Origin of the sequence: Henriciella sp., assembly GCF_029936995.1 — a bacterium.
Taxonomy (GTDB): Bacteria; Pseudomonadota; Alphaproteobacteria; order Caulobacterales; family Hyphomonadaceae; genus Henriciella.
Window position 1 is genome coordinate 333,491 of the sequence record NZ_JAPYRE010000002.1, and the last position, 109,744, is coordinate 443,234.

At 60.0% G+C, this 109,744-nt stretch carries 116 protein-coding genes (2 of these 116 cut by a window edge); 66 read left to right on the forward strand and 50 right to left on the reverse strand.

From position 1 onward, the window contains the following. Both Q1K31_RS05910 and Q1K31_RS05915 read left to right on the forward strand, forming a co-directional pair. On the forward strand, nt 1-1,018 hold the 3' end of the coding sequence (locus Q1K31_RS05910) for a prolyl oligopeptidase family serine peptidase (protein ID WP_300377699.1). 1,175 nt of this gene lie to the left of the window's left edge; only the last 1,018 of its 2,193 coding nucleotides appear in the window; its start codon lies off the left edge, out of view; the stop codon is at nt 1,016-1,018. Between the two features lie 124 nt (nt 1,019-1,142). Beyond that, nucleotides 1,143-2,030, forward strand: coding sequence for an SDR family NAD(P)-dependent oxidoreductase (locus tag Q1K31_RS05915; RefSeq protein WP_300377701.1), 888 nt, complete (start codon nt 1,143-1,145; stop codon nt 2,028-2,030). On the opposite strand, the gene Q1K31_RS05920 is transcribed toward Q1K31_RS05915, so the two are convergent. Then, nucleotides 2,027-2,338 (reverse strand): hypothetical protein, encoded by a 312-nt coding sequence (locus tag Q1K31_RS05920; RefSeq protein WP_300377703.1) that lies wholly within the window; start codon nt 2,336-2,338, stop codon nt 2,027-2,029. The genes Q1K31_RS05915 and Q1K31_RS05920 overlap by 4 nt on opposite strands. Between Q1K31_RS05920 and Q1K31_RS05925 the strand changes: the two genes are divergently transcribed. The 3 genes from Q1K31_RS05925 to Q1K31_RS05935 all read left to right on the forward strand — a co-directional run bounded on the left by Q1K31_RS05925 (nt 2,337) and on the right by Q1K31_RS05935 (nt 5,277). Continuing rightward, nucleotides 2,337-3,311: a DMT family transporter gene (locus tag Q1K31_RS05925; RefSeq protein WP_300377705.1), complete on the forward strand. Its 975-nt coding sequence runs from the start codon at nt 2,337-2,339 to the stop codon at nt 3,309-3,311. The two genes, Q1K31_RS05920 and Q1K31_RS05925, sit on opposite strands and share 2 nt — an antisense overlap. An 85-nt stretch (nt 3,312-3,396) precedes the next feature. Continuing rightward, nucleotides 3,397-4,152 (forward strand): hypothetical protein, encoded by a 756-nt coding sequence (locus Q1K31_RS05930; protein WP_300377706.1) that lies wholly within the window; start codon nt 3,397-3,399, stop codon nt 4,150-4,152. A 108-nt stretch (nt 4,153-4,260) separates the two neighbouring features. Then, nucleotides 4,261-5,277, forward strand: a complete 1,017-nt coding sequence (locus tag Q1K31_RS05935; protein ID WP_300377708.1) for an aldehyde reductase — start codon at nt 4,261-4,263, stop codon at nt 5,275-5,277. Nucleotides 5,278-5,288: 11 nt separating this feature from the next. Here the strand turns inward: Q1K31_RS05935 and Q1K31_RS05940 are convergent, their stop codons facing one another. Then, nucleotides 5,289-5,831: a hypothetical protein gene (locus tag Q1K31_RS05940; RefSeq protein WP_300377710.1), complete on the reverse strand. Its 543-nt coding sequence runs from the start codon at nt 5,829-5,831 to the stop codon at nt 5,289-5,291. A gap of 165 nt (nt 5,832-5,996) precedes the next feature. Further along, nucleotides 5,997-6,182 carry a DUF1674 domain-containing protein gene (locus Q1K31_RS05945; RefSeq protein WP_300377712.1) on the reverse strand — a complete coding sequence of 62 codons (186 nt, stop codon included), beginning with the start codon at nt 6,180-6,182 and terminating at the stop codon, nt 5,997-5,999. Nucleotides 6,183-6,296: 114 nt separating this feature from the next. On the opposite strand from Q1K31_RS05945, the gene htpX reads away from it, so the two are divergent. The 15 genes from htpX to tilS all read left to right on the forward strand — a co-directional run bounded on the left by htpX (nt 6,297) and on the right by tilS (nt 22,261). Then, the gene (gene htpX, locus Q1K31_RS05950; protein WP_300377714.1) at nt 6,297-7,211 is read left to right on the forward strand and encodes a zinc metalloprotease HtpX; all 915 of its coding nucleotides are present in this window, start codon (nt 6,297-6,299) and stop codon (nt 7,209-7,211) included. Beyond that, complete coding sequence (locus Q1K31_RS05955; protein ID WP_300377716.1) at nt 7,208-8,494, forward strand: RsmB/NOP family class I SAM-dependent RNA methyltransferase; 1,287 nt, start codon at nt 7,208-7,210, stop codon at nt 8,492-8,494. The genes htpX and Q1K31_RS05955 overlap by 4 nt, the downstream gene beginning before the upstream one ends. A gap of 109 nt (nt 8,495-8,603) precedes the next feature. Next, entirely contained in the window at nt 8,604-9,101 is a 498-nt protein-coding gene (locus tag Q1K31_RS05960) for a glycine zipper 2TM domain-containing protein (protein ID WP_300377718.1), read from the forward strand. Nucleotides 9,102-9,192: 91 nt separating this feature from the next. After that, nucleotides 9,193-9,858, forward strand: coding sequence for a ribulose-phosphate 3-epimerase (rpe, locus tag Q1K31_RS05965; RefSeq protein WP_300377721.1), 666 nt, complete (start codon nt 9,193-9,195; stop codon nt 9,856-9,858). A 29-nt stretch (nt 9,859-9,887) separates the two neighbouring features. Next, nucleotides 9,888-11,615, forward strand: a complete 1,728-nt coding sequence (locus tag Q1K31_RS05970) for a heparinase II/III family protein (RefSeq protein ID WP_300377723.1) — start codon at nt 9,888-9,890, stop codon at nt 11,613-11,615. Further along, entirely contained in the window at nt 11,612-13,489 is a 1,878-nt protein-coding gene (locus Q1K31_RS05975; RefSeq protein WP_300377725.1) for a nucleoside-diphosphate sugar epimerase/dehydratase, read from the forward strand. Before Q1K31_RS05970 ends, Q1K31_RS05975 begins: the two co-directional genes overlap by 4 nt. Before the next feature lie 84 nt (nt 13,490-13,573). Continuing rightward, a complete protein-coding gene (gene purH / locus Q1K31_RS05980; protein WP_300377727.1) occupies nt 13,574-15,160 on the forward strand; it encodes a bifunctional phosphoribosylaminoimidazolecarboxamide formyltransferase/IMP cyclohydrolase in 1,587 nt (528 codons plus the stop codon). A gap of 2 nt (nt 15,161-15,162) precedes the next feature. Then, nucleotides 15,163-15,606, forward strand: coding sequence for a YbgC/FadM family acyl-CoA thioesterase (locus tag Q1K31_RS05985; RefSeq protein ID WP_300377729.1), 444 nt, complete (start codon nt 15,163-15,165; stop codon nt 15,604-15,606). A 185-nt stretch (nt 15,607-15,791) separates the two neighbouring features. Beyond that, nucleotides 15,792-16,529 (forward strand): protein TolQ, encoded by a 738-nt coding sequence (gene tolQ, locus Q1K31_RS05990; RefSeq protein ID WP_300377731.1) that lies wholly within the window; start codon nt 15,792-15,794, stop codon nt 16,527-16,529. 2 nt (nt 16,530-16,531) lie between these two features. Further along, nucleotides 16,532-16,972, forward strand: a complete 441-nt coding sequence (gene tolR, locus Q1K31_RS05995; RefSeq protein WP_300377734.1) for a protein TolR — start codon at nt 16,532-16,534, stop codon at nt 16,970-16,972. A 3-nt stretch (nt 16,973-16,975) separates the two neighbouring features. Then, nucleotides 16,976-17,896 (forward strand): hypothetical protein, encoded by a 921-nt coding sequence (locus tag Q1K31_RS06000; protein WP_300377737.1) that lies wholly within the window; start codon nt 16,976-16,978, stop codon nt 17,894-17,896. A 24-nt stretch (nt 17,897-17,920) separates the two neighbouring features. Further along, nucleotides 17,921-19,282, forward strand: a complete 1,362-nt coding sequence (gene tolB, locus Q1K31_RS06005) for a Tol-Pal system beta propeller repeat protein TolB (protein WP_300377740.1) — start codon at nt 17,921-17,923, stop codon at nt 19,280-19,282. A gap of 130 nt (nt 19,283-19,412) precedes the next feature. Next, entirely contained in the window at nt 19,413-19,976 is a 564-nt protein-coding gene (gene pal / locus Q1K31_RS06010; RefSeq protein WP_300377743.1) for a peptidoglycan-associated lipoprotein Pal, read from the forward strand. Nucleotides 19,977-20,195: 219 nt separating this feature from the next. Next, on the forward strand, nt 20,196-21,071 hold the full coding sequence (ybgF, locus tag Q1K31_RS06015) for a tol-pal system protein YbgF (RefSeq protein WP_300377746.1): 876 nt from the start codon (nt 20,196-20,198) through the stop codon (nt 21,069-21,071). Further along, nucleotides 21,059-22,261 (forward strand): tRNA lysidine(34) synthetase TilS, encoded by a 1,203-nt coding sequence (gene tilS / locus Q1K31_RS06020; RefSeq protein WP_300377749.1) that lies wholly within the window; start codon nt 21,059-21,061, stop codon nt 22,259-22,261. The genes ybgF and tilS overlap by 13 nt, the downstream gene beginning before the upstream one ends. Here tilS and Q1K31_RS06025 read toward each other — a convergent pair. Beyond that, nucleotides 22,242-23,012: a formyl transferase gene (locus tag Q1K31_RS06025; RefSeq protein WP_300377751.1), complete on the reverse strand. Its 771-nt coding sequence runs from the start codon at nt 23,010-23,012 to the stop codon at nt 22,242-22,244. The two genes, tilS and Q1K31_RS06025, sit on opposite strands and share 20 nt — an antisense overlap. A 63-nt stretch (nt 23,013-23,075) precedes the next feature. After that, on the reverse strand, nt 23,076-24,422 hold the full coding sequence (gene glmM, locus Q1K31_RS06030; protein ID WP_300377754.1) for a phosphoglucosamine mutase: 1,347 nt from the start codon (nt 24,420-24,422) through the stop codon (nt 23,076-23,078). A 299-nt stretch (nt 24,423-24,721) separates the two neighbouring features. Between glmM and glmS the strand changes: the two genes are divergently transcribed. Next, nucleotides 24,722-26,563: a glutamine--fructose-6-phosphate transaminase (isomerizing) gene (gene glmS, locus Q1K31_RS06035; RefSeq protein ID WP_300377757.1), complete on the forward strand. Its 1,842-nt coding sequence runs from the start codon at nt 24,722-24,724 to the stop codon at nt 26,561-26,563. Between the two features lie 320 nt (nt 26,564-26,883). On the opposite strand, the gene Q1K31_RS06040 is transcribed toward glmS, so the two are convergent. Then, nucleotides 26,884-27,486: a TetR/AcrR family transcriptional regulator gene (locus Q1K31_RS06040; RefSeq protein WP_300377760.1), complete on the reverse strand. Its 603-nt coding sequence runs from the start codon at nt 27,484-27,486 to the stop codon at nt 26,884-26,886. Between the two features lie 77 nt (nt 27,487-27,563). Between Q1K31_RS06040 and Q1K31_RS06045 the strand changes: the two genes are divergently transcribed. The 3 genes from Q1K31_RS06045 to Q1K31_RS06055 are packed head-to-tail and all read left to right on the forward strand — an operon-like array spanning nt 27,564 to nt 29,521. Then, nucleotides 27,564-28,553 (forward strand): NAD(P)H-dependent glycerol-3-phosphate dehydrogenase, encoded by a 990-nt coding sequence (locus tag Q1K31_RS06045; RefSeq protein ID WP_300377763.1) that lies wholly within the window; start codon nt 27,564-27,566, stop codon nt 28,551-28,553. Nucleotides 28,554-28,556: 3 nt separating this feature from the next. After that, nucleotides 28,557-28,856 (forward strand): YciI family protein, encoded by a 300-nt coding sequence (locus tag Q1K31_RS06050; protein ID WP_300377766.1) that lies wholly within the window; start codon nt 28,557-28,559, stop codon nt 28,854-28,856. After that, complete coding sequence (locus Q1K31_RS06055; protein ID WP_300377769.1) at nt 28,853-29,521, forward strand: glutathione S-transferase; 669 nt, start codon at nt 28,853-28,855, stop codon at nt 29,519-29,521. Before Q1K31_RS06050 ends, Q1K31_RS06055 begins: the two co-directional genes overlap by 4 nt. Before the next feature lie 3 nt (nt 29,522-29,524). On the opposite strand, the gene Q1K31_RS06060 is transcribed toward Q1K31_RS06055, so the two are convergent. The 6 genes from Q1K31_RS06060 to Q1K31_RS06085 all read right to left on the reverse strand — a co-directional run bounded on the left by Q1K31_RS06060 (nt 29,525) and on the right by Q1K31_RS06085 (nt 35,543). Beyond that, nucleotides 29,525-30,340, reverse strand: coding sequence for a sulfotransferase family protein (locus tag Q1K31_RS06060; RefSeq protein WP_300377772.1), 816 nt, complete (start codon nt 30,338-30,340; stop codon nt 29,525-29,527). Nucleotides 30,341-30,382: 42 nt separating this feature from the next. After that, a complete protein-coding gene (locus tag Q1K31_RS06065) occupies nt 30,383-30,916 on the reverse strand; it encodes a TerB family tellurite resistance protein (protein WP_300377775.1) in 534 nt (177 codons plus the stop codon). 84 nt (nt 30,917-31,000) lie between these two features. Continuing rightward, nucleotides 31,001-33,280 carry a PQQ-dependent dehydrogenase, methanol/ethanol family gene (locus tag Q1K31_RS06070; RefSeq protein WP_300377778.1) on the reverse strand — a complete coding sequence of 760 codons (2,280 nt, stop codon included), beginning with the start codon at nt 33,278-33,280 and terminating at the stop codon, nt 31,001-31,003. Nucleotides 33,281-33,386: 106 nt separating this feature from the next. After that, entirely contained in the window at nt 33,387-34,268 is an 882-nt protein-coding gene (gene pyrF / locus Q1K31_RS06075; protein WP_300377781.1) for an orotidine-5'-phosphate decarboxylase, read from the reverse strand. Further along, nucleotides 34,265-35,098 carry a serine protease gene (locus Q1K31_RS06080; protein WP_300377784.1) on the reverse strand — a complete coding sequence of 278 codons (834 nt, stop codon included), beginning with the start codon at nt 35,096-35,098 and terminating at the stop codon, nt 34,265-34,267. The genes pyrF and Q1K31_RS06080 overlap by 4 nt, the downstream gene beginning before the upstream one ends. 13 nt (nt 35,099-35,111) lie before the next feature. Next, nucleotides 35,112-35,543: a DUF350 domain-containing protein gene (locus Q1K31_RS06085; RefSeq protein WP_300377787.1), complete on the reverse strand. Its 432-nt coding sequence runs from the start codon at nt 35,541-35,543 to the stop codon at nt 35,112-35,114. Between the two features lie 77 nt (nt 35,544-35,620). Here Q1K31_RS06085 and Q1K31_RS06090 point away from each other — a divergent pair, with 77 nt between their 5' ends. Further along, nucleotides 35,621-36,406: a 3-hydroxybutyrate dehydrogenase gene (locus Q1K31_RS06090; RefSeq protein WP_300377790.1), complete on the forward strand. Its 786-nt coding sequence runs from the start codon at nt 35,621-35,623 to the stop codon at nt 36,404-36,406. Between the two features lie 26 nt (nt 36,407-36,432). Here the strand turns inward: Q1K31_RS06090 and Q1K31_RS06095 are convergent, their stop codons facing one another. From Q1K31_RS06095 to Q1K31_RS06105, 3 genes are read right to left on the reverse strand one after another with little or no spacing between them, the layout of a single operon-like run. Then, entirely contained in the window at nt 36,433-37,710 is a 1,278-nt protein-coding gene (locus Q1K31_RS06095) for an HlyC/CorC family transporter (protein ID WP_300377794.1), read from the reverse strand. Between the two features lie 3 nt (nt 37,711-37,713). Continuing rightward, entirely contained in the window at nt 37,714-38,832 is a 1,119-nt protein-coding gene (gene aroB / locus Q1K31_RS06100) for a 3-dehydroquinate synthase (RefSeq protein ID WP_300377796.1), read from the reverse strand. A gap of 4 nt (nt 38,833-38,836) precedes the next feature. Continuing rightward, a complete protein-coding gene (locus Q1K31_RS06105; RefSeq protein ID WP_300377799.1) occupies nt 38,837-39,418 on the reverse strand; it encodes a shikimate kinase in 582 nt (193 codons plus the stop codon). Between the two features lie 92 nt (nt 39,419-39,510). Between Q1K31_RS06105 and Q1K31_RS06110 the strand changes: the two genes are divergently transcribed. Next, on the forward strand, nt 39,511-39,645 hold the full coding sequence (locus Q1K31_RS06110; protein ID WP_300377802.1) for a hypothetical protein: 135 nt from the start codon (nt 39,511-39,513) through the stop codon (nt 39,643-39,645). Continuing rightward, nucleotides 39,635-41,395, forward strand: a complete 1,761-nt coding sequence (locus tag Q1K31_RS06115) for a hypothetical protein (RefSeq protein ID WP_300377805.1) — start codon at nt 39,635-39,637, stop codon at nt 41,393-41,395. Before Q1K31_RS06110 ends, Q1K31_RS06115 begins: the two co-directional genes overlap by 11 nt. Before the next feature lie 46 nt (nt 41,396-41,441). Here the strand turns inward: Q1K31_RS06115 and Q1K31_RS06120 are convergent, their stop codons facing one another. Further along, nucleotides 41,442-41,882, reverse strand: coding sequence for a MarR family winged helix-turn-helix transcriptional regulator (locus Q1K31_RS06120; RefSeq protein WP_367187535.1), 441 nt, complete (start codon nt 41,880-41,882; stop codon nt 41,442-41,444). 61 nt (nt 41,883-41,943) lie between these two features. Here Q1K31_RS06120 and Q1K31_RS06125 point away from each other — a divergent pair, with 61 nt between their 5' ends. Beyond that, the gene (locus Q1K31_RS06125; RefSeq protein WP_300377810.1) at nt 41,944-42,624 is read left to right on the forward strand and encodes a glutathione S-transferase family protein; all 681 of its coding nucleotides are present in this window, start codon (nt 41,944-41,946) and stop codon (nt 42,622-42,624) included. 26 nt (nt 42,625-42,650) lie between these two features. Beyond that, entirely contained in the window at nt 42,651-43,367 is a 717-nt protein-coding gene (locus tag Q1K31_RS06130) for a DUF1428 domain-containing protein (protein ID WP_300377813.1), read from the forward strand. A gap of 3 nt (nt 43,368-43,370) precedes the next feature. Here the strand turns inward: Q1K31_RS06130 and Q1K31_RS06135 are convergent, their stop codons facing one another. Then, nucleotides 43,371-44,483, reverse strand: coding sequence for an aromatic ring-hydroxylating dioxygenase subunit alpha (locus Q1K31_RS06135; RefSeq protein ID WP_300377816.1), 1,113 nt, complete (start codon nt 44,481-44,483; stop codon nt 43,371-43,373). A gap of 108 nt (nt 44,484-44,591) precedes the next feature. Here Q1K31_RS06135 and lepA point away from each other — a divergent pair, with 108 nt between their 5' ends. Then, nucleotides 44,592-46,397 (forward strand): translation elongation factor 4, encoded by a 1,806-nt coding sequence (gene lepA / locus Q1K31_RS06140; RefSeq protein WP_300377818.1) that lies wholly within the window; start codon nt 44,592-44,594, stop codon nt 46,395-46,397. 1 nt (nt 46,398) lies between these two features. On the opposite strand, the gene Q1K31_RS06145 is transcribed toward lepA, so the two are convergent. Continuing rightward, complete coding sequence (locus Q1K31_RS06145; protein WP_300377820.1) at nt 46,399-47,268, reverse strand: hypothetical protein; 870 nt, start codon at nt 47,266-47,268, stop codon at nt 46,399-46,401. A gap of 165 nt (nt 47,269-47,433) precedes the next feature. Between Q1K31_RS06145 and Q1K31_RS06150 the strand changes: the two genes are divergently transcribed. After that, entirely contained in the window at nt 47,434-48,240 is an 807-nt protein-coding gene (locus tag Q1K31_RS06150; RefSeq protein ID WP_300377823.1) for an enoyl-CoA hydratase-related protein, read from the forward strand. 10 nt (nt 48,241-48,250) lie between these two features. Here Q1K31_RS06150 and Q1K31_RS06155 read toward each other — a convergent pair whose 3' ends face one another. Both Q1K31_RS06155 and Q1K31_RS06160 read right to left on the reverse strand, forming a co-directional pair. After that, nucleotides 48,251-49,129 carry a 3-hydroxybutyryl-CoA dehydrogenase gene (locus tag Q1K31_RS06155; RefSeq protein WP_300377826.1) on the reverse strand — a complete coding sequence of 293 codons (879 nt, stop codon included), beginning with the start codon at nt 49,127-49,129 and terminating at the stop codon, nt 48,251-48,253. Between the two features lie 171 nt (nt 49,130-49,300). After that, on the reverse strand, nt 49,301-49,711 hold the full coding sequence (locus tag Q1K31_RS06160) for a MerR family transcriptional regulator (RefSeq protein WP_300377828.1): 411 nt from the start codon (nt 49,709-49,711) through the stop codon (nt 49,301-49,303). Nucleotides 49,712-49,786: 75 nt separating this feature from the next. Here Q1K31_RS06160 and Q1K31_RS06165 point away from each other — a divergent pair, with 75 nt between their 5' ends. Both Q1K31_RS06165 and Q1K31_RS06170 read left to right on the forward strand, forming a co-directional pair. After that, complete coding sequence (locus tag Q1K31_RS06165; RefSeq protein ID WP_300377829.1) at nt 49,787-50,557, forward strand: glutaredoxin; 771 nt, start codon at nt 49,787-49,789, stop codon at nt 50,555-50,557. Nucleotides 50,558-50,578: 21 nt separating this feature from the next. Further along, nucleotides 50,579-51,331, forward strand: a complete 753-nt coding sequence (locus tag Q1K31_RS06170) for a Sir2 family NAD-dependent protein deacetylase (protein WP_300377831.1) — start codon at nt 50,579-50,581, stop codon at nt 51,329-51,331. A 61-nt stretch (nt 51,332-51,392) separates the two neighbouring features. Here the strand turns inward: Q1K31_RS06170 and Q1K31_RS06175 are convergent, their stop codons facing one another. The 6 genes from Q1K31_RS06175 to Q1K31_RS06200 form a co-directional block, all read right to left on the reverse strand. Then, nucleotides 51,393-52,322 (reverse strand): electron transfer flavoprotein subunit alpha/FixB family protein, encoded by a 930-nt coding sequence (locus Q1K31_RS06175; protein ID WP_300377833.1) that lies wholly within the window; start codon nt 52,320-52,322, stop codon nt 51,393-51,395. Continuing rightward, on the reverse strand, nt 52,322-53,068 hold the full coding sequence (locus Q1K31_RS06180; protein ID WP_300377836.1) for an electron transfer flavoprotein subunit beta/FixA family protein: 747 nt from the start codon (nt 53,066-53,068) through the stop codon (nt 52,322-52,324). The genes Q1K31_RS06175 and Q1K31_RS06180 overlap by 1 nt, the downstream gene beginning before the upstream one ends. A gap of 135 nt (nt 53,069-53,203) precedes the next feature. Continuing rightward, nucleotides 53,204-53,464: a DUF3297 family protein gene (locus Q1K31_RS06185; protein WP_300377839.1), complete on the reverse strand. Its 261-nt coding sequence runs from the start codon at nt 53,462-53,464 to the stop codon at nt 53,204-53,206. A gap of 54 nt (nt 53,465-53,518) precedes the next feature. Continuing rightward, a complete protein-coding gene (locus Q1K31_RS06190; RefSeq protein WP_300377841.1) occupies nt 53,519-53,953 on the reverse strand; it encodes a hypothetical protein in 435 nt (144 codons plus the stop codon). 10 nt (nt 53,954-53,963) lie between these two features. Beyond that, entirely contained in the window at nt 53,964-54,536 is a 573-nt protein-coding gene (locus tag Q1K31_RS06195; protein WP_300377843.1) for a cob(I)yrinic acid a,c-diamide adenosyltransferase, read from the reverse strand. 24 nt (nt 54,537-54,560) lie between these two features. Then, complete coding sequence (locus Q1K31_RS06200) at nt 54,561-54,767, reverse strand: twin transmembrane helix small protein (protein WP_300377845.1); 207 nt, start codon at nt 54,765-54,767, stop codon at nt 54,561-54,563. A 295-nt stretch (nt 54,768-55,062) separates the two neighbouring features. Here Q1K31_RS06200 and rpoH point away from each other — a divergent pair, with 295 nt between their 5' ends. After that, nucleotides 55,063-55,950 (forward strand): RNA polymerase sigma factor RpoH, encoded by an 888-nt coding sequence (rpoH, locus tag Q1K31_RS06205; RefSeq protein WP_367187530.1) that lies wholly within the window; start codon nt 55,063-55,065, stop codon nt 55,948-55,950. Nucleotides 55,951-55,973: 23 nt separating this feature from the next. After that, entirely contained in the window at nt 55,974-56,777 is an 804-nt protein-coding gene (locus Q1K31_RS06210; RefSeq protein ID WP_300377849.1) for an RNA methyltransferase, read from the forward strand. Here the strand turns inward: Q1K31_RS06210 and Q1K31_RS06215 are convergent. The 5 genes from Q1K31_RS06215 to Q1K31_RS06235 form a co-directional block, all read right to left on the reverse strand. Beyond that, nucleotides 56,774-58,069: an adenylosuccinate synthase gene (locus Q1K31_RS06215; RefSeq protein WP_300377852.1), complete on the reverse strand. Its 1,296-nt coding sequence runs from the start codon at nt 58,067-58,069 to the stop codon at nt 56,774-56,776. The genes Q1K31_RS06210 and Q1K31_RS06215 overlap by 4 nt on opposite strands. 86 nt (nt 58,070-58,155) lie before the next feature. Further along, a complete protein-coding gene (locus Q1K31_RS06220) occupies nt 58,156-59,622 on the reverse strand; it encodes an NAD(P)/FAD-dependent oxidoreductase (protein ID WP_300377855.1) in 1,467 nt (488 codons plus the stop codon). Between the two features lie 75 nt (nt 59,623-59,697). After that, nucleotides 59,698-60,285, reverse strand: coding sequence for an acyloxyacyl hydrolase (locus Q1K31_RS06225; RefSeq protein ID WP_300377857.1), 588 nt, complete (start codon nt 60,283-60,285; stop codon nt 59,698-59,700). A 215-nt stretch (nt 60,286-60,500) separates the two neighbouring features. Continuing rightward, nucleotides 60,501-62,096 carry a phosphoglycerate dehydrogenase gene (serA, locus tag Q1K31_RS06230; protein ID WP_300377859.1) on the reverse strand — a complete coding sequence of 532 codons (1,596 nt, stop codon included), beginning with the start codon at nt 62,094-62,096 and terminating at the stop codon, nt 60,501-60,503. Nucleotides 62,097-62,163: 67 nt separating this feature from the next. Beyond that, nucleotides 62,164-63,327, reverse strand: coding sequence for a phosphoserine transaminase (locus Q1K31_RS06235; RefSeq protein ID WP_300377861.1), 1,164 nt, complete (start codon nt 63,325-63,327; stop codon nt 62,164-62,166). A 190-nt stretch (nt 63,328-63,517) separates the two neighbouring features. Between Q1K31_RS06235 and Q1K31_RS06240 the strand changes: the two genes are divergently transcribed. Both Q1K31_RS06240 and Q1K31_RS06245 read left to right on the forward strand, forming a co-directional pair. Further along, complete coding sequence (locus tag Q1K31_RS06240; RefSeq protein WP_300377864.1) at nt 63,518-64,420, forward strand: DMT family transporter; 903 nt, start codon at nt 63,518-63,520, stop codon at nt 64,418-64,420. A 74-nt stretch (nt 64,421-64,494) separates the two neighbouring features. Then, nucleotides 64,495-65,334 (forward strand): TauD/TfdA family dioxygenase, encoded by an 840-nt coding sequence (locus Q1K31_RS06245; protein ID WP_300377867.1) that lies wholly within the window; start codon nt 64,495-64,497, stop codon nt 65,332-65,334. A 37-nt stretch (nt 65,335-65,371) separates the two neighbouring features. Here the strand turns inward: Q1K31_RS06245 and Q1K31_RS06250 are convergent, their stop codons facing one another. Continuing rightward, entirely contained in the window at nt 65,372-66,175 is an 804-nt protein-coding gene (locus tag Q1K31_RS06250) for a PhzF family phenazine biosynthesis protein (protein ID WP_367187536.1), read from the reverse strand. A gap of 108 nt (nt 66,176-66,283) precedes the next feature. Here Q1K31_RS06250 and Q1K31_RS06255 point away from each other — a divergent pair, with 108 nt between their 5' ends. Then, nucleotides 66,284-66,733, forward strand: coding sequence for a DMT family transporter (locus Q1K31_RS06255; protein WP_300377872.1), 450 nt, complete (start codon nt 66,284-66,286; stop codon nt 66,731-66,733). On the opposite strand, the gene Q1K31_RS06260 is transcribed toward Q1K31_RS06255, so the two are convergent. From Q1K31_RS06260 to ftsH, 3 genes are all read right to left on the reverse strand, one after another. Further along, the gene (locus Q1K31_RS06260) at nt 66,730-67,458 is read right to left on the reverse strand and encodes a peptidoglycan DD-metalloendopeptidase family protein (protein ID WP_300377874.1); all 729 of its coding nucleotides are present in this window, start codon (nt 67,456-67,458) and stop codon (nt 66,730-66,732) included. The genes Q1K31_RS06255 and Q1K31_RS06260 overlap by 4 nt on opposite strands. Then, nucleotides 67,412-68,236 (reverse strand): bifunctional hydroxymethylpyrimidine kinase/phosphomethylpyrimidine kinase, encoded by an 825-nt coding sequence (thiD, locus tag Q1K31_RS06265; RefSeq protein WP_300377875.1) that lies wholly within the window; start codon nt 68,234-68,236, stop codon nt 67,412-67,414. The genes Q1K31_RS06260 and thiD overlap by 47 nt, the downstream gene beginning before the upstream one ends. A gap of 73 nt (nt 68,237-68,309) precedes the next feature. Next, on the reverse strand, nt 68,310-70,226 hold the full coding sequence (gene ftsH / locus Q1K31_RS06270) for an ATP-dependent zinc metalloprotease FtsH (protein ID WP_300377876.1): 1,917 nt from the start codon (nt 70,224-70,226) through the stop codon (nt 68,310-68,312). A 208-nt stretch (nt 70,227-70,434) separates the two neighbouring features. On the opposite strand from ftsH, the gene Q1K31_RS06275 reads away from it, so the two are divergent. Further along, entirely contained in the window at nt 70,435-71,736 is a 1,302-nt protein-coding gene (locus Q1K31_RS06275; protein ID WP_300377877.1) for a TAXI family TRAP transporter solute-binding subunit, read from the forward strand. Here Q1K31_RS06275 and rlmN read toward each other — a convergent pair. Continuing rightward, nucleotides 71,733-72,896, reverse strand: a complete 1,164-nt coding sequence (rlmN, locus tag Q1K31_RS06280; RefSeq protein ID WP_300377879.1) for a 23S rRNA (adenine(2503)-C(2))-methyltransferase RlmN — start codon at nt 72,894-72,896, stop codon at nt 71,733-71,735. The genes Q1K31_RS06275 and rlmN overlap by 4 nt on opposite strands. 106 nt (nt 72,897-73,002) lie before the next feature. Here rlmN and Q1K31_RS06285 point away from each other — a divergent pair, with 106 nt between their 5' ends. After that, nucleotides 73,003-74,817: an NAD(P)/FAD-dependent oxidoreductase gene (locus Q1K31_RS06285; protein ID WP_300377881.1), complete on the forward strand. Its 1,815-nt coding sequence runs from the start codon at nt 73,003-73,005 to the stop codon at nt 74,815-74,817. Nucleotides 74,818-74,828: 11 nt separating this feature from the next. On the opposite strand, the gene Q1K31_RS06290 is transcribed toward Q1K31_RS06285, so the two are convergent. Continuing rightward, nucleotides 74,829-75,329, reverse strand: a complete 501-nt coding sequence (locus tag Q1K31_RS06290) for an invasion associated locus B family protein (RefSeq protein WP_300377883.1) — start codon at nt 75,327-75,329, stop codon at nt 74,829-74,831. Nucleotides 75,330-75,563: 234 nt separating this feature from the next. On the opposite strand from Q1K31_RS06290, the gene Q1K31_RS06295 reads away from it, so the two are divergent. Beyond that, nucleotides 75,564-76,082 (forward strand): sigma-70 family RNA polymerase sigma factor, encoded by a 519-nt coding sequence (locus Q1K31_RS06295; protein ID WP_300377885.1) that lies wholly within the window; start codon nt 75,564-75,566, stop codon nt 76,080-76,082. A 103-nt stretch (nt 76,083-76,185) separates the two neighbouring features. Then, on the forward strand, nt 76,186-76,857 hold the full coding sequence (locus tag Q1K31_RS06300) for a ChrR family anti-sigma-E factor (protein ID WP_300377888.1): 672 nt from the start codon (nt 76,186-76,188) through the stop codon (nt 76,855-76,857). A gap of 20 nt (nt 76,858-76,877) precedes the next feature. Here Q1K31_RS06300 and Q1K31_RS06305 read toward each other — a convergent pair whose 3' ends face one another. Beyond that, a complete protein-coding gene (locus Q1K31_RS06305; protein ID WP_300377892.1) occupies nt 76,878-77,219 on the reverse strand; it encodes a DUF2794 domain-containing protein in 342 nt (113 codons plus the stop codon). 345 nt (nt 77,220-77,564) lie between these two features. Between Q1K31_RS06305 and Q1K31_RS06310 the strand changes: the two genes are divergently transcribed. From Q1K31_RS06310 to Q1K31_RS06325, 4 genes are read left to right on the forward strand one after another with little or no spacing between them, the layout of a single operon-like run. After that, nucleotides 77,565-78,293, forward strand: coding sequence for an ABC transporter ATP-binding protein (locus tag Q1K31_RS06310; protein ID WP_300377894.1), 729 nt, complete (start codon nt 77,565-77,567; stop codon nt 78,291-78,293). Further along, nucleotides 78,290-79,054, forward strand: coding sequence for an ABC transporter permease subunit (locus Q1K31_RS06315; RefSeq protein WP_300377896.1), 765 nt, complete (start codon nt 78,290-78,292; stop codon nt 79,052-79,054). The genes Q1K31_RS06310 and Q1K31_RS06315 overlap by 4 nt, the downstream gene beginning before the upstream one ends. After that, nucleotides 79,051-80,937: a GldG family protein gene (locus Q1K31_RS06320; protein ID WP_300377898.1), complete on the forward strand. Its 1,887-nt coding sequence runs from the start codon at nt 79,051-79,053 to the stop codon at nt 80,935-80,937. The genes Q1K31_RS06315 and Q1K31_RS06320 overlap by 4 nt, the downstream gene beginning before the upstream one ends. Next, nucleotides 80,934-81,992, forward strand: a complete 1,059-nt coding sequence (locus tag Q1K31_RS06325; protein ID WP_300377900.1) for a DUF4340 domain-containing protein — start codon at nt 80,934-80,936, stop codon at nt 81,990-81,992. Before Q1K31_RS06320 ends, Q1K31_RS06325 begins: the two co-directional genes overlap by 4 nt. Here Q1K31_RS06325 and Q1K31_RS06330 read toward each other — a convergent pair whose 3' ends face one another. The 8 genes from Q1K31_RS06330 to cysS all read right to left on the reverse strand — a co-directional run bounded on the left by Q1K31_RS06330 (nt 81,993) and on the right by cysS (nt 89,561). Next, complete coding sequence (locus Q1K31_RS06330; protein WP_300377903.1) at nt 81,993-82,823, reverse strand: glycosyltransferase family 2 protein; 831 nt, start codon at nt 82,821-82,823, stop codon at nt 81,993-81,995. Next, complete coding sequence (locus Q1K31_RS06335) at nt 82,820-84,091, reverse strand: O-antigen ligase (protein WP_300377906.1); 1,272 nt, start codon at nt 84,089-84,091, stop codon at nt 82,820-82,822. Before Q1K31_RS06335 ends, Q1K31_RS06330 begins: the two co-directional genes overlap by 4 nt. 15 nt (nt 84,092-84,106) lie before the next feature. After that, complete coding sequence (thrS, locus tag Q1K31_RS06340) at nt 84,107-86,044, reverse strand: threonine--tRNA ligase (RefSeq protein WP_300377908.1); 1,938 nt, start codon at nt 86,042-86,044, stop codon at nt 84,107-84,109. Between the two features lie 14 nt (nt 86,045-86,058). Then, entirely contained in the window at nt 86,059-86,385 is a 327-nt protein-coding gene (gene yidD / locus Q1K31_RS06345) for a membrane protein insertion efficiency factor YidD (RefSeq protein ID WP_300377911.1), read from the reverse strand. Between the two features lie 122 nt (nt 86,386-86,507). Continuing rightward, on the reverse strand, nt 86,508-86,957 hold the full coding sequence (locus tag Q1K31_RS06350) for an iron-sulfur cluster assembly scaffold protein (protein WP_300377912.1): 450 nt from the start codon (nt 86,955-86,957) through the stop codon (nt 86,508-86,510). A gap of 54 nt (nt 86,958-87,011) precedes the next feature. Continuing rightward, nucleotides 87,012-87,632 carry an exopolysaccharide biosynthesis protein gene (locus Q1K31_RS06355; protein ID WP_300377914.1) on the reverse strand — a complete coding sequence of 207 codons (621 nt, stop codon included), beginning with the start codon at nt 87,630-87,632 and terminating at the stop codon, nt 87,012-87,014. Continuing rightward, complete coding sequence (locus Q1K31_RS06360; protein WP_300377916.1) at nt 87,610-88,161, reverse strand: histidine phosphatase family protein; 552 nt, start codon at nt 88,159-88,161, stop codon at nt 87,610-87,612. Before Q1K31_RS06360 ends, Q1K31_RS06355 begins: the two co-directional genes overlap by 23 nt. A 14-nt stretch (nt 88,162-88,175) precedes the next feature. After that, the gene (cysS, locus tag Q1K31_RS06365; RefSeq protein WP_300377918.1) at nt 88,176-89,561 is read right to left on the reverse strand and encodes a cysteine--tRNA ligase; all 1,386 of its coding nucleotides are present in this window, start codon (nt 89,559-89,561) and stop codon (nt 88,176-88,178) included. A gap of 359 nt (nt 89,562-89,920) precedes the next feature. On the opposite strand from cysS, the gene folE reads away from it, so the two are divergent. The 3 genes from folE to Q1K31_RS06380 all read left to right on the forward strand — a co-directional run bounded on the left by folE (nt 89,921) and on the right by Q1K31_RS06380 (nt 91,930). Continuing rightward, nucleotides 89,921-90,535 (forward strand): GTP cyclohydrolase I FolE, encoded by a 615-nt coding sequence (gene folE, locus Q1K31_RS06370; protein WP_367187537.1) that lies wholly within the window; start codon nt 89,921-89,923, stop codon nt 90,533-90,535. A gap of 121 nt (nt 90,536-90,656) precedes the next feature. Next, nucleotides 90,657-91,430: a ThuA domain-containing protein gene (locus Q1K31_RS06375; protein ID WP_300377922.1), complete on the forward strand. Its 774-nt coding sequence runs from the start codon at nt 90,657-90,659 to the stop codon at nt 91,428-91,430. A gap of 74 nt (nt 91,431-91,504) precedes the next feature. After that, nucleotides 91,505-91,930: a hypothetical protein gene (locus tag Q1K31_RS06380; protein WP_300377924.1), complete on the forward strand. Its 426-nt coding sequence runs from the start codon at nt 91,505-91,507 to the stop codon at nt 91,928-91,930. Here the strand turns inward: Q1K31_RS06380 and hrpB are convergent. Beyond that, the gene (gene hrpB / locus Q1K31_RS06385) at nt 91,914-94,364 is read right to left on the reverse strand and encodes an ATP-dependent helicase HrpB (protein ID WP_300377926.1); all 2,451 of its coding nucleotides are present in this window, start codon (nt 94,362-94,364) and stop codon (nt 91,914-91,916) included. The genes Q1K31_RS06380 and hrpB overlap by 17 nt on opposite strands. Nucleotides 94,365-94,497: 133 nt before the next feature. Between hrpB and Q1K31_RS06390 the strand changes: the two genes are divergently transcribed. From Q1K31_RS06390 to sugE, 13 genes are all read left to right on the forward strand, one after another. Continuing rightward, entirely contained in the window at nt 94,498-95,229 is a 732-nt protein-coding gene (locus Q1K31_RS06390; protein WP_300377927.1) for a glycosyltransferase family 2 protein, read from the forward strand. A 191-nt stretch (nt 95,230-95,420) separates the two neighbouring features. Beyond that, nucleotides 95,421-95,882 carry a hypothetical protein gene (locus Q1K31_RS06395; protein WP_300377929.1) on the forward strand — a complete coding sequence of 154 codons (462 nt, stop codon included), beginning with the start codon at nt 95,421-95,423 and terminating at the stop codon, nt 95,880-95,882. Between the two features lie 130 nt (nt 95,883-96,012). After that, nucleotides 96,013-97,698, forward strand: coding sequence for a sodium:alanine symporter family protein (locus Q1K31_RS06400; protein WP_300377931.1), 1,686 nt, complete (start codon nt 96,013-96,015; stop codon nt 97,696-97,698). A 185-nt stretch (nt 97,699-97,883) separates the two neighbouring features. Continuing rightward, nucleotides 97,884-98,798, forward strand: a complete 915-nt coding sequence (locus Q1K31_RS06405) for a tyrosine recombinase (RefSeq protein ID WP_300377933.1) — start codon at nt 97,884-97,886, stop codon at nt 98,796-98,798. A 93-nt stretch (nt 98,799-98,891) separates the two neighbouring features. Beyond that, nucleotides 98,892-99,134 carry a hypothetical protein gene (locus tag Q1K31_RS06410; protein WP_300377935.1) on the forward strand — a complete coding sequence of 81 codons (243 nt, stop codon included), beginning with the start codon at nt 98,892-98,894 and terminating at the stop codon, nt 99,132-99,134. Nucleotides 99,135-99,182: 48 nt separating this feature from the next. Further along, a complete protein-coding gene (locus Q1K31_RS06415; protein WP_300377937.1) occupies nt 99,183-99,701 on the forward strand; it encodes a hypothetical protein in 519 nt (172 codons plus the stop codon). A gap of 74 nt (nt 99,702-99,775) precedes the next feature. After that, nucleotides 99,776-100,834: a CoA ester lyase gene (locus tag Q1K31_RS06420; protein ID WP_300377939.1), complete on the forward strand. Its 1,059-nt coding sequence runs from the start codon at nt 99,776-99,778 to the stop codon at nt 100,832-100,834. Nucleotides 100,835-100,875: 41 nt separating this feature from the next. Further along, entirely contained in the window at nt 100,876-101,433 is a 558-nt protein-coding gene (locus Q1K31_RS06425; protein ID WP_300377941.1) for a hypothetical protein, read from the forward strand. Nucleotides 101,434-101,526: 93 nt separating this feature from the next. After that, nucleotides 101,527-102,126, forward strand: coding sequence for an energy transducer TonB (locus tag Q1K31_RS06430; RefSeq protein ID WP_300377944.1), 600 nt, complete (start codon nt 101,527-101,529; stop codon nt 102,124-102,126). Between the two features lie 77 nt (nt 102,127-102,203). Then, nucleotides 102,204-102,623, forward strand: a complete 420-nt coding sequence (locus tag Q1K31_RS06435) for a nuclear transport factor 2 family protein (protein ID WP_300377946.1) — start codon at nt 102,204-102,206, stop codon at nt 102,621-102,623. Next, the gene (locus Q1K31_RS06440) at nt 102,620-103,171 is read left to right on the forward strand and encodes a GNAT family N-acetyltransferase (RefSeq protein ID WP_300377947.1); all 552 of its coding nucleotides are present in this window, start codon (nt 102,620-102,622) and stop codon (nt 103,169-103,171) included. The genes Q1K31_RS06435 and Q1K31_RS06440 overlap by 4 nt, the downstream gene beginning before the upstream one ends. Before the next feature lie 33 nt (nt 103,172-103,204). Beyond that, nucleotides 103,205-104,167: an acetyl-CoA carboxylase carboxyltransferase subunit alpha gene (locus Q1K31_RS06445; protein ID WP_300377949.1), complete on the forward strand. Its 963-nt coding sequence runs from the start codon at nt 103,205-103,207 to the stop codon at nt 104,165-104,167. A 103-nt stretch (nt 104,168-104,270) separates the two neighbouring features. Further along, nucleotides 104,271-104,591, forward strand: coding sequence for a quaternary ammonium compound efflux SMR transporter SugE (sugE, locus tag Q1K31_RS06450; RefSeq protein ID WP_300377951.1), 321 nt, complete (start codon nt 104,271-104,273; stop codon nt 104,589-104,591). On the opposite strand, the gene Q1K31_RS06455 is transcribed toward sugE, so the two are convergent. Beyond that, complete coding sequence (locus Q1K31_RS06455) at nt 104,588-104,857, reverse strand: hypothetical protein (RefSeq protein ID WP_300377953.1); 270 nt, start codon at nt 104,855-104,857, stop codon at nt 104,588-104,590. The two genes, sugE and Q1K31_RS06455, sit on opposite strands and share 4 nt — an antisense overlap. Before the next feature lie 101 nt (nt 104,858-104,958). Here Q1K31_RS06455 and Q1K31_RS06460 point away from each other — a divergent pair, with 101 nt between their 5' ends. After that, nucleotides 104,959-105,924 carry an ABC transporter ATP-binding protein gene (locus tag Q1K31_RS06460; RefSeq protein WP_300377955.1) on the forward strand — a complete coding sequence of 322 codons (966 nt, stop codon included), beginning with the start codon at nt 104,959-104,961 and terminating at the stop codon, nt 105,922-105,924. Then, nucleotides 105,921-107,372: an ABC transporter permease gene (locus tag Q1K31_RS06465; protein WP_300377957.1), complete on the forward strand. Its 1,452-nt coding sequence runs from the start codon at nt 105,921-105,923 to the stop codon at nt 107,370-107,372. Before Q1K31_RS06460 ends, Q1K31_RS06465 begins: the two co-directional genes overlap by 4 nt. 76 nt (nt 107,373-107,448) lie before the next feature. Here Q1K31_RS06465 and rpsU read toward each other — a convergent pair whose 3' ends face one another. Next, on the reverse strand, nt 107,449-107,658 hold the full coding sequence (gene rpsU, locus Q1K31_RS06470; RefSeq protein ID WP_026180774.1) for a 30S ribosomal protein S21: 210 nt from the start codon (nt 107,656-107,658) through the stop codon (nt 107,449-107,451). Between the two features lie 119 nt (nt 107,659-107,777). On the opposite strand from rpsU, the gene Q1K31_RS06475 reads away from it, so the two are divergent. Beyond that, entirely contained in the window at nt 107,778-108,401 is a 624-nt protein-coding gene (locus Q1K31_RS06475; protein WP_300377959.1) for a COQ9 family protein, read from the forward strand. A gap of 201 nt (nt 108,402-108,602) precedes the next feature. After that, the gene (locus Q1K31_RS06480) at nt 108,603-109,541 is read left to right on the forward strand and encodes a DUF481 domain-containing protein (protein ID WP_300377961.1); all 939 of its coding nucleotides are present in this window, start codon (nt 108,603-108,605) and stop codon (nt 109,539-109,541) included. 23 nt (nt 109,542-109,564) lie between these two features. Here Q1K31_RS06480 and Q1K31_RS06485 read toward each other — a convergent pair whose 3' ends face one another. Beyond that, nucleotides 109,565-109,744 carry the 3' end of a 5-(carboxyamino)imidazole ribonucleotide synthase gene (locus tag Q1K31_RS06485; RefSeq protein WP_300377963.1) on the reverse strand. The gene runs 894 nt beyond the window's last position, so the window shows 180 of its 1,074 coding nt (coding positions 895-1,074); its start codon lies beyond the right edge, outside the window — the gene reads right to left on this strand; the stop codon is at nt 109,565-109,567.

Genomic DNA, 109,744 nt, shown 5'->3' on the forward strand with positions numbered 1-109,744 from the left:
GGTGCTGAAGCTGGAGCCCGGTGCCGATGGCTGGACAACAAGCGAGATCGCACTGCCGGGCAAGGGCCAGTCGGGAATCGCGTTCGCCGACAAGGATGTCGATACGGTCTTCCTGAATTATGAAGGTTTCCTGACCCCGGACTCGCTGTTGCGCTATGACGTCGCCACTGGCGAAGTGACGCCGCTGAAGAGCCTGCCGGCGAAGTTCGACACCGAAGGTCTCGCCGTCGAGCAGCATTTCGCGACCTCGACGGACGGCACGAAGATCCCGTACTTCATCATCCACCGCGAAGACATGGAAATGACTGGCGACACGCCAACACTGCTCTATGGCTATGGTGGCTTCCAGGTCTCGATGAACCCGTCCTATTCGGCCGTGCGCGGCCGGCTTTGGCTGGAGCAGGGCGGGGCCTATGTGCTCGCCAATATCCGCGGTGGCGGCGAGTTCGGCCCGGAATGGCACCAGGCGGGCCTGAAGACCAAGCGCCAGATCGTCTATGATGATTTCATCGCGGTCGGCGAGGATCTTATCGAACGCGGCATCACTTCGACCGAGCATCTCGGTATCATGGGCGGCTCCAATGGCGGGTTGCTCATGGGTGTGATGCTGACCCAGCGCCCGGATCTCTGGGATGCCGTTGTCATTCAGGTGCCGCTGCTCGACATGCTGCGCTATCACAAGCTGCTGGCGGGCGCGTCATGGGTGGATGAGTATGGCTCTCCGGACGTGCCGGAGGAGCGGGCCTTCCTTGAGACAATCTCGCCTTACCAGAACTTTGATTCACAAGCCGATTATCCAACGCCGTTTTTCGTGACATCGACGAAGGATGACCGGGTTCACCCCGGCCATGCCCGCAAGATGGCGAAACTTTTCGAGGAGAGCGGCAAGCCATTCCTCTATTACGAGAACATTGATGGCGGCCACTCGGCAGCAGCCAACCAGAAGGAAACCGCCCGGCGCACGGCGCTGGAGTATACCTACCTTCACCGCCGGCTGTTTCCCGAAAGCGGCGAGTAGTCATGAGGTAAAGCCCCACTGCCAAGTGGTGGGGCTTTATCCCGCTTCCTTCCCCGACGCCAATCTTGACTTCGGCGGGCCTGACGCGCCCTTTTCTTCCGCATAAAATCAAGTGGAGGAAAAGATGGGCGAGCTATCGGGCAAGACGGCGATCATTACAGGTGCGGCCAGCGGGATCGGCTATTCGGGCGTGGAGGTTTTCGTCGAGGCGGGTGCGAAGGTCGTCGCCGGGGACCTGCAGGACGAGAAGGGCAAGGCGCTGGAGGAGCGCTTCGGAGCCGATACGGTGCGCTATGTCCATTGCGACGTGACGAAGCGGGATGAATTCCAGAAGCTTTTCGAAACGGCTGAAGAGGCGTTTGGCGGAGTTGATATCCTCTGGAACAATGCCGGGCATGGCGGCACGCCGACCGGGGTCGAGGATCTCGATGAAGATGGTTTCACCGCGACGGTCGACCTGCTCCTGAAGTCGGTCTTTGTCGGCACCAAGCTCGCCGTGCCGTACATGAAAAAGCGTGGCGGCGGATCAGTGATCAACACATCATCGATCTCAGCCATTACAGCCGGGTATGCCCCAATTACCTATTCGGTCTGCAAGAAGGGCGTGGCGCATTTTTCCAAGCTCGCCGCGGCCGAACTCTCGAAATACAGGATCCGTGTGAACGCGATTCTGCCCGGCTTCATCGCAACGTCCATCTTCGGGTCCTCGCTGGGCCTGTCGCGTGAGCAGGCCGACCAGATGGCGGCAATGGTCCAGCAGCAGGGCGGCAGGATGCAGCCCGCCGGACGGACGGGCCTGCCGAAGGATATTGCCGACATGGCGGCGTTCCTCGGCTCCGACCGCGCCGAGTTCATGACCGGCGGGGAATTCCTTGTCGATGGCGGCATGACGGTCGGCCCGCGGCATAGCTGGGACGAGACCGACGCCGGGCCGCTTCTGGATGCGTTGGGGATCAGTGCCGAGCAGGCAGAGGAGATGCGCCAGGCGATGCTGGCGGGGCAGGGAAGTTAGGGGTTCCCGTTCGAGCCCGGCCCATTATTCTCCGAGGCTTCTGTAAGTCCCGGTATGCTTTCAACGGCGTGCAGCAGGTCCTGAAGCGTAACTGCTTCAGCGACCTTCTGGTCCCGTTCATCAAAAAGCGCATAGCCGGTTTCGTTCTTGCGCAGTGGAAATTTGCGCCAGTGGGCGCGAGTGCGATACAGCCACACTTCGTCCGGTTCGGCCCCGCTGGCAGACCAGCCTGTCCATACATGATCGGCGGGCACGCTGCGCCAGAGCTTGTCTATATCGTCGAGGTCCTGTTGGGAAAACCGATTCATGACTGACCAATCCCCTGAAAATGCTGCGCCTGAGAGTAAAGGCCCGCGCCTGTCTGGCAATGCCCTGGGTGCTGTCTTCATGGTGCTCTCAGGGGTAGGTTTCACAGTCTATACCGTTCTGGCCAAGGAGCTGTCCCAGGATGTGCATCCGGTTTTCCTGGCGTTCTGGCGGTCTTTCTTCGCGCTGATCGTCTCTGTTCCGATCATCCTGCGTGTCGGGCTATCGAGCATGAAGACAAAACGCCCCGGCCTGCTTGTCGCACGGTCGCTCTTCGGCACGCTCGGTTTCACGCTCGCCATGCTGGCAGTGTCGGATTTCTTCACCCTGTCGCTGTCGCAGTTCAACGCGATCAGCTTTTCGCGGTCACTCTTCGTGACGGTCCTGGCGGCGATCGTGTTGCGCGAGATGGTTGGCCCGCATCGCTGGGGCGCTGTGGCGATCGGCTTTATCGGCGTACTGATCATGGTCGTGCCGGGCGTCTTCATGTTCTGGGAGCCCGGCGCCAGCGCCGGTTTCCAGCTTGACGGGGGCACGCTGTGTGCGCTTGGCAGCGCCTTTTTCCTGGCGTTTGCAATCGTGCTTGTGAAGACGCTGAGCGCTGAGCTCTCGGCGGTAGCGCTGCTGACCTATGCCAACATTCTCTCGACCGTACTGCTCCTGCCCTTCGTCTTCATATTCTGGTCAATGCCGTCGCTGGAGACATGGGGCTGGATCGTATTCATGGCGCTGACGGGATATGTCTCGCAGTATTGCTACATATCAGGCGTCAGCGTCGGGGATGCCTCCTTCATCTCGCCGCTCGACTATCTGCGCCTGCCGATGGCGACGGTGGCAGATCTTCTGGTTGTCGGTCTCCTGCCGGGTACGAATGTCTGGATCGGGGCCGGCATCATCATCGTCTCGGCGGTCTACATCACGCTGCGCGACCGCAAGAAACAGGCCCAGCCGGTGACGATCCTGCAGGACCGCTGACCTTACGGAAATTCTGCCAGATTCATGCTTGCCCATGTCCGGTCCATATGGTCATTTCCGTATACTCAGGGTGGAGGATAGAATCATGACTGACCGTAATCTCGATATTGGCTATGTCTTCACGAAGACATTCAGCATAACAGGCCAACGCCTCAAGGATCTCGTGATCCTTGCCGTGATAATTGTGGGCGTGCCGAGCCTGGTTCTCGGACTGATCTCATCGCAGATCATGGCTGAGGCCGTTTCAGAAGGGACGATTCCGCAGTTCTCGCTGGGGTTCTGGCTGGTCAGCATCATCGCGGGCCTGCTTCCCCTGATCCTGCAGGCGGCTGTCGTCCATACGACTGTCGAGACGATGTCGGGGCGTGAGCCTGATTTCAACAGCTCACTCTCGGTGGCCTTGCGGCTTTTCCTGCCACTGATCGGCCTGTCGATCCTGATGAGTCTCGGTATCTTTATCGGTTTCATGCTGCTGATTGTGCCGGGGCTGATCCTGATCACGCTCTGGGCTGTGGCCGTGCCAGCCTTTGTCACGGAAAGAACGGGGATCATTCGTGCATTCGGCCGCAGCATGGAGCTGACAGAGGGGCAGCGCTGGCGCATTTTCGCGCTGATCGTGATTGCCTGGATCGCAATGTTCATTGTCGGCCTTTTCATCGCGGCCCTTGGGGGCGCGGGCTATCAGGGCATGCCCTCGAGTTTCTGGGACGTGTTCCTGAACTCGATCGTATCCACGGCGGCAGGCGTGCTGTCCTCGGTGGGCGTTTCCGTGCTCTATGTCCATCTGCGCGACCTCAAGGAAGGCACGACACTGGAAACCATCGGCGACGTGTTTCGTTGATAGGACGGGCTGGAGAATAGCTTTCCGGCCCGCCAGGCCGATAATAGCAGGCTCCTTGGGCGCATCCGGCGTCCTCCGGGGCGGGCGGGCCAGCACGGAGGGCTTCTTATGGGAACTGTTCTTGTCACCGGGGCGACGGGATTTATCGCATCGCACCTGATCCTGCGCCTCTTGGCGGATGGACATGAGGTCCGTGGGACGGCCAGGTCAGCCGCCAAGGCGGGGCAGCTGAATCGCGTGCTATCTGATTATGCTGGCCATGACGTCAATATACCGATCATCGAGGCGGACCTTTCCAGCGATGCGGGCTGGCAGGAAGCCGTTAACGGTGTGGACTATGTCCAGCATGTCGCCTCGCCCTTTCCTGCGACCGTGCCGAAAAGCGCTGACGAACTGATCGTACCCGCACGGGATGGGGCATTGCGCGTACTGAAAGCGTCAAAGCAGGCTGGCGTAAAACGGGTCGTGATGACCTCCTCCATGGCGGCAATCGCCTATGGATGGGGGGACTCGCGCCCGGAAGTCCTGACCGAGGAGCATTGGTCCAACCCTGACAACCTGAAAGACAATACCGCCTATGCCCGCTCGAAGACGATCGCGGAGCAGGCGGCGTGGGCCTATGTCGAGGAAGAGGGCGAGGGGCTGGAGCTTTCCGTTATCAACCCGGTCGCCGTGCTTGGCCCGGCTATGAGTGCGGATGTTTCGTCTTCGCTGGAGCTTATAACCCAGCCCATGGCGCGGAAGTTGCCGGCCTATCCGAAGCTCAGTTTCGGCGTCATCGATGTGCGCGACGTGGCCGAGGCACATGTCTGCGCCATGACCCTGCCTGAGGCGGCAGGTGAGCGCTTCCTGCTCGGTGAGCGCATGTTGCAGTTTGAAGAAATCGGCGAAATCCTGCAGCGGGCCTATCCGGACCGCAAGCTGCCCAAGGGAACCCTGCCGAACTGGGTCGTTAAGCTGGCAGCTTTCTTCAATCCGCCGCTCAAGCAGGTTATTCCGGAGCTTGGCCGGGAGAGGGCTTTCTCAAATGACAAGCTGAAGCGCGTTCTCGGGATCACGCCGATCCCGGCTGAAAATGCGATCCGCGAAAGTGCGGCAAGCCTTGTCCGGCTGGGTGTCGTATAGCAGCAGGCAGGCTAGTGCTTGCCCTTGCCTCCACCCTTGCCGCAGCCGCCCCGGCATCCACCGCCCTTGTGACCACCCCTGAAGCTGGCGCTGAAAGCGATGCGGGCCGCTGCTGAGGCGTAGGCACTTGATGATGCACTGGCGCTGGCATAGGCGAAACCGCCTCCGCCGCCATAGAATCCACCATCGACGCCGGCCCCGACGCCGCCGCTGAAGCCGGCGATGTCGATCGACAGGCCGCGTTCAACGGGTCTCTGATAGACGACGCGCTGAGGTGGCGGGGCAGATGGCGTGCAGCATATGCCCCCGGTGGTGTAACGTTTTACATAGTGCCGGGTCTTCGACTCATCGACATAACGCCGCGTCGTGGTGTGCTGTGGCGGGCAGTACCAGTCTTCCCCGCCAATCAGTTCACAGTCCGGAGCAGGCGCATGGGCTTCAAGCGGCGGCGGACCTTTCTGGACGGGCCGGTCAGGATAACCATCGGCAAAGGCCGGTGTTGCAATCATGGCCATGCCTGCTGCAAGCGCGGCGAAACTGTAGCGTTTTGACATGCAATTCGCCTCCTGAGCGAGATTCACGTGTGTCCGGCATGAAAACGAGCAAGCCGGAGGCCAGTCAGCAGTAAACTCCCATGATACTGTTTATGCAAACAGGTTAACCTGTGAGGCGAGCCGGCTTCCCGTGTCAGGCGCATGAAGGTGGCAAGCAAAGCCTGTTCAGAAGTCGTAGGCGATGCCCTTGCGTTCCCAGTCGCCATAACGGGTCGGCTCGATCTTACGCGGGCCGCCATTTTCCTTTTCGCGCTGGGCTTCCAGCTCTGCCTCGCGGGTCTGTTGGGCTTCACGCCGGGCGGCGGCTTCGGCCAGGGCACGTTCAGCTTCGGGAGAAAGGGATTTGCTCATGACATTTCTTTCATTCGCAGCAGGCATGCTTCCCACATGCGTTAACGCTTTCCATATATTCCACTGACAGACATTTAAAAGAAGCCTCTGTTGATCAAGGAGTGGATCTTTTTCGTGGGTACACTGAAAACATTTATTCTGCTTGCCGTCCTGACAGCACTGTTCATGGGTGTCGGTTATCTCATCGGTGGAGCGGTCGGCATGGCCATCGCCTTTGCTGTCGCGCTTGTAATGAACGTGTATTCCTGGTGGAACGCTGACAAGATTGTCCTGCGGATGCAGGGGGCGCGTGAAGTCACCCCGGACGAGCGGTCGCCGATGATCCAGACCTTTGCGAACGATACGCGGGCCCTGGCGGAACATGCAGGCATGCCGCAGCCTAAAATCTATGTGATAGATACCCCGCAGCCGAACGCCTTCGCGACGGGCCGTGACCCGAATAATGCGGCCGTCTGCGCGACGATGGGGCTTCTCAATACACTGACCCGGGAAGAAGTTGCCGGCGTCATGGCGCATGAGCTGGCGCACGTGCAACATCGTGACACGCTCACCATGACGGTGACGGCGACGATTGCCGGTGCGATCGGCATGCTGTCCAGCTTTGCGCTTTTCTTCGGCAATCGCGAGCGCGGCGGGATTGTCAGCTCGATTGCGATCATGATCTTCGCGCCGATGGCTGCTGGTCTGGTCCAGATGGCGATAAGCCGTTCGCGGGAGTATGAGGCCGATCGGCTGGGCGCTGAAATCTGCGGAAACCCGCACTGGCTCGCTTCGGCACTGGAAAAGATCGACCGCGGGGCCAAGGCGACGCTGAACCAGAAAGCCGAAGACAACCCGGCTATGGCGCATATGTACATCATGAACCCGCTGGCTGGACGCAAGGGCGACAGCCTGTTCTCGACTCACCCCGCAACCGCCAACCGTGTCGAGGCGCTGCGCAAGCTGGCGGCGGAGATGAATATTGCGCCCTCCGGTGAAGCCGCCGAGACAGCTTCCGTGGAAGCCGAGGCGAGTGGGCCCTGGGGATGAGTGGAGCCAGGGCAAGGCAGGCAGCAGCAGACCTCCTGATCGAAACGCTGGATAATCGCCGCACGCTTGATGAGGCGATGACGGCCTCGGAAGTTTTCGGCAAACTACAGGGGCCTGACCGGGCATTCGCCAGGGCCATGGCAAGTGCAGCGCTTCGCCAGCTCGGCCGGATCGACAAGGGGCTTGCGCCTTTCCTTTCGCGGTCTCTGGATACAGCCACCCCGCCTGCCCGGGCTTTGCTGCGAATCGGTGCGGCGCAGGCCTGGCTCATGGAAACTCCGGCACATGCGGTTGTCAGCGAAACTGTCGATGCCGCCAAGAACTGGGCACGCGCGCGTAGTGCATCAGGATTTCTCAATGCGGTCCTGCGCAAGGCTGTGCGCGACCGCAGCCATTTCGATGCGGCGCCGGTAACAGCCATATGGCCGGACTGGCTGACAGTGGAAATGATGACCAGTCTTGGCATTGAGGGGGCGAACGCACTGGCGACGGCCCAGCTTGAAGAACCGGACCTGCATCTCACGCCGAAGGACCCGGCTCAGTTGCAGGCGCTGGCTAGAGCCCTGTCGGGTGAGGTCATCGCAGACACAAGTGTGCGTGTGCCGACGGGTGATGTCTCCCGGTTGGAAGGCTATGACAATGGTGACTGGTGGGTGCAGGATGCGGCGGCAGCCCTGCCTGTACGCCTGCTTGGTGCCAGAGCGGGCGAAACGGCTTTCGATCTCTGTGCCGCGCCGGGTGGAAAGACCATGCAACTGGCCGCAGCCGGTGCAGATGTCGTCGCCATCGACCGCTCGCCCGTGCGGCTGGAGCGTGTGCGCGACAACCTCGGCCGGACCGGGCTTGCCGCTCGCGTGGAAGTCATCAAGGCCAAGCTGGAGGACTGGACGCCACCAGAACTGGCCGACCGGGTCCTGCTGGATGCGCCCTGTTCAGCACTGGGTACATTGCGTCGCCATCCGGAAGGGGCATGGATCAAGAGCCCGGCGGACATTGCCCGCTTTCCTGATGTTCAGGTGCGTCTGTTGAGAGCTGCTGCCGGAATGCTGAAACCGGGAGGGCGGCTTGTCTACTGCGTCTGCACGCCGCTGAAGCGGGAAGGGGCCGATGTGGTGGACCGCGTAGTGTCCGAGGGCTTGCTTGAGCGTGTTGCAATAACCCCCGATGAGGCTGGAACGTTTGCCAACGGCCTCACGGATGAGGGGGACCTTGTCACCTTGCCGGACAGTCATCATGGCCATGATATCTTCCATGTTTCTCGCCTTGCACGTAAAACGGGCTGACGTTCAGGGTCGATCGGAATAGTCGCCTTAAATTCGCCGCCACAGGTTCATATCCGGTTCAGTCGAGGATGCGGATAATCCAGGCGTCCAATGTGCAAAGGAGCACCCAATGACGACCGAAACAGCAACCGTGAAGACGCCGAGCAGGATGATGGCCGGCGCATTTGCCGCCCTTACGCTGGTGCTTGCGGGCTGTGCCAGTGGCTATGGGGCCAATACCGTAAGTTCCACGGGCGTCGGTTATGCCTCGACTGTCCGTGAAGGAACGGTCACGGCTGTCCGTGAAGTTACAATCCGTCCTGACCAGTCCATTCTTGGTGTTGCAACCGGGGCCGTACTGGGCGGACTTGCCGGGTCTGAGCTTGGTGGTGGCGACAAGGCCCAGACGGCAGGTGCCGTAGGGGGTGCCGTACTGGGCGGGCTTGCCGGTAACGAGCTTGGAAAGGGCGCGAACACCCGCCGGGGCTTTGCCTACACGATCCGCTTCGACAGTGGCGATGTGAAGGAAATCGTTCAGGGCGCGGATATCTATATCCAGCCGGGCAGCCGCGTGAACGTAACCTTCGGCCAGAACCGTGTAACGGTCTCTCCAGCCGGATATTACTAGGCTTTAACCAGACAAAGTGTTGCAGTTGAAAGACACTGCGTCTACCGCCGTCAGCCTTGTGCTGGCGGCGGTTTGGTTCTAGGCGATAGACATGCGTGATGTCCTGATTTCCCCTTCGATTCTATCAGCTGATTTTGCCAGGCTTGGCGACGAAATCCGTGCGATTGATGCAGCTGGCGCGGATATGATCCATGTCGATGTCATGGATGGCCACTTCGTACCCAACCTGACTTTCGGTGCGCCTGTCGTTGAAAAGTTGCGTCCGCACTCGGACAAACCGTTTGATGTGCACCTGATGATTGCCCCGGTGGACCCTTTCATCGACGCTTTCGCAAAGGCCGGGGCCGACATCCTGACGGTTCACCCGGAAGCCGGTCCGCATATTCACCGGACCTTGCAGGCAATCAGGGCTGCGGGCATGAAGCCAGGCGTGGCGATCAATCCCGGTACACCGGCGGAAATCGTCGATCCGATTATCGACGATATCGACATGATCCTCGTCATGTCGGTCAATCCAGGGTTTGGGGGACAAAGTTTTATTGACAGTCAGCTGAGAAAGATCGAATCCTTTCGCCGCAAGATTGATAAAACGGGACGCGATATTATTCTTGAGGTTGATGGTGGTCTCAACCCTGAAACAGCGCCAAAGGCAATCGATGCCGGTGTGAGCGCAATTGTTGCAGGGTCTGCTGTCTTCAAAGGGGGCGCGGAGCACTATGCCGGGAATATCAAGGCCCTGCGCGGTGCGGTGAAGTAACAAGCTGAACAGGACGACCGGACGAGTTGATGTCAGCAGAGTTTGCAAATTCTGGATTTTTACCGAAGCGTACATCGGATGAGGATGCCGAACTCTGGGCACGTCTGACCGGGCGTGCCGGACAGGAGGTCACGGCAAGCCCGATCCACCGTCTGAAGATTGCGGGCTCTGCGCCTGAAGGCTTCGTCATGTATCCCGAAGCCGTGGCGCCGGCTGACGAGTTGCGCGGGGAAAGCCTGATGCGCGATATCTGGCGCATCGGCATGTCCAAGATGGAGCTGGCAGCCGGGCATTCGCCCTGGTCAAAGCCGCTGCCCTCACGGCACTATGCAGACCGTTTGCACCGGTTTGACTGGCTGGGAGACCTGTTCACGCAAGGACCGGCCGGTGCAGACAGAGCACGGTTCCTGGTTGATGACTGGATCGACAATTATGGCCGCTTCAACGGATTTGCGTGGCGTGCAGGGTGTGCAGCCGATCGCATCTGGAACTGGATGCTTTGCGGGCCCGGCCTGTTCGAACATGGCGACAATGGTGCTGTCACCCAGCGCCTGGAGGTGCTTGCTCGCCAGATCCGGCATGTCGAAACGCTTCAGGATGACTGCCGGGATCCGGCGGCGCGCTGGCGAATTGCCGTCGTCCTGACAGCCTGTGCGCTGTGTCTCAAGCGGGGCAAGGGGCTGGACAATGCGCTGGACAAGCTGGAGCAGGAGTGCATTGCGCAGATACTGCCCGATGGCGGGCATGCCAGCCGCTCGCCTGCGCGCGGGCTGCGAAGCCTTCTGGATCTCTGCGTCATCAAGCGGCTGATCGAGAAATATGAGCGTGCCGTCCCACCCTTCCTGGTGACATGGATCGAGCGACTTGGCGGCATGGTTGCGTTTTTCCGGGCTGGTGACGGTGCTCTGCCGCCTTTCAATGATGGAGAAGAGAGCCTGTCACAGGCCGTTGAGGCGGCACTGGGGCGCCTGCGCATGCGGCCAAGGCGGTTTACCGTGGCGCCCAAGTCAGGCTTCCACAAGCTGCACAAGGAAGACACCTGTCTCTTCCTCGATGCGGGCAGCGCACCTGAAGAACCTTTCGGGGACAGCGCTCATGCCGGCGCGCTCGGCTTCGAGCTCTATGATGCAGATGCCCGGATCGTTACATCCTGTGGCTACAGTCCCGAGGTTGATATAGACTGGCAGGCTGCTGTGCGCCGCACGGTCGCGCATTCCACGCTCATGATTTCGGATGAGGATTCGGCGCGGTTCCTGCACAATGAGGAAACGGGCCTGATGTTTCCTGAAGGACCGGAAGGGATCGCCGCCAAGCGGCTGGAAGAAGCCGATGAAATCTGGCTCGATGCCCAGCATGCCGGCTACAAGGAGCGTTTTGGCCTGCTGCACCGCAGGCGGCTGTTCATGGCCGGGGACGGACGGCGTCTCACGGGAGAGGATTCGCTTGCCCGGCCGGTATCGCAAGGTGAAGCCAGGGACCAGCGGACAATTCCGTTTTCAATCCGTTTCCACCTGCACCCGACTGTAAAGGCCCATACTTCCGAAGCCACGATCAGGCTGAAAACCGAGAACGGGTCCGTCTGGCGGTTCAAGACGAGCCATGAGGGCGCACGGCTGGAACCCACCATCTATCTCGGGCGTGGCATCGTCGAGCAGAGTTTGCAGATTGTCCTTGCCGGGCGTGCCCAGGCCGATAGCGACGGCTCTCGACCGCCGAACGCCGTCCGGTGGGCCTTTCTGAAGGATGAGGCAGCGTGACGCCGCGTGGTGAAGCCCGCCGCGCGATGGCGCTGACGCTCGGGTTCGACACGGTCGCCGCGGCGATTGCCATGGCCGTGGCGATCACCAGCCGGTGGGCTGCAACTGAAGGGGCACCGCCGAACGCCTTGCAGGCGGGGGCTGTTGCGACAGGCACATTTGCCCTCGTTGCGTTGACATCGTTCTACATAATGAGGGTTCACCGGCAGGTCTGGCGCCATGCGGGATGGACCGATGCCCTGAGGATTGTTCAGGGCGTCTGTGTGGCCACGCTGATTTTCGTGCCGATCATGTTCCTTTGGAACAGGCTCATCGGGTTCCCGCGCTCGGCGATCCTGATTGCGGATATCCTCTGGCTCGCGCTTCTTTTCCTTGGGCGCATGATTGCGCTTTCCCGCTCGACCCATCGTCCCTTCCAGATATTCTTTTCAAGTGCCAGCAAGGATGCGCCCGCGGCCATTCTTATTGCCAAGGCGACCGAGGCGCCTGCGATTCTCAGGCGCCTCAATGAAAAGGGGGATGGGGCAAATGTCAGGATTCTCGGCCTGCTGGAGCCGGATGGCGCTGAGTTTGGCCGGGCCATACGCGGTGTCCCTGTCATGGGCGGGCTGGACGATCTGAGCAAGGTGCTCGATGTCCTGTCGCTACGCTATGCAAAAACACCGCTCGTGGCGGTCGCCGGCGTCGCACGGGAGCGGGTTTACATGAACCGCATCCTGGAGGAGGCGACCAGCCAGAAAGCCGAGGTGATGACGCTTGAGGCGGCCGGCGAGGGAGGGGCCATGATGCCGGTACGTCCGGCAGACCTGCTGCGCCGTCGTGAGCGGGTGCTGGATAACCGTCCTGTCGGGGAACTCATCGAGGGCACTACAATCATGGTCACCGGCGGTGGCGGAACGATCGGTTCGGAACTGGCGCGCCAGTGTGCGCGCATGAACCCGGCGGAGCTGACGATTTTCGATGCGTCCGAGTATAATCTGTATGAATCAGACTTGGCGCTTCGCAGCGAGTTTCCAAACATCCGTATAAATACCGAGCTTGGTGATGTTCGCGACGATGTCAGGATTTCACGGCTTGTCGGTATGTATAAGCCCGAAATTGTCATTCATGCAGCCGCTCTGAAGCATGTCCCGCTGATGGAGCGAAATGTCTGCGAAGCTATCCTGACCAATGTCGGCGGCGCGATCAAAACCGCGAAGGCTGCTATAGAGCACGATGCCAAGAAACTTGTTTTCGTATCCACAGACAAGGCTGTGAACCCGGATAATGTAATGGGGGCCACCAAGCGTCTTGCGGAGATTGCGGTCAGCCGCGAGGCTGAAGCGAGTAACCTCGCCGTCTCGATGGTGCGCTTTGGCAATGTGCTCGGATCTTCAGGGTCTGTGGTCCCGCTGTTCGAGCGCCAGATTGCGGCTGGCGGCCCTGTCACGCTGACGCATCCGGACGTGACGCGCTATTTCATGACGGTGGAAGAAGCCTCTGCGCTCGTCTTGCAGTCGGCCACGCACAATGGGGCACCCGGCACGGCATCACTTTATGTTCTGGACATGGGTGAGCCGATCCAGATCAAGACGCTGGCCGAGGCGATGATCCGTCTCAAGGGTTTCGTGCCGGGCCGAGATATCGAGGTGCGCACGACGGGTCTTCGTCCGGGCGAGAAAATGCACGAGATGCTGACCTATAATCATGAAGAAGTGCATTCGATCGGTATTGAGGGCATCTACAAGGTCGCCTCAAAGCATATTTATGCCAACGATTTTGACGAAAAGCTCGACCAGTTGCTTGACCTGGCCCGCCAGCGCCGGCGCAATGAGGCCATCGAGATGCTTTCCAGCCTCGTGCCGGAATACAAGCCCAAACGGATGCGCGCCTGAACGGTGCCTTCGAGTTGACCTTGTGTGAACTCATGCTACGGCAAACGCAAATTCACAGGCCCTTTCAGAGAAGTGACGTTCATCATGTCCGATCGGTTCAAGATCCGCCGTGCCCTTCTGTCGGTTTCCGACAAGGAGGGTCTTGTCGAGTATGCCCAGCGGCTCGCCTCTCATGGCGTTGACCTTGTCTCCACGGGGGGAACGGCCCGTGCCATCAAGGAAGCCGGCCTCGACGTACGCGATGTGGCAGATCTGACCGGATTCCCGGAAATGATGGATGGACGGGTCAAGACGCTGCACCCGGCCGTGCATGGCGGCCTGCTCTACCGGCGCGATCTGGAGAGCCATGTAAAGGATGCCGAGACCCACGGGATCGAGGCGATCGACCTCGTCTACATCAACCTGTACCCGTTCGAGGCCGCTGTCGCCTCGGGGGCTGATTTCGACAGCTGTATCGAGAATATAGATATTGGCGGCCCGGCCATGCTGCGGGCAGCTGCAAAGAACGGGGAGTCCGTTGCGGTCTGTACCGATGCCGCGGATCTGGCGGGTGTGCTCTCGGAGATGGACGATAACGAAGGCCATGTCGCGAGCACACACAGCCGCAAGCTGGCGGCAAAGACCTATGCGCGTACAGCCGCCTATGATGCAGCCATTTCAGGCTGGTACGCCGCCCAGCTTGGTGAAACGGCACCTGACTGGGCCGGGTTTGGCGGGCACCTTGCGCAAAGCCTGCGCTATGGTGAGAACCCGCATCAGGCGGCGGCTTTCTACCGGACCAGCGAGAAGCGCGCCGGGGTTGCCACGGCCCGGCAGGTGCAGGGCAAGGAGCTTTCCTACAACAATATCAACGATACCGATGCGGCCTATGAGTTGATCGGCGAGCTGGGCGAAGACAAGCCGGCTGTGGCCATCATCAAGCATGCCAATCCGTGCGGTGTCGCCATGGGGGAGACGCTGATCGAGGCCTATCGCGAGGCACTTGCCTGCGATTCGACTTCCGCCTTTGGCGGGATCGTCGCGCTCAACGGCATGCTGGACGAGAAGACGGCCGAAGAAATCACCAGCATCTTCACCGAAGTGGTTATCGCGCCGGGGGCTAACGAGGCGGCACTTTCAGTGTTCGCAAAGAAGAAGAACCTTCGCCTTCTTCTGGCCAATGGGACGCCTGACCCTGCAAGTCGCGGCCGCACGGTCAAATCAGTTGCGGGCGGCCTGCTCGTTCAGGACCGCGACCATGGCCGTGTGACGCTGGATGACCTGCGGGTCGTGACGGACAAGGAACCCGACGAAGCACAGCTTGCAGACCTGCTGTTTGCCTGGCGGGTGGCCAAGCATGTGAAATCCAACACGATCGTCTATGCCAAGGATCTTGCTACGGTCGGGATCGGGGCCGGGCAGATGAGCCGGATCGATTCTGCGCGTATCGCTGCGCGCAAGGCCGAGGATGCGGCTGAGGCGGCTGGCTGGGACGCGCCGCGGACTCGCGGTTGCGTTGCGGCCTCGGATGCTTTCTTCCCGTTCCCCGATGGCTTGCTTCAGGCCGCCTCTGCGGGGGCGACAGCGGTCATCCAGCCGGGCGGGTCAATCCGTGATGACGAGGTGATTGCTGCGGCCAACGAGGCCGGGATTGCCATGGTGTTCACAGGTATGCGCCACTTCAGGCACTGAGAATGAACGCGCCATCATCCCCGTTTGACTCGCAGATGCAGCACTGGCTCAAGGTGCGTATCTATTATGAAGACACAGATTTTACCGGTATGGTCTATCATGCCAACTATCTGCGGTTTTTCGAGCGCGGACGGTCTGAATTCCTGCGGGACGCGGGTGTTTCACACCAGTCGCTTCTCTCGCGTCCGGACCCTGCGGCGTTTACCCTGACCAATGTAAATGTTGATTACAAACAGGCCGCACGTATCGACGACGAACTGATGATTCGTTCGCGTTACGTTGGTGCGAAGGGCGTGCGCATAATTTTCAGGCAGACAGCGCTGCGCGAAGAGACAGTCGTTGCAGAAGCAGACATCACGGCTGTGATGATCCATGCGGACGGGCGCGCGCGCCGGCCGGTGCCGGAAGTCGTCGAGCAACTGAAGACATTCGTCTACCAGCCCTGAAAGGGCTGGAGCTTACTGACAAATCATTAACCCTATCGCGACATGGCTGGTCCGGCTGCCATCCCTGTGCCGAGCGTCAAGTTTCCGCCTGATTCTCGTTGGATATGGGGAAGGCTGCCAGAACATGGCCACACCCGCTACGCCTGATGCGTGGCGATTGCTGCAGAGACACAAAGAGGATTTTCATGAACCCCATTGCGTTTGCGCAGGCCGTCGCTAGCGGCGAAGCGCTCAACCCGGCAGCTGCTGAAGGCGGTTTCTCCTTCATAGGGCTGCTGCTGGAAGCCGACATCGTCGTGAAGTTCGTCCTGATTGTCCTGTTCATCGCCAGTCTCTGGTCCTGGGCCGTCATCATCGAGAAATATTTCACGGTTGGCAGCGCCCGGAAAAAGGCCCGTCAGTTTGAAGAGGCGTTCTGGACTGGCCGCGCCGACGATATTGATGCGCGTCCCGGCGGCAGCAACAGTGATCCCGCATCCCGGCTGTTCGCGTCTATTTCACGGGAATGGAATGAGGCGCGCCGCCTGCCACCCGGTCAGAGCCCTGCGATGCTCATCAACCGGGCCGAACGTTCTCTTCGTGCCGGTGTGGACCGTGAGGTCGGGCGTGTAAGCAAGGGGCTCGGCGTTCTGGCCACGATCGGGTCATCCTCGCCCTTTATCGGCCTGTTCGGCACGGTCTGGGGCATCATGAACGCATTTATCAACATTGCCGAGAAACAGGATACCAGCCTGACCAATGTCGCCGGCCCGATTGCCGAGGCGCTGTTTGCGACGGGGCTTGGCCTGATTGCCGCTATTCCCGCGGTGATTTTCTACAACAAGTTCACAGGCGACCTGAACCAGTTTGCCGATGGGCTCGACAGCTTCTCGCAAGACCTGCTTGTGCGCCTGTCCCGCCGGTCGACGGAACGGGAGGGCTGAACATGGCTGGAAGCTGGGCTTCAGGCGCAAGAAGCGGAAGCCGCGGACGCCGCGGGCTTGCCGCCGAGATAAACGTAACGCCGCTCGTTGATGTCATGCTGGTGCTGCTGATCGTCTTCATGATCACCGCGCCACTGCTGACGACAGGTGTCGAGGTGTCCCTGCCAAAAGCGTCTGCGGACAATCTGCAGGCGCCCAAGAAACAACCCCTGTCTGTCTCGCTGGCCGCGAGTGGCCAGATCTATATCCAGGACACCGAAGTCGGACCCGAGGAGCTTGTCTCGACACTCTCCGCAATTGCCGGGGAAGGCTATGAACAGCGTATCTATCTGCGGGCCGATGAGGGCGTAAACTACGGCAATGTCATGGAAGTCATGACGCGCATGCAGCGGGCCGGCTACAGCAATATCGCGCTTGTGACTGATCCGAAGGTGAACCGGTAGATCATGATCCGCGGACTTCCCGCCTCTTTCCTGCTTCACGTGGCCGTTATCGGCGCGGGCTACCTGGCGTGGCCATACGTCGGCACGACAGCGGTGGACGAGGAGTTCGTGATTGTGCCGGTTGACCTGGTGGAGGTTGGCGAGATGACGAATGTCGCGCCAGTCACCGAGCCGCCAGAGGAGGAGCCAGAACCTGAAGAGGAGCCGGAGCCGACGCCACCTGAACCTGAAGAGGAAGAAAGCGACGATCCGGTCGAGGAAGAACCCGACACGCGGGACCTTCCCGAGGATGATGTTGCCACTGCGAGCAAGCCGCCTCCGCCAGAGCCTGAAGAGGAGGATGTCGTTCCGGATCTCGACGAGGCACCGGAGGAAGAACCCGAGCCCGAGCCTGAAGAAGAGCCTGAGCTTCCCAAGCCAGAGCCGGAAGCAAAGCCCAATCCACGCGAAGAGGACAATGCGCTCGACAGTCTGTTGAGCGATGCGGAATCAACATTCGAGAGTGAGCGCCAGACAAAGCGCGCTAGCCAGCCGCCAAAGAAACCGGAGCGTGAGCTGCTGGAGGAGACGCCACCTGCCCAGGAGCCGCGACGCGGTGCAGGTGAGCGGTCGGGCAATACGGTCAGGATCGAGCAGCTGCTCTATAACCAGATCGTGCCTTGCTGGGACGGCGTTTCGGACCAGCCAAAACCAGAACGGCTGAATGTGAGCATGCGCGCCGAGTTGGATGCGGAAGGCAATGTGCTGGATGTTGAACTGGTCAAGCCGCGCCGCTCGCCGATTGGCGACAGGTCGATGTCGCTGGCGATCGAGAGGGCGCTGCGCGCTGTACGTAAATGTCAGCCCTACAGGCTGCCAAAGGATGATTATGAACTCTGGAAGTCCCCGAACATTAATCTCGGGCCGGCGTTCGATAAAGATTAACCCCTATCAGGCGAGGAGCCACCAATGATCAGGAAACTAGCTGCAACGCTCTTGACCGCACTGGCCATGCTTGTGCCGGTCTCGATGGCTCAGGTCACGGTCAATATTTCCGAGGGCGTGCTCAAGCCGAGTCCGATCGCGATCCCGACGTTCGAAGCGTCTGCTGGCGCAGACCCTGAGCTCGCTGCTGAAATCACCGAAGTGGTGCGTAATGACCTGCTCTCGACAGGGTTGTTCAAGGTCGTGCCGGAAGAGGCCCATATCCAGAAGGACCTCTCGATTGATACCCAGCCGCGATTTGCCGACTGGAAGATCATCGAAAGTGATGCGCTAGTCGTGGGCGAAGTGGATACGGTCACGGTGGAAGGTGTCGAATTCATTCGTGCTTCCGTGCGTCTCTGGGATGTATATGGCGAACAGGTCATGCGCCTTGAGGGCCAGGCCGGCCGGCGCTTCACGGCCAAGCCGGAAGACTGGCGCCGTATTGCACACAAGATCGCTGACACGATCTATTCCCGTCTGACAGGGGAAGACCCGTACTTTGACTCGCGGATTGTCTATGTGGCGGAAACCGGCCCGAAGGATGACAGGGTCAAGCGTCTGGCCATCATGGATTCCGACGGGGCGAACGTGAAATATCTGACCTCCGGCACTTTCCAGGTGCTGACGCCGCGGTTTTCGCCTTCGAACCAGCAGATCACCTATATGTCTTTCGAGAATAACCGTCCGCGTGTCTATCTCTTCGATATCCAGAACGGCCGCCAGGAGGTGCTGGGTGATTTCCGCAACATGACATTCGCTCCGCGGTTCTCGCGCGGTGGAGAGTCGGTCCTGCTGACCCAGGCGAGCGGGGGTAACTCGGATATCTACATCCGCGACCTGGTGACAGAGGAAACGCGCCGGCTGACAGACCATCCTGCGATTGACACGTCGCCCTCAATGTCCCCGGACGGTGAGCAGATCGTGTTCAATTCCGACCGTGGTGGCAGCCCGCAGCTTTACATCATGAATACGGATGGCTCGCAGCTGACCTGCCCGTCGGGTGGGCGCGACACGGCCTGCCGTATCACCTTCGGATCGGGCCGGTATTCGACACCCGTCTGGAGCCCGCGCGGCGACCTGATCGCCTTCACCAAGCAGACCCGTGGCCGGTTTCATATCGGTGTCATCGGCACGGACGGGAAGGGCGAACGCCTGCTGACCGAATCCTATCTGGATGAAGGCCCGGAATGGTCGCCGAACGGGCGTGTCATCACCTTCTTCCGTGAAGAGGCGCCGGGTGCCGGGCCGAGCCTGTGGTCTGTCGATCTGACAGGCCGGAATCTGCGCCGGATTCCGACACCGACCGATGCTTCTGATCCGGCCTGGTCGCCTCTTTTGAATTAGGCCTTGCGGCGTAAGCAGAAAAATATAAGGAATACAGGGTCGACACTGGGTGGCAGTTGGTCTGACAGCCATGAAGTTGACAAAATCAGCGGTTAAATGCGCCCTGAACGACTATAGCAAGGAGTAACCAATGCGTCGTATTGCTCTTACCACCTCCGCGATTGCGCTCTTCCTGGGTGCGGCCGCATGCCAAAGCAAGCCCGATCCCCAGCAGTCAGCCAATGCGGCGCCTGTTCAGGACCGGTCCGGATCGGCGCAAACTGCGCCAGTTGATGAATCAGACATTCAGGAACCGAACCGCGTTGTCGATTCCGGTCCGTCTGCCGGCTCCATCCAGGACTTCAAGGTCAATGTCGGGGATCGCGTCTATTTCGATCTCGACCAGTCCGGTCTTGATCCTGATGACCAGGAAATTCTCCAGCGCCAAGCTGCATGGCTCGAGTCTTATCCGGATGTCCGCATCCTGGTCGCAGGTAACTGTGACGAGCGTGGCACGCGGGAATACAACCTTGCCCTCGGCGAGCGCCGTGCCAATGCCGTCAAGCAGTATCTCGTGAGCCTCGGCGTCGACCCGGCCCGCATCGATACTGTCTCCTACGGCAAGGAGCGCCCGATCGCGACAGAGTCCAACCAGCAGGCATGGGCACTGAACCGGAACGGCTTCACCCAGATCATGTCCGGAGCGACAAGCTAGGTCTTTGACCAGATATGTTCCGTTACAGGCAGTCGGGACAGCCTGCCTGCTGTAATGATCAAGCCGGGTGCCATATTTTGGCCCCGGCTTTTTCGTAGTTACTGTTGAGCAAATCCGCAGAGTCTGGAGTATTCCCACATGGCGCGACTGGCGACCCTAGCTGCCCTTTTCATCTTTTTTGCGATCACAGTCCCGGCAGGGCATGCCCAGAGGGCACCCGTGCAGCGAGGCACAACGAGTGGCGGGTTGTCGTCTGAGGTGGCGAGTATCCGACAGCAAAATGCCGACCTGCGCCTTGAGGTTTCGCGGCTTCAGAATGAAGTGAATGGTCTCAACGGGAAAATCGAGACGCTGGAATTCCTGCTTTCGCAGTCACGTGATGAGGCAGCCCGGCTGCAGGAAGACGATGCGCGCATCGGGTCAGCCATTGAATCCCTGGATACGGAAAACGAGCGCCTTGATGAGCGTGTGAAAGAGCTTGAAGCCGATCTGGAGTCGCTTGCCGACATGGTCCAGAGCCGTGACGTGGCGGTGCGTACAGGTGAGGCATCGGATGCAGGTCAAGCCGAAGATGAGGCAGCAGACGAGGAGGCAGAACAGGATGCGGAGCGTTCTTCCCAGCGCACTGCCTCGTCGAGTGCTGGCGAAGGGCGCGATCCCGATTACCAGGGCTCGCTCGGCACCCTGCAGGCCAGCAACCTGCCCGGTGAGGCTGGCCCGCTTTTCGCAGACGCCAAGACAAAGCTGCTGAACTTCGATTTCGAGGGTGCCGAAAACGCTTTCCGCGCCTTCCTCGAGCAGTTCGGCGATGATCCGCAGGCCGGTGAGGCGCAATACTGGCTGGCTGAAGCGCTTTTCCAGCAGGAAGCGTATGCTGAGTCCGGTCAGGCCTATACCAAGATGATCCGGACCTATCCCGACCATTCCCGCGCACCTGATGCGCTGGTAAAACTCGCGCGTTCCATGCGACTGGTTGGTGACATGGAAAAGGCCTGCAACGCTCTCTCGATCCTTCCGGAGCAGTATCCGGATGCCTCGGGCGTAACTAAGAACCTTGCCAACCTGGAGCGCACGCGCGCAGATTGCGACGCCTAGAGACCCATATTCCCGATCTTATCGGGCGAATGGCGGCAGGCTCTGACGGGCCTGTCGCCATTGCCGTTTCAGGTGGCAGCGATTCACTCGCCCTGATGCTTCTGGCTGACGTCTGGGCGCGTCGGACCGGACGGCAGCTGCGTGTACTGACAGTCGATCATGGCCTTCGCCGTGAGGCTGCCGACGAGGCGCGACATGTGGCTGACAGGGCAAAGACGCTCGGACATCATGCTGAGATCCTGAGATGGACTCCAGACCGGCGCAGCCAGCAGGCGGCACGCACAGCCCGTCATAAACTGATCGCCAGGGCTGCACAGAAGGCAGGGGCAAGGCTCGTTCTTTTCGGCCATACGCGGACGGATATTGAAGAAACGCTATTGATGCGGCTTTCCCGCCCATCGTCGCTGACGGGTGCTGTCGGGCCGCAACCTGTTTCAGTGTCGCCCGTCTGGCCTGACGGACGGGGCGTGATGCTTGGCCGGCCGCTTTGCGGGGAGCGACGCGACGCGCTTATGGCATGGTTGCGCACGCAACGGGAAAACTGGACCGAAGACCCGACCAACGAGTCGGATACCTATGAACGTCCACGTATTCGCAAGCTCACCGCCTGTCTCGATACATCCCGGCTGGCCCGGATAACCGCGGATGCCATGCGGTTGAGGGCTGTCGAGGATGCCGGACTGGCCCAGGCGCTTCGACGCCATGTGTCGGTTCATTCCTCCGGCCTTATACAGATTGATCATGAGCCGGCGTCCGGGCGTATCAGCAGGCGCAAGCTGTCTATCGTTCTCCAGCTCGCGTCCGGGACAGACAGGCCCGTTGCGCCGCAGTCGCTACAGACCCTGAACAGGGAAATTTTGGATGGAGGCCCGGCAGGACGTGTCACCCTTGGCGGGGCCTGGGTGCAGAGGCGCGGGGGTCATGTTCTGATCGGTCGCGATCCGGGTGAGGTCTCCCGGCAATGGTGCGATGGGGTCTGGGATGGCCGCTATATAGCTGAGGCGGGTGTAACACAGCCGGCAGAAATCCCCTTCCTCGTCCGTCACGCCGTACCTGAAGCAAAGGCCTGGCGGGAGATCATGTCGGATCGGCTGAGCCTCTGGATAGAGACGTTGGACTTGGGGGCCCGTCTGGCGGCGGAACTTGCGGGCGCAGAGACAATGGCCGCTTCTACCAGACGCCGCGGCTAAGGCCGGTCCAGATGTAGCTACCGAATGTCGGGGCAAACCATTGCTGGGAAGGCAGGTCGACATCGACAGGGTTGAGACGGCCTTCAACGGCGTCCTCGATCGCCTGGATGACAATCTCCCGGCTTCCGGCCGCCAGGCGCCAGAGATAAGTATGAAAGTTGTCGCGAGGCTCAGGAGACAGGTGCGACTGGTAAAGGATGCCGCCCGTGTCGACGCCTTCATCAACGAGGTGGACCGTGGCCCCGAAGTGCTCAGGCTCGCCATTGGCAAGTGCGAAATAGCCGCCGAACATACCACGATAGGCCGGGTTGATGCCGGAATGGTAGTTTACGAAAGGTGCCTGAACCGAGGATAGCGTCTTCCGCCCGATCATGCGTGTGGAGATTACGAACACCGCCTGCGGAGCATATTCCTGCAGGGCAGACCGGCAGGCATCGGAGTTGACCGAAGCGACGTTGATGACCTCCACATCCTGTGGCGGATCGGGCTGCAAGCCGTACCGCTCAATCATTTCCTGAATGATGCTGCCCGTTCCCCGCTTGGTCAGCTTCAGGGGAAGGCGCGCTGCCTGCATGCTGGCCACCTTGAGGGGCCCGAGCATGCGCCGCCGCCGCCGCCAGAGGCTGGCAGCGGGCTCACCCTCCTCCCTGATGACGGGGAAATCGCCAAAGCGTGCGCGCAGCGCATTGATCATTATCCAGCTATGCGGACCGCCTGCTGTCAGTGCGACGATGCGTGGAGGATTGCTCATACCTGTTCTCCCAAACTGGGCCAGTCCGGGAAATATCATGCAATTCCCTGTCCACGTGCATGCCTAGCCAGCCGCGCGAACGGCATCAGCGATTTCGGTCGCAGCCTTTTCCATCTCGCCGGGATTTTCAGCTTCGGCCATGACGCGGATAAGGGGTTCGGTGCCAGACTTGCGGATGACCAGCCGGCCCGAACTGCCGAGGCGTTTCTCGACAGCTTCGATTGTTTCCCTGACCTTCGTGTTCTCCAGCGGCGCGCCTGAAGTGTAACGCACATTGATGAGTTTCTGCGGAACCGGCTTGAATACCCGGGAGACCTTGGACAGAGGCTTGCCACTGATGACCATCACGGCAAGCGCCTGAAGGGCCGCGATCAGTCCGTCGCCGGTTGTCGTGTAATCTGACAGGACAATGTGGCCAGACTGTTCACCGCCAAGATTGAAGCCACCTTCGCGCATCTTCTCCACGACATACCTGTCCCCGACTTTGGTACGGTCGAGCGAGAGGCCGATCTTCTCAAGGTATTGTTCAAGCCCGAGGTTGGACATGACCGTGGTGACGACACCGTCCTTGGAGAGCAGTCCGCGCTCTTTCCAGTGCGTTGCGATAAGCGCGATGAGCTGGTCACCATCAATGGTTTCACCCTGCTCGTCGATAAGAATGCAACGGTCCGCATCGCCATCCAGGGCAATCCCGATATCCGCGCGATACTTCAGGACAGCCTGGCGCAAGTTCAGTGTGTCGGTACTGCCAACCTCGCGGTTGATGTTGAAGCCATCCGGGTTGACGCCGATCGGGATGACTTCTGCCCCAAGCTCATAAAGGGCTTTGGGCGCGACTCTGTAGGCCGCTCCATTGGCGCAATCCACACACACCCGCAACCCGCTCAGGCGCATGCCTCGCGGGAACGTCGCCTTGACGATCTCGACGTAGCGCGCCTGGGCATCGTCCACACGCTGTGTGCGGCCGAGCGCGTCCGGCGGGGCCAGCTTGTCGTCAAGCGCCCGGTCCATGCGGCTTTCTATCTCGAGTTCGATCGCATCGGACAGCTTATAGCCATCCGGGCCGAACAGCTTCAGGCCATTGTCCTCAAAGGCATTGTGGCTGGCAGAGATCATGACGCCAAGGTCGGCGCGCAGGGAGGGGGTCATCATTGCGACGCCGGGTGTCGGCAGGGGTCCGAAGAGGGTGACGTCCATGCCAACGGACGTAAAACCGGCGACGAGCGCAGGCTCGATCATGTAGCCTGAGAGACGCGTGTCCTTGCCAATCACGACAGAATGGCGCCGGGATTCGTCACGACGGAAATATTTGCCGGCAGCCATGCCAAGCCGCATGGCAATCTCTGGTGTCATGGGCGGGGTGTTGGCTGTTCCCCGGATCCCGTCAGTACCAAAATACTTTCGCGACATGCCGCGCTCCGTTGTTCGTCATCATTTACTCGAGGCTGATGACACAATTCCCGGAAATCCGCCAGACTGCGCAGCTTTCCATGTAAAGCTTGTAATTGCATCAATAAACAGTGCCGGGGCTGGGCCACGACCCGGTGATTGCTGTAAGGGAGCTGCGGAAAGTCAGGGTCCGCCAGGGCGTAATCTGGACGAGAATGAGGTGCGTCCCCGTCATACTTTGTCACTTTATTTGTAGTAGCAAAGTGACTTCGTGTTTCCTAAGCAGTGGGCCCAGAGCGAAATAAGCGAGTTGATCGAGCATGTGTGGAATTATTGGAATTCTTGGAAATGAACCGGCCGCTCCGCGTCTGGTCGAGGCGCTAAGGCGGCTCGAGTACCGTGGATATGACAGTGCCGGTATCGCAACCCTGGATGAAGCGGGGCGGCTTGATCGGCGGCGTGCGCCCGGCAAGCTCAAGAATCTGGAAAGCGAGCTCGACAAGACGCCACTTGCTGGTGTTCAGGGGATCGGGCACACGCGCTGGGCAACCCACGGCTCTCCCACCATGGGGAATGCCCATCCGCATGTCTCGGGCGGCGTGGCAGTTGTCCATAATGGTATCATTGAGAATTTCCGCGAACTGAGGCTGTCGCTCGAAGCGCAGGGTCATGTCTTCGAGACAGAAACAGACTCCGAGACGATTGCGCACCTGGTCTCTGCAAATCTCAAATCGGGCCTGTCTGAGACTGAGGCTGTGAAGGCGACGCTGGCCCGGCTCGAGGGGGCATTTGCCCTGGCCATCCTGTTCGAGAACAGGCCAGACCTGCTGATCGGTGCCAGACGCGGGTCGCCCCTGGCGATCGGCGTGGGTGAGGAAGAGATGTATTTGGGGTCGGATGCGCTGGCGCTTGCCCCGTTCACCAGCCGGGTCGTCTACCTGGAGGAAAGTGAATGGTGTGTGCTCACCCTGTCTGGTTACACCATCTATAATGAGCAGGGCGACAAGATCGAGCGTGATCCGGTTCTGGTGCAGGGGGCCGGCGCGACAATGGAGAAGGGCAATTATCGCCACTTCATGCAGAAGGAGATCTTCGAGCAGCCGGATTCCATCTCCCGAACAGTTGGTGCCTACGTCAATCCGCTCCGGCGCAATATCGACCTTCCCGAGGATAAGCAGGGTGAGCCGATCGACTGGGCGAAAATCACAAGCCTGTATATGGTCGCTTGTGGTACGGCTCACTACGCCACGCGTGTGGCGGAATACTGGTTCGAGCAGGTCGCCGGCATTCCAGTGAAGACCGATATCGCATCGGAGTTCCGTTACCGCGAGCCAGCGCTTCCCAAGGAAGGCGGGCTTGCCTTGTTTGTCAGCCAGTCGGGTGAAACGGCCGATACACTGGCCGCCATGCGCTTCTGCAAGGCGCAGGGCCTGAAAACGGCCGCCGTCGTGAATGTGCCGACCTCGACCATCGCGCGCGAGGCCGACCTCGTACTGCCTACCCTTGCAGGCCCTGAAATCGGGGTGGCGTCGACCAAGGCGTTCACGGCCCAGCTGGTGGCACTGGCCTGTGTGGCTGTGGCGGCAGGCAGTGCGCGGGGCGTACTGAGCCGGGACGAAGAAAAGCGCCTCAGCGAAGCATTGAATGAAGTGCCCGGGCTGGTTGTCGAGGCACTGAAGCTGGACGAGGCGATCGAGACGCTTGCCCACGACATCTCCAAGGCCCGTGATGTGATCTATCTTGGCCGTGGGGTCCACTATCCCATCGCGCTGGAAGGGGCACTGAAGCTGAAGGAAATCAGCTATATTCATGCCGAAGGATACGCTTCCGGTGAGCTGAAGCACGGGCCGATTGCCCTGATCGATGAAGAAACGCCAGTGGTTTTCGTGGCGCCCAAGGACGCCCTTTACGAGAAATCCCTTTCGAACCTACAGGAAGTTGCCGCCAGGCATGGACAGGTCATACTGATTTCGGATGAGGTCGGCCTGGTAGAAGCTGGCGAGGCCCCGGCCCATAAAATCGCCCTGCCCGAATGTGACCCCTTCATCGCGCCGATACTTTACTCTGTGCCGATACAGTTGCTGGCCTACCATGTGGCCGTCGATAAGGGCACGGATGTTGATCAGCCACGCAATCTCGCCAAGTCGGTGACAGTGGAGTAGGCTGCGGCCCAAGCGGAATCAGAAAACCCCGCCTGGCCAGTGCCAGGCGGGGTTTTCATTGGGAGGTGCCAGTTCATTGACTGGGCTACTGCATTGCAAACCCGGTCATCAGCAAGGCGAGGCCGGAAAGGCCAGCGGCTAGCGGCAGGCTGAGTAAGGCGGCGAAGACACCCTGACGGGCTTCAAGTGGGGAGGAAACGCTCATTGTTTTTTATCCTTCAAGCTGGCGGACCGCATTTATCCATGGGTTCCGCACAGCTTCATATGGAAGCGCACGAGCGATAATCAATGAACAAAATGAAAATTATTCACAAAACGGATTACGGATGTTTCTCTACACCGTGTTTCAGGCCGGCAATGATGATGTCGAGCACGCCGTTCAATTCGCGTTCCAGTTTCTCCAGTGTCAGCATGGAGTAGAGTTGTGGAAACCGGAACTTCATGAGAGCTGACTGGATCATCTCTGAGACAAAGCTCGGATCTTCCATCGGCGCAAAGGTGCCTTTGGCTACCCCGTCTTCCAGAATTTGATTGAGGTATATCCGTTCCTGCGCAAGCCCTTCATTGAAGAAAAGCGGCCTCTCCTGTCCAAGAACCTCGGCGACTTCCAGGATTTTTGCATCTTTCTCGATCTTGTCGAACGTCTGGTTCAGGCCGTAGTGAAATATGTTCCTCAGACGCTTTTCCGGCGATTCAGATCCGCGCGCGATCTCGGCATATTTCTGATAGAGTTCACTGTTGAACTTGCGAGCCATGCCTTCGGCGATATCCAGCTTCGAGGCAAAAAAGCGGTAGATGTTGCCAGCAGACATGCCGCAATCACTGGCAATTTCAGACATGGTCGTCTTGCCGTAGCCGTAATGTACGATACGGTTCATCGCAGCATCGAGGATCTGTTTGCGCGTGTCGGTCTTGTCGTTCATGGCGGCCAAACTAAGGGAAAAGTCTGAATGATCAACGAATTCTTCAGCGCAACGGTTTCAAATTCATGCGAGGACGAATGCAGACTATAGGTGTTCTGGGCGCGGGTGCGTGGGGAAGCGCGCTTGCCTATACCGCGCATGCTGCGGGGCGCGATACACGGATATGGGCACTGGAGCCGGAGGTGGCGGCGGCCCTGTCGGCCGGGAAGGGAAATCCCGCCTATCTGCCGACGGTCGACCTTCCCGCCATGCCAGCCTCAAGCCAGCTGGAAAGCCTTGCCGGATGCGAGGCGTTGCTGGCTGTTGTTCCCGCGCAGCATGCGCGTCGCGTCTTTGCCGCGCTTGCCCCTCATGTCGCGGATGGCGTGCCTGTCCTCCTGTGTTCGAAGGGGATCGAGCGCGACACGCACAGCCTGATGACAGATGTTCTGCGTGAAACCATTCCGCATGCGACACCTGCGGTCCTGTCAGGGCCAAGCTTTGCTGCCGATGTCGCGCGTGGCCTGCCAACAGCTGTGACCCTGGCGTGCGAGGACAAGGCGTTGGGCGAGGCACTGATGACAGCGATCGGGCGGCCGGCCTTCCGGCCTTACTGGTCGAGTGACCTGATCGGCGCTGAAGTCGGCGGTGCGGTGAAGAACGTTCTGGCCATTGCCTGCGGTGTCGTTGAGGGCCTGGAGCTTGGCCGCTCTGCCCATGCGGCGCTGATTGCGCGGGGGTTTGCGGAGATGAGTCGCCTTGCCGTGGCGATGGGAGCCCAGCCGGGCACGCTGTCCGGGCTTTGCGGGCTGGGTGATCTGGTCCTCACCTGTTCATCAGTCCAGTCGCGGAATATGAGTTTTGGGAAGGCGCTGGGCGAGGGCCGTTCGGCGCGCGATGTTCTCGCGGAACGCAACTCCGTCACGGAGGGCGTCGCGACAGCTCCAGCCATCGCAACGCTGGCAGAGACGCACGGCATAGAAATGCCCATCTGCGAGGCCGTGGATGACATATTGAGCGAACGGGCAAGCCTCGATACAGCCATGAACAATCTCCTCTCACGCCCCTTTACGCAGGAAGGTCTCTGATCCATGCCGCTTTTTCTCATAAATGCCCGCGACAAGGCCGGTTCACGCGATGTGCGCATGGACAACAGGCCCGCGCACCTGGAGTGGGCCGGGCAATATGCTGACAGGATCCACATGGCCGGCCCGGTTTTTGCCGAGGATGGCGAGACATTTGCGGGGTCGACCTTCGTCATTGAGTTCGACTCCCTTGAGGAGGTGCGCGACTGGGCCGCTGAAGACCCGTATGCGAAAGCGGGTCTGTTTGACCGTGTCGAGATCGTTCCTTTCAAATGGTTGCTGGGCAAGGGGAAGCCGGACGTATGAGACTCTTCCTGAGTGGAAATCTGAACTATTCCAGCTGGTCGATACGGGCGCTGTTGATGGCCCGCCATGTCGGCCTGGATATCGAGGAAGAAATCGTTCCTCTGGATTTTCCCGAAACGTCGGAGCGGCTTGCGTCTGTAAGCCCTAACCGAAAGGTCCCATTGCTTGTCTGGGACGACGAGACGGTCTGGGATTCGCTGGCCATAATCGAATGGCTGGCGGAACGTTTTCCGGACAAGAATGTGTGGCCACAATCGTCCAAGGCCCGCGCCCGTGCCCGCGCGATATCAGCGGAAATGCATTCCGGTTTTCCCGCACTTCGCAAGGCGTGTCCCATGGATATACGTTCCCGCCATGAAACGCCTGAGCTCACAGAAACGCTCACGGGCGATATAGCGCGCGTTGACCGTATCTGGACGGAGACGCGCGAGCATTTCGGTGAAGGTGGGCCGTTTCTGTTTGGGGAATGGAGCGCCGCCGACGCTGTTTATGCCCCAGTGGTCACGCGCTTTCAGACCTATGACCTGCCGCGGACGGACCGTGCGCAGGCGTACATGGATGCTGTGTTGGCTCATCCCCTGATGGTCGAACTCGCCGCTCAGGCCGAGGACGAGCCATGGATGATCGAATATGGGCCTGAAGGTCGGCGAGCCTGGGTTCGCTAGGGCTCAGGCCTTCGGGAAGTTCAGGAGGTCATAGCCGAGATCATAACGGAACAGCTCTTTGACCTTCTCGCGATAGATTTCGAGCGCGTCCCCCGAAAACTGTTCCTTGATCGGGGTCTTGCGGAACTGAAGCACGTTGGCTTCGGCTTCCGGGTCGACCTTTTTCGCCATGGCGTCCTTGGTGCCTGCCTTGAGCGCGGCATCCATCGCCTTCGAAGTAAGAGAGACCTTCCAGTGGGCCGCCATGCCACCGAGAATGGCACGGGGGTTGGCGCGCGTGTCTTCATAATGAACACGATAGATGCGGTCGCCTGCCGACTCCATGACCTCGCCCCAGCGGTTCCAGAACCGGGCGATCCAGTAGAGATCGCACTTGAAGATATCGCCGGACGGGTCTCCACGCAGGAAGTCGAGCCAGCTGATGTTCAGCTCATGGTTCCACTTGGTGTGGTGGCTGGCAAGAATGCTCATCGGGTGGCGCACGAAGAGGACATAAGGCGGCAGTCCGGCGAGCGAACGTGCCCACCGCCAGTCTGCCAGCCGGTGCGGGATGGTGTGGCTGAAGGCGAGCCGGGGCAGCGCGGGAAAAGTCGGCTTGTCTTTCGGCCAGCCGATATAGGGCCGAACGGCATCTTCCGAGAAGTATTTTGGTCGTTCGACGCCAAATGTGTCTGCAAGCGCCACGGCGAACATGTATTTCACCCAATGGGTGCCGGAATTCTTCGATGTGACGAGCATGCCGTCGAAGGCACGATGGCGCAGGATGGAGAAATTTCCCCAGTTATCCTTGCGCAGGCGTTTGGCGTAGGCTGTGTCCATGCCGGTTCTCTTACTGTGCCCCGTTAATTTCTGCCAAGCCTATCAGTTCAGCCCGGCTTTCTGCCGCCATATCTGTATGAGGTCGCGTTCCTCCGTGCTGACATGACCGTCGGAGACGGCGACGTTTTCCAGCATGGCGCACAGATCGTCGAACTCCTTTGGGCCCATGCCCGGCGTGCCTGTGATGACATCGCTCATACGTGTGATGACGGCATGTGGAGCAACGTCTTCGCGCAATCTGAAACCGGCCTCGGTGATCCATGCTTGAGCCTGGCTGTCGCTGAAACCGAAATGTTCGATCATCTCTGCCCTTATGGCAGCTTCCTGCGCTTCGTTTACCGTGCCGCGCGTGCGAGCGACTTCGAGCATCATGATGGCTGCGGCCTCGCGCGGGTCCGTGACCGTCTTGAGTCCTGTCCTGCCGGCTTTCTTGCGGAAAGCATGGCGGCGCGGGAAATTCACGACGGTTTTGGCGGCGTCATAACTGCCGCGAGCAGCGCCTGAAATCATCTTGATGCGCCAGTACCATACGGCAAGAAAGCTCAGTACTCCGATGATGGCGAGCAGGATGTGCATGAAAAAACTCCCCGACAGGGTCTGCCGGGGAGTGTAGGGCCTGCGGCCAAGGAATTGAAGCGAAGAAGTCGCCCGGAGCTGTTTCTATTCGGGGCTTTCGCTATCGGCTTCGGCTTCCGTTCCGTCCTGGCTTGCGGATGCACCATCACCCTTGGCGAGGTGCGCCTGCGAGACGACATAAGCCCGGATGGCCTCGGCATCTTCCGGTGTGATGACATCCGAGAACGAGACCATGCCATTGGCCGAAAGGTTGCCGTCGATGACGACAGCGTCCCAGGCATCGGCATTGGCCGTGTAGGATGACCAGCGCAGGTCTGGCAGGACGCCGGAGCTGATACCCAGCATGCCGTGGCAGACCGCGCAGTTGCGCGAGTAGTGGACGAGACCGGCCTGTAGCATTTCCTCGTCGCCGAATTCTTCTGTCTGTGGTTCGGGCTCAACGAGCATGCTGTCATCAAGTGGCGGAATCTCGGCTTCTCCGCCCAGCTTGAAGGTAATGACCTTGCCGACAGCCGGGGGGACCTGGTCCTCGAACAGGAAGCCTGCGGCCAGGCCGAACGCGTGTCCCCAGCCCGTCGTAATGGTGACGTACTGCTCGCCATCGATTTCATAGGTGCCGGGACCGGAGAGCGCACCTGAATGCAGCTGCTCGCTCCAGAGCTGTTCGCCTGTTGCCGCATCATAGGCGGCGAAAGTGCCATCGAGGCGGCCCTGGAACACGACACCGCTTTCGGTCGAGAGGATGCCGCCATTCCACGCGGCTGAATGATCGATGCTCCAGCGGGCCTCCTGTTCGACCGGGTCCCATGCGACGAGCGCGCCCTTTGTGGCCGCACGCATGGCCGAAACCGTACCTTCGGGATAGCGAAGCGGCATGCCGGCGGAGAAATCCATGCCCGTATTCCACTTGGCGGGTTTCGATTTGAAACGCGGGTCGGTGATATAGGCCTGACCAAGCTCCTGGACAGGGATGTAGACCAGGCCGAGTTCCGGGTTCATGGCCATCGGATGCCAGTTGTGTGCGCCATAGGGGGCTGGCACCTGTACAAAGCCGTTATAGGTTGCCGGGTCGTTGTTGCGCGCTTCCGGGTTCTCTATCGGGCGGCCGTCTTCATCGAGGCCTTCCGCCCAGTTGATATTGGCGAATGGCTCGCCGGAGATGAATTCGCCGGTTTCCGCGTCGAGAACGTAGAAGAAGCCGTTCTTGGGCGCCTGCATGACAACACGGCGCGTCTCGCCATCCTCGCCCACGGGAAGCTCGGCCAGCATGATATGCTGGGTGGCTGTGTAGTCCCAGTTGTCACGCGGCGTGGTCTGGAAGTGCCACTTGTAGGCGCCCGTATCGGCATCTACCGCGACAATGGAGGAGACGAAGAGATTGTCGCCACCATTGGGGTCGCGAAGGTCGGCGTTCCATGGCGAGCCGTTGCCGACGCCGAAAATGACCTGGTCATTCTCGGTGTCATAGACAATCGAATCCCAGACAGTGCCGCCACCACCATCTGTGACCCATGCGCCATCGTCGCCCCATGTCTCGTTGGCGAGTTCGGCGAAGATTTCGTCGGAGGCGGCGCCATCAGGCTCCTTGTCCGGATTGGGCACTGTGTAGAAGCGCCAGTCGAGCTCACCTGTCTCGGCGTCATAGGCGGAAAGATAGCCGCGTACGCCGAGTTCCGCCCCGCCATTGCCGATCAGGACATTGCCTTTCACGATGCGCGGCGCGCCAGTAATGGTGTAGGGTTTGGACTGGTCGACCGTGACCTTGCTCCAGACGACATCGCCTGTCTCCGCATCCAGCGCCTGAAGCCGGCCATCGATCACGCCGAGATAGAGTTTGCCATCATAGACGGCGACACCCCGGTTCACGACATCACAGCAGGCCTTCACAGCCATGGAACGGTCGACACCGGGGTCATGGACCCACAGTTCCTCGCCTGTGACCGGGTCGAGCGCATAAACAACCGACCATGAGGAGGTCACATACATCACGCCATCGACAACGATCGGCGTCGATTCGATGCCGCGGCCTGTCTGCAGGTCATAGACCCAGGCAGGCGAAAGCTCGGAAACATTTTCCTTGGTGATGCCCGTCAGGCCGGAATGGCGCTGTTCGTCATAGGTCGCGTTATAGCTTAGCCATTCTTCAGGCGTGGAGGCAGCCTGCAGGAGCCGTTCTTCATCGACGCCAGACGCCGGTGCATCAGCAGCGGCTTCATCCGCGCTGTCTGCCTCCGGCCCTGCCGTATTTTCGCTGGTTTCATCGGAATTAGCGTCGGCGCTTTCCGGGTCGCCGGATGGATTGCCGCATGCTGTCAGCCACACCGCTGACAGGGCCGCTGCTGCAAACAGGCCTGGTGTTTTCATGGTCGCTCCCTGTGTTCCCTCTTGCCCGCCTGTTCTTCTGCAGGCTGGGCACTCGAACACATGCTACGGGATTGGCTGCGCTTGTCGAGATATACGCAGGGTAAGCTTAGCCGCCCGCTGCCGAGAACAGGTCGGCCTGTGCGGCATTGATTGCTGCCGTCACAGCCGTGCGCCAGTCGTCAAGGCTATCTGCATTCAGCGCCTCCGGCGGGAAACTCACAGACCTCGAAGCACTGACGACGCCGCCGGTAAGCCGGTTGCCGCGTTGCTGAAACCCGGCGAGGGCCTCGCTGGCCCCGGCACCTTGTGCGCCATAACCGGGCACGAGGAAAAGCGCATCAGGTGCGAGCATCCGCAGGCGGCGGGCTTCGTCCGGCCCTGTGGCGCCCGTCACGAGCATCAGACCGGACCAGCCACTCTCGCCTTTGAGGCGGCCCATCGCCGGGCCGAGCGCCTCGACGACACGTTCGAACAGTGGTGCGCCCTCAAGGTTCCTGGACTGGAAGTCCGCCGAACCGGGGTTCGATGTACGGGCAAGGACGATGACGCCCTTTCCATTAGCTTCTGCAGCGGCGACATGCGGTTCGATCGTGTCGAGCCCCATATAAGGATTGATGGTGAGGGCATCGCATGGAAACGGTGCATCCTGGGCGAGAAAAGCCGACACATAGCCTTCTGCCGTTGAGCCAATATCTCCACGCTTGGCGTCCATGAGGACAATCAGTCCGGCCTCACGGGCGGCTTCGAGAATTCGGGTCAGGGCGCGCATGCCCTGCCAGCCATGTCGTTCGAAAAAGGCGGACTGGGGCTTGATGACGCCGGCGCGTCCGGCGGCAGCCTCGACCATGGCGAGACCCCAGTTTTCCAGTCCGTCCGGCGTGTCGCCGCCGAACAGGTCGGGGATGCGTCCGGCATGCGGATCGATCCCGACACAGAGCGGGCCATGGGCATCGGTGGCCGCCAGAAGCCTGTCTGCGAATGCCGTCATGAGCTTGTCCCCACACGGCAGGCCACCTTGACGACCTGCAGGTTACGGCGTGCCCGGTCTGCTGCACCGCCATAGGATTGGGGATTGAACGGCACAGGCCGCTCCCCGATCGGTTCAACGCCTTGGGCAGCAAGAAACTTTGCAATCGCTTCCGGCGAAGCGCTGTAGATGCGCCCGCGACGCGGGCTTTCTGCGATGATCACTCCACGCACCCGGCCCTCGGAGTCATAGACAGGTCCCCCGCTCAAGCCACCCAGGGGACCCTCAAGATCGCTGGTACGGCCGGTCTCGGCCCATGTGAGAACCGACTCCTCACCACTGCGCAAACCGCTGGTGACAAGGCGCGAGCGCGAGATGAGCCGGCTGGCAGCTTCCCCCGGGCGCCCCTGCGGATAGCCGACATGAAAGCCATAGCTGCCGATCCGCATATCGGCGGAGGTATCAAGTGCCACAGGCGATGCGCTCGGCTTGGCTGTCATCAGTGCCAGATCGCTCGTACCCGATACGGAAATGTCCTTTACGGGAAGGTACTGACCCGGCGCGACAAGCAGGGAAACGTCGTCACAGCCTTCCACCACATGACGTGCTGTCAGATACTGTCCGTCGGCATTGATCAGGAAAGCCGATCCGATGCCGTCCTTTGGTGTCTCGACACGGACAAGGACGGTTTCGTCATAGGCGGATGGCGGGGGAAGGGTGGCACCGTCTCGTTCGATCGAATCCGGCGTGGCAGGCGGCGCATTCTGATCCGGAGTCGTGGAGAAGACTCCGCCAACAATCGCGAACAGGGCGAGTGTGTAAACCATCCAGTCCGGGATGTGACGAAACACCTCGGCCCTCCTCCTAAATGCGTTGCAGGGCTGGATCCCACAGCCCTGCGGCCAGAAGCATTGCACTCGCAAGTTTTGTCGAAATCAAGACAATCGCGGCGCCGGCTTCATCATCCTGTATGCGTCTGGGCAGATCGCGCAGGAGCAGGTCGGTCAGCCGGTAGGCCAGCAGTTGCAGGATGAGGGCAACAAGCCCCCACAACATGAGATCAAGCAGCGAAACACTGGAGGCCAGGCAGGAGGCGAGCGGAATTGCCAGGCCGACAATCGCCCCGGCCAGCGCCAGACCAGCCGTGCCGTTACCGCCGCGCACCAGCGCCAGCTCTTTCCAGGGGGTCAGCAGGATATAGACCGTTGATGCGAGGATCAGCATGACACCGGCGGTCCCGGTCCAGAGCAGGAATGTTGGAAAACCTTCCTGGAAGGACTGCAATACTGACTCCATTCACGCCTCGCTCTTCTGTCTTTTGAAGGATTGTCCTAAACAAGCCTGACAGCTCACTCAAGGAGAATGGAGCGCACATGCTGCATCGTGGAAAAACGGCCCTCGTCACCGGATCAACCAGTGGTATCGGAAAGGCGATAGCCGAAGCTCTTGCAGCAGAAGGGGCCGATATTGTTCTCAACGGCCTGGTCGAGCCAGGCGAGGATGAAAAACTGGTTGCCGATTTTGAAAGCCGGTTCGGCGTGAAGGTGGGTTTTTCCGGTGCGAACCTGACGGATCCCGAAGCAATTGAGGGCCTGATCGGCTATGCCACGCGGGATTTTGGCGGCGTCGATATCCTGGTCAATAATGCCGGCGTACAGCATGTCGCCCCGGTTGAGGACTTCCCGGTCGCCAAGTGGGATCTCATCATCTCCCTCAATCTCAGCGCGGCGTTTCATACAACGCGCATGACGATGGCGGGCATGAAAGAAAAGGGCTGGGGGCGGATCGTGAATACGGCGAGCGCCCATGCGCTTGTCGCCTCGCCCTACAAGGCCGCTTATGTCGCGGCCAAGCATGGTATTGCCGGGCTGACCAAGGTGGTCGCGCTTGAGGGGGCCGAACATGGCGTGCGCTGCAATGCCATCTGTCCTGGCTATGTCCATACACCGCTCGTCGACGCGCAGATTACCGATACGGCGCGGGCACGCGGGATCAGCGAAGAGGAAGTAAAGCGGGATGTCCTGCTGGCTGCCCAGCCGACCAAGCAGTTTGTCACGGCTGAGCAGGTCGCGGCGATGGCAGTATTCCTGACAAGCCCGTCTGGCGATCAGGTCAACGGGGCATTGATGCAGATGGATGGTGGCTGGGCCGCCCACTAGCTGCGACCTGGCAGGCTTTTGGCTGCCTAGTTGTCTTCGCGCGGCTCTTCTTCCGGCACCGGCGAGACCCTGAGGCCTGTAATCTGGTTACGAGTCTTGCGGATGACATCGAACCGGTGATCGTGAAAGGCAAAACGCTGTCCCGGCTCAGGGATGGTCTGCGCTTCGTGGATGAGAAGGCCAGCCACGGTAACAGCTTCATCATCCGGCAGGCTCCATCCTGTGGCCCGGTTGAGGTCTCTGATTGTCACCCAGCCCTCGACCATGACTGACCCGTCAGCCTGCGGGCGCACACCCTCGACGGCGACGTCGTGTTCGTCATGGATGTCACCGACAATCTCTTCGAGAATATCCTCAAGTGTCAGCAGGCCCTGTAGCTCGCCATATTCGTCGACAACGAGGGCGAAATGATTACGCTCCTTGAGGAAGAGGTCGAGCTGGTCCTGGAGGGGTGTGGTCTCCGGGACGAACCAGGGTTCCCTCAGCAGGCCCTCGAAGTTGACGTCATCGACCGAGCCTTTCTCGTGAACCACCGCGCGCAGCAGGTCCTTCATGTGGAGAATGCCGGTGATCTCGTCTTCCTCTGCATTGTAGAGCGGGATCCTCGTGTGCGGGCTATTGAGTGCCTGCTTGATTATTTCGCCGGGCGGTTGCGATGCATCGAGCATGGTGATGTTCTTGCGGTGGATCATCACCTCTTCGACGGTCATGTCCTTGAGATCCAGCGCGCCGACAAGCCGGTGCCTGTCGGCCTCGTCCACGCCACCTTCGGAGTGATGGTAGTCGATTGCGCCGCGGATTTCCTCCTCCGCTGTGAATGTCGCATCTGGCGCACCAGCGCCCACGAGGCGGAGCGTTGCATTGACCACGACCTGGATCATGACCGTGATCCAAGCGACCGTGGCGACAAGCCATGAAATCGGCTTGCCGACTGACATGGCCATCGAGTCGGCGCGTGTAATGGCATAGGTCTTCGGCAGAACTTCGGCGAAGACGAGAACAAGGACCGTCATGACGGCCGTTGCCACGGCTACGCCCATGCCGCCGGGCAGCAGGCTCGCGAACAGGTTTGTCGCAAGTGCAGAAGCAAGGATGTTGACGAGGTTGTTTCCGAGCAGGATTGCGCCAATCAGACGTTCCCGGTCAGAGATGAGGCTGCTGACAAGCGCGGCCCGCTTGTCTCCGTCACGCTCAAGCTGGTGGATGCGATTGCGGGAGGCTGCCGTCAGGGCTGTCTCGGAGCCCGAAAAGAAAGCCGACATCCCGAGAAGGAACAGGATGGCGACAGATGTTCCGATAATCATGGATCAGCCCTGCTGAAGCTCCGCATTGAGAAATTCCCGAACATCGGAAAGGTCCGCGTCCGGTTGGATGAATGCCTTGCCGAGACCGCGTGCCAGGATCAGAGGAACCTGGCCTGCGCGTGCTTTTTTGTCCTGCTTCATGGCTTCCGTCAGCGTATCTGCAGGATAAGGCCCGCCCGGCAATGCCTTTAACTGTGTTACAAGGCCTGCAGATTCAAGCAGCCGCGTGGCGCGTACCGCATCCTGGCTATCCATCAGGCCCTGCCGGACAGAGTAGCGAAGGGCCAGCGCCATCCCCGCCGCAACCGCTTCCCCGTGCAGGAGCGATGACCTGAACCCGTTGGCCGCTTCCAGGGCATGGCCGAATGTGTGGCCGAGATTGAGCAGGGCGCGTACGCCGGATTCTGTCTCGTCCTGCGCGACAATGCGGGCCTTTGCTGCGCACGAGACGGCCACAGCATGAGCCAGCGCTTCGGGCTCGAGTGAAACGACGCCCATGCCGTTCTGCTCCAGCCATTCAAAGAAAGCCGGATCATCGATCAGGGCATACTTCACGATTTCGGCATAGCCGGCGAGACGCTCGCGCTGTGGCAGTGTTTGCAATACCGATGTATCGGCCAGCACAAGTTGTGGCTGGTAGAATGCACCGACCAGATTCTTGCCTTGCGGCGCGTTCACTGCCGTCTTGCCGCCGACAGAACTGTCCACCTGTGCGAGCAGGGTTGTTGGCACCTGTACGAACTTCATGCCGCGTTTCATCAGCGAAGCTGCAACGCCGGCCAGGTCGCCGACGATGCCCCCGCCGAGCGCGATGAGAACATCGTCGCGTCCTGCGCCTTCAGAGAGCAGCCAGTCGAGCACATGGCCCAGTGTTTCCCAGCTCTTTGAGCTTTCGCCCGGTGCGACCGTGTGCATCCGCATGGACAGGCCGGACGTCTTCAGGCCTGCTTCCAGGCGCTCGGCATAGAGTTTGCCGACATGTTCATCGGTCAGGACAAAAGTACGTGGCTGGCGGATCAGAGGCGACATGAACTGCCCGGCCCTGTCGAGAAGGTTCTCACCGATCAGGATGTCGTAACTGCGCTCGCCAAGCTCGACGCGCACCTGTCTGTCTTCAGTCATCGTTTCAGCCATGTTGGGCCTTTGACCACAGATCAAGCGCTTTGAGAATGGAATTCACCGTGGCCTTGTGGGGGCCTTCCTCGCTGCGCACGACAAGGTCGGCCTGTTCATAGATCGGCGTCCTCTCATTCAGCAGCTTTCCCAGAACGCCTTTCGGGTTATCAGCTTTCAGGAGGGGACGATGGCTGCGCTTGGAAACGCGCCGCCAGAGAGTTTCGAGATCGGCGTTGAGCCAGATTGTCACTGCCTTTTCCTGCAGCAGGGCACGGGTCTCGGAATTGAGATAGGCGCCGCCGCCTGTCGCAAGGACATGAGGAGGCTGATTGAGGAGCCGTTCAAGGACGCGGCGCTCACCCCGGCGAAACTCTGCTTCCCCATGCAGGGTGAAGATGTCGGAAATGGAAAGACCCGCGGCTTTCTCGATTTCGTCGTCACTGTCATAGAAGTCACGGCCAAGCGTATTGGCCAGGCGTTTGCCAACGGTCGATTTGCCAGCGCCCATCAGTCCGACCAGTGCAATTGTCCGGTCTGCAATGGCCGCCTCAATTCTGCCAGCGTCGCTTGAGTATGTACTCTTTGTCGTCATGGGTTTTCGCTTCCCTGCTGACTGTCCTATACAGTCTCGCACGTGGCGGGCAATGATTCCGGCGATTCGAGGCCGGAGAAAGAGGTTTGGTTTTGCGTAAGTGGTTCATCCTGTTCGGTGTCCTGATTGTGGGCGTACTGGCAGCAATCTGGTGGCTTGGCCGGGAGGTGGATTCCGCCATGCCGGAGGAGGGCGAGATGCGCATGGAGATCGAGAATGTCTTTTAGTGCACGGACATGGACGGCCGGCATCATCGCGACCGCCCTGTGCCTGCCTGGTGCCGCCCAGATCGAGTCCAGCGGACTTGGGGATGTCAGCGCCTGGGGTGTGAGTTACCTCGACCGTAGCGAAGAGGACTTTGGACGAGGGCTTTGGACCGGATCTGACATTGGGTATCTCCTGGATCTGATGGAGGGCATTGATGTCACATCGCTGTCCCTGCCGGAGAAACAGCTTCTCAGCCGGGCTTTGCGAGCACCGAGTTCTGCGCCGGATACGGCTGGAAGTGAGGATAAAGCTTTTCAGGCAGCGCGTGTTGAGGCCTTGCTTGCACTGGGCGAGCGCCGCGCCGCCGCAAGCCTGGCCGATCAGGCGAATGTGTCGCTGGACGGCGTCAACCCGGATATAATTCTTTCCGACGAACGCCTGGTCGAAGGCGAGCGGGAAGTGGTCTGCGCGCAGATGAATACGTCTGGCGAAGGGCGCTTCTGGTCCGAGTTACGGGCCATATGTGCGCTCGAGGCCAGCCGGGATGGTGTGGCAGAACTCGCCATCGAGATTGCGGGCCAGCAGGAAGGCGCCAGTCCCTGGTTCGGGAACGTCGGCTTCGCTGTCCTTGGGGAGCAGGAGGAGAAGCCTGCAGCGCGTTATGGTTCGGGCATCGAGCTTGCGTTGTCGGACCTGGCGGAACTTGAGCCTGATGAAGACAGTATCAGCGAAGCACGTCCCGACATTGCCGCACGCATTGCCCGTAACGATGAGCGTCCGCTCAATCTGCGTCTGGCGGCGGCAGGCATAGCGGCACGCGCCGACATGCTGTCGCCGGATACACACCGTGAACTCTACCGCGCGCAAGTGAGCGAAGCGGGTTTCGAGCCCTCAAATGACATTGAGGCCGCTTTTGCCGTGCTGGCAAAGGAGCCTGAGCCGGAAATGCTGGAATATGATCTCCCGTCGCGTGCAAACGGGCCGGTCGACCTGCGTTCAAGCCGCGAGGACTGGATAGGGCCTGTACGTCCCGGCGACCTTGATGAGAATGTTTCCGAAGCCGGCAGAGATGATGAGATATCACTGGCGGAAGAACAGTCGCTTGCCGTCAGCCAGGCCCTTCGAACGGTGGAGAGCCATGATGAGTTTGCGGCACGGGCGCGTCTTTTTGAGGCTGCACTGGAAGAGATCCCGGCTGATGATGACACCGCAGGCAGCGCATTCATTTTCGCGGCGGCAGCCATGGAGACAGGAAATATAAGCCTCACCGACAAGTGGCTGGATGTGACAGACCCAGAGGCGCTTGAAGAAGCCGATCGGTTCCGGTTCGCGCTATTGGAGGGCTATGCTTCTGTTTTCGGTGGCGAGCGCCGCGATGTCGAGCCAGACGAATTTGCTGGCACGCTGATCGAGATGGGTGTGGAGCCAGCCCAGGAAGCGGCTGCGCTGACACTATTCTCCGTCTGGGCCGGGCTGGACATGCCGGTTCCCGCATCCGCCCGTGCAGCGCTTGCGCGGTCCGATAGAGGTGCGCGGCGTATAGATGCAGGCATGCTTGCCGCGATTGAGGCGGCAGAACGCAACGGCGCTACAGGAGAGGCGCTCCTTGGCATCTTGTCCCAGACCAATGGTGCGCCGGGTGAGCTTTCGGGCGCGGACCTTTCCACCCTGCTCTGGAGTTTGCAGCGCATGGATGCCCTGCGTGATGCGAAGGCGCTGGCGCTGGAAGCTGCAGGGCTATGGCGCCTTGCGGCACAGCCTGCGGGATAAACGGGATATCATTCGCAATAGCCTTCATGCGCGCCACCTGTAAGCGCTAGGCGAGCGCAGCCAGTCCTTCTCGGAGCGCATCCGCCGTCTCGTCGCCTAACAGGCGGTCGACGGCGGCATGCTCGCGTGTCCATATCTCTGCTGCTTCGGCGAGCAGTTCCTGACCGTCCTGCGTGAGCTTAAGCAGCCGGATACGCCTGTCCTTTGGCGCGGGGATGACCTTGACCAGTCCGCGCCGCTCGAGCGGTTTCAGGTTTGCTGTCAGCGTGGTGCGGTCCATTGCCAGCAGGTCTGCCACGGGCCCTATCGGCGGGGGCTCGGGACGGTTCAGCGACATGAGCAGGGAGAACTGGCCATTGGTCAGCCCGAGCGGCCTGAAGGCCTCGTCGAATCTCCGCGCCAGCGCACGCGCAGCTTTTTGCGCCGCGAGGCAAAGGCAATGATCGCGCACATGAAGTGTTGTTTTGAAAGATACCTGATTCGTCATTGACATGACATAATATGTTGATATCAACGTAAATAGTCAAGATGTGTTCTGGAGCTGTTACATGCCACTCGACCAGCATGCCGATATTGAAATTTCCGCTTTCAACTGGGTGCCAGATTTCGCGCAGGGGTTCGTGCGGGATCTCCGGCCACGCTGGGCGATGGAAGAGGCTGGAATAGCCTATCGCACCACGCTTTTGCACGCCGCTGAACCAAGGTCCGAGACCTACATCGCTGCGCAACCATTCGGTCAGGTCCCTGTCATGACGGACGGTGATCTAAGTATCTTCGAGTCCGGCGCGATCCTTCTGCATCTCGCGGAGAAGAGCGACATACTGATGCCGAAGGACCCGGCTGGCCGGGCGGCGACACATGCTTGGCTGTTTGCGGCCCTGAACAGTATCGAGCCGTTCATGTTCGAGCTTTTCTTCGTCCATATCGTACATGCCGACCAGGAATGGGCGAAGCTGCGCAAGCCAAGCCTGGAGGCTTTCGTGCATGAGCGCCTGAAGCCGGTTTCGGCGGCGCTGGGAGACAAGGAGTATTTTACCGGACGTTTCACGATTGCCGACATCGCCATGACGACAGTTCTCAGGGAGATTGACCGGTATCTCGGCCTCTCCGGATATCCCAATCTCGAAGCTTACCTGAAGCGTTGTATGGGCCGCCCGGCCTTCCAGCGCGCGCTTGAAGCGCAAATGGCAGATTTCACTGGAAAAGCGCCTGAAGGATTTCCGGCCTGATCCGACTTTATGCAGGAGAAAAGAGCATGAGCTATATTATGGGTTTTGTGGCCGCTGTTCCGGAGGGCAACAAGGAGGCCTATCGCAAGCATGCAGCCGACGCATTTCCGATATTCAAGGACCATGGCGTGACCCGTCTGGTCGAGGCGTGGGAAGAAGACGTGCCGGAGGGCGAGCTTACCGACCTTCGCAAGGCGGTGAAGGCAGAGCCTGGCGAGAAGATCGTCTTTTCTTGGATGGAGTTCCCCTCCCAGGAAGTTGCCAGGGCGATGGACGAGAAAATGCAGTCCGATCCGCGTATGCAGGAAATGGGCGAGACCATGCCCTTCGACGGCAAGCGCATGATATTCGGCGGCTTCGAGACTGTGTCAGATGTCGGTGCTGCTGCAGGTACCGGCTATGTAAACGGAATGGTCGCGGCTGCACCCGACAAAGGCAGGGAGAAGTACGCCGCCTTTGCGAAGCGGATGGCCGAGGTTTTCCAGGATCATGGTGCCACGCGCCTGCTTGATGCCTGGGGTGTGGATGTGCCGGTCGGAAAGGTGACGGATTTCCAGAGCGCCGTGCAGGCGAAGGAAGATGAGGCGATAGCTTTCGGATTGGTCGAGTGGCCCTCAAAGGCGGTCAGCGATGCCGGGTGGGAAAAAATGATGGCAGATGAGCGGATGCAGGGCGGCGAAATGCCGTTCGATGGCAAACGCATGATCTTTGGCGGGTTTTCGCCGCTCCTGGATCTAAGCTAGTTTTTAGCTGCGCCATTTGAGCGTGACCGGTCTGACCGGGTTTTCGAAGGGGCGGTTCTCGGTCCGTGAGGCCGCCCATTCCTTCTTGAGCGTGCGATACCACTTGGCCTGCACGTCGATATCGTCAATCCAGATCATCGATTTCTGATATTTCATGCCTTCGTTCTGGAGGTCGACGATGTCGCCGTCCTGGCGCAGGAACTTGCGCGCGGCACTTTTGAGCACAGGAATTGCGAGATTGAGCAATGGCGCCCCGGTAAACCATGTGACCTGCGTTATCCGCGTCTTCTTGGCATAGACGGGTGTAAGGCAGGTCAGCGTGACAAGCCGCATCTTCTGGTTCTCGATGACTTCCCAGCGGTAACCCGGCAACTGGAAAATGATCTCGGTCGTTACGGCACCCCCGAAGACCGCCTTGTAAGCCAGCGAATTGGAGGAGGGCTGATGGCGATCAATGGCCCAGCCACGTTCCCGCGGGACAAAAGGTTTTTCCTTCAGTCTGAGCCCCGCGCTTGGGGGCCGCCACCACCATTGCGAGTGGACGAACGCAACATGTGCCGGGTCCATCAGCCCGACAATGGCATCATCCATATGGGCGTTGAATTCTTCCTGGATGACGAATTTCGGTGTGTCCGGCAGTTTGCCAAAGTCCGGTGGCGGGACATCCGGCTCATCTGAGAACCTCGGATCATGCGAGATGAAGACAAAAACCATGCCGTTTGTTTCATGTACCGGATAGCGCCGCACCTTGAAGCGGCTCGCCTCATAGGGTTGCTCTTCCAGCACGGAGGGCATGTGCCGGCAGACCCCGTCCGTACCAAACCGCCAGCCATGATAGGGGCACTGCACGGTCGGCTCGCCATTCGTGTCGACCTGTTTGCCGGCTGAAAGGGGGACGAGCCGATGCGGGCATATATCACGAAGCGCAAAAGCTTCCCCCGCAGCGGTGCGTCCAACCATTATGGGCTGGTCCAGCATGATCCGGTTGATCAGGCCGCCGGGCTTCAGTTCCTTCGACGTGCAGGCCAGGTACCAGCTGTCGGTCAGCCAGCCTTCCGGCGTGATGCCGGGCTGGTCTTCGCTGTTCCGGTCGATGAGGGTCTGTGAGTCGGCCATACCTTGCCTTTTATCCCGGCTGCCATGCTGCAGAAAGAGCGTATTCAGACGCTTTGACAGCATGCGCCTGCTAGCCGGGAAGCTCAAGCACCGCTATATGGCGCAATCATGATACCCCGCGACAAAATCCGCAATTTCTCCATCGTGGCACATATTGACCACGGCAAGTCCACCCTGGCTGACCGGCTGATCCAGGTCACGGGTGGCCTCACCGATCGCGAGATGCGCGAACAGGTGCTCGATTCCATGGACATCGAGCAGGAACGCGGCATCACGATCAAGGCCCAGACGGTTCGCCTGGAATACGAGGCAAAGGATGGCGAGACCTATATCCTGAACCTGATGGATACGCCGGGCCACGTTGACTTTTCCTATGAAGTCTCGCGCTGTCTCGCCGCCTGCGAAGGATCCCTGTTGGTGGTCGACGCCTCGCAGGGCGTAGAGGCGCAGACGCTTGCCAATGTCTACCAGGCCATCGAGCAGGATCACGAGATCATCCCTGTCCTCAACAAGATCGACCTGCCAGCCGCCGAACCTGAGCGCGTGAAGGAGCAGATCGAGGATATTATCGGTCTCGATGCGTCCGATGCGATCGAGATTTCGGCCAAGAACAATATCGGCACCGAAGACGTTTTGGAGGCCATCGTCCAGCGCCTGCCGTCGCCGCCTGAGGGTGATGCGGACAAGCCGCTCAAGGCCTCGTTGATCGACGCCTATTACGACCCCTATCTCGGCGTTGTCGTCATCGTCCGCATTGTCGACGGGGTACTGCGCAAGAAGCAGAAGATCCGTATGATGCGCGCGAAATCGACCTATGAGGTCGACAAGGTCGGCATCTTCGGGCCAAAGCCGACTGACGTTGACGAGCTTGGACCCGGCGAGGTCGGGTTCCTGACGGCCTCGATCAAGGAAGTTGCCGAAACCGCGGTCGGTGACACGATCACGGACGAGAAGAACCAGACCGACACCCCGTTGCCGGGCTACAAGGAAGTCGTGCCAATGGTCTTCTGCGGGCTCTTCCCGGTTGATGCTGGCGACTTTGATGACTTGCGCAACGCCATGGGCAAGCTGCGCCTCAACGATGCGTCCTTCACCTGGGAGATGGAAACCTCGGCCGCGCTTGGCATGGGCTTCCGGTGTGGCTTCCTCGGCCTGCTTCACCTCGAAATTATTCAGGAGCGCCTGTCGCGCGAGTTCGACCTCGACCTGATCGCGACGGCGCCTTCGGTCGTTTACGAAATGACGATGACGGATGGCTCCGAGCTTGAGCTTCATAACCCGGCTGACATGCCGGACGTGGTCAAGATCGATGAAATCCGCGAGCCCTGGATCACGGCTACGATCTATACCCCGGACGAGCATCTCGGCTCGATCCTTCAGCTCTGCCAGGACCGCCGCGGCATCCAGAAGGAGCTCTCCTATGTCGGCGGGCGGGCCATGTGCAAATACGAGCTGCCGCTCAACGAGATCGTCTTCGATTTCTATGACCGGCTGAAGTCCATCTCCAAGGGCTATGCCAGTTTCGAATACGAGCTGATCGGCTACCGGGCGGGCAATCTCGCCAAGATGTCGATCCTCGTGAATGAGGAACCGGTCGATGCGCTTTCAATGCTGGTGCACCGGGACCGGGCAGAGGGCCGCGGGCGCCAGATGTGCGAGCGCCTGAAAGAGCTCATCCCCCGGCAAATGTTCAAGATTCCGATCCAGGCGGCGATTGGCGGGCGTGTCATCGCGCGTGAGACCATTTCAGCCCTGCGCAAGGATGTGACGTCGAAATGCTATGGCGGCGACGCAACGCGCAAGCGCAAGCTTCTGGAAAAACAGAAAGCCGGCAAGCAGCGCATGCGCCAGTTCGGGAAGGTCGAAATCCCGCAGGAGGCGTTTGTCGCCGCGCTGCGCATGGATGACGATTAGGTCAGTAGGCTTTTCGAGCCAGCCTGTAGTTGATCCAGTAGCGGCGACCTGTACGTGGCTTTTTCAGCTCCCATTCCAGGAGGCTTCCATCGTCGGAAATCGCCGGCTCGGGCAGGTCATCCGGTAAGTTTTCGATAGGCATGCCGGTATCTATGGCAATGACCTCGACTTTCGGTGTGGCAAAGCTGAACCTGTATCCGAACGGGGCTTTCGCAATGAGCTGGGCCCGGAACGTGTCAATGCTTACGGGAAAGCCAAGAGTCGATCCAGCGTCTGTGAAGGCATCGCTTTCTGTGCCCGGTGTCGCAATCAGGACCTCGTAGGCAATAGTTTCACCGCGCATGACGCCGGGCTCGACTTCTGGCGACCAGGTCACACTATAGGGTTTGCGGCCCCGGATCCGGTCTACGGCAATGTCGATTGGGCTGACGGCATGCCCCTTGTTGCGAAAGGCATGCGGTCGGTCGCCATCCCGGTAAACAATCTTGAAAAGCACCTTGCCGCCATTCAGTTCACGGTTCCAGACAAGTGTTTCATTCGGGATGCGGTGCAAGGTTCGCTTCGAGCGGTTTTCAATGCGGTTGATGATACTCGCTTCGAAGTCTCCATTCTCGGCAAACGAATAAAAGTACCGGACATCGTGACAGATCACGCGACTTGGCAATATCACTCGCGATACAAGCAGTCGCACCGCGTTAAAGGCCAGTATCGCGAGGATAACAACGAGCGGTATGGCTGCATTTACATCTATGTCTTCAGGAACATAGTCCTGGAGGTCCAGACCAAATACATACTTGCACAAAAGGGGCAGCAGGATTGCTGCCACAGCCGTGCAAAGCTGGAATATCGGATCTGTTAGTAGCCGCCGCACCCTGCCTTCCCCACCTTGGTTGGTGAATGTTATTGCAAATCCTGTCCCTGGAAAGACTGCAATTGTGCTTTTTTGGGTTTTCCAGAAATTCCTCCCCGACGTCACCGATAGGCAGGCCCGCGCCATGCGCATAGGCTGTCGATAACAAGACAAGGGAGGTACCAAATGCCGGATACAGCAACGCAGTTTGATGAGCTGATCTATGAGGTCAGCGATCATGTCGCCACGATTACGCTCAACGCGCCCGACCGGATGAACACCATATCCGGCCCGATGCTGGACGGGCTTTCACAGGCACTTTTGAAGGCTGATGCCGACCCGGAGGTGCGCTGCGTCATCCTGACTGGCGCGGGCCGGGCTTTCTGTGCGGGACTAAACCTCGAAAGCGCGACGCAGGATGAAGGCATGGGCTCCGGCGCGGTCTCCAGCGCGAATCTGGATTTGCGCAACACGCCGCCGACCATCCTGTTCAACATGGACACGCCCACGATATGCGCCATCAATGGCGGCGCGGCCGGTTATGGCATGGACACCGCACTCGGGTGCGATATCCGTATCATGTCAGACAAGGCGAAGATCGCCGCCGCGTTCACAAAGCGCGGTATTCTTCCCGAGTCTGGCGGGACATGGTTCCTGCCGCGCATGCTGGGTTGGGAAAAGGCTGCCCAGCTTATCTTCACGGGCAAGACTCTCAGCGCCGAAGAGTGCCTGGACTATGGTCTGTGTTTCAGGGTTGTTGCCCATGACACACTGATGGATGAGGCCCGTGCAATGGCGGACGAGATTGCCTCGAACGCTCCCATGGCTGTGCAGGCCTCGAAACGCCTGATGCGCATGGGGCTTTCAGAGCCGTTCACAGAGCATGTCCATCATGTCTTCCTGCAGCTCCTGCCCCTGATGAAATCAGAGGATGCGCGCGAAGGCATGATGGCGTTTCTCGAGAAGCGGCAGGCCGAGTTCAAGGGCCGCTAGCGCAGGCTTCCTAGCGTGTCGGGACCGGCTTGTCGCCGCTATAGTCGTAGAAGCCGCGCTTGACCTTACGCCCGAGCCAGCCAGCCTCGACATATTTCACGAGAAGGGGGCAGGGCCGGTACTTCGTGTCGGCCAGCCCGTCATGCAGGACCTGCATGATCGACAGGCAGGTATCGAGGCCGATAAAGTCGGCCAGTTCAAGCGGGCCCATCGGATGGTTGGCCCCGAGCTTCATGCCCGTGTCGATAGCTTCCACCGTGCCGACGCCTTCATAAAGGGCATAGACGGCTTCGTTGATCATCGGGACGAGAATGCGATTCACGATGAAGGCCGGATAGTCCTCGGCATTGGTGGTGGTCTTGCCCAGCGCTTCGGCAAAGCCTAGCGCCATGTCGTAGGTATCCTGGTCGGTTGCCAGTCCGCGGATGATTTCCATGAGCTTCATCAGCGGCACGGGGTTCATGAAGTGCAGGCCGATGAACTTCTCGGGCCGGTCCGTTGTGGCGGCAAGACGGGTGATCGAGATCGAGGAGGTGTTCGTGGCGAGATAGGCGTGGTCTGGCACCACTTCGCAGAGGGACTTGAAAATGGCTTCCTTGACTTCCCGTTCCTCGGTCGCCGCCTCGATGGCGAGATCGACCTGCTCGAAAGCTGTAAGGGACGTGCTCGGCTTGATACGCTTTATGGCGGCGGACAGCTCATCCGGTGAGATGAGTGACCGGGATACCTGCCGGGTCATGTTGGCTTCGATAGCTTCCATACCCTTGGCGAGCGCTTCATCCGAGATGTCGTTCAGGTGAACATTGTAACCGGCCAGCGCCGCGACATGCGCGATACCGTTTCCCATCTGGCCTGCACCAATAACACCGACAGTACTGATCTTGCCCATAAAGCCCTCCGAAGGCGGATCATTTTCAAAGTATACCTAGCAAGACTGGTTGTGCAGTGCACCAAAAATCAAGGCCTGTGAGCATGTGGCGGGCCAGTCAGCCAGCGAATGTGGCCCGGTGAGCACAGCAGTTTTCCACCCAGGGCAGTGTCGCAACTATCTATGATGTGATTATCTTCCGGCTTCGAAAGTCGACAGGATTGGACAAGGGCCCGGTTCGCCATTGGCACATTCACGGGCCAGCTTTTCCAGCGCATCGCGTGAGAATTTCAGCTGCTCGATCATGGTGTCGAGCGCACCGATACGCTCCTCGGCAAGCTGGCGGGCACGTTCTCTGTCCTGGCTGGCGTCGAGTTGCAGCAGTTCGGAGATCTGCGTGAGCGTGAAACCGGCCAGTTTCGCGGCGCGCACGAAGTGTAGCCTCCTGAGGTCTTCCTTGCCATACCGGGCAATCTTGCGTCGGCTTCCCGATCCGGTCTGGGGAACTGGCGTTTTGAGTATACCGCGCCTTTGATAGTAACGAACTGTTTCCACACCGACGCCTGCCGCGGCTGCGAGCTGCCCGATTGTCAGATTTTCCATGTCTTGACTCCGTACCATGGTACGGAACCTATTTAAGCGGCAGCTGTAGTCTATTTAAGAGATGGAGTTGCTCTGATGACAGAAACGACAAGAGAAATAAGTGCGCAGGATGGACCGAAAAAGGCTGTCCTTTACCGCATGGTCATGGACCAGCACATCTGTCCGTTCGGGCTGAAATCGCGCGATCTTCTGAAGCGCGAAGGGTATGACGTCGAGGACCATCATCTCACGACGCGTGAAGAGACCGATGCCTTCAAGGAAAAGCATGGTGTAAAGACAACCCCGCAGACCTGGATCAATGGGCAGCGCGTTGGCGGGCACGACGAGCTGCGCCGGTTCTTCGGCAAGGAAGTCGAGGCCGACAAGCAGGACCAGACAACCTACCAGCCTGTGATCGCGATTTTTGCGACGGCCGCACTGATGGCCCTGGCGTTCAGCTGGGCAGCTTTCGATACGATTTTTACCGTGCGCGCGGCCGAATGGTTCATTTCCATTTCAATGTGTATTCTGGCGATACAGAAGCTCCAGGATCTGAAGGCATTCCAGAACCAGTTTCTTGGCTATGACCTGCTGGCTCAACGCTATGTGCGCTATGCCTTCTTCTACCCTTTCGCTGAGGTCACAGCCGGCATACTCATGGTTGCCGGGGCCCTGACATGGATCGCATCGCCGCTCGCCCTGTTCATTGGCACGTTCGGCGCAGTTTCCGTTTTCAAGGCGGTCTATATCGACAAGCGGGAGCTGAAATGCGCCTGCGTCGGCGGCGACTCCAATGTGCCGCTGGGCTTCATATCGCTCACGGAGAACCTGATGATGATCGCAATGGGCCTCTGGATGCTGCTCTAGGCATCGTATAGGTACTGATCCATGAGTGATGCAAAAGAAGTCGCCCGCCTGATCCGGCACGCCGAGCGCGTGCTCATCTTCACTGGCGCGGGCATATCCACTGAAAGCGGTATTCCCGATTTCAGATCGCCGGGCGGCGTCTGGTCCAAGATGCAGCCGATCTATTTTCAGGATTTCGTATCTTCACGCGATGCGCGCCGGGAATCATGGACGCGGGTTTTCAACCGTACGGCCGGATGGGTCGGCGCGCAGCCGAATTCCGGGCATTATGCCATTGCTGAGCTGGTCAGGCAGGGCAAGGTTGGCGCTGTGGTGACGCAGAACGTCGACAATCTCCACCAGGATGCCGGTGTGCCCGATCACCAGGTGATCGAGATCCACGGCAATGCCTCTTACGCCAAATGTCTCGATTGTGGAATGCGCCATGAGATCGAGGAGTTGCGTGCCCCCTGGGAGGCGGATGAGGAGATTGTCTGCGTAAACTGTGCCGGCTTGCTGAAAACCGCGACGATATCGTTCGGGCAGGCCATGCCTGAAGACAAGATGGAGCGGGCGACGGCCGAAGCCGAAGCTTCCGACCTGTGTATCGTGCTCGGTTCATCGCTTGTGGTCTATCCGGCTGCAGGTATTCCGGTGTTGGCGCGCCGTGCCGGTGCCAAGCTGGTCATCGTCAACCGTGAGCCGACCGACATGGATGCGTACGCTCACCTCGTCATGAATGCCGAGATCGGTGCGCTGATGGATGAGGTTATGTCAGAACTCGAGAGCGCATAGAAAAAGCCCCGGCCCTTGTTTGGGGACCGGGGCTTTTCCTGTATGCGGTACTATTTGCGAGCTAGACCGCTTCGGTCAGCTCCGGCACGGCGTTGAAGAGGTCCGCGACCAGGCCATAATCGGCAACCTGGAAGATCGGGGCCTCTTCGTCCTTGTTGATCGCAACGATGATCTTGGAATCCTTCATGCCGGCAAGGTGCTGGATGGCACCGGAAATGCCGATGGCAATGTAAAGTTCCGGGGCAACGATCTTGCCGGTCTGACCGACCTGATAGTCGTTCGGCGCATAGCCGGCATCGACAGCTGCGCGCGAGGCGCCAACCGCTGCGCCGAGCTTGTCAGCCAGCGGCACGATAACGCGGTCGAACTCTTCCTTGGAGCCAAGAGCCCGGCCACCTGAAACAACGCGTTTTGCAGACGTCAGCTCCGGACGGTCACTCTGGACGATCTTCTCCTCGACGAATGCCGATTTGAATGGCCCGGAAGGAGCGTCCACGGTCTCGACGGAAGCCGAACCGCCTTCTTCAGCCGCATCGAAGGATGCGCCACGGACCGTGACGATCTTCTTGGCGTCGGATGACTTGACCGTCATCATGGCGTTGCCCGCATAGATCGGACGCTCAAACGTATCAGCACTCTCGACAGCCGATATATCGGAAATCTGCATGACATCGAGCTTGGCGGCGATGCGCGGTGAAACGTTCTTGCCCATTGTGGTCGCTGGCGCGAAGAGCGCGTCATAGCCGTCCATCATCGGGACGATCAGCGCTTCCATGGCTTCGGCCAGCTGCTTCTCATATGGGTCGCCCTCGGCATGGAGGACTTTGCGAACGCCGTCGATCTTCGCGGCTGCCTCGGCCACGGCACCAGCATCCTTGCCAGCGACAAGGATGTCGATGTCGCCGCCAAAAGCCTTGGCTGCGGTGACGGTTTTGTGGGTCGCGTCGAAGAGCGCCTCATTATCGTGATCGGCAAGTACCAGAACAGCCATTAGAGGGCTCCTTTCGTCTTGAGTTTCGAAACCAGTTCGGAAACGTCCTCAACTTTTTCACCAGCTTCACGCTCCGGCGGCTCGGTGACTTTAACAACGCTCAGGCGGTTGGCCATGTCGACACCGAAATCATCAGGGGACTTCTCGTCGATTGGCTTCTTCTTCGCCTTCATGATGTTTGGCAGCGACGCATAGCGCGGCTCGTTCAGGCGAAGGTCGGTGGTGATGATTGCCGGGCTTTCCAGTGCCAGTGTCTGGAGGCCGCCATCGATTTCGCGCGTCACGGTCACCTTGCCGTCCTCGATGGAGAGTTCGGAGGCGAATGTGCCTTGCGGCCAGTCAAGCAGGGCAGCCAGCATCTGGCCGGTCTGGTTGGAATCGTCGTCAATCGCCTGCTTGCCGAGCACGACAAGATCGGGGCTTTCTTCCTCGACGACGCCCTTGAGAATTTTGGCGACGGCCAGCGGTTCGGCAGTGTCATCGGTCTTGACCAGGATGCCGCGGTCAGCGCCCATGGCGAGCGCGGTGCGCAGGGTTTCCTGCGCCTGCTGCGGGCCGATCGAGACGACGATGACTTCCTCTGCGGCGCCCGACTCCTTGAGACGGACAGCCTCTTCGACAGCGATCTCGTCGAAGGGGTTCATCGACATCTTGACGTTGGCAAGATCCACACCGGTCTGGTCCGACTTGACGCGGACTTTCACATTATAATCGATGACCCGTTTAACGGGCACGAGCACCTTCATAGGCTAGCTCCCATATTTGATGATCCTGAAGTCTCGCGATCACCTAAAGACCAAGCGGGCAACAATCAAGCTTGTCGCTAACGTAAAGGTCAATTCGTCGCGATAGTCTGCTATCGTGCAGAGCAGGGAAAATGCCTACTCGCCCTGGTTGTCGACATCCTCGAACCAGACCTCGACCGGGCCCTTGAGTTTGAGGGTCAGCGGATTGCCCTTTCGGTCGAGCGACTTGCCTGCGGCTACCTTGATCCAGCTTTCCGAAAGGCAGTATTCAACGACATTGGTGCGTTCCTCGCCCTTGAAGCGCACGCCGACCCCGCGGGAGATGAGGGCTTCATCATAATGCGGGCTGCGCGGATCGAGGCTCAGGCGGTCAGGGGGTGTGTTTGTATCTGTCATGGCTTCATGACTTGCCCGGATGAGCGGGAAATCTCAAGGGGCTTGTGTGAGAGCCTAGGATGGGATTTCGCCTGGACCCCTGCGGTAATAGACTGACCGGTTGGATGGTGACGTGCCATCTGGCAGGTAGACCGTCTGAACCACCCGCATTGTCTGCTCGTCGATCAGGATATGGCTGGTACGCATCAGCATCTCATCGCCGAGATAGGCGGCTATGGCGATTTCGGAGTTGCTCTCGGCCTTGATGGCGATGCGGTCAATCAGGTCTGTATTCGGGAACGGCGCGGCCACGCCATCGGGCTTGCCGCTGAACCGGGCTGTCTGATCCTGACCGCTCGCGTCCTGCCACGCCATGTCGAAGACGAGCGTTTCTCCCTCTGCGGAGATCGCATAGGTGCCGGAGAGGGGGGCGTCTCCCTGCTGGTATTTGCTGGAGGCCGGATCGAGTTTCCAGCTGCCAAGAAAGCGCAGTGCGGACTGTTCTGCCATGATGCACGACTTACCGGTTCTTGCCCGGAACCCATTTCACGTCACGTGTGCCATTCCCGTTGGCGGCGCGCGACGCCACGAACAGCCAGTCGGACAGGCGGTTGATATAAGCGAGTGCTTCCGGGCTTACCTCCTCGTCCTCTGCGGCGGCAAGTCTGGCCACATCACGTTCGGCGCGGCGGCAGATCGTGCGGGCAACGTGTAGATGAGCCGCAAGGCGCGAGCCGCCCGGCAGGATGAAGCTGTCCAGGGGGGCGATATCCGCATTCATGGCATCGATCTCGGTTTCCAGCCGCGTGACCTGTGTCTTGACGATCCGCAGCGGTTCCCAGCCCAGCTCCTTGCCGCGATCTGGCGTTGCGAGGTCTGCGCCAAGGTCGAACAGGTCGTTCTGGATGCGGTGAATGGCGTCAGCCTGCTCGCCTTCCGCTTCAAGCGCAGCGATGCCGAGAGCCGCATTCACCTCATCCACAGTGCCATAGGCAGTGACACGGGGATGCCACTTGTCGGCAGGTTCGCCGGTCGACAGGCGCGTTTTCCCGCGGTCACCGGTGCGAGTATAGATCTTGTCCAGCTTTACCATCGGGTGCCCCTACAGGACTTCTGTCTATCCGCCAAATGCGCCGAGAACGAAACCAAGGGCACAAAGTATCAGGATTGCGATCGCCTGAACGAGAACCCTCATACGCATCAGCTTGTTCGAGCGGCTCGCCTGATCCGGGTCCGTCCGGGTGAGGTTGAACAGCCCCAGGCCAAGGATGACAATCAGGCCGGCAAGCGCGATGTAGAAACCGATGGTCAGTATGTTGGCCATGAGAAATCCTTGTTAGTAAAACCCCTGTCTAGAGGGTTCGCGGGCAGAAGTCATGCGTGTTCAGGTGCGCCGCCTCGCCGCAAGCGCTGATAAGCTGACAGTTTTTGACGCACCCCCTTCTCAGGGCCTTTATTCGGCCGCGATTACACCCATTTATGCATCTGCGTGATAATTCAGATGCGCAAAACGGGGAAAGACGCCGCCGCCGAGCGGGGCTATAAGCTTTTTCCATATCCGATACGGAACTGATGCCGTCTCTTACGGGTCAGTCTCTGTAGACAGGGAGATAATGTCGATGGTCAAGACCACATCAATTACCCTCAGCCCCGAGCAGGGCCTCAGCCGGTATCTCACGGAGATCCGCAAGTTTCCCATGCTTGAGAAGCAGGAAGAGTTTATGCTCGCCAAAAGCTGGCAGGAGCATGAAGACACGGAAGCGGCCGAGCAAATGGTGACATCCCACCTTCGTCTCGTAGCAAAAATCGCGATGGGCTATCGCGGCTATGGCCTGCCAATGGCGGAGGTCATTTCCGAAGGGAATGTCGGCCTCATGCAGGCCGTCAAGAAATTCGATCCAGACAAGGGGTTTCGCCTGGCAACCTATGCCATGTGGTGGATCCGTGCTGCGATCCAGGAATATATCCTGCGTTCATGGAGCCTTGTTAAACTCGGCACGACAGCCGCGCAGAAGAAGCTGTTCTTCAACCTGCGCCGCATCAAGGGTGAAATCCGCGCGCTGGAAACGGGTGATCTCAATCCTGAACAGGTCAGCGAGATTGCTGAGCGTCTGAACGTGTCTGAAAAAGACGTCCTCAGCATGAATGGCCGGATGAGCGGTTCAGATGCTTCGCTTAACGCGCCGATGGGTGTCGAGGGCGACATGGAGTGGCAGGACTGGCTCACCGATGACGAGCCTGGCCAGGCCGAGACCTATGCCAATCGTCAGGAGTTCGATTCACGCATGGAGCTCCTGCAGGATGCCATGGGTGATCTTTCAGAACGTGAACAGCATATCCTGCAGGAACGCCGACTGACGGATGAACCGAAAACGCTGGAAGAGCTTTCCGAGGTTTACAACGTCTCGCGTGAGCGCATCCGCCAGATCGAAGTACGTGCTTTCGAGAAAATCCAGAAGGCCATGAAGCGGATGGCGAAAGAGCAGGGGCTGCCGGTCGGGGCTTAAGCCTGTCCGGTCTGCCATCCTGCATGAGACCTGTTGCTGTTACGCAGGCAAGTGACCCGCGTCTTGCGCCCTACATTTCCATTCGAGAGCGCGACCTGACAGGGCGTGAGGATGGCCGGTTCATAGTCGAGGGCAAGGTGACGCTTGGCATACTCGCCGAGCGCTCTCGTTTTGCCATCGAGAGCGTTTTCATAGGCGAGTCGCGGCTTGAACCCCTCAGGAGTACGCTGGAGAAGCTGCCGGAAAATGTTCCGGTCTATGTCGCGCCGCAGACGGTGATGGACAAGGTTGCTGGCTTTCCCATCCATCGCGGCGTGCTGGCCTGTGCCCGAAAGGGCAGTCCGCTCGGACTGGAAGAGGTTACGGGGGCCGAGACGCTGCTGGTCCTGAACGGCATCTCCAACCATGACAATGTCGGTGCCGCTTTCAGGAATGCGGCGGCTTTCGGTGTCGGTGGCGTCCTGCTCGATCAGCAGAGCTGTGACCCGCTCTATCGTAAATCCATCCGTGTTTCAGCAGGAAGTGCACTCTGGCTGCCATTTCATCATGGCGGGACAGGTGCAGACCATAACGCAGCGCTGAAAGACGCAGGCTACCAGGTCTGGGCAATGACGCCGCGCGCCGATGCGACACCGATTTCGCAAATGCCCGTCAGTGGCCGGGTCGCTGTTCTTCTGGGCGCGGAAGGGCCGGGCCTGCCGGACACGCTGATTGGCGGGGCGAAGCCCGTGCGCATTCCGATGGCGCCGGACTTCGATAGCGTGAATGTTGCCACGGCCGGCGCGCTTGCACTCAGCCGCATTTTCGAAGCCCGTCAACAGGTCTAGCCGCGCTCGAACGGGTCCCGCATCAGGATGACGTCTTCGCGTTCCGGCGAGGTCGAGACCAGCGCGCAGGGCTTGCCCACCAGCTCTTCCAGGCGGCGGACATACTTCACCGCTTCGGCGGGCAGGTCAGCCCAGCTCCGTGCGCCTTTTGTCGAGTCCTTCCAGCCGGGCATGGTTTCATAGACCGGCTCGACCGCATCCTGATCCGTCAGTCCGGCCGGGAAATAGTCGATCTCCTTGCCGTTCAGGCGATAACCGACGCAAACCTTGATCTCTTCGAATCCGTCGAGCACGTCGAGCTTTGTGAGCGCGAGTCCGCTGACGCCTGATGTTGCACAAGCCTGGCGGACCATAACGCTGTCGAACCAGCCGCAGCGGCGTGCGCGTCCCGTGACCGTGCCGAACTCGTGGCCGGCGGTGCCAAGCCGCTCGCCGATCTCATTGTCCTGCTCGGTAGGAAAGGGGCCGGAGCCCACGCGCGTCGTATAGGCCTTGGCGAGCCCGAGGACATAGGAGATGGCGCTTGGGCCCACGCCAGCACCAGCCGAGGCGTTGCCAGCGACAACGTTGGACGAGGTGACGAAGGGATAGGTGCCGTGATCGACATCGAGCATGACGCCTTGCGCACCTTCGAACAGGATCCGGCGGTCGAGTTTGACCTGCTCGTTGAGGAGCTTCCAGACAGGTTTGGCGAAGGGCAGGATTTTCGGGGCAAGGGCGAGGAGATCGGCCTTGAGCTTCTCGCCATCCGGCTCCGGAATGTCGAGGCCGGCGCGAAGGGGCCGGTGATGGGCCAGCAGGCGTTCCAGCTTCAGGTCGATCGCGGCAGGGTCGGCCAGGTCGGCCACACGAATGGCCCGGCGCCCGGCGCGGTCTTCATAGGCCGGGCCAATGCCACGCTTGGTCGTGCCGATCTTGGAGTCGCCGAGTGCGGCTTCGCGGGCAGCATCAATGTCCTTGTGCCAGGGCAGGATAAGGCAGGCATTGTCAGCCAGGACCAGGTCATCAGGGCCAAGCTCGACGCCTTCCTTTGCCATGCCTTCGATTTCTGACAGTAGCTGCCAGGGGTCGACGACGACGCCATTGCCGATGACTGAGAGCTTGCCGCCGCGAACCACGCCGGACGGAAGCAGGTTCAGTTTGAAGGTCTTGTCACCGATCACCAGCGTGTGCCCGGCATTGTGGCCACCCTGGAAACGCACGACCGTATCGGCCCGGCTGGACAGCCAGTCCACAATCTTGCCTTTGCCCTCATCGCCCCACTGGGCGCCGACAACGACCACACCTGCCATCAGACAATACTCCTTGAAAACCCGTGCGTCACTGACAGGGTTTACCGGCGAATTGCAAGAGGCGAGATGCCCCGGATGCCTTAAGGTCAGGCGAGTTCGTAGTCGTCGGCCTTCACCTCCGCGACAGCCTTTGCATAATCGCGTGTATGTGAGGACCAGTTCTGCGTGATCAGGCCGTCCTCAGTCTTGTACCAGGAATTACACGCCGGGTCGGCCCAGACTGTCTTCTGGAGCTGGGCCTGGATCTCGTTGTTCCAGCGATCCTGCGCAGATTTCTTGGGCATCATGGCATCAGCTGACTTCTCGTCCAGCGTCAGCAAGGCTTTCACCATATACTCGACCTGACGCTCCAGCATGAAGGTGATGGAGTTATGGCCAAGATTGGTGTTCGGCCCGTAGAGGATGAACAGGTTGGGGAAGTCGGCGACCGTGATCCCGGCATAGGCCTCGGGGTGATCGGCCCATTCCTCGTTGAGGTGCTTGCCCTTCAAACCCTTTACATCCACCGACCAGTTCCAGCCGGTTGTCTCGAACCCGGTCGCGAAAATGAGGACATCGAAGTCGCGGTGCATACCGTCGCTGGTGGTGGCGCCGGTTTCATTGACACTGACGACGCCCTCCGTGACAAGTTCCACATTATCGCGCTCAAGGGCCGGGAAGTAATCGTCAGATATCAGGATGCGCCGGCAACCGACTGGATAATCCGGGGTCAGTTTCTTACGAAGTTCGGGGTCCTTGACCTGCTCGTTGAGATGGTTGGTTGCGATGGTCGTGTAGGCTTCGCGGCCCGCTTCTGTCCATTCAAAGACCTTCCAGAAGAAATGGTCGGCATTGTCGTAAATGAGCTGTCGGTTGCGTTGTCCAAGGTCCATGGCCGTCTCGGGCTCAGTGAACATCAGGGCCTGTTCCTGCGGAGTTATTGGCACATCCCGGCGGGGTGTCACCCAGTTGGGTGTGCGCTGGAAAACCGTCAGATGAGAGGCGATTTTCGCGACTTCGGGGATGACCTGCACGGCACTTGCCGCAGAGCCGACCACACCGACCCTTTTGCCTTCGAGTGACACCGAGTGATCCCAGCGGGCCGAATGCATCTTGTCGCCCCGGAAGCTTTCCAGTCCTTCAATGTCTGGCCAGCTGGGACGGTTGAGCTGGCCAAGCGCGCCCACAAGGACATCTCCCTTGAAGGTCTTGCCGCCTTCGGTTTTCACCGTCCATGTCTTGCTTTTCTCGTCCCACTCCGCTGACACGGCTGCGTCATTCATATGCATGTGCGGACGAAGCTGGTAGCGGTCTGCGATCTCCTCGGCATAAGCTTGGATCTCCGGGCCCTGCGGATAGGCGCGCGTCCAGTTGATGCTCTGGGCGAAGGATAGCTGGTACAGTGCCACTGGCACGTCACAGGCAACACCGGGATAGGTGTTCTCGTACCAGGTGCCGCCGACTTTCGGGTTGCGGTCGAGCAGCTCGAAGGTATGGCCTGCTTCCTGGAGCTTGATGGCTGCGGTCAGGCCGCCGAGCCCGGCACCGATGATGATGGCATGCTTCTGCGCCATGCGAACCTCCCTGTTTGTATTTCAGGCAGGATTCGTCTGATAGCCGCTTAATGCAAGCGTGACCGCGGGTAAGGATCAGCCGCCGAATTCCCAATAGGCGCGAAGCCCGATGCTATCGACCCCCTGATTGCGTCCATCGCCGAGAATCTGGCCATGAGAGAGGTGCTCATACTGGAGCTGAAGCCCCCAGTTTTCACCGATATCCCGGTTGACGGCGAGGCCTGTGCGAAACAGGTCCTCAGAGCCGTAAAGCACATTTTCCTGGGAGAAGGCATTGCTCTCGGGGCTGCCTTGGGGGAACGGGCTGGCAACCGCTCCGTCATGGATCGCATAACCAAGACTCGGCTCGAGAGACCAGTTCCGGGCGAAGTCCCAGTTCCAAACGAGGCCAATGGCGCCATAACTCGTATCGCCTGCCGTGTTGATAGAGGCGAGCGCATAGGGGCGCGGGCTCAGGATATAGCGGAAGAAGTCTGGCGAAGCGAAAACAAGCTCGCCTTCCACTGTCGGCCCGTCTTCCTTGTCGGCGTTCTTGCAGTCGATGACGCAGATATTGTGCTGCATGATGCCAAGCCGGGCCTCTTCGACAAGTTGCGCATGAGCGCCCGGCGCGACAGCAAGGAAAGCAAACGTCAGAGATGCGGTGGCAAGAAAACGATTCATGACAGGACCTTTAGAAACAACAACCTGCCCAGAAAGGCCCGGAGAGGCTGAAGGTCAAGGACTTCGGCCGGGGCAGGCAAGAAAAATCAGGGCATTATGTCTTTCCCGCAACCTTTAGCGGGCCAAAACGGACTTGCCCGGCATGAAAAAAGCCCGCTCCGGTTTTCCCGGAGCGGGCCTGTCATGTGTCTGGCGATTATCGCAGAATATCGAGCCTAGAAGTGCAATACCTTGGCGTAGCGCACATGCGGCAGGGCATCGATCTTCTGCGTCACCTCCGGGTCCGGCTCGGCATCGATCCCGATGAGGGCGATCGCCTCGCCGCCGACGGACTGGCGGCCCAGATGGAAAGTGGCGATATTCACATTGGCCTCACCCAGCATGGCGCCGAGAGACCCGATGAAGCCAGGTTTGTCGATATTGTTGACGTAAAGGACCACCGGGGAGAAGTCGCCTTCAAGCGGCATGTCCTTGACCTCGACAACGCGCGGGCGACCGGCCGAGACGGTCCCGGCGATCGAGCGCCAGCCCGTTTCGTCCGAATTGGCCGTCTTGGGAACACGTACCTTGATACGGATCAGGCTGTCATAAACTGGGCTGTCTTCGGTCACGGTCTCAGAGAATTTCACACCTGAATCGTGCAGGACAGCAGGCGCGGAGACCATGTTGACATCACCGCGTGAGGCGCGCAGGACACCAGCAAGCGCGGCAGCCGTAACGGGTTTGCGATTGATCTCGGAAACCTCACCCTCATACTCGATGATGACTTCCTCGAAACCGTGGTCTGAAATCTGTCCGGCGAATTGCCCGAGCTTTTCGGCCAGGTCGATATAGGGCTTGAGGCGCGGGGCCTCGTCGGCGGTCACAGACGGCATGTTGAGCGCGTTCGTGACGGCACCTGTCAGCAGGAAGTCGCTCATTTGTTCGGCGACCTGCAGGGCGACGTTTTCCTGTGCCTCCACGGTGGCGGCACCAAGGTGTGGCGTGGCCACGAAGTTCGGGGCCCCGAACAGGACATTGTCCTTGGCAGGCTCATCCACGAAAACGTCGAATGCCGCCGCACCGATATGACCGGAGTCGAGCAGTTCGCGCACAGCAGCCTCATCGACCAGGCCGCCGCGTGCACAGTTGACCAGGATAAGGCCCTTCTTGGTTTTCGAGAGAGCCTCCTTGGACAGGATGTTACGTGTCTGGTCGGTCAGCGGTGTGTGCAGCGTGATCATGTCGGCACGCGCCAGCAGCGTGTCGAGATCGACTTTTTCGACGCCCAGTTCCACGGCACGCTCTTCTGTCAGGAACGGGTCATAGGCGACGACTTTCATCGTCAGTCCCTTGGCGCGCTCGGCGACACGGGCCCCGATATTGCCGCACCCGATGAGGCCGAGCGTCTTGTAGGACAATTCTGTGCCGACGAAGCTCTTCTTCGGCCAGTTGCCAGCCTGTGTACCGGCATCGGCGGCCGGGATCTGCCGGGCGGCGGCGAACATCATGGCGATGGCGTGCTCGGCAGTGGTGACGGCGTTGCCGAACGGGGTGTTCATCACCACGATGCCTTTCGCGGTGGCGGCTTTTATGTCGATATTGTCGACGCCGATCCCGGCGCGACCTATGACTTTCAGGTTCGTTGCTGCTTCGATGACGTCGGCGTCGGGCTTGCAGGCCGAACGCACCGCGAGGCCATCAAACTCCGGAATGATTTCGATCAGCTCTTCCTTGGAAAGGCCGACACGAGTTTCGGTTTCGATGCCGCGATTCTTGAAGATCTCGACGGCGGCGGGGCTGAGATTGTCAGCAATAAGGACTTTGGTCATGTTGAATTCCTCCAGCGGGAATTGGACTGCCAGTAAGATAAATTACGAATGTCGAAGGGTGTATCGCCTAAAGGTCTGCGGCGACGGTCTCGAAGGCCCAGTCGAGCCACGGAAGCAGCTTCTCGACATCGGAAGGTTCGACCGTTGCGCCAACCCAGATGCGAAGGCCCGGAGGCGCATCACGGTATGAGTTGAAGTCGTAGGCGACGTCTTCTGATTCCAGCAGGGAGACGATCTTCTTCACGAAGGCTTCCTGTGCATCGGTGTCGAGGGACTTCACACGTTCATCGGCAATCGTGAAGCACACGCCCGTGTTCGAGCGAACCTTCGGATCCGCGCAGAGGAACTCGATCCAGTCTGTTTTGGCTTCCCAGTCTTCCAGGATTTTCAGGCTCTTGTCGGAACGCGCCTTGAGGCCTTTCGGTCCGCCGAGGCTTTCAACCCAGTCAAGCGCCTGGAGATAGTCTTCGACGCATAGCATGGAAGGGGTGTTGATGGTCGAGCCTTCAAAGATGCCTTCATTCAGCTTGCCGCCCTTGGTCATGCGGAACACCTTCGGCACGGGCCATGCAGGCGTGTGGCTTTCCAGACGCTTCACGGCGTTCGGCGACAGGATCAGCATACCGTGGGCAGCTTCTCCGCCGAGCACTTTCTGCCAGCTATAGGTGATGACATCGAGCTTCTCGAACGGGATGTCCTGGGCGAAGATTGCCGAGGTCGCGTCGCAGATCACGACCCGGTCCGGGTTCGGCTTTATCCAGCTATGGTCATCGACGCGCACGCCGGAGGTGGTGCCGTTCCAGGTGAAGACGATATCGGCATCATCGCGTGCCTTGTTGAAGTCCGGCAGGACGCCATAGTCACCGACATAAAGTTCGCAATCGTCGAGTTTCAGCTGTTTCTGGGCGTCTGTAACCCAGCCCATGCCGAAGCTTTCCCAGGCGAATACATCGACCGGCCGGCAGCCGAGCATCGACCACATGCACATTTCGACAGCGCCTGTATCGGATGCAGGCACAATGGCAACGCGGTAGCCCTCAGGCAGGTCGAGAACCTGCTTGGTGCGCTCGATTGCGTCCTTGAGCTTTGCCTTCGCGTCTTTCGACCGGTGGGACCGGCCAAGCGCGGCAGATTCGAGTTTTGCGAGTGAAAAGCCCGGACGTTTTGCTGTGGGTCCGGACGAGAAGTGCGGACAATCCGGACGTACGTCCGGCTTTGCGTGGGTAGTCATCTGTTTTCCTCCTATCCTTACAGATAGGCTGGGCACCGTTGGGGGCGCCTGGCCCACGGCCCCTATGCCAGATTTTTGCGCTGCATCAAAGTGTTTGTTTATGACGTTCTGTTTACGCAGGGCCTTGCCGTGGACTGTCCGGGCTGCAATCTCGAAACAGAGACTGCGCCTGTAAGGACCTGCCCCGAAGATGACGACACGCCGTTCTGCCGCCGATTGGGGCCTGTTCCTCCTGCTGTCCTTTTGCTGGGCGAGTGCCTTTGCAATGACCAAGATCGCCGTTGGCGGGCTCCCGGCGAGCGTCATTATACCCGGCCGGCTCATCTCTGCGGCTATCATCCTCTGGGGCGTCATGCTGGTGCGTGGTGAGCGTCTGCCGCCTTTCTCCGATCGTTCGTCATGGCTTGCCATATTGGGGATCGGGACGATCGGAACGGCCATGCCTTTCTATGTGATTACGGTGGGGCAGAAGACCATCGACTCATCGCTGGCTGCCCTTCTTATCTCTGGTGCGCCGCTGTTCACCGCCGGGCTCGCCCATTTCCGGTTCGCAGATGAGCGCATTACAGGCTACAAGGTCGCAGGTCTGGTGACCGGTTTTGCCGGGGTGGCCCTGTTGCTTGGGCCAGATGCCCTGCAAGGTCTTGGCAATGCCGATCTCGTCGCCCAGCTCCTCGTGCTGACAGGAGCATTCTGCTATGCAGTCAACAGCATTATCGCGCGGCAGGCCCCGCGCATGGCCCCGACCGTTCTGCCGGTGGGTTTCCTGGCAGTGGCGGCGATTGTGTCCCTGCCAATGCTTGCGATGACAGACTGGACGCAGGTGCAGCCGGACGCAGCGAACATGGCCTCAGTTGTCGGGCTGGGTGCTGTCTCGACCGGTGCAGCCGGTATCATCCTGATGTACTTGGTCGCGCGGACGAGTGCGACTTTCGTGGCGCTGACAGGCTATGTCATCCCGGTCATGTCGGCGGTGATCGGCTATTATGCTTTCGGGGAGACCCATCGCTGGAATGCACTGGCCGCCTTTCTTCTCATCCTGGCGGGCGTGTGGCTGTCCCAAAGGCAGGCCCGGCGACGTGCCCCTGTGTGATCTTTCACGCGCCGGGCGTGTGGGGTAGACTACTCTCAAGGCTGCATGAATGACAGCCAGACCGGGAGGACGATATGGCGACAGTGAACATAAAGCCGGTGGCAGGTGCGCTGGGCGCGGAGATTGAGGGCGTGAACCTCGCCGAGGAGCTGTCGAACGAAGCCTTCGATGCGGTCCACCAGGCCTTTCTCGATCACCATGTCATCTTTTTCCGCGACCAGCATGACCTTACCCCGGACCGTCACAAGGCTTTTGGCCGCCGCTTCGGCACACTTAACATCCACCCCTATGTCAGCGGCATGGAAGGCCATCCTGAGATCATGGAGATCATCAAGGAGCCGGAAGAAAAGACCAATTTCGGCGGTGGCTGGCACACCGATATGTCGTTCCTGGAGAAGCCTGCGATCGGCTCGATCCTGCATGCGCTGGAAGTTCCGCCCTATGGCGGCGATACGCTGTTTGCGAACCAGATCGCGGCGTATGAAGCCCTCTCCGATGGCCTGAAAGAGACACTACAGGGGCTTACGGCTATCCATTCTGCAGGGCGGGAGTATGGGCCGAAAGGCCAATCGGCGATGAACCGGCAGTCCATGCAGACCCGCGAAGCGGGCGATGCGCCGGAATTTGAACACCCCGTTGTCCGCACGCATCCCGAGACTGGCAAGAAGGGGCTTTACGTGAACCCGGCCTTCACCCTGCGCTTCAAGGGCTGGACGAAGCGTGAAAGCCGCCCGCTGCTCAATCTCCTGTTCGAGCACTCACGCCAGGAACAGTTTACCTGCCGCTTCCGCTGGGAAGCCGGGTCGGTGGCATTCTGGGATAATCGTTGCACCTGGCACTATGCGCTTAATGATTATCAGGGCCATCGCCGTCATATGCGGCGGGTAACGGTAAACGGCGACAGACCCTTTTGAGCTTGCCACTGTCATGCTCGCGGCGGCTGGGCCTTCGCTAGAGCGAGAACTGGCCTTCGATGACCGTCACCGCCTGTCCGCGTAGCTTCACCCGGTTGCCAGCGAGCTCCACGCCGATATGCGCGCCACGCCCGGGATAGGCCTGATAGCAGTCCAGCGGCTGTTTAAGGCGCGGCCCCATGATTGCCGCGACCATGCAATGCCAGCTACCTGTCGCCGGGTCTTCGGGAATGCCGCTGCCCGGCGCAAAGAAGCGGCTGGTGACATCGACGCCATTTCCGCCGCGCGCGAGGCAGCCGAAATTGCCTCTGTCCCAGCCATTGCCGCCACCGAGGCGTTTTAGGAGGTCGAGATCGGGTTGCAGGGCATGGATTTCGTCCGGATGCCCGAAGACGGCTCCATAGAACGGACCACCCCAGGCTTCCAGCGGCCATGCGCCCAGCGCGGTTGCCACGTCTTCGGTGATGTCGACACGGCTCACTTCCGGAGCCGGGAAATCCATCTCATAGCGCCCGTCGGGGAGCTTGTTCACGCGAAGCTGACCGGATTTCACGGTCTCGAAAACGATCTCGTCTCCCGCAAATCCTGTCTCGTTGAAAAGGACATGCGCCGAGGCGAGAGTGGCATGGCCGCAGAGCGGCACTTCGATGGCCGGAGTAAACCAGCGTAGCGCCCAGATGCCATCGCCAGCCGGCACGATAAAGGCAGTCTCGGAGACATTGTTTTCTGCCGCGATCGCCTGAAGGGTTGCATCGGGCGGGAAGGCGTCCAGCATCATGACGCAGGCCGGGTTGCCCTCGAAAGGCTGGCTTGCAAAAGCGTCGATCTGGAAGAATGGCACACGTGTCATTTCGAACTTCTCCTGAGGAAGGGCTTGCAAATAGCCGCTGAAACGGGTGAGCACAAACCAGACTTTCTAAGTCGATGTTTAGCGCATGGAGGCATATGCATGCCGGTTGGCAATCTTCTCGTCGGGCTTGGCTTCATTTGTGGAACGCTGATTGCTGCCCAGGGCGCGATCAATGGCCGCCTGGCTGGCGGAATAGGTGGGCCAATTCACGCCGCCCTGATTTCCTTTAGCGTCGGGTGGCTGGCACTGCTGGCGCTCAACATCATTCTTGGTCATCGCATACCGAGCTATGGCCAGGCGATGAGCGTACCGTGGTGGGCCTGGGTTGGCGGTTTGATCGGGGCGGTCATGGTCACGAGTTCGGCGACGGCTGTTCCACGGATTGGTGTTGCGGCATGGGTGAGTGCTGTCATCGCGGGCCAGCTGACAGCCGCTGTCATGTATGACCAGTTCGGCGCTTTTGGGCAGGCTGTCCGTCCGGCCACCCCGCTGCGCCTGCTTGGTATCGGCTTTCTCGTCCTGGGCGTCTATATGGTTCGGCGGTTCTAGGCAGGCGAAAGCCCGAAAAACTCACCGGGATCGGGACATCGCTGCAGCCAGTCGGCAGCGTCGCTGCGTTTTGCAACGCCTGGATAATCCCCCGTCCGGCCCTGCAGGTCGAGTATGACCTGGAAGTGCAGGTGCGGTGCCCAGCCACCATTCACGTCCTGCGCACCGAGGGCCGCAATCTGGTGGCCGGCGGTAACGTTTTTGCCTGCGTGAAGCGCGTCCAGAACATCAGCCGCGAGATGACCGTAAAGGGTATAAATGGTCAGCTCCGGGTTGATCGCATGTTCGAGGATCAGGGTCGGGCCGTAATCCTTTGGATTGTCGTTTCGCTGGAGGCTATGAACCGTGCCGTCGAGCGGCGCAAAGACCGGTGTCTGCGCCGGCGCGAAGATATCGAGGCCCAGATGCACGGTACGGGGTTCTTCCCCGGCGGGGGCGAAGACATGGGTGTCATAGATGGCCCGCTCTTCACCATAACCGCCCATGTGAATGGCACCGTTTTCCGGTATCCAGTCGAGTGGCAGGTCATCCCAGCCACGCTCGCTAAGGCCCTGGCGGTCAAGGCGCAGCGGATGTGCTTTGTGCAGGCCGCTGATGACTTCAGCAGGGCGTGTGCGGCGCTTGGCCAGCCAGCTGTGATAGTGTCCCAGGATTGAAGTCAGCCGGTCCATTTCGGCGTTACGCTTCCCCGCGATCCATGTGCCAGCCATGATGGACAGGCCCATGACCCTGGCCAAACCCCTTGGCAGACCTGATCGCGCCGTTGAGATAGTTCCTGGCTGTTTCGACCGCGTCATTCAGGGAGATGTCCTGACCGACGAGCGCGGCGATTGCACTTGCGAGCGTACAGCCGGTGCCATGTGTGGAGGTCGTCACGATGCGCTCACTTTCGAATAGCCATTCGCCGTGCGTTGTGTGCAGCACATCAGTGATGGTGCGGCCGGGTATATGGCCGCCCTTGACCAGAACACCTTTCGCGCCCCTCTCAAGCAGGACTTCTGCGGCGCGCTTCTGCCCATCGACGCTGTCGACTGTCTCGCCTGTGAGCACTTCGGCTTCCGGTGCATTTGGCGTCAGCAGCCAGGCCCCCGGCAGGAGACGGGAAGAAAGCGCCTCGACTGCGCGCTCGTCTATCAGCCTGTGACCGGAGGTGGTGACCATTACAGGGTCTATGATGCGGGGTGTATCGGGCGCGCGCATGTCGAGAACTTCGGCAGCCAGCTCGACCAGTTCTGCTGTTGCCAGCATGCCAGTCTTTATGGCGTCGGCGCCGATGTCCTTCAGGCAGGCGCCGACCTGCTGGCGTACGGTATCGAGCGGAACAGGATGCACGTCGTGCACACCTGTCGTGTCCTGAACGGTGATGGCGGTGACGGCCGTCATGGCATATCCGCCCATTGCCATGATGGCCTTGATGTCGGCCTGGATACCTGCGCCACCGCCGGAATCGGAACCGGCAATCACAAGCACGCGGCCTTTCGGGACAGGTCGTTTCTCGATCATGGGGCATCCGTGCTTTGGCAGTAAAAAAGGGCGCAACCTGAATGGTGGCGCCCCTTCTGTTTCACAGCAAGACCTAGGCGGGTTTGGGGTCTCCGTCCGGCTTGCCACCAAAGCCCTTGCGGCGTTTTCCGGTTACCGGCACCGCAGAGGCCGGGCCTTGCGGCTCATCGGGTTCATCCGGACGCTCCGGCGGCTTGCCATCCAGCAGGTTGCGGATGTCTTCGCCGCTCAGCGTCTCATACTCCAGAAGCCCTTCGGCCACGGCAGCCCACTTGTCACGCTGCTTGGTCATGATGTCGCGAGCATCATCCATGCCCTTCTGGACCAGTTTGCGGACTTCTTCCTCAATACGTTTCGAGGTGTCTTCCGAAATGTGCGATGACTGCATGAGCTGCTGGCCAAGGAACACATCGCCCTGGTCATCGGCATAGTCGACCGGGCCGATCTCGTCGGACAGGCCCCATCGCGTAACCATGGCACGGGCCAGCTTGGTGGCCTGCTGGATGTCGGAGGCAGCACCGGCCGTGACATTGTCCATGCCAAACTTTTCTTCCTCGGCGACACGGCCGCCCATCATGATGGCGAGGCGCGATGTCATCTCGATCTTCGACATCGACATCTTGTCGTCTTCAGGCAGCTGCATGACCATGCCCATGGCGCGGCCACGTGGAATGATCGTCGCCTTGTGAACCGGGTCGGCCACAGGCACATTCATGGCCACGATGGCGTGACCGGCTTCGTGCCAGGCTGTGAGCTCGCGTTCCTTGTCGGACATGACCATGGAGCGTTTTTCCGGCCCCATAAGCACCTTGTCCTTGGCGTCCTCGAATTCCGCCATGGCGACGACACGCTTGCCTCGCCGGGCTGCGAGCAGCGCGGCCTCATTGACGAGGTTGGCAAGATCGGCGCCTGAGAAGCCGGGTGTGCCCCGCGCGATCACTTTCGGATTTACGTCCTTGGCGAGCGGAACGTTGCGCATATGCACCTTGAGGATGCGCTCACGGCCCAGAATGTCGGGATTGTTTACGGTGACCTGACGGTCAAACCGTCCGGGACGCAGGAGCGCCGGGTCGAGCACGTCCGGACGGTTGGTTGCGGCGATGATGATGATACCGTCATTGGCTTCAAAGCCGTCCATCTCGACGAGAAGCTGGTTCAGCGTCTGCTCGCGTTCGTCATTGCCGCCGCCAAGACCGGCCCCGCGTGAGCGGCCAACCGCGTCGATTTCGTCGATGAAGATGATGCAGGGCGCATTACGCTTGGCCTGTTCGAACATGTCCCGCACGCGTGAGGCACCAACGCCGACAAACATCTCGACGAAGTCGGAGCCGGAAATCGTGAAGAAAGGCACGCCGGCCTCACCTGCAACGGCGCGCGCAATCAGGGTCTTGCCCGTGCCGGGCGGGCCGACAAGCAGCGCGCCCTTGGGGATCTTGCCGCCGAGACGCTGGAAGCGGGCCGGATCACGCAGGAACTCGACAACTTCCTGAAGCTCTTCCTTGGCTTCATCTACACCAGCGACATCATCAAATGTGACGCGGCCGCTCTTCTCGGTGAGCATTCGGGCGCGCGATTTGCCAAAGCTCATCGCGCCGCGGCCCTGTCCGCCCCCTTGCATCTGGCGCATGAGGAACAGGAAGAGACCAAGGATCAGGATCAGTGGCAACAGGTTGAGAAGGAGGCCGGCCAAACTGAAGCCGGTATTAGCTTCTTCAGTGACCAGAACACCTTGATCGGAGAGACGGTTGGAAATTTCGTAGTTGGTCGGCAGTTTTTCAGCGTACACACTTGTGCCGCTTGTCGTGGTTGCTGTGACTTGGTCATTTGTGACCGTCGCTTCACTGATTTCACCGTCTTCGGCCATGGTCATGAGCTCGGAAATGGCGACCTTCTCCGAGCCTGCGGCGACTGATGAGCCCTGCATGGCGATCATCATGGCAACTACGAGTGCCGCGATGAGGCCCCAAACAGCGAGATTACGCGTGTTCATATCTTGATCCGTCGGTCCTGTGAGTGTTTCGAGATGCTAATATAGGAAAGATAGTAGCATAAAACGACTCCAATTGCGGTTACGAACCTGCAATTGCGTCAAGCTGCCTCTTATCCAGTCAGACCGTATGAATTCCCTACCCCCTCGACGCCGGCCCGGCCTGCAGGCTACAGATACGGGTGAGGCGGGTGCCAGTATGGACAAGAGAATGAAAGATGCCCTGAAGGTCTATGGTCCGCTGACCCTGCTTGCGATCGCCAGTATATGGCTCGCCCTGTCCTTGGTCGATCCGGCCCCACCCTCGAAGATCACGTTTGCATCAGGTGGAACTGGGGGTGCCTATTATTCCCTCGCGGAGCAGTACCGGGATGCATTGGCCGATCATGGTGTCGACGTCGAAATCCTGGAGACGCGCGGTTCTATCGAGAACCTCGATCTTCTTATGTCCGGCGAAGCCGGGGTGGGTTTCGTACAGGGCGGGCTAGCCGGACCGGAGCATAAGGATGAGCTTCGTTCGCTGGCGGGCATGTTTCACGAACCCTTCTGGGTCTTTGTCAGGGACGATGTGGCGGCGGCGGAATTTGGCGAGCTGAGCAGCGTCCGGCTGGCCATCGGTCCGGAAGGTTCCGGTACACGTGCGCTTGCACGTGACCTGCAGGAGGCATGGGGCGGTAACTGGCCGGACGAGGCGCAGGCGCCTGAGAGCGGTGCAGCTGCGGCTGAGGCTTTGCAAGCCGGCGACATAGATGCCGCGGCCTTTTCCGCCTCGATAAACGCGCCCTATATCCGCACGCTCCTGGAAGATGGAAGCATAAAGCTCCTGCCATTTGTGCGTGCACCGGCGCTGTCGCGCCGTCAGGCTGCGCTGGATGAAGTGACCCTCTATCGTGGCGTGGTCAGCCTTGAAGAGGATGTTCCACCAGGGGATGTCCCGCTCATTGCCTCGGTCGCGCAACTGGCTGTGAGCAAGGACCTTCACCCGGCGATCCAGTCCCTGCTTTTGGAGGCCTCTGAAAACATTCATTCCGGTAATTCGGCTTTTGCGCGGGCGGGTTCGTTTCCGGACAGGTCCCTGACCGATATGCCGCTTTCCGGAGAAGCGGAGCGTTACTGGAAGAAAGGGCCGTCCTTCCTGCGTAACTATTTCACCTTCCAGGTGGCCAACTTCCTCGAGCGGGCCTGGGTTTTCCTGATCCCGCTGATTACGTTGTTGATCCCGCTTATTCGCGTGGCCCCGCCGATCTATCGCTGGAGGGTGCGGCGCAAGATCTATGTCTGGTATTCCGATCTGCGCGAACTCGAGGTGCGCGGCCGTGATGCGAAAACAGACGAGGCGCGTGACCAGATCCTTGATGAACTCTCGGAGCTTCAGCAGGAAGTGCTCGAACTGGACGTGCCGCTTTCCTACACAGAGGAAGTGTATCACCTGCGCAGTCACATCGCTTTTGTGCGCAGGCTTGTTCAGGACCTGTATGTCATGAACACTCGGGCAGCTTCAGCGGAAACCTAGGCCTGCGCTTCATTCGCCAGCGCTTCGCGGCGCTTTTCGGCAGCTGACTTCTTGACGCTTTCGGAACGCAGCTGACCGCAGGCGGCAAAGATGTCGCGTCCACGCGGCGTGCGGATCGGCGAGGCATAGCCGGCCCGGTTCACAATCTCCGCAAACGTCTCGATCGTTTCCCAGTCGGAACATTCATACGGGCTGCCCGGCCACGGGTTGAACGGGATAAGGTTGATCTTGGCAGGCACACCCTTGAGCAGCTTGACGAGGTCGCGGGCCTCAGCCGGCGAGTCATTCACGCCTTTCAGCATGACATACTCGAATGTCACACGTTTGGAGTTGCCGAGGTCGGGATAGGCGCGGATCGCTTCGAACAGCGTCTTGAGGTCGTACTTCCGGTTGATCGGCACGATCTCGTTGCGCAAATCGTCATGTGTGGCGTGCAGCGAGATGGCGAGCATCGCGCCGGTGCGCTCACCCAGTTCCGGGATTTTCGGGGCGACGCCTGCCGTCGAGACGGTGATCCGGCGGCGGCTGAGTGAAATGCCGTCGCCATCTGAAATGGTGTCGATGGCTTCGGCGACATTGTCGAGATTGTAGAGCGGTTCACCCATGCCCATGAAGACGATGTTGGTAAGCTTGCGGTCTTCAGACGAAGAGGGCCAGCCCTCCAGTTCATCGCGGGCGATGAGCACCTGGTTGACGATTTCCTGAGCGGTCAGGTTGCGCACCAGTTTCTGGGTTCCGGTATGACAGAATGTGCAGTTCAGCGTGCAGCCGACCTGGCTGGACACACAGAGCGCCCCGGCGCGCCCGACATCCGGGATGAAGACACTTTCGCCCTCCACACCGGGCTGGAATTTCGTTAGCCATTTCTGCGTGCCGTCGACAGAGACCTTGTGTTCGGTGATCTCGGGCCGGTCGAGTGTGAATTTCTCCGCAAGTTCAGTGCGCAAATCCTTGGCGATGTCTGTCATCGCGGCGAAGTCCTGTACACCGGCATGATGGATCCAGCGGCGCAGCTGTTTTGCGCGCATCCCTGCCTTCTTCGGGTCGAGGCCGAGGGCTTCCATCTCCGCTTTCAGCGTAGGCAGGGACAGCCCGGCGAGGCGCTTCGGCGTGGAATCGCTTGCATTGACGCGGCGTGAGAGGTCCAGATCATATTTCATCGTGGGCGCACATATCACGTCTTGGCGTAAAAGCTAAGAATCCAGGACAGGCGCACTGCGGTCTCGATGACAAGAGCGCCGGCAACTGGCGCCGAGGGAGGAAAACATGGCGGATGACATGACGGCCGGACTGGGATTCGACCCTGACAGGCTGCGTGAAAAGTATCGTGCGGAACGTGATAAGCGGCTGCGTACCGAAGGCAATGAGCAGTATGTCGAGGTAAAGGGCGAGTTCTTGGACTATGTCGAGGACCCCTATGTCGATGAGGCTATCGACCGCGCACCTTTGACAGATGAGGTCGATGTCATCGTCGTGGGCGGTGGTTTCGGAGGTCTCCTGGCTGGGGCCCGCACGCGCGAGGCCGGGCTGAAGAACATCCGCATGATCGAGAAGGGCGGGGATTTCGGTGGCACCTGGTACTGGAACCGCTATCCCGGCGCGGCGTGTGACATCGAGAGCTATATCTACCTGCCGCTCCTGGAAGAGACCGGCTATATGCCGGTCGAGAAGTATTCGAAGGCCGCCGAAATTCTCGAGCACAGCCAGCGTATCGCCCGTCACTACAACCTTTATGACGACGCGCTCTTCCAGACCGAGATCACCGCCATGCACTGGGAGGAGGACGCACAGCGCTGGCGGGTGGAGACAAATCAGGGCGATGCCATGAAGGCACGCTTCGTCATCATGTCCAATGGCCCGCTACACCGCCCGAAACTGCCGGGCATTCCCGGTATCCAGGATTTCAGGGGCCACACCTTTCACACCAGCCGCTGGGACTATGACTATACGGGTGGCGGGCCTGCCGGCGGGCTCGACAGGCTCGGCGACAAGCGCGTCGGCATCATCGGGACCGGGGCGACATCGGTTCAGTCTGTGCCGCATCTGGGCGAAGGTGCGAAAGAGCTCTTCGTCTTCCAGCGCACCCCATCCTCTATCGATGTGCGGGCCAATACGCCAACCGATCCGGCGTGGGCCAGAAGCCTGGAGCCGGGCTGGCAGCAGAAGCGGATGGACAATTTCAACATTCTTGTCTCGGGCGGCTACCAGGCCGAAGACCTCGTCAATGACGGCTGGACAGACATTATCCGCAACCTGCTCTTCATTGCGAAAGATCAGAATGGCGAGGAGATGACGCCGCAGAAGCTAGAGGAGATCGGCGAGCTGGCAGACTTCAAGAAGATGGAGTCGATCCGGGCGCGTGCTGACGATGTCATCGCGGACAAGGCAACCGCCGATGCGCTGAAGCCGTGGTACCGCCAGTTCTGCAAACGGCCCTGCTTCCATGATGACTACCTACAGACGTTCAATCGCCCCAATGTCAGCCTCATCGACACAGACGGTCAGGGCGTCGATCGGATCACGGAGAAGGGTGTCGTTGCCAATGGTGTCGAATACGAGCTCGATTGCCTGATCTATGCGACCGGTTTCGAGGTTGGCACGAGCTATACCCGCCGGTCCGGCTATGAGCTTTACGGGCGTAATGGATCACTGTCGGAGGCATGGCAGGACGGCGTGCGCAGCCTGCATGGCCTGATGGTCCGCGATTTTCCGAATGTATTTGTGATGGGGGGCGCGCAGGCGGCGTTCACCGCGAACTATCCCCACCAGCTGGGCGAGCAGGCGGTGCATATTGCCCACATCCTCTCGCGTGCATTCGAAGAAGATCTGGTCAGTCTTGAGCCAACTCAGGAGGCTCAGGATGCCTGGGTCGAAACCATCGTCGACAAGGCCATGATGCGGGAGAAGTTCCTCGCCGAATGTACGCCAGGTTATTACAACAATGAGGGGCAGATCGCTGCGCGGGCCCGCCAGAACTCATTCTATGGCGGTGGCTCGATGGAGTATTTTGCCCTTCTCAAGTCCTGGCGCGACAAGGGAGGTTTTTCTGGCCTTGAGGTCAAGAAGGCTGTTCCGGCTTGAGTAGCAGGGCGTCAGCGGCATATCGACGAGGCCTTGTCGATCGCGTCGGCAGAGCCTGACAGCGAGAAATGATAGGAGACCTGCGTGTCACGTGCCGAGACGGCCTCGACACGCAGTTCATGCCCGCTGCGAAGGGCAGAGACCAACTGCTGGTCATCCTGGTCTTGGGCAAATGCCTCATGACCTACGCCATACATCGTCCAGCCAGACCGGCCGATAGAGGCGCGCGCTGGCAGGTCCGACCGGAGGTCATAGCCCACCTTCAGGCTGGGCTGGCTTTTCGCCTTGCCGGATTTCCAGTTTGAAACGAAGAACCAGACATCCCCGTGGCTTGCAGCTTTCGGTGCCTTGTCTGTCGCTTCGGTCGCCGCATAGCAGAGCGTTTCACCGTTCAGTGTTTCGGTGAACACGGTCCAGTCATCATAGCGACCGACGGCGGTCGGTGCGGCTTCTGCGGTCATTGTGGCTGCTGCAACAAGAGCTGCGGAAATCGTTATGGTCTGTCGGATCATTTGCATATTTCAGGTCAAAGAATGTTGAGAAGGCCTTAGTGCCTGTAAACTGCCGGAAGGTTAAGGCCGAATTTTGGCATACACAAAGCCGTGATCGGAACCTCCGGCAGCAAAGAAAGTTGCATTAAAGGATGATAATGCAATTTACACTTATGGCCCCAGAACGTGACAGTTTCCGTGACATTGACCAGTATTGATAATGCCGGAAATGAACGGGCAGCCCACTCGGCGTACATGAGAAAGGTCGCCGGTGAACAATGCCGTGCATCCTTCGGGAAGCTTTTCGAGTTCTATGCACCGCGTCTCAAGAGCTATCTGAAACGAATGGGAGCAGAGGATGCCCGCGCCGAGGAAATCGTTCAGGACGTGATGCTGACGGTATGGCGCAAGGCTGATCAGTTTGACGAGGCCCGTGCATCGGTCTCGACCTGGATTTTCCGTATTGCGCGTAATCGCCAGATCGATCTGTTCCGTCAGGCGGTACGGCCAGAGCTGTCAGCCGAGGAGCCAATGTTGCAGCCGGTGGCCGAAACACCTCCAGATGAGAGTCTCAGCCGAACCCAGATTGATGCCAATGTACGAGAGCAACTCGATACATTGCCTGCCGAACAGCTCGACCTTCTCAGGGCCGCATTCTACGAGGGCTTGTCTCATTCGGAAATCGCCAGAACCCGCGATTTACCGCTTGGCACAGTGAAGTCCCGTATCCGGCTGGCGTTTGATCGTCTGCGAACCCGGATAAAGCTGGATTGACGATGGTGCTGCAAATCAAAGCGCGTACCAGCCTTGACGCCTGCAAGAATGCAGCAATATCGGCATTAGGAACGATTTTTACGTCAAACAAGAGCATCTGAAGTTGTTACAGGCCGAGCCATCATATTTCTCCGAACTCTACAGCGCTTATGCCGCGGGCCGATTGAGCCCGGCATATGCTCTGATGGTCGAGACACAGGCGGCCATGCGCGATGATGTGCGCCGTGACATTGATGTTGCGGAGGCCATTGCAGGGGTCATGTTTGAACAGGAAGACATTGATCCCATGACCCCAACAGCTTTCGAGGCTGCCCTGCGGGCAATTGATGAGCATGAAGAAACCGAAGAGCGTTCGGTGGAGGCCGCCGAAGCGGCTGGTTCAGCTCTGGATGAGTTGCTGGGCCTGCCTGAGCCCTTGCGTGAGAGAGCGCTTGAAGCATGCGGAGATCAGGGCTGGCAGAGAATGACGGCCGGGGTAAGCCGGATCGATCTGAACGGACAGGGCAGAACGCATGCTCACCTCTACAGGATACAGCCCGGGGCGTCCGTGCCCACGCATAGTCATAGGGGTGATGAGCTGACACTTGTTTTGCGTGGGGGCTTTTCAGACGAGTTTGGCACTTACGGTCCCGGACAGATTTGCCGGCAGACGCCTGATTACACCCACAAGCCCGTCGCAGATGATGACGGTGTCTGCATCTGCCTCGCGGTGAGCGAGGGTGGCATGAAGTTCAAGGGTGTGCTGGGCCTGCTCCAGAGGCTGACCGGGAAATAGTCGCACAAAGTGCGCGCGTGTCAGGTGTTGCTGACCACTTCAAAACGGCGTGTCTCGAACACTTTCAGGACTTGGGCGAGGTCATGGCCCCGTTTCAGGATCTGGTCCTGGCTGCCGTAGACGACATAGCTTCCCTGCTGATTACGCAGGGAAGGCACTTTCTCGATTCGCCAGGTGGGGGCTTCAGCCGTACGCCTGAAAATTGCGAAAACAGCATGATCCCTGAACATGCCAATGGCGTAGTCCTTGGCCTGGCCGGACATAACCATCCTGCCGTAAATATTGAGAATCCTGCTCATTTCACTCTTGTGAAAGGCAACTTTTGGGGGCTCGGCCGGTTGCAGTCTTGTCACGCTTCCCATGGCTGGAAATCACGCTCCTTCATATTTTGCTTCCTGTCGCATTTTTAATGCCAGGGACAGGTTTTTGCCTCATTCTCGCCTTGCGAGCGCCGTCGATAGAGGCCACTTTGCAATTGTCGGGTGATGGTGTCCAGCAGGCATCCCGGACCCATCAGCCCCCCCAGCCCCCCGGGGCGCTTGTATAACCTTCACCCGACACCCCTTTAAATTTCGATGTCATTACGTGCCGTCCGGATGAAATTGATGTCATCCAGCGGTGTATGCGTGATTTGTGCGCAATCCCCCTCTGGCCAGTCCGGAGGGAGGGGGTTAGTCATCTGATTCCTGCTAACTCCGGGGCCGGGCATGCTCGAACTGAAGCAACTCACAAAGTCTTTTGACGGGCACATGGCTGTCGAGAAGGCGGCATTCAGCCTCAACAAAGGAGAGGTGCTCGGCTTCCTTGGGCCCAATGGCGCCGGCAAGTCGACGACGATGCGTATGGTCGCCGGAGTGATGGAGCCGGATCATGGAGATGTGCTGATTTCCGGCCATTCGATCATCACGGAGCGCCGCGAAGCCCAGCGGCGTCTCGGCTACCTGCCGGAAGGGGCGCCTCTCTATGCCGATATGACGCCGGTCGAGTTTCTCAAATTCATGGCGCGGGCGTACCGGATGCCTCGCAAGCCAGCCAGGCAGGCCATTGATCGCGTGATCGCAGATGCCCGGATTGGCAATGTCGCCTCCCGGCGTATTGCGACCCTTTCAAAGGGATATCGCCGCCGTGTCGGCCTGGCCGGGGCATTGCTCAACGACCCGGACGTACTGGTGCTGGATGAGCCGACCGACGGGCTAGATCCGATCCAGAAGCGTGCTGTGCGGGCGCTGATTGCACGCATGGCCCCTGAGAAAGCCATCCTGATTTCGACTCACACGCTGGAAGAGGTTCCGGCCATGTGTAACAGGGCCATTATCATCGACCGGGGGCGTGTCGTGGCAGATGGGACCCCCGAGAGTCTGGCAGCCCAGTCGCCGGGTGGCCTTGAAGAAACGTTCATCACAGTGGCCGGTGCAGCAGAGGCAGATGTCGCATGAAGCAATGGGCCAGGGACACGCTGACCGGTATCCGCGCGAGCTATGGCCGTGAGTTGCGCGCCTATTTTGCGACGCCGCTCGCCTATGTCTTTATAGCCACCTTTCTTATGCTCATCGGCTTCTTCACCTGGGAGGCATCCAGCTTCTTCGATACCGGTACAGCCGATCTCCAGCCTTTCTTCTACTGGCACCCCTGGCTCTACATGATTTTTCTGCCAGCGCTGTCGATGCGGCTCTGGTCGGATGAAACCGCGGCAGGGACTTCCGAGTTACTCCTCTCCCTGCCTGTCAGTGTGACCGGGTTGGCCGCAGGAAAGCTGCTGGCCGCGTGGACGGTTTCTGCGCTTGCCCTGCTGCTGACATGTCCGATGTGGCTGACGGTCAACTATCTCGGCACGCCTGACAATGCCGCAATCCTGTTGTCATACCTGATGAGCTTCATCATGGCCGGGGCCTATCTTTCCATAGGCGCGGCGATGTCTTCGCTGGTGACAAGCCAGGTGCTGGCTTATGTCATAGGGGTTGTCGCCGCCTTTCTGTTTACCGCGGCAGGCTGGCCCATGGTCCTTGGAGCGGTCTCCAGCGCCCTCGGGACGGGCATTGGTGAACTGGTCGCGCAATTTTCCTTTCTGACGCACTTTGAAACCGCTGAACGTGGTGTACTCGAAGTCGGGTCACTGGTCTTTTTTCTGGGTGTCATTGCCCTCTGGCTCGCCTTGAATGTGCTCTGGGTCAATCAGCGCAGGAGTACGGCGCGATGAGCCTGCGTGTCTTCACTCTGACGGCAAGCGTGCTTGTCGCGGCGATATTCGTCGCCGCCAGCCTGATTGCTCAGCCTCTCCTGCGTACAGTACGCTTTGACTTCACCGAAAACAGTCTTTTCACCCTGTCTGAAGGGACCCGCACCGTTCTCGAAGACCTGGATGAACCGGTTGAGCTGACATTTGTTTATACCCGGCGGATCGGCCAGGAGTTTCCCGCCATTCGGGCCTATGCCACCCGTGTGCGGGAGCTGCTGGATGGCTACAAGGCTGTCGCGGGAGCAAACCTGCGGATCCGTGAAATTGATCCAGAGCCCTTTTCCGAAGCGGAAGACGAAGCGCTTGCGGCAGGCGTCACAGCCGTCAATTCAGACGGGGATGACCCGCTGTATTTTGGCCTGATCGGGACAAATACCGTCGATGACCAGCGTGTTATCCCGTTCCTTGCGCCCGAGCAGGAAGAAACGCTGGAATATGACCTGACCCGGATGATTGCCCGTCTCGACAGGCTTGAGCCCCCGACGGTGGGGGTCCTTTCAACGCTTGAAGGCATGAAAGGAGACGGGACCGAAGGCGGCTACACATTCCTGCAGGAGATGGCCAGGAACTTCGACCTGGCGCAGATCGAGGAAGATTTCTTCTCCCTGCCTGCGGACATGGATGTCCTGCTTATGGTGCATCCGCCGGAACTCAGCGACTGGCAGGCCTGGCTGGTGGATCAGTTCATCCTGCGCAACGGTCGTGCAGTGATCCTTGTCGATCCGGCGGCCAAGACTTCGCGCCGCGATGCGTCGGGTCTTGCAGAACGGCGGATACGTTCGGATCTTGGGCGGTTTTCCGACATATGGGGGATAAGTCTATCGGAAGAGGCGCTGGCCGATACTGAAAGCGCGCTGCCGATACAGTCATCCATGACGGGTGGACGTTCGAGCGTTATCCGCCACCCGCTGTATCTGTCCGCCACGCCTGCCCTGATGCCAGGCAACAGCATGATTACGGCGGACCTTTCCCGGAGTGTAAACTTCGGTGCGCCCGGCGCACTCATCCTTGAAGAAGGATCGCCCATCGACAAGCGTGTGCTTATCGAGACTGGCCCGGCACCTTCATGGATTCCGTCTGATCGTGCAGTGACCGACCTGACAGCACAGGATACGCTGGAACTTTATGAGCCCCTCGAGGGCGCGCGCCCTCTGGCGGCAAGGGTGCATGGCGCGCTCGTGACAGCTTTTCCGAATGGGGCGCCAGCGCCGGAAATGCCAGAGGACCCGGTCATGGCAGAGCTGGCGCGCGCGGCCGTGAACGAGGCTGCGCCCCACATCACGACGAGTGAACGGGATGCAGAAATCCTTGTCGTGTCGGATGCCGACATGGTGGATGACGGTCTTTACGTGAATCTCGAGTCCGCCACGGCTTTCGCAGATAACGGCGCTTTCCTGATGAATGCGCTGGATGTGCTTTCAGGTGACGCCAACCTCCTCAGCCTGCGGGCTCGTGCCTCCAGCCGTCGTCCCATGAGCCGCGTTGAAGACATGCGCGATGAAGCGCAGGCGCGCTATTTCGATGAGCAGGCCCGGCTGGAGGACAGACTTGTGGAATCCGAGTCCCGGCTGAAGGAGTTACAGCAGGCCGGGGCGTCAGACAGTTTCTTTCAGGGCGATGTCGAGGCCGATCTCAGTGAGGAGGAACGCGCAGAGCTTGCAAGACTGCGGACCGAAATCGTTGAGACACGCACGCGTCTGCGAACGATCGAACGGGACTTCCGCCATGAGATCGATTCTCTCGAGGCCTGGCTGAAATTCATCAACATATTTGGCGGGGCCATCGTGATTGGCCTGATCGGCTGTCTTGTCTGGTGGCGCCGCCGCCGGAAAGGTGCGGCATGAGCAGGAGGCTCGATATAAGCCGGCGGCGAACGGTTGAATGGCTCTCCATCACGGCAGTCTTGGTGTGGGTCGTGCTGTTGTTGATGAGCCTGTTTGCGAGCGGCACCGGTACTGACAGTCCGAGGACCGGCAGTCCTGTCCTGAAGAACTTCTCGGCAGTGCGAAGTGATACCAGCCGCATAAGTTTCACCATGGCGGATGAGAGCTACACCCTCCAGCGCCGGGATGGAGAGTGGGTGATGGAGGAGACGGGTGGCTATCCGGTGCGCGAAGACAGGGTTGCCACTCTGGCTGAAGGGCTGGAAACCCTGACATGGGGGGAGCGCCGCACATCGGACGAGAACCGTTTGGCATACCTTGGCCTTGGAGACCCGAGGGAGGACGGCAACGGCGTGCTGATCGAGATTTATGCCACGAATGGTGCGAAAACGGCGGACGTCATCACGGGGCGGCGCAATGAGACGCTCTACGCACGAGAGCCGGGTGGGAGCACAGCTTTCAGGGTGAATGGCGAGTTACCCCCCCTATATACCCGTGAGGCCTGGCTCGACCTCGATATTGTGGACATCGACGCATCCGCCATATCGGCAGTGCGAATGACAGATTCCACCGGGCAGTCGCTCTACCTTGCGCGCGCGCCGGGAAGCGGCCCGCGAAGTTTCTCCCCCGCGCCGCCCTATCAGAATGACCAGCTTCGCAACCGCCTCGCAGCATCCACTCCTGCCCTGGCAGTCTCGCGCCTGTCACCGATTGACGTCAAACCGGCAAGCGAGCTGACAACTCAGGCGCTGGCCCGGCATATCACGCAGACCCATGACGGCCTTGAAATCGACCTGCGTGCATGGCGGGAACCTGATGGCTACTGGGTTACGCTAAGAGCAATCGAGGCCGGTGAGGGGGCCCGACGTGCCCAGACGATCAATGAGCGTGCCGCCGGCTGGGCCTTCAAGCTTACAGAGTATGACTGGCGCGAGTTTACGCCCAGTATCTCATCTATCGTCCGGCGCAATAATAGCGGCGCGGAAATCCCCGGCCAGTCCAACTTCCAACCCTGATCAGTTACGGGCGCGGGCCATCAGGACCAGTTTCAGGAACGGGCCGAGCATGTACTTGACGAGATAGCGGCTGAGCGCATTCCCGGAAAACTTCTGGAAATAGTATGACAGGCTGTCGGCCTTGTGGGCCGCGACAATGCGCGACGATACGTTTGATGTCGCTCCGTAATGCAGGGCGCCAGCCTGCGGACAGTAAAGGATATGACCGCCTGCTTCCCAGGCGCGCCTGCAAAGGTCCACATCCTCGACATGCAGGAAATAGGCTTCGTCGAAACCTGCCAGCTGCCTGAAGCTTGCCGTGTCGGTAAGCATCAGTGCCCCCGATACGGCGTCCATGCTGACAGGGCCTTCAGGCGCAGGCGTGTTCTCAAGCGTCCATGTATTCCATCCGCAGAATGTCGTCAGCGCCCTTGCCAGGGTCAGTGTGCGCCGGCGTGTGCCGCGGCATTCTTTTCCGGCGCTGTCATATATCCGCCCGCCAGCGATACGTGGCTGCTGAAGCGGCGTCAGGGCCGTGACCAGTTCTGGCACCGCCCCGGCGTCTATCACTGCGTCTGGGTTGATAAGGAGCAGGTGACCCTCCTGTGCCTGCGCCGCCCCGAGATTGACTCCGGCGCCGAACCCCAGATTCTTTCCGGGTTCGAGAAGCTCCACCATGTCATTCCTGCTGGCGAAGTCGCGCAGCCATGTCTGCGTCTCTGGCGGGTTACCATTATCGACCACCACGATTTTCGAGATGTCAGGAGAGGCAGCAAGCGCGGCCAGGCATTCCTGCAAGACGGGGCCTGTGTGATAACTGACCGTGATCGCGGTAACTGCAGTGTGCGTCATTGCCGTCGTGTGACTTTGGCAAACAGGATCAGGGCCGCAGCGACCAGGGCGACATTTGCCCAGAACGCTTCATTCCAGAGGCTGTAGGACAGGCTGAAAAGCGAGAAGGTGGTGCCGATCAGCCCGCCAGTGGCTATGGCAGCCGGAGCGCCGAGGCTGGCCGGTGGCGGCAGTGCGAAGGCGAGCAGGACCAGCACGATACTCGCCATGACGACGCCAACCAGCCCGGCTTCTGCCCAGAGTTGCAGCCCCATATTGTGCGGATGGCCGGGCAGGATGCGGTACTGTTGCCACGGGATGTCTTTCAGGTCGGTGCTCTTCTCCATGAGCTTCAGGAGTTCAGGCTCGTCGGCGAATGTTTCACGCCATTCCTTGGAAGCTTCTATGCCGTGACCGGTGATCGGGCGTTCTGCGACTTTCTGCGTTGCCAATGACCAGGCGAAGACGCGTGATTTCGAGGACGATGATAATGGCAGCTCAGACTTTACGACGACCGGCGCAGCAGCGCTCAGGACCACAGGTGCGGTGATTATGCAGACAGCAACGCCGCCGAGCAGGATTCTGAAACCGTAACGCTGGAAAATTGCAGCCAGTGTCATCCCGATGCCAAGGGCAACCAGCCCGAACAGGGCAACGTCCGACCCGACGAGATAGAATGTCAGGCCGGCCAGCAGGAACGCGATCAATACGGCCACATACCGGTAGGCAGGCCGTAGCAGCCACAGTGCCCCCATCAGGAGCGGTAATGCGAGAAACAGAGAATTCGCGCTGCGCAGGATGTTCTGCGGGGCCTCTTTGACCGGGTCACTCGTCGGCGCATAGAGGGCGAGAGCCGTTTCGGGAAACAGGCCGATTGCCAGCATCGTCAGGGCATGAAGGCAGAGAATGGCCAGTATGAAGGGCAGGGTGATCTGTGTGGAGGGCCGTATCCTGAGCGTGGCGGCGATGACGAGGCTTCCGGCTAGCGCGGTGAGAATGATCCTCAGACCTGCCGCGCCGATGCTGAAATTGCCTTCCCCCAGATCACCGGAGATGATCGCTTCGTTCTCGGCTGACCATATGGTCGAGATTGCAGACCAGATGGTCAGGAGAAGGACAGTGACCACAAGCGTGTTGAGCGACTTGTAGCGAACAAAAAACAACGCAGGAATGGCAGTCAGCGCGAGAAGGGTGGAGAAGCCCTGTCCGCCGAACAGGGCAATCGGCATCCACAGCACAAACGCCGCGGTCAGCACGGCGGCATAGCTGAAACCGCGGCGTTCTTTCATGCTCTCGTCCGTATTCTACCGACGTGCCCGTGCCATGTCAGGCGGCGTCGCTTCATCCGATAGTTTTCCGGCCGCTTCTTCAAGACCGAGGACTTCCTGCCCCTTCGACCCAAAACGTCTCAGGGCGACAGTTGTTTCCTCCGCTTCGCGCTGCCCCACAACAGCGATCACAGGCACCTTCTGGAGCGAATGTTCGCGGACCTTGTAATTGATCTTTTCGTTGCGCGTGTCAATCTCAGCGCGAAGACCGGCGGCCCGCAGGCGTTCGACGGCTTTCTTGGCGTATTCATCTGCCTCTGATGTGATTGTTGCGACGACGACCTGGGTGGGCGCGAGCCACATCGGGAATGCGCCTGAATAGTTTTCGATAAGGATGCCCAGAAAACGCTCGAAAGAGCCGAGGATGGCCCTGTGCAGCATGACCGGGCGGTGTTTCTCGCCGTCTTCGCCAACATAGCTGGCATCAAGGCGCTCAGGCAGATTGAAGTCGGCCTGGATCGTGCCTGTCTGCCACTCGCGGCCGATGGCATCACGCAGGATGAAGTCGAGCTTCGGGCCGTAAAAGGCGCCGTCGCCGGGATTGTGTATGACCTCGAGTCCTGTCGCATCGGCTGCCGTGCGCAGGGCGTTTTCGGCGCGATCCCAGACTTCGTCCGAGCCGACGCGGACTTCCGGTCGGTCGGAGAATTTCACGACGACATCATCGAAGCCGAGATCGGAATAGACCGTACGCAACATATCGCAGAATGCTTTCACTTCATCTGTGATCTGGTCCTCACGGCAGAAGATATGCGCATCATCCTGTGTAAAGGCGCGCACCCGCATCAGGCCATGCAGGGCGCCGTGTGGTTCGTAGCGGTGGCACGAACCGAACTCGGCCAGCCGCAATGGCAGGTCGCGATAGGACTTCTGCCCATGGTTGAAGACCTGCACATGGCATGGGCAGTTCATCGGTTTTACGGCGAGCACCTTCTCTTCCTCGTCGATTGAAGAGATGAACATGTTCTCGCGATATTTGTCCCAGTGGCCGGAACGCTCCCAGAATGTGCGGTCCATGAGCTCGGGCGTACGGATTTCCCGGTAGCCATTCTCGATCTGCTGACGACGCATATAATCCTGGAGCACCCGGTAGAGCGTCCAGCCCTTGTGGTGCCAGAAGACCTGGCCCTGTGCCTCATCCTGCAGGTGGAAGAGTTCAAGCTCCCGGCCGAGTTTGCGGTGATCGCGCTTTTCCGCCTCTTCAATGCGCAGAAGGTGGGCCTTGAGGTCCTTTTCATTTGCCCAGGCCGTCCCGTACATGCGTTGTAGCATCTCGTTGCGATGGTCGCCGCGCCAATAGGCGCCCGCCAGCTTCATCAGCTTGAACGCCTTGGGCAGTTTCCCCGTCGACGGCAGGTGCGGGCCACGGCAGAGGTCGAACCAGTCGCCCTGCTTGTAGACCGTGATCGGATCGCCCGGCGGAATGATGTCGTCGATGATCTGCGCCTTGTAGTCCTCGCCAATCTTCTTGAACGTTTCGATCGCCTCATCCTTGGACCAGACTTCGCGGATGATGGGATAGTCCTTGTCGACAATCTCTTCCATCTTCTTCTCAATCCGTTCGAAGTCCTCCGTCGAGAAAGGCACTTCGCGGGCGAAGTCGTAATAAAAGCCATCATCGATGACAGGGCCGATCGTGACCTGCGTATCGGGATAGAGTTCCTGAACCGCCTGGGCGAGAACGTGGGCGGCGTCATGGCGGATAAGTTCCAGGCCATCCTGGTCCTTCGCCGTGACAATCGCGACGTCCGCGTCGTGCTCCAGCGGACGGTTCAGGTCATACATTTCGCCATTCACCTTCGCCGCGAGTGCGGCCTTGGCGAGGCTGTTGGATATGGATTTGGCGACATCGGCGGGGCTTGCCCCGTCTTCATATTGCCGCTTGGAGCCATCTGGCAGTGTTACGTTGATCATGGTGTCTTGCTTTTTCAGATCTCGTCAGGCCGGGCCTCGGGAAACGGTCTTTCCGTTCTGGCCCAGTCTCCGGCTCTCCATGGAGCCCAGAAGGGTGAAGATTTCGCTTTCTCGGGAACCGGGTCGAAACCGCGCGAGCCGCCGGGACGGCAACGTGACAGGCGGGCCAGCGTCATCCAGCCGCCCGTCCACAGTCCGTGGCGTGATACGCATTCCGCACAATACTCGCTGCAGGAAGGTACATGGCGGCACTGTGCCCCGAAGACCTGCAAGGCCGGAGACAGCGTCAGCTTGTACGTTTTCAGGGCCGCATGCGCGGCCTGCCTGCGGATCGCGGACATGGGGTATTGATCCGGTTTAGTTGTTATCTTGAAAGCGGTTCTAGACGCGTGGGGGACAGCCCTCAACCCGCTAAGGCTGTTTCAAATAAGTAAGGGGCTGTCGTCTGGCCACGGCGGTGCGCTCAGGCCGCCGCAGCCCGCTTAGTTCGTGCCGTCTCGATGGCTTCGCAGGCCGCATCGAAAGCCAGCATCGTCGAGGTGTGGCGTGGCGGGTAATCGGCAACGCCTGCCAGATGCCGCAGTTCGCCAAAACGGCCGGGCGGTGGTTCGCCGCCTTCCTTCAGCATGGCGCGCAGGGCATCCCTCGCGGCCAGCACGTCGGCGACGGGAGCACCAATAATGTTTTCCGCGAGTATAGACGTTGCCGCCTGACCGAGGGCGCAGGCCTTTGGTTCCACGGCGATCGCGTCGACCGTTTCGCCGTCCTCGCTCAGGCGAATATCAACGCGCACGACCGACCCGCATATACGCGAAACCTTCTCAACGGAGGCATCTGCTTCCGGCAAGGCTCCCGTATTCGGGATATTGGCGGCCAGTTCCAGCACGCGATTATGATAAAGCTCTGCGCTCATGCAGCCTAGATTGCCCCTAAAGGCGTCAAGATCAAGTCAATCCGGTGCGCGGAACTAACCGCCAAAGAAGCTCATGATCCGTGGCAGCATCTTCATGAGCAGCAGTCCGGCCCCGAAAAGGGCGGCCCCGGCGATCAGCAGGACGGCGCCATCGCGCGCGGTGATAGCCAGCCCAAAGAGCAGAACGGTCAGGCCGGGCAGGAGCGGGCCGAACGGGATGAGGCCGAGCGGGATGGTGATCAAGGCGGCCGCGACGCAGGCAAGCGCGACAATGTTGATAAAGGGAATACGCGTCAGGAAGACCAGCCGCGGTTGCAGTATCTGGTCAACGACATAGGCGTGCGGCTCAAGGTGCTTGATCCCGCTGAGCAGGTATTTTCGTGGAAAGCTGACTGCCAGTGCGCGGCGGGGCAGCCAGGGATACTTTAGGCCGACAACAATCTGCATGGCGAAGATGAACGTCACCAGCGCGACCAGCCAGTTGGCGCCCGGTACAAGAGAGAGTGGGCTGACAGCGATGAAGCCCAGCAGCAGGAGTACAGGCCCATGAGAGCGGCGCCCGACGGCGTTCAACAGGTCGGCCACGGAGACGGACTCGCCTTCGGTCCTGTCCCCCAGCGAGGTCAGCAGTGAGCGGAGGTTATTGACCTCGCTAGTCGGTGCCGGCTGGCTCATAAGGCGCTCCAAACCGTTCAATCATGGTATCTATATCGCCACTGCCGACGCCGTTCAGGATATAGAGCCTGTCATATTCGCCAGCCTCGTTGATCGGGCTTCCGGCGTCACCGCCAAGCTGCGCGGAGAGTTCCGGCGTTGTGTTGGAATGGCCGACGACGAGGGCCGTCTCGCCCCTTTCCTCCAGTGTGCCTGCCAGGCTCTCAAGATCGGAGGGGTCGTAGGTTTCAATGTCTATTGCCAGGTTCCGGGCCAGCGGCGCGGCTGTCTGGCGTGTGCGCTGATAATCGCTCGACCAGATTGTCTCGATGCCCGCCTCATCAAGCCTGTCGGCCAAAAGCCTGGCGCGCTCGATGCCTGCTTCGCTCAGCGCCGGGTCGTCACCGCCAGCGGCTTTCTCGGCATGACGCACGAGGTAAACGGTGATGCCGTCTTCTGCTGCCGCTGAATCTTGCTCCTTATCGGGCGAACATGCCATCGCAAGCCCCAGGATAGTGAAGATAAGCCAGAATGATCTGTTCAGGTTCATGAGGCTACCTACGTCTAGTTGCGCCGCCAGGTCGAGCCTTGCGGCCCGTCCATGATCTCGATGCCTTCTTTTGCCAACTCATCGCGTATGCGGTCTGCCTCGGCGAAATTCTTTGCCTGCCGGGCATCGACACGGGCCTGTACGAGGGCGTCGATGCGCGCAATCTCATCATCGCTGCCACCATGCGCCCATTCTTCGGGAGACTGTCTCAACAGGCCGAGCATTTGACCTGCCGCCAACAGATCGGCACGGGCCTGCGCCATACGTGCGGTGTCGTCAGCATCGGCGGCCTGATGGGCTTCAGAGGCCAGGCGGGAAAGCTCTGCAAGCGCGATGGGCGTGTTCAGGTCGTCGCTGAGCGCTTTGACAACAGCCGTATCGTTAGCCGTGCCGCCATCGGCTTCCCATACGCGTTGCAACGCACCATAGATGCGCCCGAGCGTCGTCTTTGCCTGTTCCAGCAGGTCACGCGTCCAGTCGAGCGGCGCGCGGTAATGGCCTGACAGGAGTGCCATGCGCAGCACTTCGCCCGGCCATTGCTCCAGCAGGTCGTGGACCAGCTTCACATTGCCGAGCGATTTCGACATCTTCTCGCCCTCCATGTCGAGAAAGCCATTGTGGAGCCAGAACCGCGCCATGGGGGCCCCATGCGCACATTCCGACTGGGCAATCTCGTTCTCATGGTGAGGGAATTGGAGGTCGATGCCGCCAGCATGAATGTCGATAGTCGTGCCAAGGTGGCTGGCGATCATTGCCGAGCATTCAATGTGCCAGCCCGGACGGCCGCGGCCCCACGGGCTGTCCCAGATCGCGGCTTCCGGCTCGCCTTCCTTGGCGAATTTCCAGAGCGCGAAATCGGCCGGATTGCGCTTTTCATCAGACACGGCCACACGGGCGCCGGCCTCATTGTCCTCGATGTTGCGGCCCGACAGTTTGCCATAGTCATCCATTTTCGCGACGTCGAAGAAGACGCCTGACGGCGCGGTATAGGCATACCCCTTGTCGACGAGTGTCTGTGTGATCTCCACCATGCGGTCTATATTTTTCGTTGCCCATGGTTCGATCGTCGGCGGCAGGACGTTCAGCCCTGCAAGATCGGCATTGTAGATGTCAGCATATTTATTCGTGATCTCGGGGATCGGCGTGCCTTCCTCCAGCGCGCGGGCGATGATCTTGTCTTCGACATCGGTGATATTGCGCGCATAGACGACAGCGTCCTCGCCATAGGTACGGCGCAGGAGACGAAACAGGACGTCAAAAACCACCGCAGGGCGGGCATTGCCGATATGCGCGTAGTTGTAAACCGTCGGTCCGCAGACATAGAGCGTCACCCTGGACGGGTCCTGCGGCACAAAGTCCTGCTTTTCACGGCCAAGCGTGTTGTGAAGTCTGATGGTCATGGGCGTCTTTTAGGCTTGGAAAGTGAAAATAATGGAATCGATTGATTACCGAAAAAGTTCGGGTCTTTCAGCAATGGCGGCAACATCTTGTGCATGTGAAAAACGGCATTCCAGTTATCCTTTCGGCGGGGCAGCTTATGGCACGTCATGCCGGTGGGGCCAAGCCATGCGCTTTTAGCTTTTCTCCACGGCAACGCAGACGGTTTCTGGAAAAGCAGGCCCGTTTGCCCTATGTATCGCTTACGCCCTGAGGGTTTGAACTTCGGGCGGGCGTTAAGTCCGGTATTGGGGTGTGAGGGCGCACCCACAGAACATCCGGCTCGACCTCCGTCCCTCAGAAACAGGATTTCGCCATGGCGATGGATGCCATCACGACAGACAAAGAGCTCGCAAAGGGTGAACCCCTTAAGAAGCCAACCCAGGAAGAAGCCGAAGCGGCGGTCCGCACGCTATTGGCCTGGGCCGGAGACGACCCGCGCCGCGAGGGCCTGGTCGACACGCCGAAGCGCGTCGTCAATGCCTACAAGGAATGGTTCCAGGGCTATGACGAAGATCCGGTCAAGTATCTCTCCCGCACTTTTGACGATGTGCAGGGCTATGACGACATGGTCATGCTGCGCGAGATCGCGGTCGAGAGCCATTGTGAACACCACATGGCGCCGTTTCTCGGCACGGCCTATGTCGCCTACATGCCAACGCAGGCGGTTGTAGGCATCTCGAAACTTGCCCGCGTGGTCGAGATCTATGCCAAGCGTCTGCAGACGCAGGAAACGATGACCTCGCAAATCTGCGATGCGATCACCGAAAGCCTCGCGCCAGCCGGCACGGCGGTGCTGATCGATGCGGTTCACCAGTGCATGACGACACGCGGCGTCCACCATCCGAACGTTTCAACGATCACCACCCAGTTCACCGGCGTATTCAAGACCGACAAGGACATGCGCGACCGGTTCCTGCGTCTGGCGGGGCGGTAGAAAAGCTCTCCGATAGGGATTTTGAAGGCCGTTCCTTATGGGGGCGGCCTTTTTTACATTTGCGGGCAACGGCTCGGGCCGTATCATCGGGCTTCATGCGTGTATGGAGGAGGGCAGAGCGTTGCGGCAGATCTGTTTCCTGCTGATTACCATTCTGGCGGGTTCCGGTGCCGTCGCGGCTTGTCATGCATCCGGCCCGGCAGGGGCGTCGGGTGCCGAGGCGCCCGGCATACTTATCTTCTCCCACACAACGGGCTGGCGTCATGATTCGATAGAGACAGGCATTGCCGCGCTGACAGGGCTTGCCCGGGCTAACGGCTACACTGTGGTCGCCAGCGAGGATCCTGATGTTTTTACAGACGAGGCCCTCGATGCCTTCGATGCCGTCATCCTGCTCAATACGACCACTGGTCATGAAGGCGAGCAATGGTTCATCGGGCCGCGCGGCGAGGCGTTTCAGGACTTTGTTCGGGAGGGCAAGGGCGTCGTCGCCATTCATGGCGCGGCCGACAGCCATTATGACTGGCCCTGGTATGGTGAAATGATCGGGGGGTGGTTCGAGCGGCACCCGGAAGGCACACCAGAGGGCGAGCTGACAGTCATTGACCGCACACACCCTTCCACCATCGGGCTTGCGAAGGAGTTCATGCGTGTAGACGAATGGTACTGGATACAGGACTTTTCCGTGCCGGACGGCCTTCTGGTGACGCTTGATCCGACCTCTATCGGCGAAGCGGGCGGTGCAAGGCCCATCAGCTGGTGGCATGAATTCGAGGGCGGGCGGGTTTTTTACACCGCGATGGGCCATACGAAGGAAACCTATTCCGACCCGCTCTTCCTCGATCATGTCGAAGGCGGCCTCGAATGGGCGCTGGGGCTGTCCCGGCTTGAATAGGCTGAAAAGCGCTTGACGCCGGGCGGCTTTCGGATATTATCGTTTTTCGATAACAAGCAAGAAGGATACCTCCCATGCGCGCCGAACTCGTCCGTGTTTCGCTTCATCAGGTCGATATCAAGGTCGTGACCGAGGATGAGCAGATGCATGTCCTGCAATGGCGGCGTAACCTGCTCTGGGACGAGGTGCTGCTCGATGGAAAACGCCAGGCCCATTCCGGCGGCCTGTCGCGCGAAAAGGTCTATGGCCTCGTGTTCGGCAAAGACGCCGAGGGGCGCGGCGGCACAAAAGTGATGCTGCTGCTCGACCCGTCCACCAGCTATGGCAACTGGGGAAACCCGAACCAGCAGATTTCCGGAGTGCGGCTGGAAACGGCCGATGGCCCCGTCGTCGCTTTCGGCACGCTCGACCCGAAAAACCTCGAAAAGCCAGCGACGTTCTCCGACTGGATGAAGAAAACGATGGGCATGGAGTGGGGCGACACTAACCGCCCGAACTGAGCCGCTTCTTCGTCATCCCGCCATGCGGCTTTGCTGATGCCGGATCTTCGGGCCAGTCATGCTTTGGATAGCGCGCGCGCATATCCTTCGCCATGTCGCGGTAGCCCCCTTGCCAGAAGCCGGAAATGTCTTTCGTGACAGCGATGGGCCGCCCGGCTGGAGAAAGAAGCTGTAGTGTCACGGGCACACGTCCATCCGCAACAGCCGGTTGCCGCGATAGACCGAACACCTCCTGCGCCTTTGCCTCAATCAGCGGCGCATTGTCATCGAGATAATCGACCGGTGCCCTGCGCCCGCTTGGTAATTCCACAGTTTCCGGTGTCAGGCGGTCAATCTCCTGAGCTTGAGGCCATCCAAGCGACTGTTTCAGCGCATTCACCACCGCACTGTCACCCGGCATCTGGAACTTTCTGCTCCCCAGGAGCGGCGAAAGCCATGTTTCTGCCGTGCTGGCGAGTTCGGCTTCGCTCAGAAGGGGCCAATCACCCCCGTACGCATCGTACAGCAGGCCCAGGCGGGCAAGGAAGCGCCGCACTGGAACGCCAAGCCCGGCTGCGTCAAAGCCGTTCTCGCAAATGAAGCCGATAAAGGCCGCCTGTACAACTTCGCCGGAGGGCTGGGGCAGGGGTGTTTCCGAAAGGACGATGTGGCCAATCGCTTTGACGCGGCGCCCCTTGAAGCTCTTTGTGGCGGGATCGAAGTTCGCCCTGTCCTCAATTTCTGGCGGGTAGAGCGCCAGTACATCGGCTTCTTGGATGGGGGCGGCCAGCGTGATCCGGGCCCGTCCCGCTGCCCCGGCCATTTCGGCTATGACAAGCCAGGTGGATTTCGCGAGCGCATCATCGCCTGAAACGTCACCGGCGCGGCCATTGGCGAGCAGATAACTTCCTTCAGAGCCGTCCCGCCGCCGCGCAACTTGTCCGGGCCAGGCCTTGGCCAGCACTAAAGCCGGGTCGCCGGATGGTTTCGCTCCCTTTGCCCAGCGGTCCGCCTGGCGTTTCAGCGCTTTTGCGCGTCCGCTCCCGTCCCGCCGGAACCCTTCAAGCCTTTCCGGCAGGCTCGCCGAGCGCCCACCCATCCCGGCTTCACTTGCCAGCGCCGCGATCTCTGAAGCGAGGGCTCTTTCACCATCTGTATCTGCGCTTGCAACGAGGCTTGCATACTTCGGATCGAGCGGGAGGGCCGCCATCGCCTTGCCACGCGCTGTCAGCTTGCCCGTCCTGTCCAGTGCGCCATAGCCTTCCAGTGCTTCGCGGGCGGCTTCGATCCGGCCTTTTGGCGGGGCATCGAGCCAGGTCAGGCGGTAGGGATCATCTTCACCCCATTCGGCCAGCGCCAGCAGGAGGCCTGACAAGTCGGCGTTCAGGATGGCAGGCTGAGGGGCAGCTGGAAGCCCGCGCGTCTCCTCTTCGTCCCAGAGCCTGTAGCATATACCGGGACCGAGACGCCCGGCCCGGCCACGCCGCTGGTCGGCATTGGCTTTTGCCGCGCGGCGCGTGAGCAGCATCTGTGTGCCGCTGGCGGGGTCAAATTCAGGCACGCGGGCAAGCCCGGAATCCACGACCACATGAACACCCTCGATGGTCAGCGCACTCTCGGCGATGTCTGTCGCCAGCACGATCTTGCGCTTGCCGTTCGCAGCCGGGCGAACGGCTTCGTCCTGTTCCTTCGGGCTCAGCGCGCCAAAGAGAGGATGTACGCTGACATTATCTGGCAGGCCGGAGAGCCGCTCAGCGGTGCGCCGGATTTCGCCAGCGCCCGGCAGGAAGGCGAGGATGGAGCCTTCTGTTGCCCGCACCGCCTTGCCAATCGCTGCGGCCATCTGGTCTTCAATACGTTCACGCGTGCGGCCCAGATAGCGTGTCTCGACCGGATACTGGCGGCCCTCACTTTCAATAACGGGGGCATCCAGTCTGGCTGAAACCTTGTCGATCTCCAGCGTGGCCGACATGGCGAGCAGGTGCAGGTCTTCGCGAAAGACCGACTGTGCTTCCAGTGCGAGCGCGAGCCCCAGGTCGGCGTTCAGGCTTCGCTCATGGATTTCGTCGAAGATGACGGCTGCGACGCCATCAAGGCCGGGATCGGACAGGAGCCGGCGTGTGAACAGCCCGTCTGTAATGACTTCCACGACCGTTTCAGACGAGACCTTGCGCTCGATCCGGGTCGAAAGGCCGATGTGGCCTCCTGTCTTTTCGCCCATCGTCGCCGCCATGCGCTCGGCGGCCATGCGCGCGGCCAGCCGGCGTGGTTCCAGCATGACAATCCGGCCTGGCAGGGCCTCGAACCCGCCAATAAGTCCGGCCAGCGCCAGCGGCACGCGTGTCGTCTTGCCGGCCCCCGGCGGCGCGGCGAGGACAAGGCGTCTACGCGTACGAAGCGTCGCGCAGATGTCGGCAAGCAGGTGTTCGATCGGAAGGTCGGTTGTCGTAGCCATCGCCGGCCCGTCTAGCTTAAACAGGCAGGCTTGGCACGGGTTCTGGCAGTGGACGCGGTCATCCATGGTTTCGCTTTTCCCGCGAAACACTTAAACAGGGCGGCTAGTCCGACCCTGAAAGGCCCGAAAGCCCGTGTCAGAAACGCTTGAATTTTCCGTCGTCGTTCCCGTGCATAATGAAGCCGGAAATGTCGAGAACCTTGCCCGCGAGATCGCTGCCGCGCTTGATGGGCGGGCCTATGAAATGATTTTTGTCGATGACTCCTCGACCGATGACACCCGGTCTGTCCTGGCAGGGCTGAAGTCCAGATTTCCGGCCCTTCGTGTCCTCAGTCACCGCAAGAATGCAGGTCAGAGCCGGGCCATCCGTACTGGTGTGCGTGCTGCAAAGGGCCGTGTAATCGGTACACTGGACGGGGACGGGCAGAACGACCCGGCCGACCTGCCAGACCTTTATCGTGCGCTGACGCGTCAGAATGCGCCGGAAAAACTCGCCATGGTGATGGGCCGCCGCGCCAGCCGCAAGGACACGGCCTGGAAGCGTTTCGGCTCGACTTTCGCGAACTCGATCCGCAAGCGCATGCTGCGCGATGATTGCGATGATAGCGGCTGCGGCATCAAGGTGATACGACGTGAAGTCTATCTCGCGCTTCCCTATTTCGATCATATGCACCGTTACATGCCGGCCCTTATCAAGGCAGATGGCCACACGGTGGAGTTCATGGACGTGAACCATCGTGAACGCGGGGCCGGACGGTCGAAATATACCAATTTCGGCCGGCTCTGGGCCGCTCTGTCAGACCTTCGCGGCGTAACATGGTTGATCCGTAGGCGCCGCAATCCTGAGGGCGCAGACGAGGTCTGAGCCGCTTTCGTAAAGCCCGGCGCGGTATTCCGGATATCCTGTGCTAGAACATTGGTGCTTAACAGGCCGCCAAGGGAACGCTAGGCATGTCTCTAAGAGGGATTTTCGGTGCCGCTGCGATTGCCAGGGCTGAGAACCGCAGAACAAATGCGGCGGGTGACCGCCGTCCAGAACGAAGCAGGGGGTCCAACATGCGCGTGATACTCGGGATTTTTCCGCTCCTCATCATTCCGGTCGCGATCTACAATCTTATCGCACTGCCTTATGGCGACGGCGATGCGGCAAACGCCGTGGTCAACAATGCAGCGCCCATAATCGACCTGATGAAGAACCCGATGCTGACGCTGCCGATGATTTCCGGCGTGAACTGGGCGATCACAAACGGCGAGATGCTGATCCTGTTCACGATTGGACTCCTGTTTCTGGAAATTCTGAAATCGACCAGTACGGGCACGGCGACCATCATCAATCATGGCATTTCCATGATCCTGTTCATTGTCTGCCTGGTCGAGTTTCTCCTGCTGCCGAACTTCGCCACGTCAGTCTTCTTCATCATCACGACGATGACGCTGCTTGATGTGCTGGCCGGGGTTGTTGTCACCATCGTTTCCGCGCGGCGCGACTTTGGTGTCGGCGAAGGCTTTGGCGGTTAAGGCCTTTGGAGAGCAAAATTTTACGGCATGAAGCGGGTCAGATGTAAAATCTGACCCGTAACTGCTTCACAGGGACAAAAACACGTCTAGTGTCGGGGCGAATAAAAAGCTGAAGGGAGCCGGGGAGGCTATGGAAACCATTATCGGGCCAATCGAAACGGTCAGCAATTTTATCTGGGGCGGATCGTGGAACGGAACACAGCTCCTGCCGATGGGGCCACTTGCGATCCTGTTGCTGGGGACCGGCCTTTTCATGATGTACCGGGTCGGCGGGCGCCCGCTGCGCCGCTTCGTTCCCGCTCTTGTCGAAGTCTGGCAGGGCCGCAAGGCGCAAGGCGAAGACGGCGCAATTACGCCCTGGCAGGCCCTTTCCACAGCGCTCTCCGGTCAGGTGGGCACGGGCAATCTGGCCGGTGTGGCAACCGCCATCACGCTTGGCGGACCGGGTGCGATCTTCTGGATGTGGGTCACCGCGCTGTTCGGCATGGCGCTCGCTTTCTCTGAAAGCTCGCTGGCGGTGAAATATCGCGAAACCGACGAGTATGGCCGCATCAATGGCGGTCCGATGTATTACATCAAGAACGGCCTTGGAAAGAAATGGGCATGGCTGGCGGTTATCTTCTGTCTCGGCACGTTGTTCTCGGCCATGGTCACCGGCTCGATGATCCAAGCCAACTCGATCACGGAGGCCGCTGTCGAGACGGGATCTGCTGTATTCGGCCTGGTCATTCCGAACTGGCTTGTCGGCGTGATCCTGTGCGGACTGGTGTTTGCCGTCATTATCGGTGGCATCAAGTCGATCGGCAGCGTGGCCGGTAAGGTCGTGCCGCTCATGGCCGCCGCTTATGTCATAGTGGCCCTGATTGTCCTGATCGTGAACGCGCCGAAGGTGCCGGCCGCTTTCGGTGAGATTATCGGCTCTGCATTCGGCCTTCGAGAGGCTGTTGGCGGGGCGACCGGTTACGCCGTACTTGCGGCAATCCGTGCCGGCATCGCGCGTGGCCTCTTCTCGAACGAAGCCGGGCAGGGGTCCGCGCCCATCGCGCACGCTGCGGCGCGTACCAAGAACCCGGTTCAGCAGGGCGAGATTGCCATGATCGGTGTCTTCATCGACACCATCATCATCTGTACCATGACAGCGCTTGTCATCCTGACCGTAACGGGTGACTTCAAGAAGTCCGGCGCGCTGCTGGCCGCCAACCAGTGTATAGAGTCCGGCTATGATCTGCCTGCGGGTTCGGATCTCGAAACGCTCTTCCCCAGCGCCTATGCGGAAGGCCGGGAGCAGACGATTGCAGACAATGGTGCGGCTGCGGCAGCGTGGTTGCAGGAGTGTCAGGCCTCCGGTGTCGAGATTGATGAGTCGGCGATTGCCGGCGCATCGGACCCGACCGTGTTGATGGATGTCGATCATGCCTGGGAGACGGATGCCAACTCCTCAGCGATCACCACACGGGCCTATGGTGCCGCATTTGCGGGTGGTGAGTTCATCGTGCCGATTGCGTTGTTCTTCTTCGCTTTCACCACGATCATTGGCTGGTCCTATTATGGTGAGCAGGCGGTGACCTATCTCGTCGGGGAATGGGCAACCCATCCCTTCCGCTATGTCTGGGTGCTGGTCGTCTTTGCGGGCACGGTGTTGCCGGCAGGCGGGCTGTGGCTGCTCGGCGATATTGCGAATGCGGCAATGGCCTTCCCGAACCTGATTGCGATCATTGCGCTGTCGGGTGTCGTCGTGGCGATGCACAAGCTTAATGACGACCCGGCGCGTGGCCACCCGGTGGTGGACAAGACCGAGGATCCATCTGCGGACTAAGCGGGAACTGTCCCGTAGACATCCCGCAGGTTTCGCGGTCCCGCCACGGTCTCGTGACGGTGTGACAGCGGTACCGTAGCGGTCCAGAAATTGATGGCGGGGCAGGGTATCGCGATCCTGCCCCGTTTTCGTTTCAGCTGCGGGTGTAAGCGCAATCTTAAACCTCGCCGCGTCATCTTATCGCGATGAAAGATGCGGCCCGCATAGAAGCCTTCCTGGAGATGATGAGCGCCGAGCGCGGGGCCTCGCCCAATACGCTCGATGCCTATGGCCGTGACCTGCGTGATGCTTCAGAGGCGCTGAAGGGCGGCTTGCTGAAAGCGGATGCGAAACAGCTTGCCCAGTATAGCGCCAGCCTGGCGGCGCTTGGCCTTGCACCGCGCACCCAGGCACGCAAGCTCTCCTCGCTGCGGCGCTTCTACCGCTTCCTGTTCGAGGAAGGCGACCGGAAGGACGACCCGACCTCGAAACTCGAGGGGCCGGCGGCCCACCGGGACATTCCGGATGTGTTGTCGCGGGATGAGATGGGCCGGTTGCTCGATGCCTGTGGTGAGGATGTCCGGCTGCGCTGTCTCGTCGAGTTGCTTTACGGAGCGGGCCTGCGGGTCAGTGAGCTTGTGAGCCTGAAGCTCGGCAACCTGCCGCGCTATCGGCGCGGGGGCTGGGAGACGCGGGACATCATCGTGCGGGGCAAGGGCGGCAAGGACCGGCTCTGCCCGCTCGGCGCCCCGGCGCTGGAGGCTATTCTCGCATGGCTGGAGGTGCGTGAAGAGAGCCTCCCAAAAAAGACGCTACAGGCGAAAACAGCTGGCGCATTCGTGTTTCCTTCGCGGGGCAAGGAGGGCCACCTTACGCGCCGCCGCCTTGGTCAGATGCTTAAGGAGCTGAGCCTGGAGGCCGGGCTCGATCCCGCGCGGGTGCATCCGCACGCGCTGCGCCACGCTTACGCAACACATCTGTTGCAAGGCGGTGCCGACCTCAGATCTGTGCAGACATTGCTTGGCCATGCCGACATTTCGTCGACCGAGATCTACACGCACGTGCTGAGCGATGAACTGGCTGAGCTGCTGGAAACGGCGCACCCTCTGGCGCGGGGCTGAAATTATTTTTCATGTCACCACTCGCACAAGCGGTCATGGCTTCCCTATATCCATGCTGAGGCAGGCTGGTCTGCCGACCAAGTGAGAGACTTCATGTTCGCATATATCAAGGCCCTGGCAGCCACGATCCTGATCGCTGAAATCTCAGGTGCCTTCCTCCTGAGCTTTGTTACGCTGATCCTTTTCGCACTACACATCCATGGTGTGATCTTCTGGGGGGTTGAGGCGATTACGGCTGCTTTCGTTGTTTATCTATGCACGCAGTTCTTCAGCCGTGCCCTTGCCTATGAGAAGGCAGATGGCCAGCCCGGCACCCAGGACGAACTGCAAGACTGAAACTAACTGGCGGCCTCCCGCGTTTCTGGGCGCATGGGAGGTATATTCATGCGTCAGAGCGTTTCATTACTTGTTGGGACCATCCTCGTTGCGGCTTGCGGCGATGCTTCAGGCGGACAGGATCGCGAAAACTATTTCGCGCCGATGGTACGCGTGTCGGACTTTGCCGTGCTTACAGGCGATGACTGGCAAGGCGAGCTGACATACCTCAACCATGAAGAGCCGCCGGAAGATGTCACGCTGGCAGCTGATCTCGCAGTCGCGCAGAACGCCAACACGTTCGAGCTCTACATTACCTATCCCGATGCGCCGCGCGCAGATGGCCGTGCCGAGCTGACGGTTTCCGAAGATGGGCGGCTGATCAATGACGAGAAGGTCGTTGAGCGTTCCAAGGAAGATGGCAAACTGGTGCTTGAGAGTCGGCAGGACTGCCAGGATGCAGGCCGCCCAGCTCTCTGCGAATACACCTACCGCATTGCCCCTGAAGCCTTCTCGATCCGGAAAATGGTAACGCCTGAAGGCGAGGGTGAGGCGTTCCAGCGCAATTTCTACGAATTCGCGCGTTGAACCGGGTGCTGCGCTCCAGGCCCGATTGACCCGATGACTGCCCCCTCTATGTTGCGCTGCGACAGGAGGACCAAATGACCCGCAAGACACCCCGTGATTTCTTCCAGCCGCTGGCGATTGGTGCGCCTGAGCCGATGCGCGAGCTGCCCGTCCGGCTGGAGCGGATGATCCATTTCGTGCCGCCGCACCTCGACAAGGTGCGTGCCAAGGTGCCGGAGATGGCTCCGACCGTGGATGTGGTGCTTGCCAATCTTGAAGATGCAATTCCGGCCGACGCCAAGGAGGCTGCGCGTGCAGGCGCTGTCGAGATGGGTTCGATGTATGACTGGCAAGGCAAGGGCACCGGCTTCTGGAGCCGCGTGAACTGCCTCAACTCGCCCTGGTTCCAGGATGATGTCTCCGAACTGGTGCTGAAGGCCGGTCATCAGCTTGATGTCATCATGCTGCCCAAGGTCGAGGGACCGTGGGATATCCATTTCGCGGACCAGTATGTCGCCCAGCTTGAAGCAAAGGCCGGGCTGAAGCGCCCGATCCTGTTCCATGCCATTCTCGAGACCGCGCAGGGCATGGCGCTGGTCGAGGAGATCGCGCTTGCCAGCCCGCGTATGCAGGGCATCTCGCTTGGGCCGGCAGACCTTGCGGCAGACCGCAAGATGAAGACAACGCGCGTTGGCGGCGGCCATCCATATTACCGCGTCATTGACGACCCGAACGAGGATGGCAGCCCGCGCGAGGGTGCCCAGCAGGATCTCTGGCACTATACCGTGGCGCGCATGGTCGATGCCTGCCGTATGGCCGGGATCAACGCCTTCTACGGCCCGTTCGGCGACATTGCCGATGTGGAGGCCTGCGAGCAGCAGTTCCGCAATGCCTTCCTGCTTGGCTGTTCGGGCACCTGGACGCTGCATCCAAAACAGATCGAGATCGCCAAACGTGTCTTCTCACCCAACCCGGACGAAGTGAAATTCGCCCGGCGCATCCTCGAGGCGATGCCGGACGGTTCGGGCGTCGCGATGCTCGATGGCAAGATGCAGGACGACGCGACCTGGAAGCAGGCCAAGGTCATTTCAGACCTTGCCGACCTTGTGGCCGGGAAGGACCCGGATTTGGCAAAAGCCTACTCGGATGCTTAGACTGGCAGGGCAAATCCAAGGGCAACCAAGGAGTCATGCCAATGAGAATTTCCAGCCTTTTCGCCGTAACCGCCTGTAGCGCCGCCCTTATGGGAAGCGCCTCCGCGCAGGCGGATTTCGACTATCACGGGTTCAACCCTGAAACGATCGACGCGCTGAACGAGCGCATGGAGGAGCCGATCACATCTCCCATGCTGGAAGCGCTGAGTGCCCATACAGGCATCGAGGCGTGCCAGGGCGACCAGGCGGTCGAGATGAACCCGCCGGATGGCTGGGACGCCCGAATGGCTAACGCAAACCCGCCCGGGGGCGATGTCGCCATGCCGATCCCGACTGCGCAACTGGCACCAGACTATCCACCGCTATACGAGGTGCTGGGTGTCGAGGGCCAGTGTCAGGTCATGTTCGATGTGAGCGATGGCGGCCAGACAGAAAACGTGCTGACGAACTGCACCCTGCCGCAATTCGTCAAGGCGACCGAGGACATGATCAATCCGCTGGAATTCGAGGCCGCCGAGGGGCAGGACAGCCCGGCGACATCTAATATCCTCCTGCCGATCAACTATTGCCGTCCTGACAAGGAAAAGGCCGCAGAGTAGTTTCCATACCGGCTTGTAACACAGGCAGGGCTTGGCGCGAGTTTGCCGTGACTGGTAAGCTCGCGTCAGTCTTTTCTAGCCCGAGGATATTCCATGAAGCTCGTTCATGTCACCGCTTTTGCCGGGCTCACGCTTGGTCTTTCAGCCTGTGCCGTCGATCCGGCCGTCTATGGCCCCGGCCCGCAAGCCGGACCAGCCGTGCCTAGCCAGACCGATACTGCGGCTATGTCTGCCGCGCTTGATGGAAAGATCGAAGCGTGCGGGCATGCGGGTGCAGAAGAGGCCCGCCTGATCTATCCCGGTGGCTGGCATCAACGCCTGAGCGAGAGGCCCGAATCCTCGCAATCGGGAGGTGAGCTGCTCGGCGGTCCGGTGACGCGTGAGGTGGTCGACCGGGATGCCCAGCCCCTGTCTCCACCCCAACCCCGTTATCCGGAACAGGCGGCAAATCGCGGGATCGAGGCGAAGTGTGAAATTCTCATGGATGTCAGTGAGGCAGGCCAGCCGGAAGACGTGCTCACGGCCTGCTCATCACCGCAATTCAATGCCTCGGCCTATGAAGCGGCGTCCCGCCTGCGGTTCGCGCCTGAGACAGTGGATGGACGCGCGGTTCGCCGCATCAACGTGGTCTATCCCATCACATACTGCCTGAATGAATCTGGCCGCGCGGCTGGCGCATACGAGCGATACTGATTGCGCCCAACGTCAGGGCTTCGCACGACGCTGTGACTGCGCTATGGCGGAAAGAAGAGAAAAAGAGGGAGGCGGTGATGGTCGCGACCACGGGATATTCGGACAATCTGCAGCGCTGGATGGACTATTTTCATGGCGACCATGATCCATCGACGCTTTCCAAGCTGCTGCACGACAATGTCGTCTTCCGCAGCCCGGTGGTCCACACCCCGCAGGAAGGCAAGGCGATCACGATGAAGTATCTTGGCGCGGCTGGCCAGACGCTCGGCGGCGACACGTTTCGCTATACCCGCGTCTTCGATTGCGCCGACAAGGCCGTGCTCGAATTCGAGTGCGAGATGGATGGCATTCTGGTCAATGGCATCGACATGATCGAATGGGACGCGGACGGGCTGATCACCGACTTCAAGGTCATGGTGCGCCCGCTCAAGGGTATACAGGCGGTCCATGCCGCGATGAAGGCGATGCTGGAGCAGATGCAGGCCCCGCAATCATGAATGTGGCGCAGCCTGTCCCGGTCATCCTGAGCGAGCGGCTGAAACTCCGCGCGCATGAAGCGGCCGATTTCGATGCCCTGGCCGCCCACTGGAGCCACCCAGAGACAATACGCTTCATTGGCGGAACGGCGCGCGCGCCGCATGAGGTTTGGGCCCGCAACATCCTGGCCAATCGCGGCCTGTGGCAGGCGCTCGGCTATGGCTACTGGCTCGTCGAGGACCGAAAGACTGGCGAATTCGTCGGCGAGGTGGGCTTTGCCGACTTTCACCGCGACACGGAGCCGAGTTTCTGGGGCATTCCCGAATGTGGCTGGGTAATCTCTCCGGACCGGTTCGGGAAGGGCTATGCCAGCGAGGCGGTCGGCGCGATCCATGACTGGTTTGACGAGGCCTGCGAGAGCGATAAGAGCTGCTGCATCATCGACCACGACAATGCAGCTTCTATCCGGATCGCGGAGAAAATCGGCTATACCCAGGCCGGGACGGTGCGCTTCCACAACGATGACGTGCTGTATTTCGAGCGTGCCAAAGGCGGCGCCAACGCCTAGCAATCACAGCAAAGCAGGACTAGGTATACACTCATGCCGACGACATATCTCGATTTTGAAAAGCCGATTGCAGAGCTGGAAACCAAGATCGCGGAGCTGGAATCGCTCTCCGAGAATGGTGACGGTCCGTCGATTTCCGACGAGCTCAAGAAGCTCAAGGACAAGGCGGCGCGCCAGTTGAAAGAGACCTATTCCTCGCTGACGCCGTGGCGCAAGACGCAAGTGGCGCGCCATCCGGAGCGCCCGCACTTCTCCGACTATATCGAACATCTGTTCGATGACTTCCAGGAGCTGGCCGGCGACCGTGTGTATGGCAATGACGAGGCCGTGATCGGCGGGCTTGCCACTTTCCGCGGGCAGAGCGTCGTCGTGATCGGTCACGAGAAGGGGCGCACGACTGAAAGCCGCCTGCGCCACAATTTCGGCATGGCGCACCCGGAGGGCTATCGCAAGGCGGTGCGCCTGATGGACCTGGCCGACAAGTTCAAGCTGCCGGTGCTCTCTTTCGTCGACACCGCCGGCGCTTTCCCGGGCAAGGCCGGCGAGGAGCGCGGCCAGGCCGAGGCTATTGCCCGCTCGACCGAGCGCTGCCTGACACTGAACGTGCCAATGGTGTCGCTGATCATCGGTGAGGGCGGCTCCGGCGGGGCGATCGCCATCGCAGCGGCCAACAAGGTCCTGATGATGGAGCATTCCATCTATTCCGTCATCTCACCGGAAGGCTGTGCCTCGATCCTCTACCGCAATTCCGCCAAAGCGCGCGATGCCGCGGAGGCCATGCGGATCACGTCTGAAGACCTTCACAAGCTGAAAATCGTCGATGCGGTGGTCAAGGAGCCGGTTGGCGGCGCGCACCGCGATCCGGAGAAGGCGGTCAGCCAGGCTGGAAAGGCAATCGAGAAGGCGCTTTCAGAGCTGGAAGGAATGTCTGCGAGCGAGCTGCGTCGCCAGCGCCGTGATCGTTTCTATGCCATCGGCCGCGAAGGCTTGAACTAGGCGCAGCCAGCTCATAAATCCGCATTAATGAGAGGCCACGTCCTCGCCCTTACACGGGAAGAATGTCCGGGACGGCCCGGCGCTCTTTAGCGTGGAGGCATTTGTGGCCTGGATTATTCTTTTTATCGCGGGATTACTGGAAGTCGTCTGGGCGGCGGCGATGAAGCAGTCCGACGGCTTTACCCGCCTGCAACCCTCAATCGTGACGCTCGTGGCCATGCTCGGCAGTTTCAGCCTGCTGGCCTGGTCCATGCGGGTACTGCCGCTTGGAACAGCCTATACGATCTGGACCGGTATTGGTGCAATCGGGGCTTTCCTCGTCGGCGTCATGTTCATGGGGGAAAGCCTGACAATGATGCGCCTGCTCGCAGCGGGGCTTATTGTCGGCGGCCTGGTCCTGATGCGACTGTCGGCCACAGCTTAATAGAAGGCAGCCTCATCCTCGGCGCATGTCCCGCAGCTTTCCACGGCCGGATCAAAGTTCAGGCGGGACATGCTGATCTGGTCTCCACAATAGAGGCAGTGCCCGAACCGGCCGGTGTCCAGCCGGCGTAGCGCATTATCGATCCGCTTGAGATCAGCCAGATCATTTCGGGCGGGAAGAATCGTTTCGCGATCATCATTGTGGCCCAATGATGCGTCGCCGGTTTTCCTGTGACCGGACGGACCGAGACCGGAATACGATTTCATGAAAAATAGCCTGCGACTGATTTAATCACTTGGCAAGGGCTAGCCCTGTAGCAGCAGAATGTATTATCGAAAGTCGAGAAGAATCGGTCAAAGGAGGGGTGATGACCTCATCGGTCCCACTCGAAATGCAGGGGGTGACCAAGCGTTTCGGCTTCTTTACCGCCGTGCGCGATCTCAGTTTCACCGTGCCGCAGGGGAGCATTGTCGGATTTCTCGGCCCGAACGGGGCGGGCAAGTCGACCGGCCTGCGCATGGCATTGGGGGTGTTGAGCCCGGATGAGGGCGAAGCGCGACTGTTCGGCGCGCCGCCCAATATCAATTCACTGCGCCGGGTCGGCTTTCTTCCAGAAGAGCGCGGCCTCTACAAGAAGATGAGTCCGCGCGCGATCATCTCCTATTTCGCGCGCCTCAAGGGCATGAGTGCGCCGGATTCCCGCAAGCGCGCCGACGAGCTGCTTGAAGCAATGGGCCTGGCTGAATTCGGGCGCTCACGGATATCGAAACTCTCCAAGGGTATGGCGCAGAAGGTGCAGATCCTCTCATCGCTCGCGCACGGGCCGGAATTCCTGATCCTTGACGAGCCTTTCTCCGGGCTCGACCCGGTCAACCAGCAGGGCCTGGAAGACCTGATTATCGAGGAGCACAAGCGTGGCGCCACCATTCTCTTCTCGACCCATGTCATGGAGCACGCCGAGCGGCTGTGCGATTCCATCGTGATGATGGCGCGTGGCCGCAAGGTGTTCGACGGGACGCTGGACGAAGCTTATGGCGCGCTTGGCCGGGCCGTCCTGATCGGGGTGAGTGATGGCTTCGATCTCGATACCGCACTTGCGCCGAAAGGATTCACGCAGAATGAAAAACAGGGCGACACCTGGCGGGTGAGCCTGCCACAGGGACAGGATGCCCAGGATGCGTTGCGGGCCGCAATCAATGCAGGTGCGCCGATTACCAGTTTCCGGCCGGAAGAGGCCCGGTTGCGGGATGTCTTCGTCTCGCTTGTTTCCGAAGCCGAAGCGGCAGACCTGGACGAGTCGCTCAAAGCTGACACGATCGCGGAGGTGATATGATGCGGTCCATCTATCTTGTCGCCCGGCGTGACTATCTCGGCTATGTGCAGGCCTGGGGCTTCTGGCTCGGGCTGCTGCTGACGCCGGTCCTGATGGGCGTCGGCATGATGGCCCCGAGCTGGGCCGCCGCCTCGCAGCCGACGCGCTATTATACCGTCATCGAGGATGGGAACGCATTTGCAGAAGTGCTGCGTTCAGAACTCGACAAGGAACGTGAGCAGGTCGCGCGCATGACGCTCGACCCGTTAGCGGTCATGAACAATGAGACCAGTGAGGCCATAGAGACATTCGACGCCGCCCTTGATGAAGGCGCGAGCGTCGAGGTTGCACTGGAGCGTGCCGGAGGCAGCACAGTCGACCTGCCTCAGTCGGATTTCATCTATGTCGAACCGCCTGCGCGCACATCAGAGGCATTGCAGCCTTACCTGCTCGGCGAACGCAGTATCGAGACACCGAATGGGCCACAGACCCTGTTCGCCGCGATCTTCGTGCCGGAGGGGGACGGGGAGATCGAATACTGGAGCGAGAACATCACGGCCCAGAGCCTGCGCGGCAAGGTGCAGGCCGCCGAGCAGACACTGACCGAACGGCGTGTGTTCGAGGAAGCAGGTGTCAGCCCACGTATATTGAATGAGGCGGAGAACCGTGCCCGCACGGTCTCTGAGAAGCGGGCCCGTCCGCCGTCGGCCGCTGGCGCAGGTGCGCAGGTGACGCTGGCTGACAGGGCCCCTTTCTTCGCGGCGGTGATGATGGCCTTCCTGCTCTGGTTCCTGATCTTCTCTGTCGTGAACTATCTGCTGATGGGCACCATCGAGGAACGCTCCAACAAGATTTTCGACTCGCTGCTGACATCAGTGAAGCTGCCGCACATGCTGGCGGGCAAGCTGCTCGCCGTGCTCGCGGTGGCACTGACATTGATGGCGGTCTGGGCCATCGGGGCGGCGGTTGTCGTCAACATGTTCTCCAGCGCCATGCCGGCGGACATGCGCGAAACCCTGTTCACGGTGATCTCTGCGGTGGCGCGACCGAGCCTGCTTGTGCCCGCCGTACTGAGCTTCGTGCTCGGCTATCTCATGTATGGCGCAGTCTTCCTGGCGCTTGGCTCTCTCTGCGATACGATCCAGGAAGCCCAGACGCTGATGACGCCCCTGATCGTGCTGCTCATGGTGCCGATGTTCATGATCGTGGTGGCGATCAATGATGCGGAATCGCCGATCCTCTCGGTGATGAGCTGGGTGCCTGTGTTCACGCCCTTCCTGCTGATCCTGCGGGTGCCAGCCGGGCCGCCGCTCTGGGAGGTTGCAGGGCTGCTTGTCCTGATGATTGCCGCAACGCTTCTGGTGCTGTGGCTGGCCGCGCGGGTGTACCGGGCTGGCGCGGTGCACGGCGCCGGTGTGGGCGATGTCGGGAAGTGGTTTGCCAAGGCGCTACCGGGCAAGAAGGGCTGACCAGACACGAAAAAACCCCTCCAGCGCCGGGCTGGAGGGGTCAATCTTCTACGCCAGAAAAGGCAGGCCGGTAATCCTAGGCCAGACCTTCGCGCTGGGCGCGCTTGCGTGCAAGTTTGCGAGCGCGGCGCACAGCTTCCGCCTTCTGGCGGGCCTTCTTTTCGGAAGGCTTTTCAAAGTGCGTCCGGGATTTCATTTCCCGGAAAAGACCCTCACGCTGCATCTTCTTTTTAAGTGCGCGAAGGGCTTGTTCGACATTGTTGTCGCGGACAACGATCTGTACGATGGCTAAATCTCCATTGGTTTGTCCAGACCCATATGAGCCTGAACAGAATTCTGGCGTGAAACTACGAAAGGCGTGCCTATATCACTAAAGATGGGGCTTGCCTACTCCCGGAGCCAGCAATGACAGAAAGACCGTCAGTCAGACTTCAGGATGCATGGTTGGATCACCTCCTGCCGCTCGTCGAAGACGAGGGCTGGACGGATCATGCCTTTACAATATCAGCGCGCGAAGCCGGCATGAGTTCCGATGAAATGGCGCTTGCGGCACCGGACGGCGTCAGTGACCTGATCGAGCGCTTCTTCGACCGTGCGGAAGAAGAGATGCTGGAGACCCTCGCGGCAGGCGAGCTTTCCGCTCTGCGAACGCATGAACGCGTCGCGGAAGGCATAAAGGCCTGGCTGGGCGCGCTCGCGCCGCATCGCGCCGCCGTCAAACGCGCGTCGGCTCGTGGCTTCCTGCCATGGCACGCGCCGGAGGCCGCGAAGCGAACCTGGAAGACGGCTGACGCCATCTGGACGGCTGCGGGCGATACTGCGACCGACTATAACCGTGAGACAAAGCGTGGACTCCTGTCGGCCGTGCTTCCGCCGATTGTGCTCTATTGGCTGGATGAGCCGGAGGAGGCTGACCTCGACGCTTATATCGAGACGCGCCTGCAAGGCGCGATGAAGTTTGGCCAGTGGGGCTCGAAGGTGGCGAAACCGGGCCTGGAACTGCTGGACCGGTTGCGCGGGCGGGGCTGAAGACCGCTGGGTTCTCTTTGCAGGTTCGCCGATGCCGGACCGAATCGGCTACCCTTACTCTCGCCATAGTTGCGCATGAAAAGAAGAATCCTTCAGCCATTATGGAGGTCTGAGGTTTTTATCGTCGAGAAAGGACTGTAAGGAGGTGCCAACCAGTCCTTTCATCCTACCCGCAACCCTCCTCAATCCAGAGATTGCAACATGTTAGAGTTGTTTCTGGCGCCTGCTGCTGCGGTGGGCAATCAACAGCAGATCGTCGCGCAACAACGCGAAGAGCTTCCACACGCGGTAGGGCGGATGATTTCGGCCGCCATGCTCTGGGATGATGAAGCGCAGCTTGCGACTGTCATCGCGGCGGCGAAGAGAGCCTACCCGCAACATGCACAGGCGATCGATTCCCTTGTCATCGACCTGAAAGCGCCAGTCGAGCCGCTGCGTATCGAGCCGCTTGTCGTGTCAGCGCCAGTTGGTGTCGAGTTTGAGCAGCCCGGCTATTGGGAAGACCTTAATGGTCAGCTGGTGCTGAACGCTGCCGAAACACGGGGCAACACCGACACGCTGCATTTCGGCCTGAAAGGCAAGGTCGACCTGAAGCGGCAGGCCCAGATCCATCGCCTGGCTGCATATGCCAACACAGCAAGCGCCAACGGCATTGAAAGCAAGAACAACTGGGGCATGTCCTACCAGCTCGATACGCTCTGGACCGACGCCTATTTTGGGTATGTTCGCGGCTCCATAGAGCGCAATGATTTCTCAGGTTTTGATACCGATGCCTTTGCGGGCATAGGTGCTGGTGCCTATCTCATGGACACAGATACGATGGACCTGCGCAGCGAGCTTGGCCCAGGCTACCGTTTCCTCGAGCTTGCCGGCGAAGACAAGAACATCAAGGCAATCGGGCTTTATGGCGCGGCGGAATTCGAGTGGCTGATCGACGAGGACTGGACTTTCGAACTCGACACACGGGTGAATATTTCCGGGCCAACCTCGACAATACAGCCGACCATGCAAATGAGCGCTGCGGTGTCAGAACGGATAAGTGCAGGCGTTTCATATGATCTGCGTTATGAGTCGAATCCGCCTCTGAAAACCGAAAACCTCGACCGCGTCCTGAAGTTTGACGTGCGCTATTCGTACTAGTCTACAGGTTTGGATAGGCCAGGTCAGGCTTTCCGGCCCCGCCGTACCACATGACCCATCTTGCGGCCGGGTTTGGCGTCGCGCTTGCCATACAGGGTGACGACCGTGTCGGCGCTAAAGCTTTCCGGGGGGCTAAGGGCCTCCTCGCCGAGCAGGTTCTGCATCTCGACGTCGAAAACGCGTGTGACGGGGCCTAGCGGCCA

Bases quoted from the DNA above. Each gene is read 5' to 3' on its own strand.
- Q1K31_RS06050 (WP_300377766.1), top strand. From the start codon at position 28,557: ATGCCGCTTTTTCTCATAAATGCCCGCGACAAGGCCGGTTCACGCGAT.
- Q1K31_RS06165 (WP_300377829.1), top strand. From the start codon at position 49,787: ATGACAGAAACGACAAGAGAAATAAGTGCGCAGGATGGACCGAAAAAG.
- Q1K31_RS06170 (WP_300377831.1), top strand. From the start codon at position 50,579: ATGAGTGATGCAAAAGAAGTCGCCCGCCTGATCCGGCACGCCGAGCGC.
- Q1K31_RS05925 (WP_300377705.1), top strand. From the start codon at position 2,337: ATGACTGACCAATCCCCTGAAAATGCTGCGCCTGAGAGTAAAGGCCCG.
- Q1K31_RS05920 (WP_300377703.1), bottom strand. From the start codon at position 2,338: ATGAATCGGTTTTCCCAACAGGACCTCGACGATATAGACAAGCTCTGG.
- Q1K31_RS06135 (WP_300377816.1), bottom strand. From the start codon at position 44,483: ATGGCCGACTCACAGACCCTCATCGACCGGAACAGCGAAGACCAGCCC.
- Q1K31_RS06445 (WP_300377949.1), top strand. From the start codon at position 103,205: ATGCCGACGACATATCTCGATTTTGAAAAGCCGATTGCAGAGCTGGAA.
- Q1K31_RS06315 (WP_300377896.1), top strand. From the start codon at position 78,290: ATGAAGCAATGGGCCAGGGACACGCTGACCGGTATCCGCGCGAGCTAT.
- Q1K31_RS06105 (WP_300377799.1), bottom strand. From the start codon at position 39,418: ATGACGACAAAGAGTACATACTCAAGCGACGCTGGCAGAATTGAGGCG.
- Q1K31_RS06055 (WP_300377769.1), top strand. From the start codon at position 28,853: ATGAGACTCTTCCTGAGTGGAAATCTGAACTATTCCAGCTGGTCGATA.
- Q1K31_RS06115 (WP_300377805.1), top strand. From the start codon at position 39,635: ATGTCTTTTAGTGCACGGACATGGACGGCCGGCATCATCGCGACCGCC.
- Q1K31_RS06350 (WP_300377912.1), bottom strand. From the start codon at position 86,957: ATGAGCGCAGAGCTTTATCATAATCGCGTGCTGGAACTGGCCGCCAAT.
- Q1K31_RS06150 (WP_300377823.1), top strand. From the start codon at position 47,434: ATGCCGGATACAGCAACGCAGTTTGATGAGCTGATCTATGAGGTCAGC.
- Q1K31_RS06330 (WP_300377903.1), bottom strand. From the start codon at position 82,823: ATGACGCACACTGCAGTTACCGCGATCACGGTCAGTTATCACACAGGC.
- Q1K31_RS06160 (WP_300377828.1), bottom strand. From the start codon at position 49,711: ATGGAAAATCTGACAATCGGGCAGCTCGCAGCCGCGGCAGGCGTCGGT.
- thrS (WP_300377908.1), bottom strand. From the start codon at position 86,044: ATGATCAACGTAACACTGCCAGATGGCTCCAAGCGGCAATATGAAGAC.
- hrpB (WP_300377926.1), bottom strand. From the start codon at position 94,364: ATGGCTACGACAACCGACCTTCCGATCGAACACCTGCTTGCCGACATC.
- serA (WP_300377859.1), bottom strand. From the start codon at position 62,096: ATGACCAAAGTCCTTATTGCTGACAATCTCAGCCCCGCCGCCGTCGAG.
- Q1K31_RS06290 (WP_300377883.1), bottom strand. From the start codon at position 75,329: ATGATCCGACAGACCATAACGATTTCCGCAGCTCTTGTTGCAGCAGCC.
- glmS (WP_300377757.1), top strand. From the start codon at position 24,722: ATGTGTGGAATTATTGGAATTCTTGGAAATGAACCGGCCGCTCCGCGT.
- Q1K31_RS05930 (WP_300377706.1), top strand. From the start codon at position 3,397: ATGACTGACCGTAATCTCGATATTGGCTATGTCTTCACGAAGACATTC.
- Q1K31_RS06130 (WP_300377813.1), top strand. From the start codon at position 42,651: ATGAGCTATATTATGGGTTTTGTGGCCGCTGTTCCGGAGGGCAACAAG.
- rpe (WP_300377721.1), top strand. From the start codon at position 9,193: ATGCGTGATGTCCTGATTTCCCCTTCGATTCTATCAGCTGATTTTGCC.
- lepA (WP_300377818.1), top strand. From the start codon at position 44,592: ATGATACCCCGCGACAAAATCCGCAATTTCTCCATCGTGGCACATATT.
- Q1K31_RS06120 (WP_367187535.1), bottom strand. From the start codon at position 41,882: ATGACGAATCAGGTATCTTTCAAAACAACACTTCATGTGCGCGATCAT.
- Q1K31_RS06305 (WP_300377892.1), bottom strand. From the start codon at position 77,219: ATGGGAAGCGTGACAAGACTGCAACCGGCCGAGCCCCCAAAAGTTGCC.
- Q1K31_RS06220 (WP_300377855.1), bottom strand. From the start codon at position 59,622: ATGGCGCAGAAGCATGCCATCATCATCGGTGCCGGGCTCGGCGGCCTG.
- Q1K31_RS06405 (WP_300377933.1), top strand. From the start codon at position 97,884: ATGAAAGATGCGGCCCGCATAGAAGCCTTCCTGGAGATGATGAGCGCC.
- Q1K31_RS05970 (WP_300377723.1), top strand. From the start codon at position 9,888: ATGTCAGCAGAGTTTGCAAATTCTGGATTTTTACCGAAGCGTACATCG.
- Q1K31_RS06360 (WP_300377916.1), bottom strand. From the start codon at position 88,161: ATGAACCTGAACAGATCATTCTGGCTTATCTTCACTATCCTGGGGCTT.
- Q1K31_RS06420 (WP_300377939.1), top strand. From the start codon at position 99,776: ATGACCCGCAAGACACCCCGTGATTTCTTCCAGCCGCTGGCGATTGGT.
- Q1K31_RS06380 (WP_300377924.1), top strand. From the start codon at position 91,505: ATGCGCGCCGAACTCGTCCGTGTTTCGCTTCATCAGGTCGATATCAAG.
- thiD (WP_300377875.1), bottom strand. From the start codon at position 68,236: ATGATCGAGAAACGACCTGTCCCGAAAGGCCGCGTGCTTGTGATTGCC.
- Q1K31_RS06045 (WP_300377763.1), top strand. From the start codon at position 27,564: ATGCAGACTATAGGTGTTCTGGGCGCGGGTGCGTGGGGAAGCGCGCTT.
- Q1K31_RS06000 (WP_300377737.1), top strand. From the start codon at position 16,976: ATGATCCGCGGACTTCCCGCCTCTTTCCTGCTTCACGTGGCCGTTATC.
- Q1K31_RS06430 (WP_300377944.1), top strand. From the start codon at position 101,527: ATGAAGCTCGTTCATGTCACCGCTTTTGCCGGGCTCACGCTTGGTCTT.
- rlmN (WP_300377879.1), bottom strand. From the start codon at position 72,896: ATGAAATATGATCTGGACCTCTCACGCCGCGTCAATGCAAGCGATTCC.
- Q1K31_RS06335 (WP_300377906.1), bottom strand. From the start codon at position 84,091: ATGAAAGAACGCCGCGGTTTCAGCTATGCCGCCGTGCTGACCGCGGCG.
- glmM (WP_300377754.1), bottom strand. From the start codon at position 24,422: ATGTCGCGAAAGTATTTTGGTACTGACGGGATCCGGGGAACAGCCAAC.
- Q1K31_RS06410 (WP_300377935.1), top strand. From the start codon at position 98,892: ATGTTCGCATATATCAAGGCCCTGGCAGCCACGATCCTGATCGCTGAA.
- Q1K31_RS06210 (WP_300377849.1), top strand. From the start codon at position 55,974: ATGAGACCTGTTGCTGTTACGCAGGCAAGTGACCCGCGTCTTGCGCCC.
- Q1K31_RS05940 (WP_300377710.1), bottom strand. From the start codon at position 5,831: ATGTCAAAACGCTACAGTTTCGCCGCGCTTGCAGCAGGCATGGCCATG.
- cysS (WP_300377918.1), bottom strand. From the start codon at position 89,561: ATGACCATCAGACTTCACAACACGCTTGGCCGTGAAAAGCAGGACTTT.
- Q1K31_RS06355 (WP_300377914.1), bottom strand. From the start codon at position 87,632: ATGAGCCAGCCGGCACCGACTAGCGAGGTCAATAACCTCCGCTCACTG.
- Q1K31_RS06200 (WP_300377845.1), bottom strand. From the start codon at position 54,767: ATGGCCAACATACTGACCATCGGTTTCTACATCGCGCTTGCCGGCCTG.
- Q1K31_RS05960 (WP_300377718.1), top strand. From the start codon at position 8,604: ATGACGACCGAAACAGCAACCGTGAAGACGCCGAGCAGGATGATGGCC.
- Q1K31_RS06065 (WP_300377775.1), bottom strand. From the start codon at position 30,916: ATGCACATCCTGCTCGCCATCATCGGAGTACTGAGCTTTCTTGCCGTA.
- Q1K31_RS06260 (WP_300377874.1), bottom strand. From the start codon at position 67,458: ATGGGCCTGTCCATCATGGCTGGCACATGGATCGCGGGGAAGCGTAAC.
- tolR (WP_300377734.1), top strand. From the start codon at position 16,532: ATGGCTGGAAGCTGGGCTTCAGGCGCAAGAAGCGGAAGCCGCGGACGC.
- pyrF (WP_300377781.1), bottom strand. From the start codon at position 34,268: ATGACGGCATTCGCAGACAGGCTTCTGGCGGCCACCGATGCCCATGGC.
- tolB (WP_300377740.1), top strand. From the start codon at position 17,921: ATGATCAGGAAACTAGCTGCAACGCTCTTGACCGCACTGGCCATGCTT.
- Q1K31_RS06060 (WP_300377772.1), bottom strand. From the start codon at position 30,340: ATGGACACAGCCTACGCCAAACGCCTGCGCAAGGATAACTGGGGAAAT.
- Q1K31_RS06255 (WP_300377872.1), top strand. From the start codon at position 66,284: ATGCCGGTTGGCAATCTTCTCGTCGGGCTTGGCTTCATTTGTGGAACG.
- Q1K31_RS06275 (WP_300377877.1), top strand. From the start codon at position 70,435: ATGAAAGATGCCCTGAAGGTCTATGGTCCGCTGACCCTGCTTGCGATC.
- Q1K31_RS06125 (WP_300377810.1), top strand. From the start codon at position 41,944: ATGCCACTCGACCAGCATGCCGATATTGAAATTTCCGCTTTCAACTGG.
- Q1K31_RS06090 (WP_300377790.1), top strand. From the start codon at position 35,621: ATGCTGCATCGTGGAAAAACGGCCCTCGTCACCGGATCAACCAGTGGT.
- Q1K31_RS05985 (WP_300377729.1), top strand. From the start codon at position 15,163: ATGAACGCGCCATCATCCCCGTTTGACTCGCAGATGCAGCACTGGCTC.
- Q1K31_RS06195 (WP_300377843.1), bottom strand. From the start codon at position 54,536: ATGGTAAAGCTGGACAAGATCTATACTCGCACCGGTGACCGCGGGAAA.
- Q1K31_RS06155 (WP_300377826.1), bottom strand. From the start codon at position 49,129: ATGGGCAAGATCAGTACTGTCGGTGTTATTGGTGCAGGCCAGATGGGA.
- Q1K31_RS06295 (WP_300377885.1), top strand. From the start codon at position 75,564: ATGAGAAAGGTCGCCGGTGAACAATGCCGTGCATCCTTCGGGAAGCTT.
- Q1K31_RS06095 (WP_300377794.1), bottom strand. From the start codon at position 37,710: ATGATTATCGGAACATCTGTCGCCATCCTGTTCCTTCTCGGGATGTCG.
- yidD (WP_300377911.1), bottom strand. From the start codon at position 86,385: ATGTCCGCGATCCGCAGGCAGGCCGCGCATGCGGCCCTGAAAACGTAC.
- purH (WP_300377727.1), top strand. From the start codon at position 13,574: ATGTCCGATCGGTTCAAGATCCGCCGTGCCCTTCTGTCGGTTTCCGAC.
- Q1K31_RS06455 (WP_300377953.1), bottom strand. From the start codon at position 104,857: ATGAAATCGTATTCCGGTCTCGGTCCGTCCGGTCACAGGAAAACCGGC.
- rpoH (WP_367187530.1), top strand. From the start codon at position 55,063: ATGGTCAAGACCACATCAATTACCCTCAGCCCCGAGCAGGGCCTCAGC.
- Q1K31_RS05945 (WP_300377712.1), bottom strand. From the start codon at position 6,182: ATGAGCAAATCCCTTTCTCCCGAAGCTGAACGTGCCCTGGCCGAAGCC.
- pal (WP_300377743.1), top strand. From the start codon at position 19,413: ATGCGTCGTATTGCTCTTACCACCTCCGCGATTGCGCTCTTCCTGGGT.
- Q1K31_RS05935 (WP_300377708.1), top strand. From the start codon at position 4,261: ATGGGAACTGTTCTTGTCACCGGGGCGACGGGATTTATCGCATCGCAC.
- Q1K31_RS06440 (WP_300377947.1), top strand. From the start codon at position 102,620: ATGAATGTGGCGCAGCCTGTCCCGGTCATCCTGAGCGAGCGGCTGAAA.
- Q1K31_RS06070 (WP_300377778.1), bottom strand. From the start codon at position 33,280: ATGAAAACACCAGGCCTGTTTGCAGCAGCGGCCCTGTCAGCGGTGTGG.
- Q1K31_RS06175 (WP_300377833.1), bottom strand. From the start codon at position 52,322: ATGGCTGTTCTGGTACTTGCCGATCACGATAATGAGGCGCTCTTCGAC.
- Q1K31_RS06085 (WP_300377787.1), bottom strand. From the start codon at position 35,543: ATGGAGTCAGTATTGCAGTCCTTCCAGGAAGGTTTTCCAACATTCCTG.
- Q1K31_RS06400 (WP_300377931.1), top strand. From the start codon at position 96,013: ATGGAAACCATTATCGGGCCAATCGAAACGGTCAGCAATTTTATCTGG.
- Q1K31_RS06235 (WP_300377861.1), bottom strand. From the start codon at position 63,327: ATGACTACCCACGCAAAGCCGGACGTACGTCCGGATTGTCCGCACTTC.
- Q1K31_RS06240 (WP_300377864.1), top strand. From the start codon at position 63,518: ATGACGACACGCCGTTCTGCCGCCGATTGGGGCCTGTTCCTCCTGCTG.
- Q1K31_RS06325 (WP_300377900.1), top strand. From the start codon at position 80,934: ATGAGCAGGAGGCTCGATATAAGCCGGCGGCGAACGGTTGAATGGCTC.
- Q1K31_RS06475 (WP_300377959.1), top strand. From the start codon at position 107,778: ATGACAGAAAGACCGTCAGTCAGACTTCAGGATGCATGGTTGGATCAC.
- Q1K31_RS06395 (WP_300377929.1), top strand. From the start codon at position 95,421: ATGCGCGTGATACTCGGGATTTTTCCGCTCCTCATCATTCCGGTCGCG.
- ftsH (WP_300377876.1), bottom strand. From the start codon at position 70,226: ATGAACACGCGTAATCTCGCTGTTTGGGGCCTCATCGCGGCACTCGTA.
- Q1K31_RS06480 (WP_300377961.1), top strand. From the start codon at position 108,603: ATGTTAGAGTTGTTTCTGGCGCCTGCTGCTGCGGTGGGCAATCAACAG.
- Q1K31_RS06460 (WP_300377955.1), top strand. From the start codon at position 104,959: ATGACCTCATCGGTCCCACTCGAAATGCAGGGGGTGACCAAGCGTTTC.
- Q1K31_RS06285 (WP_300377881.1), top strand. From the start codon at position 73,003: ATGGCGGATGACATGACGGCCGGACTGGGATTCGACCCTGACAGGCTG.
- Q1K31_RS06215 (WP_300377852.1), bottom strand. From the start codon at position 58,069: ATGGCAGGTGTGGTCGTTGTCGGCGCCCAGTGGGGCGATGAGGGCAAA.
- Q1K31_RS05955 (WP_300377716.1), top strand. From the start codon at position 7,208: ATGAGTGGAGCCAGGGCAAGGCAGGCAGCAGCAGACCTCCTGATCGAA.
- Q1K31_RS06465 (WP_300377957.1), top strand. From the start codon at position 105,921: ATGATGCGGTCCATCTATCTTGTCGCCCGGCGTGACTATCTCGGCTAT.
- Q1K31_RS06185 (WP_300377839.1), bottom strand. From the start codon at position 53,464: ATGACAGATACAAACACACCCCCTGACCGCCTGAGCCTCGATCCGCGC.
- Q1K31_RS06310 (WP_300377894.1), top strand. From the start codon at position 77,565: ATGCTCGAACTGAAGCAACTCACAAAGTCTTTTGACGGGCACATGGCT.
- Q1K31_RS05915 (WP_300377701.1), top strand. From the start codon at position 1,143: ATGGGCGAGCTATCGGGCAAGACGGCGATCATTACAGGTGCGGCCAGC.
- Q1K31_RS06040 (WP_300377760.1), bottom strand. From the start codon at position 27,486: ATGAACGACAAGACCGACACGCGCAAACAGATCCTCGATGCTGCGATG.
- Q1K31_RS06320 (WP_300377898.1), top strand. From the start codon at position 79,051: ATGAGCCTGCGTGTCTTCACTCTGACGGCAAGCGTGCTTGTCGCGGCG.
- Q1K31_RS06225 (WP_300377857.1), bottom strand. From the start codon at position 60,285: ATGAATCGTTTTCTTGCCACCGCATCTCTGACGTTTGCTTTCCTTGCT.
- Q1K31_RS06245 (WP_300377867.1), top strand. From the start codon at position 64,495: ATGGCGACAGTGAACATAAAGCCGGTGGCAGGTGCGCTGGGCGCGGAG.
- Q1K31_RS06435 (WP_300377946.1), top strand. From the start codon at position 102,204: ATGGTCGCGACCACGGGATATTCGGACAATCTGCAGCGCTGGATGGAC.
- tolQ (WP_300377731.1), top strand. From the start codon at position 15,792: ATGAACCCCATTGCGTTTGCGCAGGCCGTCGCTAGCGGCGAAGCGCTC.
- Q1K31_RS06190 (WP_300377841.1), bottom strand. From the start codon at position 53,953: ATGGCAGAACAGTCCGCACTGCGCTTTCTTGGCAGCTGGAAACTCGAT.
- aroB (WP_300377796.1), bottom strand. From the start codon at position 38,832: ATGACTGAAGACAGACAGGTGCGCGTCGAGCTTGGCGAGCGCAGTTAC.
- folE (WP_367187537.1), top strand. From the start codon at position 89,921: ATGGATGCCATCACGACAGACAAAGAGCTCGCAAAGGGTGAACCCCTT.
- Q1K31_RS06180 (WP_300377836.1), bottom strand. From the start codon at position 53,068: ATGAAGGTGCTCGTGCCCGTTAAACGGGTCATCGATTATAATGTGAAA.
- Q1K31_RS06415 (WP_300377937.1), top strand. From the start codon at position 99,183: ATGCGTCAGAGCGTTTCATTACTTGTTGGGACCATCCTCGTTGCGGCT.
- Q1K31_RS06425 (WP_300377941.1), top strand. From the start codon at position 100,876: ATGAGAATTTCCAGCCTTTTCGCCGTAACCGCCTGTAGCGCCGCCCTT.
- Q1K31_RS06025 (WP_300377751.1), bottom strand. From the start codon at position 23,012: ATGAGCAATCCTCCACGCATCGTCGCACTGACAGCAGGCGGTCCGCAT.